An 88,142-nucleotide genomic window follows, 5' to 3' on the forward strand; every position below is an offset into this window, starting at 1 on the left:
CGACAACACCAAGCCCGAATCAGCCACTACAAACGACGCGGTCACACACCACCCGAAGCTGCCCACCCGTCACGACAAAGACCGTTGCAGTACTAGGGTGCACCGCGTGGTCGGTTCGTGGCTGACAGGGCCGGTCGCGGGTGTGCGGCAGGACGCCGACCGCCGGAGCCCGAGGTCAGCGCGGGCGTAGACCCTCGACCAGGGCCCTGACCGCGCCGGCGACCAGGTCGGTGGTGGGTCCTGTTCCTGCCAGACCGTGCCCGGCCACGTATGCGAGCCCGTGCAGCATGGCGAGGACGGCCGTATTGACGGTGTCGGTGTCGGCAGTCGCGATGTCCCCGCTTTCGGCGGCTTGGCGCAGGAGTTCGACCGCCGGAGCGAAGGCCCGTTCGTTCGCGGCAATGAGGCGTCCGGCGTCGGGCCAGGTCTTGGACGAGAGCATCAGGGTCATCAGTTCGTCGTTGCGCCGGGTGAAGTCGACGTAGGCACAGGCGAATGCCGTGAGCCGTTCGGTGAAGTCGCCGCCGGTGCCGGCCAGGGCTGATTCGATCCGGGCCCCGAGTTGTTCGTAACCCTGCTCCACGAGTGCGGACAGCAGTGCCTGCTTGTCCGGGAAGTGCCGGCGCGGGGCGCCATGGCTGACGCCCGTCCGCCGGGCGACCTCGCGCAGCGACAGGGCGTCGGCCCCTGTTTCCGAGAGCATCGTCTGCGCCTCGGTGAGGAGGGCCGCGCGCAGGTTTCCGTGGTGGTACTGGTTCCGGGCGGTCGGCATGGCATCACCGTACCAGCAATGTTGACAGCGGCTACATTGGCAATGTAGTCGTTGACTACTTCATTTTCGCCGACTGCCCGAAGCGGGCGGGCCCCTTCCCTGACCAGGAGCGTGACCCATGACATCGACCATCACTCCGCGCCACCATCACGTCAGCATCTCGGTCGCCGACCTCGACCGTCAGACGATCTGGTACCAGCAGGTACTCGGGTTCGAAACGATCATCGAGCGGTACGAGGTCCCCGAGCCGCCCGTGCGCACCGCTGTCCTGCAGACCCGCACGGGAATCCGTGTCGAGCTCATCGAGCGCGCCGGCTCCACGCGCCCGCGGGTCTTCACCGACCCGCTGGACGCCTGCCGGGAGCAGGGCTACGGCCACTGGGCCCTGGAAGTCGAGGCCCTGGACGCGGTGTTCGCCGCGCTCACTGCCGCCGGCGCGCAACCGGTGTGGCCGCCGGCCGACGCCGTCCAGCCCGGCGCCCGCTTCGCCTACGTGAAGGACCCCGAGGGCAACCTCATCGAGCTCATCCAGCCCCCGGCCGCGGACTGAATCCCGGGAGCCGACGGCGACCGTATCCGGACGCCTTCGCGCCCGCCTCGCAGGGCAGACCAGTTCCCGGTCGCGCACCTGGTCCCAGCGGCATCACGAGTCCCGGTTCTGGCCAACTATGCGTCAGATTTGAGGCAGTTGCGTGCTTCTGATGTGCCAGGGAAGGGCGGGCATGTGACCGTTCTGGTGCACGGCAGCGGATGGAAGGGGGCTCCCGCTGTTGCGTCGGGTCCGGGAAGCGGGCCGGCACACCTCGGGGCCCCGTGGCAGCGATGCGAAGTAGCGCGAAACGCACGGGGTGCCACCAGCAGGATCCACGGACTGGGTCATGCGACGTGGTGGTGCCGGGTCTTTGTCCGCCTTCTAAGGGAGAGACGCATGCGAAGGAACGTTCTGGCAAGGTCGCTGGTCAGTGTCACGGCCGTGGCAGGGATCGCCGCCGGGAGCTTGGCGGGCGCGAGCACGAGCTTTGCGGCATCCGGCTCGGCATCGGCGCAGTCGGCGACGACGGCCGTGGTGACGCCGTTCGCGGTGGTGAACCTCGGCCTGAACGCTACGCAGGCCAAGGGCGTCCAGCGATGGCTCAAGGCGAACTGGGGCTACACCGGCGGCATCGACGGCGAGCTGGGCCCGGAGAGCTGGAAGGCCTTCCAGCGCCACCTCAAGGCCTATCACGGGTATACCGGCGCCATCGACGGAGTCGTCGGCGGTGGCACGGTCTCGGCGCTGCAGCGCTTCTTACGGGACAACGGCTGGGGCTACACCGGCGCCATCGACGGTCAGGCCGGTTCGGGGACGCAGGCCGCGTTCAAGACGTTCGCCAACTGGTGCGTGGCCAACGCCTGACCCACGGGCGAGCTTCACCCGGCAGGGGGCTCCGGGCCACACCGGCCCGGAGTCCCCTGCCGGGGTGTGCGCACAGGTGATCCGCATCGCGTACAGGTCTCCGCCGGTGTTCGCTTCCCGTTCAGCGGCCTCGCAGCGTGCGGCGCAGGCGGTGAGCAGGACGACCGTCGGCGGCTCCATCGGGTTCGGTGGCCATCGTGACCGCGTGCCCGTGCAGACTCCCGTGGGAGTGAGTCCGAGGCCGAGGGCGCAGCCGGGGGTCCCGCGGTGCCTGCACCGGGGACGGGTTCACCGCGTGGGCGGGCGGCCTCGAGCACACGCGTTGGGCCGGTGACGCGCCGGTGTCACGGCGACTCCGACCGATACGCATGATTCGAGTGGCCATCTCAAATAATGGACACCCCTGGATATGGTCGCCCTCCGAGCCGAACGCGAAGGAAGTGTGCATCTTCCCAGCTCGGAAGCTGTTTGTGTCGTCTCCAGCGGGATATCGCGGGTCGATACCGACCGCCCCTTCCCGTGCTCGCCGTCTCGCTATATGGAACATCTTTGACGTGGGATCTCTGCCGGGCGGATAAAGGACATGCCCATAGGCCATTTCTTCGCGCAGCGTCACCTCGCGGCGTGAGTGTCGGCGATCCCTCTACGCGAATGAGTGCAACGTGTCCCACCCCAGCGCCATTGGACCTGCGTCCGTCCCCGTCGGGCTGTGGCACGCATGGCGTGCGGAGCGTCATCGCAGCCTCGCTGCACCGACGGGGAACCTCGCCCTCGTGGAGACCCGTTGGTTTCCGGCGGGTGAGCGCCCTGATGCGGAGAAGGAGGGGGAGGGGCAGCCGGACACGGTGACCGTCACCACGCTCCAGCGCACCGACATCGTCACCGGCGAGCCGGAGTACGGTCTGCGCTTCTGGGACGCCGATTCACCGGCCATCCGGTACTTCGACCGCGTCGATGCCTTCTCCTACGATCCGGCGTGGGTGGTGCATGCCACCTACAACCCCGTGCCCGGCGCGCGCAAGATCGCTTTCGAGCACCTGCGGGACAACGGCGGCACGCGGGATCTCGTCGTCCCCGGCGACATCACCCTCACCCTCGACGGCCACGAGTACACCCTCAGCGCCTTCGACGACGACGGCACACTGCTGCTGGTCTTCGGGGACCCGACCAACGGGGCCACCACCTACGGCGCCGGCCGCTTCCTCTTCGTGCAGCGCACCCAGGACGACGACCGCGTCCTGCTGGACTTCAACCGTGCGTTCGTGCCGCCCTGCGGTTTCTCCGATCAGTACAACTGTCCGATGCCGCCGCGGCAGAACCGTTTCCACCTGCCCGTCGAGGCCGGCGAGAAACTCCCCGTCTTCCGCGACGGCTTCCTCGCGCAGCACTGAATCTCCCGCAGAAGCCACGTCACCGCAGCACGAAAGCGCCTTCACCATGAATCTCAAGAAGACTTCCCTGTACGGCACCGCGACGGCCGCCACGCTGGCTCTGACCCTCACGGCGTGCGGGGGCGGCTCCGGCTCCGGCGGGAGCAGCGCCGGCGGTGCCTACGACAAGGACGCGACGGTCAACATCGGCTCGCTCTACGAGCCGCAGAACCTCGACAACACCGCCGGCGGCGGCCAGGGCGTGACCGAAGCCCTCAACGGCAACGTCTACGAAGGCCTCTTCGGACTCACCGACGACGGCAAGGTCGAGAAGCTCCTCGCCCAGGACTACAAGGTCAGCGGTGACGGGCTCACCTACACCTTCACCCTCCGTGACGGCGTCAAGTTCCACAGCGGCAAGGAACTCACCAGCCAGGACGTCAAGTACAGCCTGGAGAAGGTCATCGCGGACGACTCCCAGTCCGCGCGCAAGAGCAACCTCGAGGTGATCAAGGGCATCACCACCCCCGACGCACGGACGGTCGAGGTCACGCTGTCGCAGAAGTCGATCTCCTTCATCTACAACCTCTCGTACGTCTGGATCATCAACTCCCAGGCCCAGAACCTGAAGACGACGGAAGACGGTACCGGCCCCTACACGCTGGACAAGTGGACTCGCGGCTCCGCCCTGAGCCTGAACCGCTTCCCGGGCTACTGGGGCCAGGCCGCCGCGAACAAGAAGGCGGTCTTCCACTACTACAAGGACGCCACAGCCCTCAACAACGCGCTGCTGACCAACGCTGTCGACGTGGTCACCAGCGAGCAGTCGCCCGACGCCCTGGACCAGTTCAAGAGCAACCAGAACTACAAGGTCAACGACGGCAACTCCACGACCAAGCTGCTGCTCGCCTTCAACGACAAGGCCAAGCCGTTCACCGACGCCAAGGTGCGTCAGGCCGTGTCCGCCGCCATCGACGACAAGAAGCTGCTGGAGTCGGTCTGGGGCGGCTACGGCAAGCTCATCGGCTCCATGGTGCCTCCGACCGACCCCTGGTACGAGGACCTCACCAAGGTCAACGCCTACGATCCGGCACACGCCAAGCAGCTCCTGTCCGAGGCCGGGTACGCCAAGGGCTTCGCCTTCACCCTCGACACCCCGAACTACGACCCGCACCCCACCGCCGCCACGTTCATCAAGTCGGAACTGGCCAAGGTCGGCATCACCGTCACGATCAACACGATCACCCCCGACGAGTGGTACACGAAGGTCTACAAGAACCACGACTTCACGGCGACGCTCCAGGAGCACGTCAACGACCGCGACCTCGTGTGGTACGGAAACCCCGACTTCTACTGGGGTTACGACAACAAGCAGGTCACGCAGTGGGTCCAGCAGGCCGAGGAGGCCGCCACCACCGATGAGCAGACCGCGCTGCTGAAGAAGGTCAACGAGAAGACCGCCGAGGACGCCGCAAGCGACTGGCTGTACCTGTACCCGCAGATCGTCGTCGCGAGCAGCAAGCTGTCGGGCTATCCGCTCAACGGCCTCAACTCGCAGTTCTACGTCCACGACATCAAGAAGAAGGGCTGATGGCGCGCTACCTCCTGCGCCGACTCGTCTTCCTGCTGGTGTCGCTGGCCCTGGCGAGCGTGGTCCTGTTCGTGCTGCTCCGCCTGCTTCCCGGTGACCCGGCCAACGCGCTCACCGCGGTGGGCGCAAGCCCGGAGCAGATCGCCGCGGCACGGCATTCCATCGGGTCCGACAGGCCGCTGCCCGAGCAGTTCGCCCACTGGCTCGGGCAGCTGGCCCGGGGCGACCTCGGCACGTCCTTCGTCAGCTCGCTGCCCGTCGGCCCCGAGGTCGCGTCCCGGCTGAACGTCACGGTCCCCCTGACCTCGGCGGCGTTCGTGCTCGCCGTTCTCGTAGCCGTGCCCGCAGGCTTCGTCGCGGCGTACAAGCGGCACACCTGGTACGGAGCCCTGCTCAGCGGCGTCTCCCAGCTGGGCATCGCGATCCCGGTGTTCTGGCTCGGCATGATCCTGATCGACGTGTTCGCCCTGAACGCGGGCTGGCTTCCGGCGGGCGGCTTTCCACCGGACGGCTGGTCGGAGCCCGCCGAGGCGGTCCGCTCCCTCGTCCTGCCGGTCGTGACCATCGCCCTGGTGATGAGCGCTTCCCTGATCCGCTATGTGCGCTCCGCGACCCTGGACGTCCTGGGCAGCGATCACCTGCGGACCGCCCGCGCCCTCGGGTCCTCCTTCGGCCGGGCGATGTGGCGGCACGGCCTGCGCAACGCCTCGGTCCCGGTGATCTCCGTCCTCGGCATCGAACTCGCCACGACCCTGCTCGGCGCCGTCGTGGTCGAATCGGTGTACGCGCTGCCGGGCCTCGGCTCGATGCTCGCCACCGGCATCGCGCAGCACGACTACCCGGTCATCCAGGGCGTGCTGTTCGTCTCCACGCTTGCCGTACTGGTCATCGGCTTCGTCGCCGACCTGGTCCAGCGGATCATCGACCCGCGACTGCGCGCACGGCTGTCGGGAGGAGCCCGATGACGTCCGACATCCTCGAACCGGCCCGGAGCAGGCGGGCGACACGAGCAGGGCGCCGCTTCCGCGGCTCTGCCACGCTCGTCGTCGGCTGTGTCCTGGCGGGCCTGATCGTGCTGCTCGCACTGGTCTCCCTGTTCTGGTCGCCCTACGCCGCCGACGACACCTCCGGCGGACGGCTGACGGCACCTGGTGGGGGTCATCTTCTGGGCACCGACAAGCTCGGGCGCGACCTGTTCACCCAGGTGATGGCGGGCTCGCGCATCGCCGTCGAGGCCGGGCTGGGGTCCGTGCTCGTCGCCGCCGCTCTCGGCCTCACCCTGGGTATCCTCGCCGCCTTCGCGCAGGGCTGGCTCGATGACACCCTGTCCGCATTCCTCGACATCCTGATCGCGTTCCCGACGCTGCTGCTCGCCATGCTCATCGTCGCGGCGCGCTCGGCGACCCTCGGTTCCGCGGTCCTCGCGATCGGTCTGGCGCAGAGTGCCGTCGTCGCGCGGCTGGTCCGCATCCTGGTCAAACGAGTGCTGGCGCAGGACTACATCACCGCAGCCCGTACGTCCGGCACCTCCTGGCCCCGCACGGTGCTCGGCCACGTGCTGCCGAACATCTGGCCCACCCTCGTGGTGAACCTGGCCCTGCAGTTCGGCCTTGCCGTACTGGCCGAGGCGGGCCTGTCCTACCTCGGCCTGGGCGCCCCGCCGCCCAACGCCTCGTGGGGCCGCATGCTCCAGGAGGCGCAGGCCACCTTCACCACCGCCCCCGCCGGGGCACTCGCCCCTGGCATCCTGCTGGTCCTCCTCGTCATCGGCGTCAATCTGATCGCCGACGGACTGCGGGACTCCCTCGACCCCGCGACCCGCAGGAGGCGGACATGAGCCTCCTCGACGTACGCGGACTGACCGTCAGGACCGCCGACGGCCGCACCCTCATCGACGACCTCTCCTTCGGCGTGGACAGCGGTGAACGACTCGGTCTCATCGGCGAGTCCGGCTCGGGCAAGTCGCTCAGCACGCTTGCCGTTCTCGGTCTCCTGCCCGACGGCATGACCGCCACCGGCAGCATCGAACTGGCCGGAACCCAGATCGTCGGTGCCCCCGAAAGGCGGCTCACCGCGGTACGCGGCCGCGACGCGGCCATCGTCTTCCAGGAACCGCTGACCGCGCTCGACCCGCTGATGCGCGTGGGCCGGCAGATCGCCGAACCCCTCGCGCGGCGCACCGGCCTCAAGGGAGCCACCCTGCGTGACGCCGTGCGTGACGCGCTGACACAGGTGCGGCTGCCCGATCCGGAGCGGGTCTTTCGGGCGTTCCCGCACGAGATCTCCGGCGGACAGCGACAGCGCGTCGCCCTGGCCATGGCACTGGCCTGCGCGCCCGCTCTGCTCATCGCGGACGAGCCGACGACCGCGCTGGACGTGTCGGTGCAGGCGGAGATGCTGGACCTCGTCGACGCCCTCGTGCGGGAACGGAGCATGGCCGTGCTCTTCGTCAGCCACGACCTCGCCGTCGTCGCCCGGGTGACCGACCGCGCCCTGGTGATGAAGGACGGCCGCGCCGTCGAGGAGGGCACGGTCCGCGACCTCGTTCGCGCCCCTCACCATGAGTACACCAGGGCCCTCGTGGCCAGCGCACGGCAACTGGAGTCCGCTTTGGACCTGAGGAGCGCACCGTGACGCCCGTACTGGAACTGAAGGACGTGACCCTGCGCCACCGCGGGAGCGCGGACGACGCGGTGCGGGACGTCACCCTCACCGTGGAGGCCGGAGAGAGCCTCGCTCTCGTCGGTGAGTCGGGCGCCGGGAAGACGACGCTGCTGCGCCTGCTCCTGGGTCTCTCCCGTCCCACGGCCGGAGGTGTCCACTTCGACGGCGCTGCTCTCTCCCTGCGCGACCGTGAGCAGATGCGTCGCTTCCGGCGAAGCGTGCAGTGCGTCTTCCAGGACCCCTACTCCTCGCTCGACCCCCGCCGGCGCGTGGGAGCCATCGTCGCGGAGCCCCTGCGCTCCCTCGGCATCGCCACACGGTCCGTAGCCATGCCGAAAGCGGCCGTCGCACTGGAGCGCGTCGGCCTGCCCGCCGACGCGCTGCACCGCTATCCGCACGAGTTCTCCGGCGGGCAGCGCCAGCGCATCGCGATCGCCCGGGCCGTGGTGTGCCACCCACGGGTACTGCTCGCCGACGAACCCGTCAGCGCGCTCGACGTCACCACCCGCGTCAAGGTCGTGGACCTGCTGGCGGAGCTCAAGCAGGAACAGGGTCTGACGCTGGTCATGGTCTCCCACGACCTGTCGGTCGTGGCGTCCCTGTGCGAGCGCACCGCCGTGCTCGAACGCGGCCGCGTGGTCGAGCAGGGCGACACCGGCCAGGTGCTGGGCCGTCCCGCCCACCCGTACACGCGCAGGCTGATCGACAGCGTGCCGCGCCTGCCCGCCTGAGCTGCTCGATCGGCCGATCGTTCAGGGTGTTGCCTCCTGCACGAGGTTCGGGCTTCGGTCGGTGTCGCCCTGAGGGGTTGGCTGCCAGCCCAGTTCCGGGGCGATCAGGTGTCGTACGTCGTGCAGGATCTGCTGGTACTCCTCGTGATGGAACTCGTAGGGCAGTTCGAGGCGGAGTTCCGACACCGACGCCATCACGGGGTCGGCGGTGAGCTGTTCCAGGATCTGTTCGGCGGTCCCGACGATGTCCGGGGCGAAGAGGATCCGACGTGTGCCGATGGTCTGCGGCGTCAGAGTGCGCTTGTGGCGGCCGGCGGCGTAGTCGGTGTAGCGGGTCCGGGTGGCGGTGTCGGCGCTGTCGAACGGTACGACGACGCGCCCCAGCGCGATCCGGGCCTCCGGCCGCACCGCGTGCACGGTGTGTCGGTACTGGGACAGCAGGCGCAGTTGGGCCGTGGTGAAGTCGTCGGTGTCCTCCCCGCCGCTGACGATGTTCCCGGACAACAGGTGCAGACCGTGTTCGGCGGCCCAGCGGGCGGAGCGGAGGCTGCCCGCGCCGTACCAGATACGGTCGGCCAGATCGGGGTTGTGCGGTTGCAGCCGGGGCCGCTGGGTGTTGCCTGGTGAGTGGATCACCGTGTCCGGGCCGCCCAGCCAGCGGCCGCGCAGGTTGTCGACGAGGCGGGCGATTCTGCCGTACGACAGGTCGAAGCTGCGCCAGTCCCCGTCGTACACCAGGTCCCCCAGCAGTTCGGCGTGCGGCATGCCGGTGCTGAAGCCGGCCTGGAGTCGCCCTTGCGAGAGGACGTCGGCGAGCGACAGGTCCTCCGCGAGGCGGAAGGGGCTCTCGTACCCGATGGGAATGACCGCGGTCCCCAGCTCGACCCGCCGGGTGCGCTGGCCGGCCGCGGCGAGGAACACCGCGGCCGACGCGACGCCGTGTTCGAGGTGGCGCTGCCGGATCCAGGCGCCGTCGAAGCCGAGCCCTTCGCCGTACTCGAACAGTTGCAGCGTCTCCTCCAGCCCGGTGTGCGGGTCGTCGTCGTCGAAATTGCCCGGGGTGAGAAAGGCCAGCGAGGTGATCCGAGGGGTGCTCATGCGGGGTTCGTCCTCACGTGGTGGCGGACTCGGCGGCGGGGCCGACGGGGGAGGGGGTGCTTCGGCCCGGGATCGCCGCGAGCAGTTCGCGGGTGTACGGGTGGGCGGGGTGGGCGAACAGTTGCTCTACGGTCCCGGTCTCCACGATGCGACCGGCCCGCATGACGGCGACCTCGTGCGCGATCTGCCGTACGACGGCGAGGTCGTGCGAGATGAACAGGTATGCCACCTCGCTGCCGGCCTGGAGTTCGGCGAGCAGGTCGAGGACCTGGGCCTGGACGGATACGTCGAGGGCCGACACCGGTTCGTCGCAGACCACCAGGTCCGGCGAGAGGGCGAGGGCGCGTGCGATGGCCACACGCTGGCGCTGCCCGCCGGACAGTTCGGCCGGGCGGCGGCCGAGGACCGAGGCCGGCAGTGCCACGCGGTCCAGCAGTTCGCGGGCCCGGTCGAGCCGGGAGCGCCGGTCGCCGACGCGGAAGGCTCGCAGCGGCTCGGTGATCACCTCTCCGATGGAGAATCGCGGGTCCAGTGAGGCGTACGGGTTCTGGTAGACGAGTTGGGCCCGGCGGCGCAGGTCTCTGGCCCGGGAGCCGCGGGCGTCGGTGACGTCGTGGCCGTCGAACAGGATCTGTCCGGCGGTCGGTTCGGTCAGGCGGAGTACGAGCCGGGCGGTGGTCGACTTCCCCGAGCCGGACTCGCCCACCAGGGCCAGGGTCCGGCCGCGGTGCAGGGTGAGACCGACCTCGTCGACCGCGCGCAGCGTCCGGGTCTCGCCCGCCGCGCGTGGCAGCCTGAACTCCTTGACCGCGTTGCGGACCTCGACCAGAGGCGGTGCCTGGACGGCGCCGGCGGCCGGCGTGCGAAGGGTGGCTGGGCGTCCCGTACCGAGGCTCGGAGCGCTCGCCAACAGCCGGCGCGTGTAGACGTGTTGCGGCGTGTGGAGGACCTCCCGGGTCGGTCCGGCCTCGACGACCTGCCCCTGGGACATGACGACGATGTGCTGTGCGCGGTCGGCGGCAACCCCGAGATCATGGGTCACGAGCAGGAGTGCGGTCCCGTACTCCGTGGTGAGGCGCTGAAGTTGGTCGAGGATGAGGCGCTGCACGGTGACGTCGAGCGCGCTGGTCGGCTCGTCGGCGATGATCAGTCTCGGTTTCGCGGCGATGGCGATCGCGATCAGCGCGCGTTGCCGCATACCGCCGGAGAGTTCGTGCGGGTACTGCCGTGCACGGACGGCGGGATCGGGCATTCCGGCCTGCTCCAGGACGGCGACGGCCTCCGATGCCGCGGCGCGGCGTGCGGCCAGTCCGTGGATGCGCAGCACCTCGGCGACCTGCTCGCCGATGCGCTTGACCGGGTTGAGCGACACCGAAGGGTCCTGCGGGACGAGACCGATCTGCGCGCCGCGCAGGACCCGCAGTTCCGCCTCCGTCAGCGCGGTCAGGTCGTGCCGGCCGAAACGGATGGAGCCGGCGTCGATCCTGCCGTTCGCCGCCAGCAGGCGGGTGACGGCATGTGCGGTGGTGCTCTTGCCGGAGCCGGACTCGCCCACCACGGCGGTCACCTCGCCCCGGCGGACGTCCAGGTCGACGCCGCGTACGGCATGCACAGGGCCGCCGCGCGTGTCGTACGACACCGACAGGCCGCGTATCTCCAGAAGGGCTTCGGTCACGTCCTCGTCCATGTGTGTCGCGGAGTGGTTCGCCGGCCCGGTCATCGCTGCTCCGACCATTCGCCGTCCAGGGCCCGGGCGATGCGATTGGTGGCCAGGACCGTCGCTGCGATCACCAGGCCGGGCAGTGCCGTCAGCCACCAGGCGTTCGCCTGGTAGTTGCGGCCCACGGAGATGAGCGTTCCCCACTCCGGGGCCGGCGGTGGCGTCCCGTAGCCGAGGAAGCTCAATGCCGACACGGACAGGATCGCCGTTCCCAGTTCGAGGGTGGCCAGCACGACGATCGGGCCCGCGGCGTTCGGGAGCACGTGCCGGCCCAGTACCGAGTACCAGCGTGCACCGCAGGACCGCGACGCCTCGACGAAGACGGCCTGCCGCACTCGCAGCACTTCCGACCGGGCCACCCGGGCGAAGCTCGCCACGCCGGCGATCCCGACCGCGAAGGCCACCTTCACCGTCCCGTACCCCAGCGCGGTGACCAGGGCCAGGGACAGGAACAGCGCGGGAATGGAGAGCAGGACGTCCACGAAGCGCATCAGGACGTCGTCGATCCAGCGGCCCACGAACCCGGCCACCAGGCCGAGCAGGCCGCCCAGGACGAACGCCACCGCCACCGCGATCAGCGTCGCCTTGAGGGACAGTTGTGCCCCGTGCACGACACGGGAGAACAGGTCGCGTCCCAGTTCGTCGGTGCCGAACCAGTGCACGCCGCTGGGGCCTCGGAAGTTCTGCGACGGCGTGCCTTCCAGCGGATTGCGTGAGGTGAACAGCTCAGGGCGGAAGGAGGCGATCACCACCAGGACGACGACGACGATCGAGGCCAGCAGGCCCGGGCGGTGCAGCAGGAAGCGCAGCGCCCGCCGTGCGTCGCCGTGCCGCGGTCCCGGCGGCGTGCCGTGCACCGGACGCCCCCGCTGAGGTGCCGTGGACTCGGTGGTGTCGTGGACAAGGCTCTGGCTCATGCGAAACTCGCCCTCCTGCCCGAGGCCACCACGATGCGCGGGTCCAGCAGCGGATAGACGAGGTCGACCACCAGGTTGGCCAGTACGAAGGTCAGCGCGCCGAACACCACCACGCCCTGGACGAGTGGAAGGTCCTGCGCGGTGACCGCGGTGACCGTCACCCGGCCCAGGCCGTCGCGGGCGAAGACGGTCTCCACGACCACGGAACCGGCGACGAGCTGCCCGACCAGCAGCCCCACGATGGTGAGCGCCGGCAGGGACGCGTTGCGCAGCGCGTGCCGCAGGTGGATGCGCCATCGGCCGGCGCCCTTGGCCCGCGCCGTCTCCACGTAGGGCTGGCCCAGTGCCGTGAACAGGCTCTTGGCCAGTACCTGTGCGACCAGCGCGCCGGTCGGGACGGCCAGCGTCACGGCGGGCAGCACCAGGGCGCGCAGTCCGTCGTTGCCGAAGGCGGGGAACCAGCGCAGCCTGAAGGAGAACGCCTCGACGAGGATCAGCCCGACCCAGAACGTGGGAACCGACACTCCCAACGGTGGCAGGGACAGCAGGACCTGCCGCAGCCACCGCCGCGGGGTACGGGTCGCCAGCACCGCCAGTCCGCCGCCGGCGGCGACTGCGAGCAGCAGCGCCGCCCCCGTCAGTTGCAGGGTCTGCGGCAGTGCGTCGGCCAGGGTCGCGGTGACTGACCGGCCCGTGGAGATCGCGTCACCGAAGTCGCCGCGCACGGCCCGGCCGAGGTACTCGATGTACTGCTCCGGAACTGGCTTGTCGAAGCCGTACTGGTGTCGGAGCGCGGCCAGCTGCGCCGGATCGATGGCAGCGGAGTCCGCCCCGGCGCCGGCCATGGCCGACACCGGGTCACCGGGCAGGTAGTCCAGGACCACGAACGACAGCGTGTAGGCGGCCCACAGCACGGCGAGCGCCTGTGCGAACCGCTTGATCACGTATGCGCCCATGCCGTCAGCCGATCCAGGTGTCGTGCAGTTGGATCCGGCTGGAGGCGTCGAAGTCGAGGTGGTGCACCTTGTTCGACACGCCCAGCTGGGTCTGCAGTTCGACCACCGGGACGGTGTAGGCATTTCGTACGATCAACGTCTGTGCCCGCGTGACCAGTTGTGCCCGCTGGTTCGCGTCGGTGGTGGCCGCCTGCTGGTCCAGGACCGCGTCCAGTGGGCTCGACGGCACGCGGTAGGTGTTGGCGAGTTCGGTGGAGTACGAGGTCCGCAGGATGTCCGGGTCGGCGCGGGTCAGGTTTCCCCACAGTGCGTCGAAGTCGCCGGACTGCTGCACCTGGGCGATCTGGGAGATCTGCAACTCCTTGAGCACCAGCTCGATGCCGGTGGCCTTGAGCTGCTGCTGGATCAGTTCCAGTGCCGGCTGGTTCGTGGCCGCGTTTGCGAACCACTTGACGGTCAGGCTCAGCCGTGTGCCGTTCTTCGTGCGGATGCCGTCCTGGCCCGGCTTCCAACCGGCCGCGTCCAGCAGTGCCCCCGCCTTGGCGCCGTCGTGGGCCAGTTCCGCACCCAGGTCGGTGTAGTCCGGCGTGGTGTGCGACAGGACGCTGGTGGCCGGCCGGGTGCCGGTCGGGAACACCGTGGCGGCGACCTGTTGTCGGTCGACGGCGTACCCGACCGCCTGGCGCACCCTGGCGTCCTTCAGGATCGGCCGGGAGTTGTTGAACCCCAGTCCGAACACGACGCCGGGGTTCGCCCGCTGCTGGAGGTTCACCCGGCCTCCCTTGAGCGTCGCCTCGTCGGCCCGGCCGACGCTGCCGATCGCGTCCACCTGGCCGGACCGGAGGCTGCCGGCCCGTACTCCCGCCTCGGGAACCACCTTGAACACCAGCTGGTCCAGGTACGCCTCGCCCTTCTTGGTCCACAGTGAGGAGCCCCACTGGTACCCGGCCCGCTTGGCCAGGGTGATCGACTGGTTCTGCACGTACTGCTTCAGCACGAAGGGTCCGGATCCGACCACCCCCTGGCTGCACCTGTCCTGCGGCGACTTCTTCACGCTCGCCGACGACTCGATCCCCAGCGAGTGCGTTGCCGTCGCCTGGAGGAACTGGGCGTTGGGCGCCTTGAACGTCACTCGCACGGTGGACGGATCGACGGCGGCCGTGCTCTCCACGCCGCTGAGGTACCCCTGGGCGAGGATGGCCAGTGCGCCGAGCTTCGGCACGGCGTCGAAGTTGTCCTTGACCACCTGAGCGGTCAGCGGTGAACCGTCGCTGAAGGTCACGCCTGGTCTCAAGTGGAAGGTGAACGTGGTGGCGTCCGGGCTGACGTCCCAGCTCTTGGCCAGCCACGGCACGATCTTGCCGGACTTCGGGTCCTGGTCGGTCAGGGAGTCGACGACCTGGCGCAGGGAGTAGATGGTGTCGTTGCTGCCGACCTGCTGCGGATCCACGCAGCCGGCGTCGGAACCGACGGCGAAGGTCAGGGTGCCTCCGGAACTGGGCCGCCCGGTACCGGCGCCGGACCCGCCGGTGCCCGAGCCGCAGGCGGTCAGCAGGACGCCGGTGGTCATGAGGACGGCCAGGGCGGCGGCGGCCCGGCCGGTGGATGCATCGTGATGAGCTGTCACCGAGGGTTCTCCTACTCGTGTCACCGCGCACCGGCGCAGGGAGCGAGAGCGCACGGATATGACGCCCCGTCAGGCGTGCTGCCGCGACGGGGTGACGCTGTTCAGAGGATGGGGAGAGGGAGGGAGAGAGCGGGTCCGGCGGTGGGCGCGAACCGGTACACCCCGCAGGGGGCGTGGATGTGCGGGGAGGCGGCCGGCGCGCGTAGTCAGCCGGCGGGGCGGATCCCGGTCAGCTGTGACAGAGACAGCTGGCGGAGCGCTGCAGATCGATATGGCGTCGCCGCGAGAAGCCGGAGAACAGCGTCGCGGCCGCGAGGGAGGCGCTCAGGTAGCCGTGGTGCCGCATGCCTACTCCTCCCCCTCCGGGCTCCGTTCACGGGGCGGCGCGCTTGCGGAAGTCGCCGATGACTCCGCCGGGCTTTCACCTGGAGCACCCCGCCGCGTCGGAGGGTTGCCGGTCAGCCAGCCAGGGCTTGACGCTGACGCTCAATGCCGCTTCGCAGCCTACGGAGCGGTGTCGCCGTCCGTCAATGGCGCGAACTCTTCGGTCCGATCCGCCCGTTGGCGGCTCCCGAAGGCCGCGCGGCGGGTCAGTGGCGGTCGCAGGCCCAGATGGGAGCGGAGTGTCCTACCGGTGTACTCCGTGCGATAGACACCGCGTTCCTGCAGTGCCGGGACAAGCAGGTCGACGATGTCGTCGAGGCCGTCCGGGATCAGGTAAGGCGTGACGTTGAAGCCGTCGACCGCTCCGTGCCGTACGAAGGAGGCGAACCGGTCGGCGAGTCGGGACGGGGTGCCGACATGGCCACGCTGGGGCCCGAGCGCGATGACGGCCTCGCGCAGCGACCACCCGTGCGCCTCCGCCTTGGCACGCCACTCGGCGACCACCACGCGCGGGTCGGCGACGCGCCGGGCGCCGAAGGAGCCGTCGTTCTCGGCCACCACGGGATCCTCCTTGGGAAGAGGCCCGTCGGCGTCCCGGTCCGACAGGTCGATGCCCCACAACAGCCCCGCGATGCCGAGCGCCGTCGCGGGAGTCACCTGCTGCCGGCGGATCCAGCGCTTCTTCTCGTGCGCCTCCTCCTCGGTGGCGCCGATGATGATCTCCGTGCCGGGCAGGATCCGCAGATCGTCCTCGGGTCGTCCGGCCGCCCGCAGCCGGCGCCGGATGTCCTCGGCGAAGGCCAGTGCGTCGTCGAAGTCGCTGCCGTGCGCGGAGAAGATGACGTCGGCGTTGCGGGCGGCGAAGTCGCGGCCCTCGCCGGAGTCCCCGGCCTGGAAGACGACCGGATGCCCCTGGGGACTGCGGGGCAAGGTCGGGACGAGGTCGACATCGAACTGGGCGCCTTTGTGGCGTACGCGGGTGACGGCGCCCGGTACCGACCAGGACGGTGCCTCCGCGGAGGTGGCGACGGCCCCGTCCTCCCAGCCGTCCCACAGGGAGCGGGCGACGGTGAGGAACTCCTCCGCCCGCCGGTAGCGGTCGGCATGGTCGAGGTAGCCGCCGCGGCGGAAGTTCTCGCCGGTCCACGCGTTGTCCGTGGTCACCACGTTCCACCCTGCGCGGCCTTCGGAGAGCAGGTCGAGCCCGGACAGGCGGCGGGCGAGGTCGGCGGGCTCGTTGAAGGTGGAGTTGGAGGTGCTGACCAGGCCGATCCGGCGGGTCACGGCGGCCAGTGCGGCGAGCTGGGTGATCGCGTCCGGCCGCCCGGCCACGTCGAGATCGTGGATGCGGCCGTCGACCTCTCGCAACCGCAGGCCCTCGCCGAGGAAGAACGCGTCGAACAGGCCCCGCTCGGCGGTCTGGGCGACCCGGCGGAACGATGCGGGGTCGATCTGCGAACCGCTCTCCGGCGCGGACCAGACGGTCCAGTGGTTGACGCCCTGGAAGAACACCCCCAAGTGGAGCTGCGCGTCGGGGCGAGGGACGTCGAGGGGATCGGTGCGGGTCATCGGGCCTCCTCCTCGGGGGCGGTGGTGGCGTAACGGTTGGCGGGCCGCTCGAGACCCAGGGCCGAGCGCAGTGACCCGCCCGGAAGCGGACGGGCGGCCAGGCGTCGTTCGCTCAGGGCGGGCACCACGAGCCGGGAGAGGACGGCCAGGTCCTCGTCCAGGACGAGCGGGTGCAGCCGGACGCCGTCCACCAGGCCGCGCAGACCGGCGAGGAGGGTGACGAGGCCGTCGGCCGATCCGATGTGCCGCAGCCGCCCACGATCGGCCCACGGCGCGTGACGCTCCAGGTCGGCGACGCGTTCGGCGGCGCTCGCCCGGGGCGTGTCGAGGGCGACGTCGACCTCCGCGAGGACGCGGGGTGTGCCCGCCGCGGCGGCGGCAGCCGTCACCGCCGCCGGGTCCCGCCCGCTGACGAGCGCCACGTCGAGCAGCCCGGCGGGCACCAGGTCCGGCCGGCCCAGGACGACCGGTTGCCCCTGGGGTGGGCGCGGCACGATCGCCGGGCCCTTCACGGAGTAGGTCTCCCCGGTGAAGTCGATGTAGTGGAGGCGTTCGCGGTCGAGGTAGCGGCTGCTGGCCACCGACCGGATCACGGCGTCGTCCTCCCAGGAGTCCCACAGGGCACGCACCACCCCCACCCCGTCCCGGGTCTCGCGGGCCCGCCCGCCCGCGTCGGCGATCAGAGGGCGCCCCCAGGCGCGCGCCGCCTCGGGCAGGTCCTCCTCGGTCACCACCCATCCCGCGCGTCCGGCGGAAACGTGGTCCAGCGACGCCAACTGACCGGAGACGTGGAACGGTTCCGCGTACGTGACGGGTAGCACCGGCGCGATCCCGATCGTGCTCGTGGACGCGGCGACGAAGGCCGCCCGCTCCACCGCGCCGATCCGGCCCACCGGGTCCGGCGGGGCGCCGGGCGGCAGCACACCGTCGTCCAGGGTGACGAGGCTGAACCCGGCGTTCTCCGCGGCCGCTGCCACGCCGGCCACCCGGCGTGGGGTCAGCAGCCGGCCGGGGGAGTGGGCGGCGCGGCGCCAGGCCGCGGGGTGGGCGCCGTCGCCGTCGATCTCGACGGCGAGGTGCAGAACGGGACCGGACATGGGCGTTCCTTCCGAGAGCACGGCATGCCGGCCGGGAGCGCGACTCGCGTCCCGGCCGGCCCGGGTGGGCCCGTGGGACGGCTACTTCTGCCAGCCCACGGTCTCCGGCAGCGGAGTGCCGAAGATGGTGGCGCCGACGTTGGCGAGGCCCTTCTTCACGGCGTAGATGGACGGCCCGCTGAACAGGGGCAGGAAGGCGTACTGCGCGAGTTCCTTGCGCTCGATGGCGTTGGCCTGGGCGGTCTGCCGGTCCGGGTCGGAGATCGAGGCCGCGGCGTGGATCTCCTTGTCCAGGTCGGGGGTTCCGGCGCCGGTCAGGTTGGAGTCGCTGTCGGTGCCGTAGAACTGGTAGAGGTAGCGGGCGCCGAAGGGGTCCGTGGACCGGTTGCCGGACAGGAAGAGGTCGAAGTCCCGGTCGCCGAGGATCTTCGCGAAGTCCGCTTCGTCGGCCTTCTTGATCTCGAGCTGGATGCCGACCGGCTTGAGCATCGCGGCGAACGCGTTGGCCGTGGCCTTGTCCAGAGGGTCGTCGCCGAGGAGGGTGTAGCCCACGCTGAGCTTGGTGCCGTTCTTCTCGCGTATACCGTCACCACCCGGCTTCCAGCCGGCGGCGTCCAGGGCCTTCTTCGCGTCGTCGGGGGCGTAGTCGATCAGCGGGGAGATGTTGTCGCTGTAGCCCTTCTGGAAACTGAAGAGCAGGGCCGAGCCGGGCAGCGGTTCGGAGTAGTCCAGGCCCTGGAACTGGATCTTGGCGATTTGTGCCCGGTCCACGCTCTTCAGCAGGGCCTCGCGGACGTGGACGTCGCCCAGGACCGTCGACTTGGTGTTGACGTAGAGCGAGTACTCGAAGGGGCTGCCGCCACGGCGGATCTCGGTTCCCTTGACGCCGCTGATCTGCTTCAGGCCCTCGGCACTGCCGGTGGCGGCGTAGTCGACCTGCCCGTTCTTGAAGGCGTTGAGTGCGGCGTCCGAGTCCAGGTTGACGTAGATCCGCTTGTCGAGCTTGCCCTTCTTGCCCCACCACTTGGGGTTGCGGACGAAGGTGAGGTTGCCGCTCTTGGTGTCGAGCGTGCCCACGGTGTAGGGGCCGGCGCCCCATTCGGGGTGGGCCTTCTTGACATAGGCGTCGTTGAAGGCGCCGACCGTGGCGGCCTTGGGGTGCAGGAAGGTCGTGAACAGGCTGGACCACCAGGGGTCGACACCCTTGAACTCGATGATCGCCTGCTTGTCGTCGGTGCCGCGGGTGACCGAGATGATGTTGCGGTAGCCCTCGGTGTTGCTCGCGTTGTAGTCCTTGTTCGTGCCGTTGTTGGCCTGCCAGGTCGCCTTGACGGCGCTCCAGTCGATGGGGGTGCCGTCGTTGTAGGTGGCCTTGGGGTTGATGGTGAGGACGACCCGCTGGTTGCCGCCGGTGGTGGTGACCTTGACGTCGCTGAGGTAGTCCGGGTTGTACTGCACTTCGCCGGTGGGGGAGTACGTGATGACGTCGGGGTTGTACCAGAACCAGATGCGGGAGGCGGTGAGGGTCGCGTTGGCGTTGAAGGGATTTCCCTGGTCGTCGAAAGTACCGGGGGTGGTGTAGGTCCCGCCGTCCTTGATGTTCTCGTACGGCTGCGGGTTGTAGTCGACCTTCGCCGAGGCCACCGCGGGCGTCGCCGCCTTGTCGGTGGGCCTGCCGGCCACAGGGGCACCGGACCCGGAGGAACTGCAGGCGGTGGCGGCCAGCGCGAGGGCCGCCACGAGCGCGGCTGTGGGGGTGATGTGCGATCGCATGGGGGAGTGGTTCCGTTCCTGTGTGGAGGCGTGCGGCACCGCGGGGCGCGATGCCGGCGGGGTGGGGGGGCCTTGATTCAGCGGGCGTGGCAGGCGTGCCGGTGGCCGGAGCCGGCTGCCGCCGCGCCCAGGGCGGGCCGCTCGGCGCGACAGCGTTCCCGCAGCGCCTCGTCGAGCGTCCGGTACAGGGGACAGCGGCCGACGAAGACGCAACCTGGCGGCAGATCCGATGCGTTCGGCTGCTCGCCCTCCAGCACGATGTGCTCCCGTGATCGCTCGACCCGTGGGTCGGGGACCGGGATCGCGGAGAGCAGGGCCTCGGTGTAAGGGTGCCTGGGGTCGGCGAAGAGATCCTCGGTGGCGGCTGTCTCGACGATGTGGCCGAGGTACATGACCGCGATGTGGTCGGCCACGTGCCTCATCACCGCGAGGTCGTGCGCGACGATCAGGTAGGCGAGGCCCAGTTCGCGCTGGAGTTTCGCGAGCAGGTTGACGACGCCGGCCTGCACGGAGACGTCCAGCGCGGACACCGGCTCGTCGAGCACCACGATCTGCGGTTCGGTCGCCAGCGCCCGGGCGATGCCGACCCGCTGGCGCTGCCCACCGGACAGAGCGGCCGGGAAGCGGTCGGACACCGACGCCTCCAGCCCGACCAGGTCGAGGAGCTCGGCCACGCGTGCGCGGATCGCCGCACGGCCGGCGCCCACCGCCTGCAAAGGCTCGGCGAGCAGGTCGAAGACCGGGAGCCGGGGGTCGAGGGAGCCCATGGGGTCCTGCATGACGATCTGCACCGCGCGGCGCAGCTCCCGCGCCCGCTCGGCGGAACCCGGCCCGGCCACGTTCGTGCCCTCGACCTCGATCAGCCCGCGCTCGGGCGCTTTGAGGCGCATGATCTCCAGCAGGGTGGTGGTCTTGCCGCTGCCGGACTCGCCCACCAGGCCCAGGGTCCGGCCCGCCCGCAGCTCGAAGCCGACATCGGCGACGGCGTGCAGCGTGCCGACACGGCGCCTGAGCAACGCGCCTGTGGTGACGGGATACGTCTTGGCCAGGCCGGAGACGCGGAGCACCACCTCACCGGGGGAGCCGGCGGTCCGCTCCCCGGCGTCCGCGGCGGCGGGGAACAGCGACTCCCTCGCCAGGCGGCCGTCGGCCACCTCGTCGGCGCGCAGGCAGGCCACCCGCCCGTGGCCGGCGACGGGGGCCAGCGCGGGCTCCTCCGTGCGGCAACGGTCGACCGCGGCCGGGCAGCGGTCCGCGAACGGGCAACCGGCCGGCATCCGCAGCAGCGAGGGGGGCTCGCCGCCGATCGGCACGAGAGCCCGGTCGGCCCGGACATCGGGCCGGGGCACCGCGCCCAGCAGCCCGATCGTGTAGGGCATGGTGGGGTGGCCGTACAGCTCCTCGGCCGCGGCCTGTTCCACGATCCGGCCGGCGTACATCACCGCGACCTCGTCCGCGTAACCGGCCACCACCCCCAGGTCATGGGTGATGAGTACGACACCCGCACCGGTCTCGGCCTGCGCGGTGCGCAGCACGCCCAGAATCTGCGCCTGCACGGTCACGTCGAGGGCGGTGGTGGGTTCGTCGGCGATGATGACCGACGGTGAGTTCGCCATGGCCAGGGCGATCACGACGCGCTGGCGCATGCCGCCGGAGAACTCGTGCGGGAACGACCGTGCCCTGCGGTGCGGTTCGGGGATGCCGACCAGGTCCAGCAGATCGACCGCGCGCTTCCACGCGGCCTGCCTCGTCAGGTCCTGGTGCACCCGCAGTGCGTCGGACAGCAGCCTGCCCACCGAGAAGATCGGGGTCAGCGCGGACAGCGGGTCCTGGAAGACCATGCCGATGTCCTTGCCGCGCACCGCGGACAGCTGCCGGTCGTTCAGTCCTACCAGGTCGCGGCCGCCGAGCTGTACCTGCCCCGACAGCCGGGCGGTCTCCGGCAGCAGGCCCATGATGCCCATCGCGGTGGCGGACTTGCCCGACCCCGACTCGCCGACGATGCCGAGGGTCCGCCCGGGCAGCACGTCGAAGCTGACTCCCCGCACGGCCGGGACCGGACCGGCCTCGGACGGGAAGGAGATGTGCAGGTCGCGCACCGACAGCACCGGTGCCGTGGTACCGGACGCCGTGGCGGGGTGTGTCCGAGGGGTGGTGAACGTCATCGCCGGCCTCCCGAGGCCCCGGTGGCCGACGTGGGGTCGAGGGCGTCGCGCAGGCCGTCGCCGATGAGGGTCATCGACACCGTCAGCAGCACCACCAGGCCGGCCGGATAGCCGAACAGCCAGGGAGCACTGGTGATGGTCCCCGCGCCGTCGGCGAGCATGGTGCCCAGTGACACGTCCGGCGTCTGCACACCGAAACCGAGGAAGGACAGGGCGGTCTCGCTGAGCACGGTGGCGACGACTCCGAGGGTCAGGTTGACGATGAGCAGGGAACCGAGGTTGGGGATGATGTGCCGCATGACGATCCGCCACGGCCGCACGCCCATGAACTCGGCGGCCAGCACGTAGTCCCGCTCCCGCAGGGATGTGGAGACCGCCCAGATGACCCGTGCCGTGGACATCCAGCCGAACACGGTCAGCACCAGGATGAGCACGCGCCAGTCGCCGGCGAGGTGGTGCGAGACCAGGGCCAGGATGAGGAACGACGGCACGACGAGCAGAAAGTGGATGACCGTCAGGGTCAGCTTCTCGACACGCCCACCGAAGTACGCGGCGCCCGCGCCGATCACGGCGGCGAGCACGATCGTCAGCACCGAGACGCTGACCGCGATCGCCAACGAGCGCTGCAGGCCGTGTACGGCCTCCGCGTAGACATCGTTGCCACCCTGGTTGGTGCCGAAGTAGTGCGTCGCGCCGGGGGGCTGGGTGAGTGCCGTGAAGTCGGTGTCGGTGTACGCGAAGCGCGTGAACAGGCCTCCGAACACCGTGAAGAACAGCAGGAGCACAAAGAGGGTCACCCCGAGCAGGGCCCCGCGGTTGCGGGCGAACCGCCGCAGGTACAGCAGTCCGCTGCCGAGCCGGAGCGCGGCGGCGTCGTCGAGCGGCTCGGGCAGGGGAGTCACCGTGGTCGCCATCTCAGCTCACCCGTACCCGCGGGTCGAGGAGGACGACCGCGACATCGGCCAGGATCGCCCCGACCGCGGTCATCGCGGCGCCGAAGGCCGCCACGGCGACGGCGCCGTGCACGTCGTTCTTGGCGAGTGTCTGGATGAAGTACTGGCCCATGCCGTTCCACCCGAAGACGGTCTCGGTGATCACCGCGCCGGTGAAGATCGCCGGGATGCCGAACGCCACCGACGTGGCCGTCGGGATGAGCGAGGCGCGAAGTGCGTGCCGCCGGATCGCCTGGGCACGCGTCAGGCCGGTGGCGCGCGCGGTGCGTACGAAGTCCGCGTTCACGCTGTCCAGCAGCAGCGAACGCTGGGTCAGGTGGTAGCCGACGTAGCCCAGCAGGGTCAGGCTCGCTGTCGGCAGGATCAGGTGCTGGAACCGGTCCGTGACCGTCGGCCACAACCCTTTGACAGTCGGGGACTTCTCCCCGGCGACGTACAGGAAGCGCCACCCGAGGTGCTGGTTCAGCCAGATCCCGGCCAGGACCACCGCCAGTGCCGCGACCGCCGCCGGGACGTTGAACAGGAACACGGAGGCGAACTGGGTGATCCGGTCCCACCAGCCGTACTGCCGGGACGCGCTGAACACACTGAGCGCCACACCCAGGACCACGGACAGGAGCGTCGCGGCAGTGACCAACTGGCCGCTGACCACGGCCCGGAAACCGATCTCCGAGTTCACCGACACACCGACCGGTGACTTTCCCCAGTCGAAATGCAGAACCACGTCGCTGAACCAGTGCCACCACCGATCCGCCAGCGGGACCCGCGGATCCAGGCCGTACGGCGCCAGAGCGCGGTCGATCTGCTCCTCCGTCCGGACCGGGCGCAGTCCCCGGTAGTTGGACCTCGGGTCGAGGAACCACGCGGCCAGCACATACGTCACGTTCGTGGCGACCACGATCATGGCGAGCCATCCGGCGGCCTTGCTGATCAGGTGACGGAGCACGAGTGTGCCTCCCTCCGGATGTGGGACGTGCCGGCGACGGTGTGGGGGTCCGGCGGGGGTGTGCCGGTTCTGGGCATGCTGGCGCTGCTTTCTGACATGGTGAAGTGCGCGTACTCGGTCCGCTGCGACGGTGCGCTGGTGTCCGGGCCTGTCGTTTCCTGATCGGGGACCGACAACACAAGAGTCTGGAGTCGTGATCGCGTCCGCCACCAGACTTCACAGTCGTCCGCCATACGAATGCAACGCCGACGTCACGAACGGGCCGCCCGCGGCAGTGGCTCTGCACCCGGCCGCGTCCGGATGCCGGACAAGCCGTACTTCAGGCCTTCGACGTCGCCTTCGACGGCCGTCGCACTCCTCAGTGCACGGACTCGTCCCCGACCCGTACCAGACCGCTCTCGTAGGCGAAGATCACCGCGTGGATCCGGTCACGGAGGCCGAGTTTGGTCAGGATGCGGCCGAGGTGGGTCTTGACGGTGGTCTCCCCGATGAAGAGGCTGTCCGCGATCTCGCCGTTGGCGAGTCCCCGGGCGGCCAGGGAGAGGACTTCTCGTTCCCGTTCGGTGAGAGCCGACAGACGGCCGCGCTGGGCGGGCGCGGACGCGGGGGCTTGCAGGACGAAGCGTTCCACCAGGCGCCGGGTCAGCGAGGGCGCCACCATGACCTCTCCGCGCAGCACCGCACGGACGGTCACCAGGATTTCCTCGGCGGGGGCGTCCTTGACGAGGAAGCCGCTCGCGCCGGCACGCAGGGCGGCATAGGCGTACTCGTCCAGGTCGAAGGTGGTGACGACGAGGATCCGGGGGCCTTGGGGCTGGGCGCAGAGATGCTCCGTCGCGGTGAGCCCGTCGAGACCGGGCATGCGGACGTCCATCAGGACGAGGTCCGGCTCCAGGGCGGCCACGCCGGCGATCGCCGCGTCGCCGTCGGCGGCTTCGCCCACGACGGTCAGATCGGGCTGGCTGTCGACGACCATCCGCAGCCCCATCCGGATCAGCTCCTGGTCGTCGCAGATCAGCACACGGGACGGCGGCGGCGGGGGAGCCGGGGTCGGGGTCGGGCCGGTCATGCGGTCTCCGCAGTGAGTTGGGGCTGCGTGGGGCGCAGGGTGGCGGCGACCTTGTAGCCGCCGTCGGGAGTGGGCCCGGCGGTCACACTTCCGCCGTACAGCGCGGTGCGTTCGCGCATGCCGGCCAGCCCGCGACCGGAGGAGAGCAGCGGGGCGGGGCGTTCGGCGGCGGTTGCCCTTCCGGTTCCTGCCGAGTTCTCCACCCGGACCCGGACCAGGCGCCCGGGCCCCTGGGTACCGGTGTCGACCCGTACGTGGATCGAGGCGTCCGGCGGCGCGTGCTTGACGACGTTGGTGAGCGCCTCCTGCACGATGCGGTGCGTCTGCACGGTGAGATCCGCGGGAAGGCCGGATCCGTCCCCGTGGAGTTCCAGGACCGCGTGCCTGCCGCTCGCGCTGAGGCGTCCGACCAGTCGCCGCAGATCCGCCGGGAGGGACGCGGCGGCCCCACCCGGATCGCAGCCGTCGGCCGAGGCGTCGGCGCCGGGCGTGCGCAGCACCTCCAGCAGCCGCCGCAGTTCACCCAGGGCCTCACGGCCGGTCGTGCTGATGACGCCGAGGGTGCGGTCCACGACAGTGGGGTCGACATGGCGCATCAGCCTGCCGCCCTCGGCGTTCAACACCATCACGCTCATACTGTGCGCGAGTACGTCGTGGATCTCGCGGGCGATGCGTGCCCGCTCCTCGGCGACGGCGACCTGGGCCAGGGCGAGGCGCTCCGACTCGGCCAGCGCGGCCCTCCGCTCGAACTCGGCGACGTAGGCCCGCCGGGCACGGACGTATTCGCCGAACACCCATGCACCGCCCAGCAGAAGGCCCACCGTGAGCGGGGTGAGCCAGGCAGCACGAGCGCCCGTGCCCGCCGGCTCCCGCTGCCATGCGGGAATCCACAGCAGTACGAGGACGGTGGCACAGACCACCGTCGCCGCGGACCGGCGCAGGCCACGCACCGTGAGCGTGGCCAGGACCGCGGCCAGGGCGACGGCGCCGCGTCCCGATTCCTGTCCCCACACCTGTCCGAGGTTCTGCGCCCAGAACCCCGCCGTCACCAGGGCCGCGACGAGCACCGGCCGACGTCGGCGCGCCAGCAGGGGCAGCACCAGGGCCATGTAGACGCCCGTCTGCACCCAGACCGGCCGCCAGCCCGGCTGCGCGTGGATCACCGGGGGCATGGCCACCACCACGACCAGCAGCAGGTCCGCCAGCCACGGGTGGCCGCGCCGCAGGCGGGGCAGGGTCTCGATCAGCCAGTGCACCACCTCACGCTACGGTCGGGGCCCGCCGCGCCGCATCGTCCTCCGGGGCGCCTCGGGGTCCTCCCGTGGTCGTACACGCACCGGCCGGGAACACGATGTGCGGCTCCTCGGGACGCTTTCAGCATGTCCGTCATGTCGATCACCACCGAGTTCCTCAGACGGCCCCTCATGACCGGCGCGGTATCCGCCAGTTCCCGGCGGCTGGCGTGCGCGATGACCGAAGGCATCGGTCTGGAGAGGGCCGGCCTCGTTGTGGAGCTCGGCCCGGGAACGGGGGTGTTCACCGATGCGATCCTCGCCCGGCTCGCGCCCGACGCACGACTGGTCGCGGTCGAGCTCAACCCCGTGCTCGCGGCCCGGCTGGCGGCCGGTCGGCGGGACCCGCGGCTGACCGTGGTACGAGGATCGGCGGCCGAGCTGGCCGCCGCGGTGGACGAGCCGGTCGATGCGGTGGTGTCCGGGCTGCCGTGGACGGTCATGCCGCGCGAACGCCGCGCGCACATCCTGGACGCCGTGACCGAAGTCCTCGTACCTGGCGGCCGGTTCACCACCTTCGCGTATCTGCACGCGGCCTGGACCCCGCCGGCCCGTCACTTCGCCGCCGAACTGGCACACCGTTTCGACCGGCTGGAGCGCTCGACGGTGGTCTGGCCGAACCTTCCGCCTGCTTTCGTGCACCGGGCGACCCGGAAGCGGTGATCGTGAGCAGGACCGTGAGCGTGACGGCCGCGACGGGACAGCACCCTGCCCTGGTCCCGTTGCGGTGCCGGCCTCCCTTGCGGAAGGCCGGCTTCGGCTTGGCGCGAGTCGGCCAGCCGGAAACGCTCAGCAGACCGGGCACGACGGTTCGGCCGGCGCGGTACGCGCCGTATGCCCATCGCCCGACGTCGGGCCGCGGGCCTTGGCCGAACAGCACGTCGCGCCTGGTTGGCACCGGCCTGGCCGGAGCGCCGACCATCCCGGCTTCGACGCAGTGACACGCCGGGCGATGAGCCCTGCGTGTCACTGCGACGAGGCTGTGGCTACCTCGCTGCCGTCACCGTCAGGCCTGGGAGCCGGTCGCGACCGTCAGCGGCGCCGACTCCACCGTGCGCGACGTCCCGTCGGTCCACGTGCCGGTCACCTGGACGGTCACCTTGTCGTGCAGGTACTTGCCCAGCAGGTGGAACCGCGCGTCGGTCGCGCCCTTGACCGGCTTGCCGTTCACGAGCCACTGGTACCCGAACGTGGCGGACGGGGTCCACTCGCCGGCGTCGGCCGTCACGAAACCGCCGACCTTCGGCGAGCCGACGATGGTCGGCGTGCCCGGCTCCTTCAGGAGGAAGTGGTAGAAGGTGACGTTGCCGTCGGCGTTCGGGTCGGGCTGCTCGCGGTTGAGGATGTTGAGGGTCGTGCCCTGCGGCGTCTTCAGGAACGACAGGCCCTCGACCTCCTGCGGGTAGGGGGTCTTGAGGGTGAAAAGGTTCTGGACCTCGCCGGTCGTCAGGTTGGCGCGGGAGATGTTCTTGCCCGCGTCGTTCGAGGCGAAGTACATCCAGCCGTCGTGGATCTTGCCGCCCTGGGCCTGGTCGACCGACTGCGACAGCGGGATGTAGCGGTTGAAGCTCCAGTCCTTCAGGTTGTAGACGGCGATCTCCGTCGCCTTGTTGTAGGCCATGCCGTAGGCGAGGCCCTTGCTCGTGTCGACGGCCACCCAGCTGGCGATGTCCTGGACTCCGTGCGGCGGGCTCAGGGGCGCGGCCTCGCCGGTGAAGCTCAGGCCGGCGGCGTTGTAGGTGGCGAAGACGGGTGTGTCGTAACGGCCGCCGGTCACCGCGTCGCGCGTGCTGGTGTCGAGCGAGATGTAGAGCTTGCCGTCGGAGTAGTCGATGTCGCCGATGTGGTTCAGGCCCTTGTAGGCGAACGGCGAGGGATTGAACAGCTCGGGGGCGATAGCCGGCGAGGTCTTGAGGATGGTGTTGTAGCGCAGGTCGGTGATCTCCAGCTCGTTGCTGCTGGAGAAGTACCAGTGAGTGCCGTCGGTGGTGACGCCCTGCATGCGCGAGCTCCCGGCGTTACCGGTGAACACGTCCTTGCCGATGAGCTCCCACGTTTGCGCCGTCTGCGCGGACGCCACCGCGGGTGCGGTGTCCGCGTGCGCGGCCCCCGCAGGAACCACTGCCACGGCCGCGCCCACGAAGGCGAGCCCGGAAACGAAGGTCCTTCTGGTGAAACTTCCCACGACGACTCCATGTCTTGCGCCGGCGGAGCGACTCGCTCCGCCCTGTCCGCCTCAGTCCTACAAGGCCGAGTTGACTCAACCTTGACCGCAGCATGACCGCGCAGCCAATCGCACACACCTGGCATAAGGAGCCCTCTGTGGCGCCGGTCAAAACGGTGACGCGGTGGCCGCCAAACGTATGTCCGGCTGCGCGGGGGCTACGCGGGCAGAGGACGGTCGGCGATGACGTTTTTCATCACGAGGGTGGAGGTCAGCCGCTGAACGCCGGGCAGGCGGACGAGCTGTTCGTCGTAGAGGCGCTGGTATGCGGCGATGTCCGCGGCGGCGACCCGGAGGAGGTAGTCGGGTTCGCCGAACAGGCGCTGGGCCTGCAGGACGTTGGGGATGGCGGTGACCGCCTCTTCGAAGGCGGTGACGGTGTTGGCGTCCTCCCAGCGCAGGGTGGCGAAGACGAGGGTCTCGAAGTTCAGCCCGACGGCGGCCGGGTCCACGGTGGCGCGGTAGCCGCGGATCGCGCCCGCACGTTCGAGGTCGCGCAGCCGGCGGTGGCACGGCGAGACGCTCAGCTGTACGCGGGCGGCGAGTTCGGTGATCGTGAGACGGCCGTCCTGCTGCAGCTCGGCAAGAATCTTCCGGTCCATGGCATCCATGGAGAATATTTTCCCTCAGGATCCGGGATTGCGGGGTAAATAAAGGAACCCTTTCGGGCGAATTCGGCCTAGCCTTCTTCACGTAATGAACTAGGGAAGAGGGCAGATCCCATGGACACGACCACGCTGGTGGCCTTTCTGGCGGTGGATCTACTGCTCGTGCTCACCCCCGGCGCGGACTGGGCCTTCGCGATCTCGGCAGGCCTGCACGAACGCGCGATACTCCCCGCGGTGGGCGGGCTGATCGCCGGATACGCGGGCTACACGCTCCTGGCCGTCGCAGGCCTGGCCGTGATCGTGGCCGATTCGCCGACCGCTCTCACCGCATTGACCGTCGCCGGTGCCGGCTACCTGGTGTGGCTGGGCTGGAATGTACTGCGCCGGCCCACCGTGCCGATGACCACCGAAGAGACGGCCGGCACCTCGCGGATGCGGATGATGCTCAAGGGTGCCGGAATCAGCGGCCTGAACCCGAAGGCACTGCTGCTGTACTTCTCGCTGTTCCCGCAGTTCATCGACACCACCGGCGCCGGCTGGCCGGTGGCCGCGCAGACCGGCCTGTTCGGCACCCTGCACATGACCGCCTGCGCAGCCGTTTACCTCACCGTCGCCGTCCTGGCCCGCACGGTGCTCAAGACCCGACCCTCCGCGGCCCGGGCGGTCACCCGCGCCTCCGGCGCCCTGATGATCCTCATCGGCCTCTTCCTGCTCGCCGAACGCGTGGCCGCTTGACCCGCCCGAAAGAGGACAACCCGAGAACACCCTGATCCAGCCGGAGCAGGCAAGCGACGCGGCCCTGGCCCTGTGCGGAGAGGACGGTGAAGTCCCTTCACCTTCGAACTCAAGACCAATCCGATCGCGTCCGCCGTCGGCGACCGCATCGAGGCCATCGACGGCGTCCTGATGTCCCGGACGGACCTTGACCGTGTGCCGGCCGGAGGCGCGGCGTTCAGGCGGCCGTGAGCGCACGCCCGTCGCCACCGAACATCGGACCCGGATCCGCGTCACCGGTCCCGCCCCCTGACCACCCCGAGGAAAGAACTGCCCCCATGGAACTGTCCGCAGTGATCGCCTGCGCGGCGATCGCCTTCACCCTGATCGCGGTGTCCAGCCCTGGCTGGGCGTGTGTTCCGGCGGCCGGCGCCCACGACCGCGTCGTCCTGCCCGTGGTCGGCGGCATCGCCATCGGCTACGCCCTGATCACCACGCTCGTGGTTCCCGGCCTTGGCCTCCTGGTCACCGCCAACTCCCTGGCGTTCAGCGCACTCACCGTGGGCGGCGCCGCCTACCTGGTATACACCGGCGTCCGCGTCCTCACCGCCCCAGCCGAACCGGGATCCACCCATGCCGGCAGCAGCCCAGCGGCCTCCGCACGACATCTCCCCGGCCCGGCGCATCAGGTTCAGCGCCCTGACCCTCAAAGGCCTGCTGATCTTCCTGCCGCAGTTCACCCAACCCACCACGCGTTGGCCGGCGTCCGCGCCCGACTCCACTTCCCCCTCGGCCGAGCTGCCGGCCGTGTCCTGGGCGCCCGCGACCGCGCCGCCCAGATCGCTGTAAAAGTCGCGGTTGCCACGACCATCCTCGTCGGATCCCCACGACGACAGCCACCCCGTACGGCATGCCGAGCCCGCCTCACAGACAAAGGCCAACGCACGACACCGCCCCCTGCCGCACTACGACCTGCCGACTCACCTGCGGGCATCAGGCCCGTACACCTCCTGGCCGCTCTTGCCGTCGGAATGCTGCTGCCGGCGCAGGGACGCATCACCGGGGCCCTCGGGGTGCGGCTGAAGGACGGGCCACAAGCCGCGCTCCTTGCCTCGATCGCAGGCTTGTTGCTCGTTGCCGTGATCGCCCTGGCCGCCCCCTCGACGCGCCGCTGTGTGGCACGCATCCCGGACGCAGTGCGCCGTCGAGCAGCCTTCCCCAGGTGGGCGCTGCTGGCAGGCGTACCAGCCGCCTACTTCATCTTCACCCAGGGCGTGGTGGCCGGGGTGACCGGAATCGCCTTGTTCACCATTGCGTTCGTGGCCGGGCAGACCCTCGGCGGGATCGGCGTCGACCTGTGGGGCATCGGACCGGCAGGCCGACGGCACATCACCTGGCCACGCGCCACGGGCTCGGTGGTGATCGTCGCCGCCGTTGTCCTCAGCGTTGCCCCCGGCGGTACGGGCACCGGCTCGACTGGCACCATGCTGCTGCTCCTGCTGCCCTTCACCGCGGGGCTGGCCAACGGCGTGCAGACGGTCATGAACGGCCTCCAGACCGCCCACTACGGCAACTTCGTGCCCGCGACCCTCATCAACTTCATCGTCGGCGTTCTCGTCCTGGCCATCCCCGTCACCGTCCGGAGCATTGCGGACGGCGGCTGGTCGACGCCCCCTGCGGACCCGTGGCTGTATCTGGGCGGCCCGCTCGGCGTGCTCATCGTCGGCCAGTCCGCCTACCTCGCCAAACACCTCGGCGTGCTGCTGACTTCCCTCGGGCTGATCGCCGGGCAACTGCTCGGTGCGCTGGCCATCGACCTGATCTGGCCCGCCTCGCTCACCAGCGGATTTCCTTGGCAGGAACTCGTCGGCACGCTTCTGGGCGTCACGGGTGTAGCCCTTGCCTCCCTCGACCGCCACCGCCGACGAGCAGGCTTCAGCGATCACAAGCGACGGCAGGCTGTCCCAGAGGAGGCGGCACCCGATGAGCACCACTCCTCGCACGGCCGTGAGCGGGGAGGCCGGTGACGTCGGGCAGGCTTCGCTCCGGTTCTCCACACGAACCGGGCACAACCTGGTGGCTGAACAGCCGGGCGGCCGCACCGCCCTGACCGACGACGGCGGAACGCGGGCCAAGAGGACAGCACGACTGTCTAGAGACGGCCCCGCATGGCTGTGGCCAGTCGCCGTGCGATCTGCTCGCGGTCGTCCGAGCTCGCGGTGTGGGCCTTGATCCCACAGAAGTCCCCTTCACGGCAGGGGAACCACAGTTCGCCGTGCATCGTGGCGTACGTGGCGCCCTCGCCGAATCCGCTCACCGGATCCCCGATCTCAGCCACGCTCTCATACTGGGCCTTGGGAAGCACCGCCGCGAAAATTGCCTCTCTGAAGCCGTCCTTGGTGCTTGAGGCCGACCAGACGCAACCACCGAACACGTAGTCCTGCTTGCCACCGTCATTCGGGCCGATCGCCGCAGCGACCTCCTCTCGAGTGAGGTACTTGCAGCTCTCGTTGCCACCGGGGTCCTCCCCGCCGGCGTCCATGGTGGGAAGACTCACCGAACTCGGATGATCCGCCGGGCCGGAAACAGCCGAGTTGCCGCTTCCGCACGCTGTGACCACAGCCAGCACGGTGACGAGAATCGCCGTGTGCGCAATCCTTTTGAAGGCCTTCACGGTCCATCCTTTCGTATTCGGGTGCAACGGAATGAAAATTGCGGTGTCGCCAGGCGCGTCACGGCGATCACCGGAGCGGCAGGGTGACTTCGCGTGGCGCCCCCGGTACCCCCCTCGGATTCCTGGGACAAACTCAAGGACGTTCCTTGCGCTCAGCGCAGTTGCGGGTGTGCATGCCAGGTACGTCCAGGAACTGTCACCGCGCTGTCACCGCGGCGGAGCGCGCCGACATTGCCGGACCGCTGGTGCAGGTTCCGGCCCGGCACCGCCTGCGCGCTCACCCCTGCAGGCGCGCGATTTCCGCCCCGCTCGTGAGCGCGTAGCGGATTTTTGGGGGGTGAGTTGAGAGTGGCTGCGGGACAGAAACCGGGTCCTCCACGGCCGTTGTGAGGGCCGTGGAGGACACACAGGTTCACGTCAGGGGGTGCGCCGTTCAGTGGATGACGGGGAAATTGTTGAGCTGATTGAGGCCCCAGCTCTGGTTCGCCGTGTTCCAGTGGTCGTCTCTGGAGATGCAGTCCCACTGCTGCAACAGGGCCTGCTGGCCGGGCGTGCCGGACGGACCCTCCGCGTCCAGGCACCTACCGGTGGCCCGGTTCTTCAGGAGCATGACCGAGGGGAAGCACTGGCCCGTGCAGCTCGGCTTCGCCCAGGCGATGGTCCATTCGCCCGGCGCGTAGCCGGCGTCGCAGTACGGGTACTGGATGACGCGAGTGCCGTTCACGTAGGACCCCGAACGCCAGTCGAGCATGAGGCATTGCCCGGAGTGCCGTGCCTTGATCCGGAAGTACCCGCTTCCACTGTCGAGCAGCTCGTACTCCTGGGAGGCGCTGGCGTTGTCCGGCCACAGGAAGGCGCCGGTGAACGGATCGGCCGAAGCCCCTATGACGTCAGCGCGCAGCCCCGTGCGGGAGTTCACGAGCTCGTAGCGGGTGGGTTCCGCCGCCTGAGCGGGCGTGGGGGCGAGCGCCGCGAAGACGGCGAACACCACGGCCGCTGCCAGGGCCGCCGGAGTGAGTCGGGAACGTCTGCGCCCGGTCGGCATCGATGGTGCGGCCGATGCGGTGGTCTTGCCGGGACTGTCGTCCCGTAAGGCGTGGGGTATCGACATGGTGTTCTCCTCCATGGTTCGAGTACCCGGCGTTCGCCGGAGCGGGACGGAGCGCGAGCGACCTCATTCCCCGGTGTCGCCGCCGCCTCCTCCCGTCGGACGCCGCCCGGATCCGAGCGCAGTGGCCCGGCGGCAAAGGGTCTTCACAGTGGTGCTCCTCCTGCGATCGGTGACTGCGAGGCTCGCACCGCCGTCAAAGCCGCCGGAGGGCGCCCCGCAGGGTGGTATGTCGAAGAGGATTCTTCGGGCCGTCGCGGGGTCCGGGCGTCCGCCGGATGACTTATCGCACTACGTATTGCCGAGGCCGGCGCCGGCGCCGGGACCCGTGTGGCTCAGGTTTGGTGGGAGGACGGTGGACCGGTTCGTTCGGAGATGAACAGGGCGCCGGCGATGCCGCGGTTCGTCACGCCCCTGGCGACCGGTTCGGCGGCCTCGGTCTCTCGGGGTGACACCTCAATCGCGGGCTTCACCTACGTGCCCTGAGTGCGTACACGCTCGACACCCGGACCCCGGCGCCGGCGGACGTCGGTGCCGAGACCGTCCTCGGGCACCCTGCTCGCTCTGACGGGTCTGCTGCCGAGCGGTCACCGTCTCCAGGAAGCGGGCCTCGCGCACAGAATCACAAAATCCTCGGCCTCACGGATCCTGGGTACTGCCACGGCCCGGACATCCAAAATGCCTGCGCCGGTCGCCGCTGAGGCCCGGCGCAGGTGCCTTGGACTGACGAGACCCTGCCGCAAGCAGTGGCTGCGTCGCCAGCCGCCCGAAGAAGGCGGCCGGCCCCGTGAATGCGGGGCTTACGTCAACCTTCAGGCATCAAGAGCGGGCCTCATAGGCCCGGGCTCTTCGGGGCGCGATTCTGACAGCGCCACCTTGGCAGGAGCGAACACGCGGATGAAGTCGTCCAGGAACCTGCGCGGTCCTTCCAACGTGACCAGCCCGCATTTGGCGGCCTGCATGAGCGCCAGATAGGAGGGCAGCCCGTCCAGTTCGAACGTGACAACGAGGTCGGCCTTGTCCGGGGCGGCCCCGATGCCAGCCGTGAGGTGCCCGTCCGTTACGGCGGTGTAGATGACCATGTCGTCGGCATGGAGCTCCCAGGACGCGGTCAGTCCGGCCGCCGCGTCGGGGCGGAAGGCCGCTCGGAGCGCCATGACCACGGATGAGGGAGTGACGATCTCCCCGGGCTTGGGCTCTCCCAGCTGGACGGTTCCCCAGCGGCCGAGAGCACTGACGGCCGGTTCGAGATCATGTCCGGCGGACGTCAGGGCGTAGATGACCCCGCGTTGCGGCGCAGGTGCGATGCGGCGCTCCACGATGCCCGCCTCTTCCATTTCCTTCAGGCGGGTGGAGAGCACGTTGCTGGGGATGCCGGGCAGCCCGTCGACGAGGTCGGTGTAGCGCTGCGGTCGCACTGTGAGATCGCGAATGATCAGCAGCGCCCACCGTTCACCCACGAGCTCCAGGGCGCGGGCGAGGCCGCAGTACTGGCCGAAAGCGCGACGTTTCATGCTCAAATTATAGCAGACTTGCATTGTCACTTCGGATAGCTTTTATCGATCTGAACTTGCAAAAGTAGAGTTTTGATCTGGATGTGTTGTCGGGAAGTCGAAGGTGCCTTGTCGCCAGGTGACCTCCGGCCGAAGGGAGTGGCGGGAGAACAGGAAGACGTCCGAGGTCGACGAAGCCGTCACGACGATGATCGACAGCACCTTCGACGCCCTGCTGGCCTCCGCCGAAGGCGTCACCCCGGGCAGCGGTGGCGCCGAGCGGAACGCCACGACGGCGAGACCGCTGCGGGGGCTCGAGCGCAGGGGGCAAGCAGGGGCGGTGGGTCCTTTGCCCGTGGTCGGCTATGCAAGCGGCGGCGCGGCTCGTTTCCAGACGATGGTGGAGCGGAGCGTCCCGCTGGGGAGGGTGTCCTCCGCGGCCAGGGTCAGCTGATTGCCCTCGAGCGTGGCCTGGCGGATGAGAACGGTGTTCTGCCAGGTCGGCAGGAGCGACACTTCGACCTCGTGGTGCAATGTCCGCGTCGTCTCGTCCACGGAGTACGGGCCGCTGTATGCGAGGTAGCCGGCCGCGGCGGCCGCCTGCTCGCGGTTGCCACCGTCGCGGTCGAGGGGGTCGTAGTCGCTGCGGCCCTGCCGCATGATCTGAGCCGACATGTAGCCGTCAGCGGTGTACATGATGATTCCGGTGGCATCCGGTCCGAACGGGTATGTGATCCCGGGGTGTTCGGTGTTTTCGGCGGTGAACGACACCAGTTGCCATGTGCCGACGACCTGGTCTGTGAGCGTCATGTGGCTCCTTCCGGGATCGTCTTGAGGGGCAGTCCGAACATCAGCCAGGACTGGTGACTGTCCCAGTGCGGATAGAGCGCGTCCATGTGCTCGAACAGTTCCTGTTCCGAGGAGGTGGATTCCTTCAGCCGGCCGAAGTCGCGCAGATAGCGCTTGGAGTCCTCGATGCACTCTGGCGTGTCGGGGGCGCCGGTCTTCTTGTGCCCGGCTACCGCGAACTTCGGGGCGAGCGCGGCCAGCCGGTCCAGCGCGGCGATCCAGTTTTCCCGGCTCGCCGGCGTCGTCTCGCCGACGAACATGTGGCACTGGTTGTACAGCACGTCACCACCGACGACCAGGTCGATGGAGGGCACGTGCAGCGAGGTGGTGTGCAGTCCGTCGGTGCGGCCCTGCTCGATGATGCGAAGCTCCTCGCCCTCAAGCGTGAAGGTGTGCGCGTCGTACAGCTCGGGCAGGGTCAGGGTTGCCGGCAGACCGGGCCAGATGTGGCGGCCGAAGTCGATGAGCTCCGGCGGGGTCTGGGCAATGAGCTCCATCGTGCCGGGGGTGGCGATCGCCTTGGCGTCGGGGAAGCGTTCGAGCAGGACCGAGAGCCCGAAGAAATGATCGGGGTGTCCGTGTGTGATGTAGATCGTGGTGAGATTCTTTTCGTGCAGAGCGATCCAGCTCGCCAGGGACTCGGCTTCGGCCACCGTGGTGAGCGCGTCGACCAGCACGGCGTCGTGCTCACCGTAGATGAGCGTGGCCGTGGTCGGGTCCCAGCCGAACGGCGGGCCGATCTCGAACGGCCGCTCGCCGACGGCAGCTCTGCGGGGCGCATTGAAGACGTTGAAGTCCAGCTTTTTCGAAGAGCGCATCTCGGGCATGGTCCGCACCTTCCTTCCGTTCGCGGTGATCAGCCCCGCAGGCCTGCGGCGGGTGGTGCCGGCCCCGTGCCCGGCGTGGCCTGGGCCCGGCCCAGGCCACGCCGGGTGCGCGAGGCCGATCCGGGCCTTTTGCCCGCTACTTGGCAAGACTCGGGTAGAGGGCGGTGACCGGCGCCGCCAGGGCGCCGTGGACCTTGCCGGCGGTCTCATCGGTGAGCAGCTCGTACTCACCGGCTCCGAGCGCGTCGTAGACGGCGCCGGCGATGTCGGCCGGATCGGTCATGCCGGTGCGGTCCTCGCCGGACTGCATCGGGGTGTCCATCGGGCCGGGGTAGACACCGAGAACGTGCACACCCTGGGGGGCCAGCTCCAGGCGGAAAGCGTTGGTCGCCATCCACAGTCCGGCCTTGGACACACTGTGAGCCTTCCCGACGGCGAACCAGCTCAAAACCGAGTTGATGTTGATCAGGGCACCCTTGGCCGCCACCAGCGACGGGGCGAGCGAGCGGGTGAGGTGAATCGGGCCGAGGAGGTTGGTCTGGACGACCGACTCCAGCTCCGTGAAGGATCCGGTCAGCAGGTCGCTGCGAGGGAAGATCGCGGCATTGTTGACCAGGACGGTGGTGTCGCCGGTCTGCTGGACGGCCTCGTCGATGGAGGCAGCGTCGGCCAGGTCCACCTTCACCGGCACGACTCGCCCGTCACCCCAGGGCTTGGGGCTGCGCGCGCCTGCGTACACGCGCTGTGCCCCGCGCGTCAGCGCCGCCTCGACCAACTGGGTGCCGAGTCCGCCGTTGGCTCCGGTGATGAAGACGGTTGCATCCTTGAGTTCCATCATGATTTCGCCTCTGTGCCTTCTGGTCTCTGTAGACCCGTTTGGCTTTCAGTAATGGTTTCTGGGCCGGAGGGCCCGTGACGTGCGTGATGTGCGTTCATTGGGCGGTTCCACGGCGGTCGAGCATGCCCAGACAGCCGAGGGCGGCCGCGAGTTCGACGGCGGCGATGGTCCACCAGGCGTGCGCGAACACGGTGTGGGCCGCGTGGTAGGACGCCGGGTTGCCCAGGGTGGCGACGATGATCGAGACGCCGAGGACGAATCCGAGCTGGCGTGTCATGTTGATCACTGCGCTTCCGGTGGAGGCGCGCTCGGGCGGCAGGTTGTGCGTCGCGGAAGACAGAATCGTCGGCAACGCCAAGCCGATGCCGACGCCTACCAGCAAATGGCCGGGGAGCACAGCAATGGCGTAATCGGCGCCCCGAGGACCGATTGACGTCAGCAGGAGGATGGTGCCTGCGGCGAACACGGCGCAGCCGATTGCGGACAGCAGCCCGCCGGGAATCCTCTTGGCCAGCCGCTGAGCGAGGATCGTGACGATCGGGACCATGGCCGGCGCCGGGGCGACGGCGAAGCCGGTCGCGATCACCGACCACTGCCAGACGTTCTGCATCCACAGGACGATCACCAGCAGATAGGCGGACATGCCCAGCCCGAAGGCGATCATCGCCAGGTTGGCGGAGGCGAAGCTGCGTACGCGGTACAGGTGCGGGTCGACCACCGGGACCGGGTGGTGTTCGGCTCGCCAGACGAATCCGGCCAGCAGCACGGCGGCCGCGACGAAGCCGGCGATGGTGCTGCCGCTGGCCCAACCCCAGCCGCCGCCTTTGACGATCGCCAGGGCCAACGCCCCCACGCCGAAGGTCAGCAGCCCGGCGCCGATCATGTCCGGCAGCTTGGTGACCTTCGTGTCGCGCGAGTCCGGGACGGCGCGCTGCGCGGCCAAGGCCGCGAAGATGCCGATCGGCACGTTGAGCACGAAGATCCAGCGCCAGTCGGCGGTGACCAGCAGGCCGCCGAGAACCGGGCCCGCCGCAGCGGCGATGGCCGCGACAGCTGACCAGATGCGCACGTAGTGCAGGCGCCTCTCGCCCGGCACCGCCGCGAGCAGCAGCCCCAGCGACGTCGGGGTCAGGGCCGCGGCGCCGGCGGCCTGCACAGCGCGGAAGACCACCAGCCACCACAGGCCCGGGGCGATCGCGCACAGCACGCTGGCAAGAGTGAAAACACCCATGCCGGCCTGGAACATCTTCTTGCGGCCGATCTTGTCGGCCAGCCGGCCCAGGGGGATCAGCAGGGCCGCGAAGATGATCGCGTAGGCGTTCAGCACCCAGCTGACGTCGCTGGTCGACGCGCCGTGGAAGCTCTCGGCGATTTTGTCGAAGGCCACGTTGACGATGAAGACGTCCAGGTTCGCCATGAAACCCGCCAGCGACAACACCCCGAGGATCACCTTCGGGCGCGAGGTCGCGGAGGTGGCCGGCGGGAGCCGGAGTGGTCCAGGGGCTGTGCTTTGTATGTGCGCCATGTCCCACACCCTACGTACGCAACTTCATATTTGCAACGGCACTTCATTTAATGAAGTGAAGTGCGTCCACGGCGAACGTCGGCACCCGAACGGAGCCGCGACCGGCTGAGATCCTCGATTCGGGCGTCGCTCACTCAGCGCGCGTCACGCATGAAGCACCCACTTGACCGGCCAATGCGAGGCCGGCGCACGCGCTCACTTCGCGATGAAAGGGTCCTTGACCTTCATGCGCGCCGTCGTGTGATGACGGTGACCGCTCCGCACGCCAGGCCAGGCACGTCAGAAGGCCGCACATGGGAGAGGGACGGCCGACCGCGAAGACGAGCAGGCCGGCCGGCACGCGCCAGGCCCTGCACGGGACCGGACGTAGTGTCGTCCTGGGAAGACGGGTCTGAACCGGACGCTGGAAGCCAGTCCGTGCGGGTGGAAGCTGGCCGGGCGGCCGCCGAACAGCGGCGACCGCCTGGAGGGAGACACGTATGAGCATCAGGACGCACGCGCTCGGCAGCCAGGGACTGGCGGCGTCGGTCGAAGGCCTGGGCACCATGGGGATGACCGCCATGTACGGCACCCCGGACGACGCCGGGTCGGCGGAGACGATCCACCGGGCGATCGAGCTCGGGGTGACCCTTTTCGACACCGCCGATATCTACGGTCCGTTCACCGGTGAGGAACTGCTCGGGCGCACGGTGGCGCCCCAGCGGGACCGAGTGCTGCTGGCGACGAAGTTCGGCGGGCTGACCCTCGACGATTCCGGGAAGGTCGTCGGCGGCCCGAACGGCCGGCCGGAGTACCTGCGGCGCGCGGTGGAGGGCTCCCTGCGCCGGCTGGGCACGGACCGTATCGACCTGTACTACCAGCACCGCGTGGATCCGGACGTGCCCGTGGCCGAGACGTTCGGGGCACTGGGAGAGCTCGTCGCCCAGGGCAAGGTGCGCTACCTCGGCATCAGCGAGGCGTCCGCCGAGACGATCCGCGCCGCCCACGCCGTGGCGCCACTGTCGGCCGTGCAGACCGAGTACTCACTGTTCACCCGGACGGTGCGGAGCAACGGCGTGCTCGACACCGCACGCGAACTGGGCATCGGCTTCGTGGCCTATGCCCCGCTGGGCCGCGGCTTCCTCACCGGGCGGCTGCGCACGCTGGACGGGCTGCCGCAGAACGACTGGCGGCGCACCGCCCCCCGCTTCAGCAACGAGAACTTCGCCCACAACCTCGCCCTCGCCGACAGGGTGCGCGTCATCGCAGAGAAGCTCGACATCACGCCGGGGCAACTGGCCCTGGCGTGGGTGCTGTCCCAGGGCGTCACCGCCATCCCCGGCACCAAGCGTCGCGCCTACCTGGAGGAGAACGTCGCCGCCGCGGCGCTCACCCTCGACGCCGACACGCTCGGCAATCTCGAGGAGGTGATCGCCGCCGACGAGGTGACCGGTGAGCGGTATGTCGTGGAGGGAATGAAGGCCATCCAGGAATGAGCGATGCCATGCACCACAACGACCTCGGTGGTTTCCTGCGGGCTCGCCGCGAGGCGCTGCGACCGTCCGACGTCGGGTTGATCGCCGGCGGCCGCCGCCGCACCCCCGGGCTGCGGCGGTCCGAGGTGGCCCTGCTGGCGAACATCTCCGTCGACTACTACGAGCGGCTGGAGCAGTCCCGCAACGCCCACCCCTCACAGGAGATGCTGGCGAGCCTGGCGGGGGCGTTGCGTCTGTCCGTGGACGAGCGCGACCACCTCTACCGGCTCGCCGGCTACGCCCCGCCCCTCGCCGGGGGAGCAGGCAGGTATGTCGACCCGGCGATGATGTTCCTCCTCGACGCCTTGACGACGGTGCCCGCGCAGGTCATGGACGACCTGTCCACGCTGATCGCCCAGAACCGGCTCAGCCAGGCCCTGTTCGGCACTTGGGCGCTGGGGGACACGCGGGCCGGCAACGTGACGTGGCGCTGGTTCACCGATCCGGCGTCGCGCGCGCTCAACGTCGCCGAGGAGCACGAGGCCATCGGCCGGGGCTACGCCGCGGATCTGCGGGTTGCCGCCGCACGGCGGGGCAGTGACGCGGTGGCGGACCGACTGATCGATGATCTCCTGGAGGCCAGCGAGGAGTTCACGCGCTACTGGAACGAGATGGCCGTCAAGCCGCTGAGTTCCACGCGGAAGCGGCTGGTGCATCCGCACGCCGGGCCGCTCGACGTGCAGTGCGACGTCGTGGTGAGTGCCGCCACGGGCCACCGCATGGTGATCTTCAGGCCGCAGCCGGGTTCGAGTACCGCCGAGCGGTTTGATTTCCTCGAGGTGATCAGCGCGCAGATCCTCGACATCTGACCTGGCCCCAGCCCCGCTCACCTCGTCGCCGGCCTGCAGGTGACCTTGACCGGCATCGACGGCCTCGATGTCGAGCTGTGGATCCCGTCGGCTCCGACGGCCTCGGCAACCGCTGGCACGACCAGGCCGTTCACCGGCGGGATCCGCATCCCGTCAGCCGTCCGGGCAGTGTGGCCGTGGTGGAACCTTCGGACCGCGAAGTCGCCGAGGTGGGCCGGGGGAGCGGGTCAGTCGCCGGCTTCCGGCGGGGTGTCTTCGAGCAGGGTTCGCAGGAGGGTTTCCAGGCGCCCGGCCAGCTCGTTGGGATCCGCTTCCACCAGTGCCGTGTTCCCGATCAGTTTCCGCATCACCCACACACCGGCGATCACTGACAGCGCGAGCGCGGAACGTTCCGATGTGTTTTCGCCTGTCATCAGACCGATGAGGTGCCGTTCCACATGCCGTTCGATGCCCTGGCGGGCGATTTCGGCGGTTCGGGGATTGGACGCGGACCGCAGCATCAGCAGGAAGGGGCTCAGTTCGTCGGCCTCGGGCGCGGTCCGCTCCACCAGTGACCGGGCGACGTCGTGGACCAGGGCCGCGGGGTCGCTGCCCACCACGGTCCGCGGGGCGAAGGAGGTGTCCACCACCTCGGCGAACAGTTGTTCCTTGGATCCGAAGTAGCGGTTGACCATCATCGCGGTGACGCCGGCGTCCTTCGCGATGTCCCGCACGCCGGCAGCGTCGTAGCCGAGGCGGGTGAAGGCCTCAACGGCGGACGAGAGAATCGCCTCGCGGGTCGCTGCCGCGTTACGAGACCGGCGGGGGGCGGCAGGCGGCGACTCGGGCTGACGCGATTCGTTCTCCACGACACGAGTGTAGTGAGGCCGAAACGGCGGTCTACGGCTGTAGAGCTTCGAGGCGTCCGCGGCCCGTGCCGCCGCTCGGCCCGTAGACCGTAGGCCGACGGCAGGGCGCCGAATCTGCGCCGGGCAACCGTGGGGTCGGTTGCGCGAACCGGCTCAGCCGAATTTCTGACGGTCGCCGTTAGTGGGCTGATGAACCGCACCCCTCCGTCCTCAAGCCGCGCGTGATCATGTGGCCGCCATGGCGGCGGCACGGATTCCGGCCTACCGGGTTGCAGGCCCGTGGCACCGACCGCGAGCGCAGACGTTGACGTCCCTGGCTGGGACTCGCCGGTCCCTCGGAATTTTCGTGCGGGCGCTGTCGCCCAGTCGCCCCGCGCTCCGCAGGACGGACAACGGGCCGCTCACGGCCCTGCCCGAGCGGCCTGTTGGGGCGGCGGCGCCCTCAGATCGGCCCGGCGGGCCACATCCGCCGCGGTGCCGTCGGGCGCGGCCGCCCCGCGCCCGACGGGTACACGGAGCGACCGCGCGGGTCGCGTCCTGCCCGCGTTGCCGTGCGGGCCGCCGCGCGACGCATCCCGCGTCCGGGGGCGATTCGGCGGGCGGCCCGCATGAGTGCTCCGCTCAGAACGCCGAGCGGATCAGTCCGCCATCCACGCGGATCGTGGCTCCGCTGATGTACTCGGCGTAGTCGCTGCACAGGTACGCCACGGCAGCGGCGATTTCGTCCGGCTTGCCGAAACGGCCGTGGTCGTTCGGAATGAGGGCCTCGACCGCGTTCGGCTGGACTTCCTCCCAGGTCTGTCCCCACCCGCGGGCAGGACCGAGCGCTGTGACGAACTCCCTTGTCGCTTCGACGAGGATCGCGCCGGGCGAGACGATGTTCGAGGTGACGCCGGTGCCCTTGAGGTCGCGGGCGAGCGATACCGCGAGGTTGTGCCGAGCGGCTAGCGTGGCGTTGTACTGCGGATGGGTGTTCATCGGCTGGGAGGCGAGACCGCCGCCGATCGTGACCACACGGCCCCAGCCGTGTTCGCGCATCGCCGGAACCAGATGCCGGATCATCCTGACACCGGAGACGACGTTGACGTTGTAGGCGTCGGTCCACTCTGCCGGACTGGCCTCGGCCCATGAAAGATGCCGGTAGAAGCCGGCGTTGTTCACGAGGATGTCGACGGGACCGTCCGCGGTGGCGGCCTGGGCGACTGTGGCGGCCCCGTCGTCTGTGGCCAGGTCGCCCAGCGCCGTGTCGGCGGTGCCTCCGGCCCGGCGGATGGCTTCGGCGACCAGCTCCGTGCGGTCCTTGTCCCGGCCGTGGATCACGACCGCGGCGCCCTCCGCCGCCAGCATTTTCGCGGTGGCCTCGCCCAGGCCGGCACTCGAGCCGGTGACCAGAGCGCGCTTGCCCTCGAGATTGAGGTTCATTCCTTGCTCCCATACGGATTTCTCCCGCGCCGCAACGCGGGAAGGTCGTGCTGCACGACTAAGTATACAGTCGTAGACTTGAGTGTCCGTGTGGGCGCCGACACGGGTGCGTCCGGGTCCGGAAGCGATGCCGCCGGCGATGTGGTGACCCACGGTCCTCCGTCAAGACCGGCGGCCTGGGCAAGGTGTCAGAGGTGAGCGCTATGGTGCGTGACCGTGGACGCCGCTGATCTTGAACACCGGGTCCGGACGGGATCCGGCTGCATCCCGCCCGAACTCGTCTCACGCCTGCTCGAACACGGCCACGTCGACGTGGTGGAGCAGCAGGCCGGGCGCGGGGAGTGGTTCTGCGCCCTGGCATGGGCGCGATTGCTCGGTGAACACGACCGCCAGGCCGAGGCGTTGAAGGTACTCGCCCCCTACTTGGCGACCGGCTGGTGGACGGCCGTCGTGGCCGCGGCCGAGCTGCTGGAGGGCTGGGGCCGGCCAGCGGAGGCGATCGAGATCACGCGGGTCCGTATGGCCGCCGGGCATCCGATGGCGCTGGAGTTCTACGCGCGGCTGCTCGCCCGGCACGCCCGCGCCGAGGAAGCGTTCACCCTGCTGCACCCGCACCTGCGCGAGCTGCCCCTGGTCGAGGCGATGGTCGACGTCGCCGCCGTTGCCGGCCGCGCCGAAGAAGCCGCCATGCTGCTCGCCCCGCTCACCACCGGGCACGAGTGCTCCGACTTCCCATGGTGCTGCCGAGGCCTCGACCGCGACACGGTAATCGGGCTGATCGCCACCATCCGCGAGCGCCAGGGCCGCGTCGACGAGGCGATCGCCCTGCTGGGCACCGGCAGCACCCGGCGCGTCGACATGCGTGAGCAACTGGCCACGCTGCTGGCGCGGCAGGGCCGCCTCGACGAGTTGCGCGCAGCCGCGGCGAACGACGACTTCAGGGCAGTACGACAGCTCGCCGTGCTGCTGGAGGGCCGCGGCGATGTGGAGGGAGCGATCGCGGCATACCGCCAGGCGGGCGGAACCACGGCCCAAGACCCCCACGCGGCTTGCGATCTCGCCCGGCTCCTGGCCCGGCACGGCCGGGGCAACGAAGCGATCGACGTGATGCGCATCCAGGCCGATGCCCACAACGGGGACGACTGGATCCTCCACACCCTGGCCTGCCTCTACCTCGACCAGCGGCGCCCCGGCGACGGCCTGGCACATCTCGACGCCCTTGCCGCAGCCCGTGCAGGCGAAGAGGACTGGGACCTGTACTGGATACGACTCCCGCTGATCGCCGCCCGAGACGGTGTCGACCAGGCGGTCGCGCAGGCGCGTTCCCACCCCGAGGGCGCTACCTGGTACGCGGCGTGGCACATCGCCGAGCTCCTTGCCGGGGCCGGACGCACCGAGGAGGCCGCCGCCGTACTCGAACAGCACGCCTGGGTGAACGGCCACGACCTGGCCGCCTGCCTGATCGACCTCGGACGCATCGAGGACGCCCTGGCCGTCTTCCAACGACGCGACCCCCCGCCGCCGGCGCTGCCGGACGGCCCTTTGCATGACGATCCCCCGTTCTGAGGCACTGTCCGGGCCCTGGACCGGTTCGGACGGCTGTCCGGGCCGCACCCGGCCCGCCGAGCGAGCCAGGCGGTCGGCCGCGCCCCGCCTCTCCACACGCATGTCCGGGTACCGAACCGGAAGCCGGAGGACGACCACCATCAGGACGTCCATCTGGCTTTCCGTCCCCCACTCGCCGGGCGACTCGCGGATCTTGCACCACCAATGCGCGACCAGTACATGGCGGCCACGCCGGGCGCCCTCGAGCTGGAGTTCCACCCGATGGTCGATCCCCTGCTCCAACTGCTCGGTCCACAGGCCCCCACCGCCGACCCGGTATGCCCAACCTTGTGCCGCCGCCCATTCGCTGAGTCGCTTGCGGTAACGGCGATTCGCCACCGTGCTCAGTACAACGGCCGACACCCAGAGTCCGACGACGCCGATCGCCATGAATACGATCAGTTCCGTATCGGAGAAGTCCACGCTGCCCCCAACCCCCGGCCCCACGACCATCGTCGGTGCGGCACTCGGGGGTGTCCAGCCATCCGAGGTAGCCGCTCGGTGTCGCGGTTACCGCGATCAGTGCCCGGGGCTCGTTGCGGGTGGCCGGGTTGGTGCGGGCGCCGGTAGCCGTTGGTGGCGGCGACCGGCGCCCTGGTGCGGTTACGGCTTGGGCGGTGCGGCGTTGCAGTCGGGGACGCCGTCGAGCCAGGCGGGCCCTTGGATGTAGATGTTGGTCATCCAGGCCTTGTAGTCGGGCAGGTAGGCCCAGACGTCGTTGGAGTAGCCCTCGGCCTCGACGAGTTCGGCGTGCTTTTGGCACTGGACGCGGATGGTGGTCGGGCCGGGGAAGGCGTAGACGCGGCCGGCGCCGAGCGAGGGTGCCTGCTTGGTCCACACGCCGGTGCCCCAGGTGCGGTGGATGTGGCCGGTCACCGTACCGGTGTTGACGCGGACGGCGCCGTAGTAGTCGCCGCCCAGGCGGACGTCGCTGACCATGAGGCGGGTGCCGGATTCCTTGGCCTCCACCATCTTGCCCGCGCCGAGGTAGATGGCGATGTGGTGGAGGTCGTCGGAGCGGCCCCAGGCCAGCAGGTCGCCGGGGAGGAGCGGGGCCAGGCCCTGGGCGGCGGTGAACCGGTTCGCCGCGCGGTGGGTGTAGTACTGGGTGCTGGCGGTGCCGTTGAGGATGTCCGAGCCGGTGGCGCGGGCGTAGGCGTGGCGGACGAGGCCGGAGCAGTCGAAGCCGAGCCGTTCGGGGTCGTGTGCGCTGTCGGGGTCGGTCGGGTCGATCTGGCCGTAGGTGGCGCCGGGTTGGGCGCCGTGGCCACCGCCCCAGGTGTACCAGGTGCCGGCCGTGACCTCGGCACAGGCGGCGGCGATGGCGGCTTCGGCGGCCGCGGAGGCGCCTGGGGCGAGGGCGCCGCACGCGGCGGCTTCCCGTTGCGGGGCCGCGGCGGCGGTCGTGGCCGGCGCGGCGAGGAGGAGGGCGAGCAGGGCGATCAGTGTGTGGACGACTCTGGTCCGGCAGGCCATGCCAGGACCCCCGTTTTCTGGTGGTGTGCGGAACTGGTCGGACAGCAGCCTGGTGGCCGCGTCCTGGGCCCGTCGAGGTGCGGGGCGTCGCCCTGCTGCGGTGGGCAACGGGAAACTGCCGGGAAACCTGCGCTTACCTGGGGTGCGGCCGTCACGCCCGGCGGGCGCCTGTCCGGTGTACCGCTGGCATTTCACGTAGTCGCCAGCCCGGCCTCCTTGGCAGTCAAGGTGCCACTACTGCTTCGCCACGGGACAGAAGGGCCATCGCTGGTCAGCACGCACTGGCCAGAGCCCGACACGTTGGCCTCGGGCCGTCGTGGGGCCGTGCGAGGCGAACCGATGACATGCGGCGATGACAACCGTCGACAGTCGCGATCCGGCTCAGAGGGATCGTCGGCAATCGCACCGCAGGTCGCAGGACCAGCGCACTACTTCCAGAAGAACTGACTGCGACCAGCTGCCAGGGGTTAGCGATGCCAGTCGCCACTGCTTGCGAGGGAACGGTGGAGATAGTCCTCCAGGTCGCGGGCGGCCCACAGCCGACTGTCGTTCTCGTGGTCCCAGACGAAGATGTCCGGACGATCCGGCGTCAGCACGAAGGCGAACTGGTCACCCCCGCCGTTGTCTCCGAAGAACAGCAGGGGATCGAAGGGCATGTACAGGCCCGGAAAGGAATTGGGGGACCAGAACAGTAGGTTCTCTTGCACGATCCGATCCAGGGACCGGACGACGTCCTTCCCGTAGGTGCCGACTACCCCGTTGGTCTCCAGCAGCAGGCCTGCCGGCTGTGCCGGCAGGCCTCGGCCGAGCCGCTGCTCCGCCTCAGTGAGAGCGGTCCTGTCCACAGGCGAGCGAAATCCGACATCGGGCAGAGCCCCGGCAGCAGCTTCTTTCCACACAAGCGCAGCCTCATCGGGAGGACTGGCCGTCCCGAGCGCAGGCGCCGTACAGCAACCACTGTGACCAAAGGTGTCCGGCAACAGCCTCAAGCGCCCAGCCGACGTCCCCGGCAGGCTCAGTGACCGTCGCGCGCATAGTTCGCACCAAGGGGGTGGGGCGTGCCACGGCCGTGCAAGGTGAGGCGGTGCCGAACAGGAAGCCAACGGTGACGGGACCACGTTTCCGCAGGTCGGCGTCCGCCCAGCTCAACAGCAATCCGAAGCCTCACTCTTCCGAACTGGTGCCACCAACAGCAGCGGCCTGATTCCTGGCACCCATCACCGGATCACTCGATCCACTGCGCTTCGACATCGTCGGGGATCCAGGGGAACGGTATCCACGGGTGCCTGGCGGCCCGGTGGGCGTCAGGGTCGAATGCGAGAACAGCGTCGACGAAGGCGCGGGGCGGCAGATAGCCGTGGTCTACGACGTAGTGGCCGATGAGTCTCGGGGCCGCAAAGGCCGTTCCGGAAGGGCCGGGGACGCGGATCTCTCCGGTACCCCAACTGGCGTGGTGGTTGTCGGGCCGCGGTACGTACCACGGGTGCAGATCGTCGAACGGGATCGCGCAGAAGTCGCAGGGGTGGATCCCCATCATCAGATTGATCGCTTGCGCCTCGATGATGGACAGCAGATTGTTCGTGAAGCCGACGGGGGCCGGCCCGGATGTCCACGGCTCGTCCCCGCTCAGCCAACCGACGTTGAGGCGCTCGTACGGCGGCTGAAAGCATACGAATCGCAAGCTGTTGGGGTCGGGGTCGGGGAACGTGTCGCCGTCGCTGGTGTACTCGTAGCGGCTGAGATCCTCGTAGAACATCGACGCATCAGACCACCATTGCAGCCGCTGTGGCCGGCGAGTTCCCGCTCGCACCGGCTGAGTGTCCAACTGCGGTACAGCGACCCAGCACGTGCACGTACAACCAGGGACGCCCGCAGACCGTCCACCCAGGTCACAAGCGGTTGGGCCGCAGGCCACAGGGTCGGTCGCATTGCTTCGGGACGAAGATGCGGGTTCGAGTGGTTATGGCTGTCCGCGCCGCCACCAGCGTCTGCGAGAGCGAGCTATGGAAGCTTGCAGTAGCCGGATCGCGACATCGTGCCCATAGTGCTCAGCCAGTGTGAGTGGCGTCGCCCCGCCGGGGTCTTCCAACTCTGGGTCCGCTCCGAAGGCGAGGAGGATGGCCGTCGTGTGCACACTCAGGGGCTTCCCACTCTGCAGCGCAGAATCTCCCTCTACGTCGATTGCATGGGTGAGGAGCGTCGAGTTGCCGACCACCTCGTTGGGATCGGCCCCCGCACCGAGGAGACGGGCCAGTGTCTCCGCGTCCTCCATCTCGACTGCCTGATGAGCCGGCGTGCTGGTGTTCTCCATCTCGATCACGATCAGAGTGAATCGATGCCGGTCCGCCGCCGCAAGCCGGTACACCGGTCGCCGTGCCCGTTCCGTGCCCGAGCGGCCGGTGCTGTAGCGCAGTGGGTTCCGTGGGCCGGGTCGGCGAGGGGGAGGCGGCGTTGACGTCGGAGTCGTCGTGGTTGTGCGGCGCACGTGTGCGTGGTGGGTGCGTGCGGGTTCCGCCTGCGGTGCGGCGTGACGCAGGGACGCACGTCCGAAGCCGGGTCGACGGCCCCGGACGTGCGTTGCTGTGGTGCACGGGTTGAGGGCGGTGGCCCCCCGAATGCCGCTCGCCGGTCGGCGGATCAGGTGAGGGTGGCTCCGCAGCCGCCGTTGACCCACTGGTGGGAGCGGATGTTGTTGTCCACGACGTTGCCGTCGGTGAAGTGGTTGTCGGAGAGGTTGTCGGCGTACAACTCGCCCGGGTAGAGGCAGGTGTGACCGCCCTGGTAGTTGTCCAGGTAGTAGAACTTCACGATGGACAGGCTGCCGGTGTAGCCCCGGTTCATCACCGAGGACGCGCGGTCGTTCGCGGCGCCCCAACTGGGGCTGTCGCCGGCGGCGACGACGAGCGGGCTGCCGTTGCAGTCGTAGCCGTCCCAGGCGTACATGTTGCCGTTGCGTGCTCCCCACTTGCTGTCGCACACGGTGCCGGCGACGCCGCTCTCGGCGGCCTGCGACGTGGCGGCCGGGACGGCCACGCCCAGGGCGGTGAGCCCGATGAGCGCTGCGGAGACGGTGAACTTGCGCATGGTGGTTTCCCTCGTTTCTCGATGGTGCCCGGTGGTGGTGCGCCGGCGGCGCGGGGCGTCGGGTGCCCGTGCCGGCGGGGCGGGGCGCTGTGCGTGTGTGCGAGACGGTCAGTCACGCTCAGGAACGATGCGCACCGCCCGGTCGTAGGCCTGCCGGCCGAGCCGGCGGTAGGTGTCGATGTCGCTGACGTACCGGTCGGGCAGGCGGTCCAGGTAGTACTTCTCTCGGGTTGTGGCCACGGCCCGCAGGTTGGCGCGGCGAGCGCAGCCGGCGTCCGCGACGGCGGTCCGGCGCTCGTCGGCGAAGGACTCCTCGGCGCGGGCCGCGCCCCGTCGTACGGCCGCGGCCCGCACGCCGTCCTGGGCGGCCTGGGGGTCGGGATAGGGTTCGCCCGCCTCGCGCATGCACGCGGACCACGCCTGGACGGCCGTGGTGAGCTGCGGGTCCTTCATCAGCCGCCCGGCGTAGAGGGAGTTGGCGCTCAGCGCTGTCTTGCTGGTGCGGAACCACTCGGCGGGATCGCCGTAGAGCGTGCGCTCGGCCTCCTCGGTGCAGCCGCCGATGCGCTTGCGGATCTCGGCGCCGCCCGGCATCGGGGCGGTGAGCATGCGGGCGTCGTTGCCGCCGTCCAGGGCCTGGTCGAACAGAGCACGGCGGGTGGCGGGCAGGTCCTGGCGGTAGGTCCCGTTGATGTTGCGCTCGCGCAGCCGCGCGCTCTTCGCCTCGATGCGGCTGCCGTAGCCGTAGGTCCGCGCCCATGCCAGGTCGTCCTGGACGAAGCGCACGGGCCGGCTCTCCTGGAGCGTCAACTCGCGCTCCTCCTGGTAGGTGAAGCCCTGGCGTCCCATGCACCGGCTGGTCAGCCGTTGGAGGGCGTCACTGACGCGGACCTCCTGCCGCCAGGTCAGCGCCGGTGTGCGTACGCCGGTGGCCTGGCGGGTTTGTCCGCTGGCGTTGCCGGCGCCGTCACCGCCGTCACCGCAACCGGTCACCACGGCGGTGGCGAGCACGGTCACCGCGCACCACAACATGAGCGCACGTCTCATGGACCCCGATTCCCCCTGCCGCCTCATGGCCCCGGATCTCCGGCACCGCCCGGTTCCCCGTGCGGCGCCGGAGAGGGCGCCCCCGTCGATTGCCGCCGGCCACGGTCGTGCCGTGCGCCGACGGGACACAGACTTGTGGTGCCGCCCGGCGGGGTCGACGGGTTTCCCGTTGCCCACCGGCTGCCGGACCGGGAAACCGAGGGTGATGTGGGGCAGCGGGGTGGGGGAGGCAACGTCGGCCAAGCAGCCCGGCGGGCCGCCGTCCGGCCTGTCCCGTCGGCGCTCTTGGCCAAGTTGATATCGGCCTGCCTGTGGCACGTGGTCTGAGCCGGTGTCGGAGGTCCCTGGGAGGATCACGCGTATGGAGTTCCCCACCGCCCTCGCCGGGATCGACGTCCATCCCTGGTCCAGCATCAACCACGCCTACGGCTCCGCCGACGACCTGCCCGGCTTGTTGCGGACCTTCGCCGAGGGCGGCGAGGACGCCGAGGCGGCACTGGAGGAGTTGTACGGCTCGATCGTGCACCAGGGCACCGTGTACGCGGCCAGCGTCGACGCCGCCCCCTACCTCGCCCGAATCGCCGCCTCCGGCCGGCAGACCCTCGACGCGCTCCGGCTGCTCGGCTACCTCGCCGCGAGCGAGGACGAGTGCGACGTCGAGCCGGGCGCCGTCCGGGCCGCCGTGACCGCCCAACTGCCGCTGCTCATCACGCTGCTGGCCGATGAGGACCCCGCCGTCCGGCAGGCGGCCGGCTGGACGGTCGGCCACACCCGGGACACCCGCACCGCCCTGCCCGCCGTCCGGGCCCGCCTGGGCGCCGAGATCGAGCCCACTGTCCGGGCTGAACTCCTCACCGCGTACGGCCGGTTGGACCGTCCGGCCGCCGTCGCCGAAGCCTGCGCCCTACTCGGCCCCGACACACCCGCGCCGCTGCGCCTGGCCGCGGTGTTCGCCGTGTTGGTCGCCGGGGAGCCGTGGCTCGCCGCCCATCGCGATGCCGTCCTCGGCCTGTTGCCCGCGCGCGAGACGGCCAGGTCCGGCCACGCGGACGAGCACCGCGACCCGCTGCACACCATCGTCGGGACCCTGCTGGAACGAAACACCGATACCGATCGCGAAAGTGCCCTCGACCTGCTCGACACCGCCCTGAGTGACGAGCGCCCCGAGGTACGGGCCGAAGCTTTGTGGGCGGCCGACCGCGCCTGCACTCTGTCCCGCAGCGCCCCGGGGCGGCTGATCCCCGCGATCGCCCCGCTCGCCGCCGAATGGGCGGCCGCCCAGTTGCTGGGCAAGATCGGCCCGGCCGCTGCCGAGGCCGCTCCCCTCCTCACCGAACTCGCCGTGCAGCCCGACGACGAGGCCGCCGACCAAGCCCTCGCCGCGCTCGTCCTGGTGGCGCCGCACGCTGCCGCCCCGCTGCTGGCCCGCTCCCTCGGCCGGCGCCCGCGCGCCATGCAGTGCGCCGCGGGGTCCCACGCTCCGGCGGATGCGCCCTTCCCGTTCGACCCGGAACTGTTCGCCGCGGTCCGTGCTCGCCTGGCCGCCAAGGCGCTGGAGCCTGCCGAGGGGTGCAAGGAGTGCGGTTGCTCGACGACCGAGGACCACAACGACACCGCCGGGCTGGTCCACCTGCTGCGACAGTGGGGCTCGCAGGCCGTGGAGGCGCTGCCCGAACTGTGCGCCGTCCTGCCCCGGTTCCCGTACGCCGCCACCGCGATCACCGCCGTCGCCGTCGGCATCGGGCCGGAGCAGCGCGAGAAGGCAGCCCTTGCCCTGCGGGCCGGCGCTCGGAAGCTGTTCGTGGCGCGTGCGCTGCACGAACTGACGGGCGAGACCGGGCCGCTGTTCGCCGCCGCCGAGGCGGCGCTGGCCACCGGTGCGCGCGACACCGCCGAGAGTGCCCGCGCCTTGGCCTGCCTCGGCCCGGCGGCCGCCCACCTCGCCGGGGCCCTGCGGACGGCGCTCGAGCGGACCATCGATTGCGACACCACACCGGAGGTGGAGACCGACCTTGCCTTGGCGCTCGCCCTGTGGCGGATCACCGGTGAGGCGGACGAGGTCGTTCCGGTGCTGGCCTCGGTGTTCGACAGAAGCGAGGGCCGGCAGTGGTTCCACTGGACGGCCGCCCGGGCCGCCCGTGAGATCGGCGTGCTCGGTCCGGCCGGGCGTCCGTTGACCGCCCGGCTCCAAGCTCTCCTCGACGACCCGGGAAAGGCACCCTCGGCCGTCCTCGGGCTGCTCGCCGTCGCCGACCCGGCCGGCCTCGACCGTGCCCGGCTCGCCGAGGCGGCACTGCACTCGGCCGAGACCTGCGCAGACCTCAAGAACGCCTGCGACGCCCTGCGGGCGCTCGGCGCCGCGGCCCTGACGCCGGAGCAGCAGGACCGGCTGGCCGCGCTCGTCACCACGGACCGCCGGCTGGTCGGCTCCTGGTTCGACCATGCGATGATCCGGGAGGACGAACGACTGCGCGCCGCACTGGCCTCGGTCCTCGACCGGGTCGGCTGAGGCCCAGGTCCCCTCGTCGGGAGCCTGCCGTTGGGACGTTGATCGGTGTCCGTCCGGCGTGTCGGTTTCGGCGTGCTCCGGGCTGGGTTCGCCCCTGCCCGGTGGACAACGCCCTCACAGGCCACCGGGCCAGTCCTCGATCCTGTTGAAGACCCGTCAGGTCAGGACGTCTCGCCGTCGAAGCGGTTCTCGCCGGCGTCCGGCAGCGCGGGCGGGGCTTGGCCGGCCGACACTGTTTCCACCTCGCCGATGTCCAGCGGTGTGAGGTCGCGGTCGGGGATCTCGTGGTCGGCGGGTTCCTCTTCCTCTCGTCGGGCCTTGCGCCGGTCATTGAGAAGCGCAAAGACAACGGCGGCGAAGTAGAGCGCCCAGATCGGCGCGGCGAGCGCCAGCATGGTCAGTGGGTCGGTGCTCGGTGTCGCCACGGCGGAAAAGGCCGTGATTCCCATGATCATGCCGCGCCACCAGCTGATGATCCGCCGGCCGGACAGTACTCCGGTGAGGTTCAGCATCACGAGCAGCAGCGGCATTTCGAAGGAGAGGCCGAAGACGACCGCCATGCGGGTGGCGAGGTCGAGGAGGTCGTCGAGCGGCAGGAGGTTGTCGACGCCGTGGGGGGTGAGGTGGATCAGTACCTTCGCGGTCGTGGGCAGCACTTTGTAGGCGAAGAGGGCGCCGCCGAGGAACAGCGGGGCGCCTGCGGCGACGAAGGCGTAGGCGTATCTGCGTTCGTGTCTGTGGAGGCCGGGGGCGATGAACGCCCACAGCTGGTAGAGCCATACCGGCGAGGCGAGCACGACGCCGGCCATGAGGGACACCTTCAGTGCGAGGGTGAAGGGCGAGAGCAGACCATTGATCGTGATGCGCGCGCAGGTGGTGTGTGCGGTCGGCTTGGCCAGGTCGGCGAAGGACGTCGGGCAGCCGACCGAGTCCAGTACGGGCTTGGTGGTGAAGTTGATGATGCCTTTGTAGTGGAAGGCCGCGGCGATCGTGACGACCAGGATGGCGAGGACGGCTTTGGCGAGCCGGTTGCGGAGTTCGCGAAGGTGCTGCGCGAGCGGCATGCGCCGCTGCGGATCCTTCTTGTTGTTGCGGGGTGGTGGGGGCACGCCACGTCCTTGTCTTGTGCGGCGGACCGGGGATGGCCGGCCGCGTGTGAGTGCGGCTGGCCATGGCGCGGGTTGTGGCCGGTGGCGGGTCGAGGAGGCGGTTGTTCCACCGCTCGCCGTTTTCTGGTCCGCCGTGCCTGGTTCGGGGGTGGGCGGTTTGACGATGGTCTTCGGACTGTCGGGTGTTGCGGGCCGGGCGCCGGCCGGAGCGGTGGACGGCGGTGCGGGCTACGCGAGGGGTGACTGGGCCGGCATGGCTTCGGCCGGGGACGAGTACGACGGGGCCTCAGTCCGGGCGGCTGGTGGTGCTGTCCGTTGGCGCGGTGCGGGGGGTGGTGGTGTCTTCGGGTGCGTCCGGGGTCGTCTGCGGTCCCGGTCCCGGTGGAGGTTCTGGCTCGTGTGAGGCGTCGTCGTGCATGGCCTTGGTCTCGCTCTTGAGGATCCGCATGGATTTCCCCAGTGCCCGGGCGGTGTCGGGTAGTTTTTTCGAGCCGAAGATCAGAACGAGCACTGCGATCAGGATCAGCAGGTGCCAGGGTTCCAGCGCGTTGCGGAACATCGTCACACCTCTCCTTCGGACGGGTCGGTCTTCATGCCTGTGTTGGTGATCTGTGCTGCTTGTTGCCGCGGGGCAGTGGTGGGGACGGGGGCGTCCGCGATGCGTCGTGTCGTGCTGTCCCGCGTGGTCGGGGGTTTCTTGCGGCGTTGTCCGGCCGGGCTCGGCGGGTGAGTTCGTTGCCTGTGGCTTGTGTGGTCACATGTGCCGGGAGCCGGGCTTGTGGAGTGGGCGGGGGCGTTGGGGCCGGGTCGGGGCGGCTGTTTCTGGGGCACCTGTGTTCGGGTGCCTGGAGCAGCTGGTGCGCTTTCGCGTTCGGTATGTCCGGTGGGTTTCCCCGGCGTCTGGCGTGATGTTCGAGTGTGGGGTGTGCTCGCTGCTGCGGGGCCTCGCGGATCATGTGTCGTTCCTTCGGTTCAGGTTCCGGGGCGTCCGGCGGCGGTCCAGGCGGCGTATTCCTGGCGGACGTAGGAGCGGTGGGTGGGGGTGGGTGTGGTGGTGTCGGGGTGGTGGGGGCCGGCTGCCTGGTCGGGGTGGCGGTGGTCGTGGAGGAGGAGTTGTTCTGCGGTTTCTGCGGCTGCTGCGAGGGGGCCGGGGCGGGGGTCGTCCAGGGCGATGCGGTCCATGAGGGCGGCCCGGCGTAGCAGTCTGGCCCGTTCGGCGGCTGCGGTGTCGCCTGTGGCGTCGGTCGGGGGGCGGGTGGCGGGCTGTGGTTGGCGGCCGTCGCGTTCGGCGTCGAGGGCGAGTACTTGGTGTATCTCGCGGTGCAGGTCGGGGGCGTTGGTGTACGCGTCGCGCGAAGGCGGGGTGCCGGTGTTCTGGTGGCTGTTCTCGGCGGCGTCCATGGTCACCACTCGGCCGGTGTGCAGGGGCTGGTGCCGTTGCGTCGGCGCAGCCTCCGGTCGGGGTCGGGGGCCGGCGGGTGTGCCGCGGTCCGCTCGGTGGTCTGGGCGGTGTCCGGGCGGCTGTTGGTGGGGCGGGGCCTCTGGGTCGCCGGGGTCGGCGTCTTGGGGCGTCGGGTGTCCCACCGGTTCGGCTTGCGCGGGGTGTCCGGGCCGGTCATGCCGGACACCTCAGGCAGGCGCGGACCTCGCGGCCGGTGCGTGTGTGGTGGATCTCGGTGGACTGGGCGAGGTCCTGGACGATGCCGGTGCCGCGGCCGTGTTCGTCGGGAGCGATGTCGCGGCGGGGCCGTTCCACGGTCGTGCCGGAGTCGGTGACCACGATGTGAAGGGTGCCGTGGTCGAGGACGAGGACGAGGGTCATGTGCTCGCGGCCGTATTGGGCGGCATTGGTGGCGAGTTCGTCGACGATGAGGACGGCGGAGTCGCGTTCGCCGGCGGGCACGCTCCAGGTCTCGAGCAGATCGGCCGCGAAGTGACGAGCGGCGGAGACGTGCGCTTCCTGCGCGGGCAGGGTGAGCAGCGCCTGGTGGCGGCAGAGCGGGTCGAGCGGCGGGCTCGGGCGGGGCGGATCGGTCACGAACATGGTCTTCCGGCTTTTCTGTGGGGGTGGAGCTCGGGACGGGGGGAGACCGGGGGCAAGGTCGGGCCGGTCGGTGGAGTCGGTCCTGCATGGGCGCGCTCATTCAGTTCCACGGATGGTGCATGCCCAGCGGTTCGAGCTATTCGTACCTTTTGCTGGATTTCTTGTGGGTTGGGCGGTGCGGTGGCCTGGCGGGCCCCCCGCGCCTGGAGCAGGGCTTGATCGGTGCCGTATCCGGCCGGGCGGGGCACCGGTGGGCCGGTCCGCTTGCGTGATCGTTGGCGCACTGAGGGCGTCAAGCCGGTTGTGGAGGGGGCAGGTTGGTGGGGGTCGGCAGTGGGGGGGGGTGGGTGCGCGGCTCCCGGGAGGTCCCGGCCCGGGGTGGCGGGCCCGCCATTGCCGAGGTCGGGTGTCGGGAGCGGGTGGCAGTCGGGTGGCCGGGCCGTTGAACTGCCTTGGTGCCGGCACGGTCTCCCAAGACAGGTGGTACGGGCGCGGTGGCGGGGGTTGTCAGTGCCTCACGACCGGATGGTGAGCAGCCTCTGACCGTCTCCTGTGAGCATCTCGAAGTGCTCGATGGCTCCCGGTGAGATGGCGACCGCTCCTGGGATCGTGGTGCCGGGAGGGTATTGGCCTGCTCGCCAGGTGGCGCTGTCCGTCCTGGTGCCGCCGGGCCCGACCGCCTGCAGGCGGCAGGTGATTCCGGCGGGTGCGCCCTTGGCGGAGACCTGCAGGACGCTGCCCCAGGCGGAGGGGTAGACCTTGACGGTGGCCGAGACGCCGGTGGCGGGATCGGTTCCGGAGAACGTGCGCCAGGCGGCCGGCGCGGTCGGCCCGGGTGGCGTCGCCTGGCTGCTGGGGGGTCCGCCGGCCGCGAGCCAAGTGCCGCCGGCCGCTGCCGCGATGAAGGTCAGGGAGGCGGCGGCGCCGGCCAGTTGCAGACGCCAGGTCCTGCGGCGTCGGGCTGCGGCCTGGCCCAGCAGGCTGTCCAGGGGTGGCGCCGGCACCACAGGCCGTGCGGGCGAAGAGCCCGGTGTGCTCCTCGCTGCCCGTGCCACCAGCCGGTCGGCCTGTTCCCCGTCCGCCGCCGACGCCGTTCGGCCCGCGGCTTCGGCCGCAGCCGCGGTGACCGTCGCGAGCAGTGCGGGCAGTCCCGACAGCCGGATGTGTTCGGCCCGGCACTCGTCGCATCGCGTGAGGTGGGCGCGGACCTGCTCCGCTTCTGCGGGTGGCAGGGTGCCCAGGATGTATCCGCCCAGCGCGAGCCGGAGGGCGTCGTGCTCGGCGCTCATGGTCGCCACCTTCTGCACGCCGCGGTCATGGCTCGGTCTGCTGCTCCTGGAGGGCCTGTCGCACGGCGAAGTGCGTCCGTGGCGTCACGGTGCCAAGACGGGAGCCCGGCACCGGTGCGGCCTCCACCAGCGCCCGGGCCCGGCCGGGCGCCTCGCGGCCTGCGACCGTGGACCTGCTCCCCAGCGGCGTCCTGGCGGGCCGGTCCCAGGGAACTCGGTGCCGGTGCGGTCTCCGTCAGGGTCCGGCCCCGGTGGGAGGTCTCCAGCGGCACCGGGCGGTGGTCCGGGCAGGGTGTCTGTACGGCGTCGGCACTCACCTGGGTGTGCGGTGTCTGCTCGGTCGTGTCCTGGCCCGGTACGGTCCCGGTGGCCGGCTCCGGCGCGTCGCCGTCGGCCTCGGCAGGTGCCGCCCGCCGGGCCGGGCGGGCGTCGACGACCAAAGATGCCGCGCGCGTGTGCACAGCCGTGCCGGGGTCGGGCCGGGTGCGGGATCGCAGGCGGCGCCATGCTGCCGGGCCCGCAGCAGCGTCTCCTGCACCGCGTCGTCCGCCCATTGCCGGTCTCCTGTGGTCATTCGCAGCACGCACTGGAACGGGGGCCCTGCGTACTCCGCGTACACCGTGGACGGCAGTTCCTCGTCTGCGGCCCGGAAGAGTCCCTCTACCTAAGACACGGCTCGCGGAGCGGATCCGGATCGGTCTTCGCATCACGTTTTCAGGAACTCCGGGACATGAGCCGGTCATCGCGCATAGGCACGGCCCCTTTTTCGTGACGCACAGGCAGGCGCGCACAGCGCTCTGTGAGTGCCGCGGGAGGTGCGTCGGCGACTGGTCCCGCGGACCTCATCGGGACCGTGCGTGCGCGGGCGCCCGGGCAGGCCGACCGATCTGCGGCGATGCAAAAAAACTCCATAAAAGTGCGGATATGTCGAACCGTGTGGCTCCCGGCGTCCGTGAAGTGGGGCAGAAGCCGGCTTTCACGCAGTTGCTCATCGATTCCCCGCGAGCCGAAGGACGGATCGGAGGCGACCGGGACACACCGCGCGAAGCATGTGTTCCTGGCGCCGGCCGTGCTCGCCGTGCCGTCGCGCATCGATGCCGGCGCCACCGCGTGGCCTCGGCCCGTGCCTGGCGCTCGCCGCGGCGACGGCTGTGCGCGTGCAGCGGTCCAGGCAGGCCGTGAAGGCGGCATCCACCCCATACCCCTGCGGGTTGCCTGCGCCTCTTGCCGTCGCAAGCTCCCAATTTCGTCCGACCAGTCAGGAACCCACATCATGCATCTGAACTTCCGTACACCGGACCGGCGATCACGCGTTGCGGCCGGGCTGGGTGTCGCCACCCTCGCCACTGTCGGCGCGCTGGGCCTGCTGAGCTCATGCGTTCTGTCGCCGCATCCCTCGTCCTCCGGAGCGGGCGTCAGGCCCGGTCCCGGTCAGCACCAGGCGGCTGGGATGCCCGGTGCCGCAGGGCCGGGGAACACGGCGGGCACCCCTCCCGGCGCCTCGCCGATGCCCAGCATGAACATGCCTACGAGCCACTCGGGCGCGGCCGCGCCGGCCGCGCCGGTGACCGGGAACGCCGTTGCCATCAAGAACTTCGCGTTCTCCCCGGCCACGTTGAATGTGAAGGCGGGCACGACGGTGACCTGGACCAACCAGGACACCGACGCCCACACCGTCACCAGCGCCGCGACGGGCGGCCCGTTGCAGTCCGCTGCCCTGGCCACCCACGCCACCTACCGCTACACGTTCACCAAACCCGGCACCTACGCCTACCTCTGCACCATCCATCCGTTCATGACCGCCACCGTGGAGGTGACCTGATGACCGACTCCTACGACCGTCACGACCGAGCGCCGGACTGCGACCCCGGCCGGCCTGATACGGAACACGGCATGACACGCCGTCAGCTCGTGCGCCACGCAGGGTGGTTCGGCGGCGCGGTGGTACTGACCGTGGCCGGTGGGGAGGTGGTCAGCCACATCGCCGACGCCCAGACCGCCCACGCCCAGGCCCACGCCAACCCCGGTGCCGCAGGAAGCGGCGTGCTGCGGTTCGTGCAGGTCTCCGACAGCCATATCGGGTTCCAGGGTCCGGCGAACACGGACGTGGCCGGCTCGTTCACCGAGGCGGTCAACCAGGTCAACTCGCTCGGGTTCAGGCCCGACTTCGTCATGCACAGCGGCGATCTGACCCACCTGTCCACGCCCGGTCAGTTCGACCAGGTCAAGCAGATGATGGCCGGAATGAGCACGGACCGTGTCTTCACCGTCCCCGGGGAGCACGACTCCATCGGCGATGCGGGCCGCACCTACCGGCGGACCTTCGGTGCGGGCACGCTCGGCGACGGATGGTACAGCTTCGACACCCACGGCGTGCACTTCATCGCCCTGGTCAACACCCTGAGCCTGGAGAAGCTCGGCCATCTGGGCAATGAGCAGGTCGACTTCGTCCGCAAGGACCTCGCCGGACTGTCGTCGGACACCCCCGTCGTGGTCTTCAGCCACATCCCGCTGTTCGCGATGTACCCGCAGTGGGGCTGGAGCACCGACGACGCGCTGAAGGTCATCACTCTCCTGCGCCGCTTTTCCTCCGTCACCTGTCTCAACGGGCACGTCCACCAGCTGTTCACCAAGACGGAGGGCAACATCACCTTCCACTCCGCCACGACCACCGCCTACCCGCTGCCCAAGCCGGGCCGTGCTCCCGCGCCCACCCCGCAGGTCGTCCCGGCCCGGCAGCTCAAGGACGCGCTGGGCATCCGCAGTGTCGGCTACCGCCAGGGCGACCGCGAACTGGCCATCAAGGATCAGAGGCTGGCATGAACATCCGAAGGCTGCCCGTTCCCGTCCTGCGGTGGGCGACTGCCGCGACTCTCGCCGGCGGCGGATACATCCACGCCCAGCTCTACCTCGACGAGTACCGCTTCGTTCACCTCATCGGCCCGATGTTCCTCCTGCAGGCCAGTGCTTCCTTCGCTCTGGCCGCGCTGCTGCTGTGGGGAACCCCACCTGTGCTGCTGAGGGCCGCCGCGGCAGGCGTCGCGCTCGGGGCACTGGGCGGTTTCGCCGCCTCGCGCACCGTGGGCGTGTTCGGATTCACCGAGCGCGGGCTGCAGCCCGCACCGCAGGCCGCCCTCTCTCTCCTCGCCGAAACCGGAACGCTGCTGTTCCTGGCGGTCTGGCAGATGGTGCTGTCCGCACATCACCGCTCCGCCCGCCCTTCCGTCACGCCACCGGTCCGGGACCGGGCCGCCACCGGCACACCACCGGACTGAACCACCGCGGCGAAGCCCGCCGCCCACGCCATCTGCCACTCCTCCCGGAACCCAAAGGGGATGTCTCGCATGCGCCTGGAACCACGCCCTGGAATCGCCTGGCCGAGTCCGCACCTGTGCGAACTGAGGGACACGGTGCGCGTCCTGCTCGGCCTGGACGACGACACCGCCGTCATGATCCGGCAGTTCGGCTGCGGTGAACCCGGCCGTCCGCCGTGGGAAACCGTCGTCGAGGTGCTGCCCATGGACGGCGGGGTCCGCCGCTGGACACTTCGCCGCCCCGCCGACGAGATCACCGGGTACGACTTGGCTATTGCTTTTCGGTCGGCTCCGGCCGAGCCGGGACGACAGCGTCGGTGACGTCCTGTGTCCTGCGGCCGTGTGCGGTCGCGGGACATGCCGAGGGGCCCTTGATACGTGGGTGGGCACAGGCGGTCCCTGATGCCGGCTCGGATGGCGGGCCGGGGCAGGGTCTGCCGCCGGGCGAAGGCGGCGGGCGGAGCCGGGTGGCGGCGAACCGCAGGTACGGGCGGCGGGCGCCGCGGGTGAAACAGGCGGCGGCGTGCAGGAGCCGGCAGGGGGACCCTTGCCGACCGGACACCGGGCCGAGGTGTTGCGCCTGGGGCTCGACGTGTCGCTCACGCCGGTGCCGGGGGCACCTCGACACCGGCCACGAGGTACGAGCCGGGGCGGCGCCTCACGCCGACACGGTGAGGAGCTTCTGGCCGCTGCCGGCGTAGATGTCGAAGTGGCTGATGGCTTCCGGGAACATGGGTACCGTCCCGGAAATCCGGGCGCCGCCAGGGTACTTGCCGGCCTGCCAGGTGGCGGCGGTCGCTGTGGTGCCCGTGACCCCGACCGCTTGCAGCCTGCAGGTGATTCCGGGGGGTGCTCCCTTGGCCGAGACCTGCAGGGCACTGCCCCAGGCGGCGGGGGAGACCTTCACCGAGGCGGACACGCCGGTGGTGGGGTCGGTTCCGGAGAAGGTGCGGACCGGGGCCGGTGACGTCGGTGCGGGCTGCGCCACCTGGGTGCTGGTGGAGGCGATGACAGCCAGCCACGTGCCGCCCGACGCCGCCGCCGCGATGAGCGCCGTGGCCGTGGCGACCCCGACCAGCTGCCTGCGCCAGGTGGTGCGGCGCCGGGACGCGGCCTGCTGGAGCATCCGGTCGAGTCGGCCCGGTTCGGTTCGCCGCACGGTGCCCGGTACGGCAGCGGGCGCGGGCTGCGGCGCTGCGCTTGCCGCGGCCCGCCGTACGAGCCGGTCCGCCAGTTCCCCGCTTGCCGCGGGCGCGGCCGCGGTTTCGGCCTCGGCGGCGCTGACCGTCGCGAGCAGCGCGGGCAGTCCCGCCAGCTCGGCATGCTCGGCGCGGCACTCGTCGCATTCCGCGAGGTGGGCGCGCACCTGCTCCGTCTCCGCCGGGGACAGTGTTCCCAGCACGTATCCGCCCAGGGACAACCGGACGGCGTCATGGCCGCCATTCATGGCCCGCACCTCCTGAATCCCGCTGTCACGGCTCGATACCCCGTTCCTGCAGCGCCAGCCGCAGCGCCTTCAAGGCGTAGTACGTCCGCGACTTCACGGTGCCCACCGGAAGGCCGAGCACCTTTGCCGCCTCGACCATCGTCCGGCCCCTGTAGTACGTCTCCAGCAGGACGGCCCGGTGGTCCGGGGACAGGGTCCGGATGGCGTCGGCGACCGCCCAGCTCTGCAGCGCCTGCTCGATCTCGTCCTCCCCGGCCGTCCGCTCCGCGACCTGTTCCAGCGCCTCGCCTTCGACCTCGGTCGGCCGGGCCCGGCGGGCCCGGCGGGCGTCGACGACCAGATGCCGCGCAACCGTGCACAGCCAGGCCCGGGCCGGACCGCGTTGGGGGTCGAACGCCTCGGGATGCTGCCAGGCCCGAAGCAGTGTCTCCTGCACCACGTCCTCGGCCCATTGCCAGTCTCCTGAGGTCAGTCGCAGCACGAAGTGGAACAGCGGCCCGGCGTGCTCGGCGTACAGCGTGCGGAGCAGTTCCTCGTCCGCGGAGGAAAGGGTCCCCCTGCCGGAGACACGACCCCCGGGGCGATCCGGCCGACTCGTCGGATCGCGCTTCGGAAGACTCCACGGCATAAGGGAATCATCCCATATTGCGTAAATCTCCCAAATTCCACAAAAGACACTTAGGTATCCGAACCATGCGTCCCGCGGTACCCGTGAAGCCCGACAAGCACCGATCCGCGGGATCCCCCTCCCGTCGCACAGGGCGTGAGCCGGGACGACCGAGAGGATCCCGCCGCCCCTCGGGGCCTCCCGCGCCGTGCGACCCCTGCGTATGGGACACGACCTCGTGCTGCGGCCCCACGACGCGCTCGACGAGCACGACGGATCTGCTCCGAGAACGGGAGTCGGTGATGACGATCCGGCATCAGGTGGGTTCGGTGAGTATCCCCCGATCACCGGCGGGGAGCGCGGATCTGCTCATCGCCGCAGGTCACGGACACCCTCAAGACGCCACCGGCCCGCGGTTTCGGCCATGGCCACACAGCGGTGTCCATCGCGCCACCGGTCACAGCGGCTCCGGGAGCGCCCGTCCCAGGCGAGCGAGCGGGGACAGAGCCATCAGCACGGGAGACAGCATCATGCCTGCGGCCGTCACCAGGAGGCTGGTGCGCAGCCCCCACTCCTCCGCGAGAAGACCGCCGAGCAGCGAGCCGAGCGGGGTCAGCCCCATGCCTGTGAACGTGATGGTCGCAGCCGCACGGCCCTGTATCCCGTCCGGGGTGACGGCCTGCCGGACGGCCATGATCGTGACATTCACCAACTGGCCGCCGGTCCCGAACACGAAGCTGACGGCGAGGAGCGCGGGAACCGTCGCGGAGGAGGAGCCGTGCATTGCGGGCACACACAGGAACGCACCGTCGCCGAGTACCGCCGCGGACACGAGCACCGGGCCATGACCGAACCGACTCGGCAGGCGCGCGGCGAGCATCGAGCCCAGGAGCGCGCCCGGCCCCGTCGCCGCGAGCGCCAGGCCGACAGCGGTGCCCGACAGGTGCAGTTCCCGCGGCAGGAAGAGCAGATAGACGGTCATCATGGCCGCGAAGGAGAACTGGAAGGCAGCCGAGGCGAGGCACACGGTCCGCAGCAAGGTCTCGCCGACCACGAAACGGAGGCCCTCATGAATCCGCCGCCACACCCGAGGGGGACGCTTCGAGGGCTCCGGGATCGATTCGGTCCGGCGGATCCTTCGGATCGACAGGAACGACAAGGCAAAGAACAGCGCACTGGAGGCCGCGGCGATCGGCGCCGACAGCAGTGACACCAACGCGCCACCGAGGGCGGGACCGCCGATCTGGGCTGCGGACCGGCTGCCCTCAAGCGCGCTGTTGCCCCGCACCAACTGATCGCGTTCCACCAGCCCTACGAGTGACGCCTGGTATGCCACGTCGAAGAACACGGAAAGGGCCCCGACGGCGAAGGCGACCACGAACAGCGCGGGCAGGCCGAGCCAACCGAGGAAGCCGGCCACGGCGGCGGCGCCCAGCGCCAGGGTCCGGCCGACATCCGTCAGCACCATCACCGTGCGGGTCCGCCACCTGTCCACCCACGCGCCGACGAAGAGCGAGAGCAACAGGATCGGCGCCTGCCCCACCGCGCGCAGGACGCCCAACTGGCCGGCACCGGCGTTGAGTGTCAGGACGGCGAACAGCGGCAGGACCACCAGGCTTGCGTGTTCGCCGAGTTGGGAGGCGGTCTGACCCACCCAGAGCCTACGGAAGTCGCCGTCCCGCCACAGGCTTGACGGAACAGGCCGCCTGGAATCGGATACAGCGGAGGAAGCGGACGGCACAGGGGTCCCTTGGATTGCCGACAACGAGGCCCGACGCCCAGCGCACGACAGATGCACTGAGGGTTCGGGCGGGGGAGGGCTCGCGGTGCCGCAACATCAAGAGCAGCACGCGATGACAGGCCGATCACGGCCTACGACGTCAACGCGCGCTCGGAAGACCGACCACGTTTCAGCTCCTCACGGGTAACTTGCCGCCCCCGAACAGTAGTCCGCGGCCGCTCACGGCGAAAGGCAATTTGGGCCCGTGGCAGACGGCGGGGCTCCAGTCCGGCACCCCGTCCCACCTCCTGCCCGGTGGGGGTCCCAGCCCAGCCCATCCTCGTGCTGTGGTGGTTACGAGCGGATGCCGAGTGTGTCGAGTTCCGCCCGCCGTTCCTCGGCAAGCGTGTCGGCCCGGCGCCGGCGTGCCGCGCTATGCGCCTGAAGGGAGAAGAAGGCCGTGGCGCGGGTGCGCTGGAGTGCGTGCTCCGGCGGACGACGAGTACCGCGGCGACGGCCGCAAACACGCCGACACCGTGCTCGACGACTTCGCCGAACGCGTCTACCGGGTGGGTCCCACGGCGTAATTCTCCACGTCGGTGGAGTCTTCGAGGTAGAAGAACTCGGCTACGAACGTGTACAGCCAGCCGCCCCAGACAGAGCCGATCCACAGCGTCCACCAAATGATCAGAGCAGGCGTGTGGGGCCGGACCGCCTGCTGCCCAGTCGGCCGGCCGGCCGTCCGGCGAGGGCCGGGCGGCTGCCACGATCGACGTGGTTCGCGATCTTGCGGCCCATCCAGAGGGCCAGCTTCTTCCGGGGCATCGTCAAGCGGACCGATTCCCCCATTCGATCAGCCGGACTCCGACCGTGCATCAGGAACGATCGGTGGTGCCGAGCCGAGCAGCTCACTGAACCGTTCACCGGCGTCGGGGGACAGCGGCTCGGTGTGGTCGATTCCGAGGCGCTGCGCGAGTTCGCGGATATTCAGGCGGACGGCTGCTTCCACAAGCTGGGCGTAGCAATCCGTCGTGCTGCGAGTGCGGCGACAGGCGGTCGTTCCCAGCAACAGGCCCACGATGCCTGCGGGCCACCATACGAACGCCAGCAGTGCGTACAGCGCTGCCCAGGCGCCGAGTTCGGTGGCACGGGCGATGGCGGTACGTGCCGCGGTGATCTCGTTGCGCGCTTCCTCACCAAGCATCAGCCACATGTGCGGCCAGAGCTGGGCCAGGTCCAGGCGATGATCACGCCGCAGCCGCACGGCAACAGCGTGCATTCGGTCACCGCTCCAAGTCGGCCGGTCCGGGCGTTCCGCAGAGATCGCCGTCCTGGTGTGGAGCGCGGCTTGCCGTGGCCCCGGGTCGTGGGGACGCTTCAGTGCCTGTGCGCGCGCGGCCTCCTTCCACCGGATGCTGTATTCCCGGTGTGCCTCGTCCCACCGGTTCCGGCGATGACGGGTCCGGCGTCGTGCGAGGGCACGCGCCGAGCGCGGCCACAAGCGCCAGTTTGTTGCCAGTGCCACCCGTTCGATCGCCGCCCCCACGGCGCGGGCCGACAGACCTGTCGCCACGGACGCCGCGAAGACGGCCGCGAGCAGTACAACCTGGCCACCCGCCGTAGTGACCGCCGGATCGTGGGCCCAGGCGGTGATGTGCCGGATCAGGAGCGGGACATCCAGTGCGTGGGAGTGACCGAGGGCCCGTCCGGCCGCGAACACCATGAGATACAGGGCCCCGGGCAGTGCCAGCAGGCTCACCCACTTGTCGGCGAGGTTCTTGCTGAGTTCGGTGCCGAACCCGCCGAGAAGGTCGGTCACGTCGTGAGTGTCGTGCGCCGGAGGGACGAGCCCGTCACGTGGCAGACGGGCCTACTCTCCGGCCCGGGCCAGGCGTAACGGGCGCACGGATGCTCGGCGCGCGGACAGAGCAGGACCGATTCGCCGGGCACTATGGGAATCCCGGCCACGGTCACCATCGACGCGTCACGGACGCGCCCGAAGACGCCCATGGCGTCCTGTGCCCGCCGCAACGCGCGATGAACGGTTTCGAGCAGGTCGGCAGGATCCGTGCCGTCGTGCAGGGCGGTGAGCAGTTCGTCGAGTTGCCGCAGGTCGTCTGCCGGGCCACGTTCCAGCTTGGCGCGGATACCCTCGACGTTCTCGCAGACGAGTGCAATGCCGTCGGCGATCTCTTCCGCCGTCCGCCTACCACCGCGTGCCACTGGCCTTCTCCCGAATTGTCGCCGTCAGTGGACCCGTGCGCTCTGGGTCGCCGTCATCGTACGCTGAGAGGCCGTGCGGCGAGGAGGGCTGATGGGACGCGATGAACTGCTGGGGCTGTTGGAGGAGTTCGTGCTGCGGATCCGAGCGACCGGTGATCCGTCACCGGCATGGTCCCCCGGTGTGATTGCGATGGCCGACAGCCTGGCGGAAAGCCTCGACGAGGAAGAGCGCCTGGACATCCCGGCCAGGCATCTGCTGGGCTGGCTGAAGTGGTATCAGGCCGAAGCCGTGCCGTCCGGACAGCGTCAGGCCCTGGTTGACGAGGCATGGGACCTGCTGTCCGCGGCCTCGATCGCCTTCGGCTTGGTGGACTTCCCCGAACCGCTGCTGCCCGCGTTGGCCGACCAGGCCTCGTTGCGACTTCCCGCGATGCTCAACCACGCGATGCTCGGCCCGGACACCCAGCTCCTCTCGGATCTGGTCGATCAATGGATCCACGTGGTGAACGCCACCCCGCGAGGGCATCCACATCGGGCGCGGCGGCTCGCGATAACCTGCGGGGCGCTGGTTTCCCGCTCCCAGCGCACCGATGCGCCAGCAGATCTGGACCAGGCGCTGGCGGTCGGCGCCGCGGCCGTGCAACTCGGCGCGGACGAGAAGGACCTGAGCATGTACCTCTCGAACCTGGGTGCCGCTCTCAAGCTGAGGTACGAGCGCACTCACGATGCGGCGGATCTGGACGAAGCCATCGCCGTCGCACGCCGGGCCGTCGCTGTTGCGGCAGGTGACAGCAAGGTGGCTGTTGCGGCAACAAACCTGAGCGGAGTGCTGAGTCTGCGCTTCACACGCGAGAGCAGGCCGGAGGACGCGGCCGAGGCGGCACGAGCTGCCCGGCAAGCCGTCGCAGCAGCTGACCCGCGCGACCCGAGCCTGGCCGCGATCCTGCACAACCTGGCCAGGGCGCTGTATGCCAGCTTCGAGCTCACCCGCTCGCCGGCGGATCTCGACGAGGCGCTGGGCGCCGCGCGTCGGGCCGTGCTGGCCGGCGAAGGACACGCCGATGCGGCCATGTACCTGTCGAACCTCGCGGACGTGCTGCGCGGCAGATTCGAGCTGACCGAGTCCGAAGCCGATCTGGACGAGGCCATCATGGTCTCGCGCCGCCTCGTCGACATCAGGCCTGTGGAGCACGACTCCCGCGTCCACGACCACTTACGCCTCGCCGCATTTCTGTCCGCCCGCTTCGCCCGCACCGGCGATCCGGCGGACATCGATGACCTGGTCGCGGTCAACCGGCAGGCCGTCCATGCCGTTCCCGGCAGCGTGCCGCTGCTCACCAGCCTGAGTACCGCGTTGCGGTTCCGCCACGAGGCGTCCGGGAAAGCCGCGGACCTCATCGAGGCCACCGATCTTGCCCGTCGCGCCGTCGCGATCTCCGCGGTGGGAGACCGGGCCCACCTCTCCGCCCTGCTCCAGCTCGATCGCGCGCTGTGGGCGGGTTTTCAGCTCTCCCGTGCGTCCCGGGACCTCGACGAGGTGATCGTCGTTCGGCGGTCGATCACCGAGGCGACTGCGGCCGACAGCGCGGACCTGTCCGAACGCCTCTCCCAGCTGGCTCAGGCGCTGTTCAACCGCTTCCATGACCGCGAGACCCCGGCGGACCTGGACGACGCCATCTCCGTCCTGCGCAGAGCCCTGGCTGCTGCGGCGACCGACGCCGAGCGTATGTCCTGCCAGTCGGACCTCAGTTGCGCTCTGCAGAGCCGCTTCGAGTACGTCGGCGGCGCCCGATCCGACCTGGACGAGGCGGCCGACATCGCCCGACGCTTCACCGTTACGGCGCAGCCAGAACCCGCGCCCGGGCTGCTGATCAGCATGGCGATCGTGCTGGACGCTCGGGCGCGGCGGGTCGGGACTGTGGACGACCTGGACGCAGCGATCACCCTCGTTCAGCGTGCCGCTGCCGCGACAGCCTCGGAACCCCGGCCACGGGCGAACCGGCCTCGTGGACATCTCCAGCTACGCGCCACGGAGATCTGGACGGCCCCGGAGGACGATGACGAGCCGGGGCAGACCGAGGTGCGGCGCCTGCTCGGGGCCTATCTGACCCGACGGTTCGAATGGAACTACGTGCAGGCTGACGTGGACGCCATTGTGGCCTCGCGGCGGGAAACGGCCGCGACGACGTGCGCCGACGGTACGGAGCACGCCAGGAACCTGGCTTCGCTCAGCTACGCGCTCAAGCTCCAGTACCACCGGACGGGCAATCGGGCGGACCTCGACGAAGCCGTGACAACGTGCCGGCAGGCCCTCGCGCTCGATCCGGAGAACGCCGTCTGTCTGACCTCTCTGAGCGACACCTTGAAACACCGGTTCCTGGCGGACCGGAACGACGCGGATCTCGAGGAGGCCATCGAGCTGGGCCGCCGCGCGACACAGATCGCGTCGGGCGGCGACGGACATCGGGCACAAGCGTTCGGCAACCTCTGCCAAGTGTTGGAGACTCGCTTCGAACTGCACCCGTACACGACAGACATCGACGAGGCGGTGGATGCCGCGCGTCAAGCCCTCCAGGCCGCCGCCACCGACTTCTCCCGACCGAACTGGCTCTTGGTTCTCGGGGAGGTACTGCTGACCCGGATCACCCACCGTCGCGGAAGTGACGCCGACGGCGAAGCCAGCCGGGAAGAGGATCGCGCAGAGGCGCTTCGTGTCCTGTCGGAGCTGGTCCGCTCCCCTGCCGCGGCGCCACGGCTACGCGTTCACGGGGCCAAGGTCGGCGCGCATTTGGCCGCCGCGACTCCCGCGACACCGGGCCCCAAGGATCTGGCGCTCGCGTCCGACCTTCTGGAGACCGCGGTCCAGCTGCTGCCCGAGGTGGCGCCGCGTCGGATGCGCCGCGCCGAGCAGCAGGGTGCCATCGAGTCGGCGAGAGGACTCGCCGACGATGCTGCGGCCATGTCCTTGGCCGAGCCGACCAGGCCGCCGGCCGAGCGGGCGCGCCGCGCCCTGTCGCTGCTGGAAGCAGGCCGCGCCGTGCTGCTCGGCCAACTCCTGGACACCCGTGGGGACCTGACCGGGCTCCAGGAGACCCACCCTCGGCTGGCGGCCCGATTCACAGCTCTGCGCGATGTTCTTGACCGGGACGCCGACCCGGCACTGCCCGGCGACGGCGACCGCATCGGGGCAGCCGCGGAGCTGGCGGCGACGCTTCGCGAGATCCGGTGCCTGGACGGCTTTGCCACCTTTGCCCTGCCTCCCACGGCCGCCGAACTTCTTTCCGTCGCCGACCGGGGCCCGGTCGTCAGCTTCAACGTCGCGTACCGCGGCGACGCCCTCCTGCTCACACGGGAGGGCGTCACCTCGCTGCACCTGCCCGCCGTCACCGCGAGCACGGTGATCGACCAGGTCAACGCCTTCCATGTCGCACTACGGGAAGCCCAGGACCCGGCCGCGGACCGCGTCGCGGCGCAGAACACCATCATCACGGTCCTGAAATGGCTCTGGGACAACATCACCGGCCCGGTCCTCGACAAGCTCGGCTACCACGGCCCCCCTGCCGACGGCACGCCATGGCCTCGACTGTGGTGGGCGCCTGGCGGATTCCTCAGCCTGCTGCCGCTGCACGCCGCCGGCCACCACGACGATCCCATGAGCGGCCATACGGTCATGGACCGCGTCGTGTCGTCCTACACGCCCACCATCCGGGCGCTGCGTCACGCGCGACTGCGGCAGACGGCGGTTGGCACCTCCGCGAACACTTCACTGATCGTCGCCATGCCTACCACCCCAGGCCTGCCGGACCTGCGGAACGTCCCGTACGAGACCGAGTTGCTGGCGGACATCCTGCCCGTCCCCCTCGTTCTGACCGAGCCGGACCGTGACCGGGTTCTGACGGACCTCCCCGGCCGCGCCGTCGCGCACTTCGCGTGCCATGGCAGCTACGACATCGACGACCCGACGGCCAGTCGGCTCCTGTTGCACGACCACGAACAGAACCCGCTGACCGTCGCCGATCTCAACGCTGTCAACCTCGACGGCGCACAGCTCGCCTATCTCTCCGCCTGCCACACCGCCCTTAACCCGGCCGAGCGCCTGCTGGGGGAGGGCATGCACCTGGCCGGGGGACTGCAGGCGGCGGGCTTCCCACAGGTTGTCGGGACGTTGTGGGAAGTGGACGACGAAGTTGCCGTCGAGATCACCGACGACTTCTACACGGGGCTTCGCGACACACGCACCGGGAAGCTCGACCTCGGCCGCGCGGCGCGTTCCCTGCACCGGGCCGTCCGCTCGCAGCGGGACAACTACCCTGGCACTCCGTCCTTGTGGGCATCGCACCTGCACTTCGGCGCCTGATCACGCTCAGGCCTCACCCAGGATGATCCGGCGCAGCTCCGGCAGGTACCGGATCACTGGATCACCCTGGAACGACAGTGGGCCGGATCGCAGGACCGACGCCCCGAACCCGGGGCTGTCGGGCCGCGGTCCGTGCACGCCGACGGGGGTTCCGTCGCCGTTGACATCGGGTGATGTGGCGTAGACCGGGCCTTTGTAGCGCAGAGCGCGCACCGTCTCGACACCGACCGCCGCGCAGCCGAGAAACACCAGCGCAGCGGCGTCCAGGTCGTGCTCCCGCGCCGCGAGACCCGCGACGAGCCCGCCGTAGCCGTGGGCAATCACGGTGACCCTCGCGGGAGCACGCCAACGTCCATAGCCCTCCGCCGTCACGGGCAGCCCCGCGAGGAACCTCGCGAGCCGTGGGGCACCGGTGGCGGCGGACGCCGCGTCCCGGGCCTCCTGGGGCGACCGGGGTACCACGTAGTCGGCCCAGGTGATGACGGAAAGTGTGTCGTCGTCCGGTCCCGACGCGAACTTGCGGAACAGCTCCTCCGCTCGCTTCAGCTGTCGGTCCATGGCCTGAGCCCCCATACTGGCGCCGGGAACCATCACGACCACATGGCGCGCGTCGTCCGGGTTGTTCCGTGCGATGACCACCCGCCCCTCTTCGATATCGAAATGCAGGAGCAAAATGCGGTTGCTGTCTGGCATGGACGGCAGTCTGTACGGCCGGGCGTTGCGATGGCAACCGCGCTGGGAAACAGTGCACTTGAGCAATAACCCAGTGACGCCGTAGATCCCACGCACACCTCCGCGTGGGGTGCCCAGGACTGGCAGTACGCTCGCCGCCGACTGCCCGGTGGGTGACCCCAAGATCAGTAAGAAGGCGTTGTCTTTCCGAAGGCGGTAGCTGCGTCTCCGCTGTGCAGGCATGAGATCGGTGCCTCGGCGGGAGGGATGGCGTGTCGTGTCGTCTCTTCGGGTGGAGTGCCGGATGCCGTCGGTGACGGGACTGTTGGAGGAGCGGGAGCGTGCTGCCCGTCAGAGCCCGAACGAAGCCGCCGCGCTGAAATGCGTCTGCACGGCCGTCATGAGCCTGGACCCCACCGGCGCTGGCCGCAAACGCTGGACCATGGCCCGCACCGCTCTCCAGCCCGGTGACATGTTTCCGGTCACGGGCAGTGCTACTGCCAAGCAGACCGATGGTCAGGCCGGGAGCCGACGCGTCCGTCCAGGCCGTCGACCGACCCGGCGCCCATGACGATCACCAGGACCCCCCGTCGGGTCGGCCCGGCCGCGAGTGCCGTCGCGTCCAGGGACTCACCCTGCGTCGGCACTGTCGGATCACGCCCCCTGTGGCACTCCGGCAGCCCGACTGAACAGTCGGGCCGCCGGATCGATCACAGTCGGCTCTGGTAAACGGCTCCGTTGACCCCGCGGTAGGCGATCAGCACGGTGTTGTCGAGTGCCGCGGCCCCGCCGAGCGACCCGTCGAACACCCCGCTCACGAACGGCGGGCGGGAGAACCAGCCACCCCAGGCGCCGTTTCCGCCGGCGGAGTAGTTGCGCTGCCAGAGGGTGTAGTCGGCAGCCCTGGCGAAGAGGTAGACGCTGCTGCCCGCGGCCACCAACGTCGGGCTGCCGCTGACCGTACCGCCGAGCGAGGTCCAGTCCGACCAGGTTCCGGAGGCCGAACGCACGCGCTCCCAGATCGAATCGTCGGCCGTCCGAACGGCGACGTGGGTGCGGCCCGCCGAGTCCGTGACGGCCGAGGGCCGCCCGTATGTCGCGGCGCCACCGGGCGCGCCCACCGAGCTCCACGCCCCGGCCGGACCGGTCTGCCAGATGAGGCCGTCGGCGCCGCGCGCGAAGATCGTCCAGTCGCCCGGGCCCCGGTAGGCGACGCCGGGGGCGTCCGTGATCTGTCCGCCGATGCTCTGCCAGGCCCCCCACGTCCCGCTGGTGCCGCCGCTGAAGCTCCTGAGATACGCGGCGTCGTCCGTGCCTCGTACGAACACGTCGATCCGGCCGCCGGCCGAGCCGTACGCGGCCGGCTGGCCGAGGATCGCACCCGCGACGGGGCCGCCCAGGTTCACCGAGGCGCCCGTCCACGATCCGTCGCTGCCTGTGCGCTGGATCAGAGCGCCGTTCGCGTCACGGGTGAACGCGGTGAGGGTGGTCCCATTGGCCACGATCGCCGGGCTGGCCGAGGAGCTCGCGCCCAGCGGGACACCGGGGGCGGCGTCCGTGCCGGACAGCTTGAAGAAGGCGGTGCCGTGGGCGGGGACCGTGACGGTGTACGACCCGGTGTACGTCCCCCGGTCCTGGCGAGCGCGCAGGTCGCGGACGCTGATGCTCCCGGTCAGCCCGGCGTCGGCGAAGGTGACCGTGCGCTGGGCCGGGGAATTCGAGCGGTTGAGCAGGACGACCGCGCGCTTGCCGGCGCCCTGGAGGACCTTGCTGTAGACGTCGCCAGTGGAGTCGGTGGCCACCCGTACGCCCTGAATGGCCAAGGGGTCCTGGTCGACGGCGAGGATGTCGGGGTTGCGCAGAGTGTCGATCATCGACTGAGGAAGGGTGCGCGGGTCGGAGCCGATCACCAGCGGGGCGCCCATGACCGACCAGAGCACGAGCTGGGAGGTCGACTCCTCCTCGTTCAGCTCGTACGAGCCGTTCGCGAGCTTCCGCATGGGCAGCAGGTAGTCCGGGTCGTTGTAGTGGCCGGGGCCCTGCGCCTCGGGGTGCCAGGCGTTCGCGTCGGCGCTGCGCAGGATGTTGGGCCACACCCCGGTGGAGGGATCACCGAAGGCGAGGTCGGTGCCCGTGCGCCAGGAGTCCGCTGTCGTCGGGCCGTAGGTGTAGGTGTTGTGCGCGTCCTGGGCCGGGGTGTGCGAGAGCCCCCAGTCGTCGGTGAGCGGGTTGCAGATGTTCAGCAGCATGGGCCGCCCCGTCTTGGCCAGGGCGTCGCTGAACTGCTTGAACGCGGGGCCCGGGTCGAGCTTCGCGCCGATCCCGCACAGGAAGTCGGCCTTGACCGCGTCGAACTTCCAGTCCGCGAACTGTTGCGCGTCCTGCTCGTAGTACCCGCGACTGCCGAGCCCGCAGCTCTTGCCGCCGTCGTAGGTGCCCGCGTCGGTGTAGATGCCGGCCTTGAGCCCGTGCTGGTGAAGGTACGTCACGAGCGACGGCAGCCCGGAGGGGAAACGGGTGGCGTTGGGGGTCAGCCGTCCCTGACTGTCCCGGGGGGTGTCGGCCTGCCAACCGCCGTCCAGCCAGACGATGTTGTAGCCGGCGTCCCTGAGGCCGCTGCTGACCAGGTGGTCGGCGACGGACTTCACCTCGCTCTCCGTCGGAGCGCCCAGGCCGTAGTAGGTGTTCCAGCCCATGTACGGCGTCGGGGCAAGGCCGCTGTTGTAGTAGCGCGGCGCGCCTTGGTCGATGGTGCCGGGAGCGGCCGGGTCGGCGGCGTGCGCCCCTGGCACGGCCATCCCTACGAGCGCGGTGGCACCCAGGGCCGCCGCGGCCCGTCGGGCACGCACCATCCCTGCACGATGCGAAGTCACTGTGTCTCCCGAGAGTTGGGGGAATCATCGGCGCCCCGCCCCGTCGGAGAGTCCTCCGGATCGCGGCGGCGGCGCCACGACGACGACTGTGACCTTGTGTTCTTGCCATGTCAAGAAGTATTACTAATTTATGTTCACGGTTCGTGAGGCATGCGAGCGACGTGCCATCTGCCTGGTGCGCTTCTGGGCGCCCCACGGCCTGGCAACGATCGGCAGGAACGACCCCTTCGAGCCGAAGGTCGCGCGTACGCGGCAGAAGTGCGGCGTCGACGAGATGGTGATCTCTTTGTCCGGACCGGGCCCCTGTCAGGCGGTCCGGGCCACCGGGGCGCGGTAGGCGATGAGTGCGGCCGGCAGGTCGCTGCGCCGGGAGACGTTCAACTTCCGGTAGACCCGGGTCAGATGCTGTTCCACGGTGCTGACGGTGATGAACAGGTCTTTCGCTATCTCCCTGTTGGTGTGTCCCATGACCGCGAGTGAGGCCACCCGCCGCTCGGCGTCGCTGAGGACGTCGGGCACCGACGTCACCCCGCCGGAACGTGCGGTGAGCGCCGTGCCGTGGTCGGGGACGAGGTCTGTCAGCGCTCGCGTGATCGGCGTCGCGCCGGACTCCAGGGCCAGGTGCGAGGCTCGGATCATCATCACCCGGGATCGTTTGTGATCGCCCAGCCCGCGGAAGGTCTGGCCGAGATCGAGCAGTGCCTGGGCGAGTTCCACCGGATTGTCCACATGCTGCAGTTCGTCCACGGCCTGCCGCAGTACGCTCGGCCGGTTTCGGAGTTCTGTCGTTCCCGCGCTGACCCGCAGGGCCACGCCGCGTCCCCGGGACGCCGCAGGACCCGACCGGCGAAGTTCCGTGTCGATGAGGACCTTGGCCCGCCGCTGGCGGCCCTCGCGCAGGTGCGCCTTGGCGGCCGATGTCCGCCACGGCACCAGGCTCGACCGGTCCATGTCCCACTCGGCCATCAGGTCACCGCAGATCAGGAAGTCCTCCAGCGCCGCGGACGTGTGCTGGGTCGCCAGCCGGTACTCACCGCGGGCGTACACGTAGTGAAGCCCGTAGCGGGTCTGGTAGACCTCCGGCGGTACCGGTCGGCTCAGGGTGTCCGCGGCCGCGTCGAAGGACCCGAGCGCGGTCTGGGCCATCACGAGCGTGGCCAGGGCCATCGCCGCCGTCACGCCGTGTCCCTGTGTGGGGCAGTGCGCGAGCGATTCCTGGGCGTAGCGTTCCGCGGCTCTCAACCGGCCCGTGCGCAAGGCGACTTCGGCCCGCAGGGCGAGCAGCGGACTCCGCCACCCCTCGGCTCCGACGGTCGCGGCCTGGTCCAGCAGGTGCCGGATGCCGCGTTCGGTCTCCGCCAGCCGCTCGCTGTAGAGCAGGGACAGCAGCGCGAAGTCCGCCTGCTCCCACGTGTCCTGGGTCACCCTGGTGCTGTAGAGGACCTGCTCCGCACCGCGCAGCGTGAAGGCGTCGGCGCGCCCCCGCAGCACCTGGGTGAGCAGTCCCGCGGCCTGCACCGTGGGGTCCGCGCGGACCGACAGCGACAGGCCGCGGCCCCCCTGGTGACCGCCGCCGGCGGCGGCTGACAGCCGGTCCGTACCGGGGATGCCCGGGTAGGACAGCGCCAGTTGGGCCTGCACGGTTCGAAGTTCCGCGGCCGTGTGCAGATCAGGGAATCCCGTTGACGGCAGGGCGGCGAGCCCCTTTCCCGCGGCCTCGGCCAACCCCGTCCGCAGGAGGTACTTCGCGGCTGTGGCCGACGCCTGGCCGTCGAGCCGGTCGGAGGCGAACGCCTCGGCAAGTCGGGTGAAGTGGCCTGCGCCACCGGCTGTCGGGAGCTGCCACGCGATGCCGGCCAGGAGGGTCAACGCCGTTCCCCGCTGGGCACGGTCGGCGGACATGTCGTACGCGTGCTCGGCGCAGATCCGGGCGAAGTCCCCGGCGCCCGTCTGCGCGGCCTTGCGGGCGGCCTCGCAGAGGAACGCCGCTCCCCACCCGTCGTCCGGCGCGTCACCGGCCAGCAGGTGGTCGACGACCTGCCGGTCGCCCGCGCCGTGCCCGTGGAGCAGTTGGGCCGCACGCTGGTGGAGCTGCCCGGAGTCTGTTGCCCGCAGGCTCCGCAGGACGGCGGTCCGCAGCGCGGGGTGGCGGAAGCGGCCCTTGCTCAGCAGGCCCGCGTTCTCGAGGTCGCGGACGGCCCCCCGCACGGTGTCGGCCGGGAGCCGCAGGACTTCCGCGAGCAGGTCGTCGCCGAGGTCCTCACCCAGCACCGCGCGGCCGCGGGCCACGGCCGTCGCGTCACGTCCGGCCTGGTGCAGGCAGCTCATGACCGCCCCGGAGTAGGCGTATCCGCTGCCCGGGCCGTCGGCCTCGCCGTCCGCGGACGGCGAGTCGTCGCCCAACTGGGCGTCGGTGGCCAGGGCGTGGACCAGGAGAGGATTGCCGCCGCTGAGAGCCAGGACCCGCCGGGGGTCCAGCCGGACCGCCCGGGGTCCGCGCGATGCCAGCAGCCGCGCCACTCCCGCTTCGCTCAGTGGAGCGAGCAGAACGCGCTGGTAGTCGGTGGCGCGCAGGACCGTGTTCAGGGGCGAGGTGCTCCTCTGCTGACCGGTCGTCTGTTCGGTGAGGATCAGCGCCACCCCGCTCCCGGACAGCCGCCGGAGCAGGAAGGCGAGCCACCGGACCGACAGCTCGTCGGCGAAGTGGACATCGTCGACGCAGATCAGCAGCGGTTGCGCGGGCGTGCGGTCGAGGAGGTCCTGGGTGATCTGCTGCAGGACGGGCACGGCCGGATGCGAGTCGGAGTCGTGCGCGGTCAGCAGCGCGGTCTGCCGGCGCAGCTCGGCGCCGACGGTGGGGCAGTACCGGAACAACTGGTCGGCGACGCCGAGTGCGTTGCCCTGCTCGGCCTCCGACGCCACCGCCTTCAGCACGGTGAAGCCCGTTGCCGAGGCTTCTTCGCACAGCGCGTGGACGAGAGCCGATTTTCCGCTGCCTGCCGCTCCGAGGACGAGTCCGGCGGCTCCCGAGCCCCTTCTCGCTTCGGCCAGGACGTGCGACAGCGTACGAGTCTCCTCGTCGCGCTCCACCAGTTGCGGCCCAGCAGTCATCGGGTTGCTCCTCGAACGTATCCCCCGGTCGATCCCGCGAAAAAGCTAACAGCCCGATCATGGCGAAAGCGCCGGATCGGCGTATGGGGCGGGTTAAAGCTGGTTTTGAGTGGCGTCGGAGCGGTTTCGGGTGCTGTTCTGGCTGGTGGCAGCCCTGAGACGGCGGTGTGATGTCAGTCGCGTGAGTGCGGAGTTCGGGGACTTCGGACCGCGGCTCCGCCTGGGTGCCGGTGACCCGGGTACGGGGGAGTCCCGTCGGCCCGCAGCGCCGTGGCGCAGACCAGCAAGCCGTCCCGGGCGACCCACCGGCCGTGCAGGACGTCATGCCGGGTGGCGCCGACCAGCGGGCCGGGGGAGAGCAGCCGCGCGGTGAAGCCCCCGCTGCGGGCGGTGTCCGCGAAGGGGAGGATCTCGGCCTCGGAGAAGTCGATCATGCGAAGGGCGAACGGGTACCAGGTCTTGTACACCGCTTCCTTGGCGCTGAACAGCAGCCGGTCCCAGCTGACTTCCGGGAGATCGGCCTGCAGGGCCGTGATCAGCTCCCGCTCGGCCGGTGTGGCGGTGATCGCCTCCAGGACGCCGTCGGGCACCGCCGCGTCGGGCTCCGCGTCGATGCCCAGGGAGGCGATCACCTCGGCACGGGCGACCGCTGCCGCCCGGAAGCCGTCGCAGTGGGTGATGCTGCCGACGACGCCCGCCGGCCAGCCAGGTGCGCCGAACCGGTCACGCAGGATGGGGGCCGGCGGCTCGCCCAGCGCGGCCAGGGCACGGCGGGCGCAGGCGCGTCCGGTGCCGAACTCCGCCTGCCGGCCTGCGACGGAACCGTCCACCAGCTGCCGTTCGGCAGGGAAGAGAGCCGCCACGCCGCCCGGAACGTCGCTGAACGCCTCGGCGGACACCGCGCCGGCCGGCAGCACCGCCGCGATCACCTGGCCGCCCCTTGTCCGGTGCCGGAGAGCACGCGGCGCGGTACGGGCGGCGGACCGCCGTGGCGCTGCCACTCACGGAGATAGCCGACCGAGACCTCGGTGAACCGCACTCCGTCGATCCAGAGTGTCCTGGGGATGTGCAGGTGGCCGTAGACGACCTCGACCGCGCCGAAGCGGACGTGCCAGCGCGCGGTGCGCTCCGTGCCGCACCACAGGGCGAACTCGGGGTAGCGCAGGACCAGGGTGGGATCACGGGTCAGCGGAAAATGGTTGGCGAGAACGGTCCTGGTCCCCGGCGGGAGAGCGGCCAGGCGGGCCTCCGTCGCGGTGACCCGCGCCTGCGACCACGCTTCGCGGCTCGGCAGCGGGTCCGGGTGCAGCAGGAACTCGTCGGAGCAGACGACACCGGCCGCGTACGCCTGTTCCAGGGCCTGCTCCTTGCCGGTCAGACCCGGCGGGGTGAAGGTGTAGTCGTACAGGAGGAACAGTGGTGCGACCGTCACCGGTCCGTCCGGCGCCTGCCAGACCGGGTAGGGGTCCTCGGGGGTGAGGACGCCCAGTCGGCGGCACATGGCCACCAGGTACTCGTAGCGGGCCACGCCGCGCAGTTGCACCGGATCGTCCTTGGGCGTCCACAGCTCGTGGTTGCCCGGCAGCCAGATCACCCGTGAGAAGTTCTCCGCGAGGGTGGACAGCGCCCACTCCACGTCCGCGGCGTACTCGCCGACGTCTCCCGCCACGATGAGCCAGTCGCCGTCCGTCCCGGGCCGGAACCCCTCGACCATCGAGCGGTTCTCCCGGTATCCCACGTGCAGGTCGCTCACCGCGAGCAGCTGCGGCCCGTCAGACATGGGCGGACAGCGTGGCGGTGATCTCCGCCGCGACATCGGCGGCGGCCTCGCCCAGATAGAAGTGGCCACCGGGGAAGATCTTCAGCGAGAAGCCGGCCGAGGTGTGGTCCCTCCAGCCCGAGACCTCCTCGACGGAGACCCTCGGGTCCTGGTCGCCGATCAGGGCCGCGATCGGGACGTCCAGGACGGCCTGCGGGACCGGTGCCCGATAGGTCTCGACGGCGCGGTAGTCGCCCCGGACCGCGGGAAGGATCATTTGCACCAATTCGTCGTCCGCGAGGATGGCGGCGTCCGTTCCCCCGAGTGACCGCAGCTCCGTCACCAGGTCGGCGTCGGACTTCAGGTGCACCCGGTCGTCGCGTACCACCGACGGCGCCCGCCGGCCGGAGACGAACAGGACGGCCGGCTCGCGGCGGCCGCGCAGCGCGAGGCACCGCACCACCTCGAAGGCGACGAGGGCGCCCATACTGTGCCCGAAGAACGCGTACGGCCGGTCCGCCATGGGCGCCAGCGCGTCGCAGATCAGTTCCGCCAGCCGCGGGATGTCGTCCACCACCGGTTCGTTCCGGCGGTCCTGACGTCCCGGATACTGCACGGCCAGCACATCGACACCAGGTCCGAGCAGCGCCGGCAGCGGACGGAAGTAGCCGGCCGAGCCGCCGGCGAAGGGGAAGCACACCAGGGGCACACTGCCGGGCGTGGCGGGTTGGAACCTCCTGATCCACAGGTCGTTGTCCATGACTGGTCCTGACACGTCGGTTCTCCCGCAGCGTTGATGGATTCCGGAACCTGACACCGCCCGGACAGGCCGCTCCGGCCGGGCCGCGCGGCCGGATCGGCCCACGTCGGCCGCTTCGCGTCCCGAATTCCCGAACGTACCCCAAGCCGGTCCGCCGGACGGCAGGAGAGCCAGCGGCCTCAGGGGGCGTTAGGGGCTCTCCTAGGGGTCCGGGTCCGTTTTCACCGTCCTAGGGTCGTCCTGTCCGACCACGCCGGCCTCCGACCGCGCGGCGCACCGTGAGGAATCCGGGCCCCGGCGCCGCGGGCCACCCGGCTCTGATCCGCCGATGGGAAACCCATGTTGTCTGCCGTCCCCCCTGTCCGGGACTGCGTCCGCTCAAAGCGGCGCCCGCGCCGCCACCAGGGCACCGGCGGGACCCGGTGAACCGCCCACAGCCCGCGACGGGGCCCAGCGCCGTGGTCTTCCCGGGCATGGGACCGGTCCGCTACGCCGACGTGGCCCGCTTCATGCTGAGCAACCCGCACGCACGTGAACTCGCCGCGGTCGCGGACGACGTGCTCGGCCACAGTGTGGCCGACCGGTTCAGCGCCTCCGAGGACCCCTACTGCGTCGACGCCCAAGTCGCCTTCATGGTCAACTGCGTCGCCCTGGCCCGCTGGTCGCAGCACGAGCTGGGAACCGACCCCGCGTACTGCGCGGGACCGAGCTTCGGCGGGAAGTCCGCCGCCGCCTGGACGGGCAGCCTGTCCTTCCCGGACGCGGTCCTGATGACCGCGGAACTCGCCCGCATCACCGAGGAGTACTTCCGCACCGACCACCAGGACGTGGTCACCCACTCCTTCATCCGCACTCCCGCCGACCGGCTGGACGAGATCCTCGCGGAGATGGACGCAGCCGGCGAGTGGTACGAGATCTCCTGCTACCTCGACGACGACTTCTTCATGGTGACCCTGCGCGAACGCGCCCTCGACGACCTGCAGCGACGCCTGCGCGCGGTCGGCGGACTGCCCCTGTACACGATGCGGCCGCCCATGCACTCCAGCGTGTTCGGCCCACTGCGGGAGAGGGCGCGGCTGTTCCTGGACTCCCTGCCCTTCACCGATCCGGCCGTGCCGATCGTGGCCGACCACGACGGCCGGCTCGTCGACCGCGCGGACGACGTCCGCACCCTGCTCCTGGACTGCTTCGTCCGTCCGCTCCGCTGGCCCTTGGTCATCGGAACCCTGCGGGAACTCGCAGTGGGCGACGTCGTGGTGGCGGGCCCCGACAACCTCTTCGGCCGGGTCGCCGCGACCCGGCGCGCGTTCGAGGTCACCTCCGTCAGCCCGCAGTTCGCCCTGCTCCCCGCGGCGCGGCGTGCCGCCGCCCGCATGGCCCCGGACGGCGAGAGCCGACCGCAACCGACCCCGGAAGGAACCCGATGACCGTGTGGAACCAGCAGTTCGAGGACATCCTCCGCGGCCACCTGCCGTTCCTCGGCGCGCAGGAGCCGCTCGCCGAGGATCTTCCCCTGCGCGAACTCGGCCTGGACTCGATGGGCACCGTCGAGTTGCTGTCCGACCTGGAGACCGCCTACGGCGTGCATTTCCGGGACGACAACCTCACCCCCGCGACCTTCCACACCCCGGCCGCGCTGTGGGCCGTCATCGACGGCCTCCGACCTCGGTCGGTGTGACATGGCCGCTGATCAGGCCGACTTCAGCGACGCACTGCACGGCCGGTTCCTGCGCGGCCTGGCCCGGAACCCGGAAGGAACGGCGGCCCGGTACGGGGAACAGCGCGTGCGCTATACCGAACTGCACGGACGTGCCCTGGCCTGGGCCGGGGCGCTGCTCGACGCGACGCCGCAGCGGCCGCTGACCCTGGGCATCCTGACCGCCGGAGGAATCACCGGCTGGACCGCGGTCCTCGCCGGACTCTACGCGGGCGCCCCCGTGGTCCCGCTCAACCCCGCCTTCCCGCCCGAGCGACTGCGCCGGATGGTCACCGCCGCGGGGGTCACGGCCCTTGTCACCGACACGCTCGGCGACGCCGTGCTGCCCGCCCTGCTCCAGGCGCTGCCCGACCGGCCGCGCCTGCCGGTGCTCGCCGCCGAGGCTTCCGGCGGCGCCGGACCCGCGGCCGGCCCGGCCGTCCGGCCGAACCCGGGGTCGGCGCTGGACCGGCCGCGCGCCGTGAGCCCGCAGGACCGCGCCTACATCCTGTTCACCTCGGGATCGACCGGTACACCCAAGGCGGTGCCGGTCACCCACGGCAACACCGCGCACTACTTCCGCACCCTGGACGCCCGGTACGACTTCGCACCGGACGACGTCTTCTCCCAGACGTTCGACCTCGGATTCGACTGCGCCATGTTCGACCTGTTCTGCGCCTGGGGGGCGGGCGGCACCCTGCTGGGCGTCCCGGAGCGCGCGTACCACGACCTGCCGGCGTTCGCCGCCCGGAACAGCCTGTCCGTGTGGTTCTCCACCCCGGCCGCCATCGCCGTCGTGCGCCGCGCCGGAGGCCTGACCCCGGACGTACTGCCCGGTCTGCGCTGGAGCCTGTTCATCGGAGAGGCATTCCGCCGGCGCGATGCCGCCGACTGGCAGCGGGCGGCCCCCGCCTCGGCGGTGGAGAACCTGTACGGCCCGACCGAACTGACCATCAGCATCTCGGCGCACCGCTATCAGCAGGACCGGTCGCCCGCACTGTCCGTCAACGGGGTCCTGCCCATCGGCGCCGTCCACGACGGCCACGAGCACCTGCTGCTCGACGCCGACGGCGAGCCCGTGTCCGACGAGGGTGAACTGTGCGTCACCGGTCCCCAGACCGTCACCGGCTACCTCGACCCGGAGCAGGACCGCGGTCGTTTCCTGGTCAGGGACGGACGTACCTGGTACCGCACAGGCGACCGGGTGCGGCGGGTCGAGGGCGGTGAACTCGTCTGCCTCGGCCGCGGGGACGCCCAGGTGCAGGTACGCGGATGGCGGGTCGAACCCGCGGAGATCGACCATGCCCTTGCGGACTGCGACGGCGTCGAGGAAACCCTGACGGTGGGGGTCAGGTCCGCCGGGACGGACGAACTGGTCACCTTCCACACCGGCGCGCCGCTTCCGGTCGCCACCCTCGCCCGCCACCTCCTGCGCACCGTCCCCGTCGAACTGGTGCCCCGGCGTTTCCAGCACCTGGCGGAGATGCCGCTGAACACCAACCGGAAGATCGACCGAGCTGCGCTGATCAGCAGAGCAGAACGCCTGGTCGGCCTCCCGGCGGCGGACCCCGCTCCCAATACCAAGCCCGGCGCGGACCCCGGCGACCGGACCCCAGCGGTGCCGGACGCCGGGTCCTTCCCGGCGAACCACAAGGAACCGTGATGCCGTCCAGTACCCACAACCTCCAGGGCGACGGCGCGCACGGGGCTGCCGCCTCGGGGCCTTCGCTCGTGCACGGGCTGCTCGACGCCGCCGCGCACGAGGCCCCCGAAGCCCCCGCGGTCAGCGACGGCGCGGACCACTGGACCTACCGCCGTCTCGCCCGGCTCAGCCACGCGTTCGCGCAGTGGCTGCTTGCTCAGGGCGTTCGTCCGGGAGACCGTGTCGCGGTACGCCTGCCCACCACGGCCCGGCTCGCCGTGCTGCTCTTCGGAACGTCCCGCGCCGGAGCGGTCTTCGTTCCGCTCAACCCCGAGACCCGGGAGTTCCAGCTGCGGCCGCTGCTGGCGGACGCGGAACCCGCGCTGCTGGTGGCCGAGGCCGCGGCCGCGAGCGGGCTCGGCGGCCTGACCCCGGCCCCGGTGCACAGCATCGAGGACGTCTGGGCCGACGTCGAGCGACGGGCGGACCTGCCCGACGGCGAACGGCTCCCGGGAGCGGCCGTCGCCCCCACCGCACTCGCCGTCCTGCTGTACACCTCCGGCAGCACCTCCACGCCCAAGGCGGTCGCCTGCCCGCACGCCCAGGTCGTCTTCGCGGCCTCGGCGATCCAGCAGGTCCTCGGCTACCGCCCCGACGACGTCGTGCTCAGCCGGTTCCCGATGTCCTGGGACGTCGGGCTGTACAAGGTTCTGCTGAGCACCCTGGGCCGCTCCCACCTGGTGCTGGTCGGTGACGGTACGTCGGACCTGGTCCTGATGCGCAGGATCCGGGAGACCGCGGCCACCGTCGTGCCGGTTGTCCCGTCGCTCGCCGCGATGCTGGTCAAGCTGGCCGCCCGGGAGGCCGAACCCGTACCGGGCGTGCGGATGTTCACCAGCACCGGAGCGGCCCTGCCGCAGGCGACCATCGACGGCCTGCGCCGCGCTTTCCCCGGTGCTCGCGTCGTGCGCCAGTACGGGCAGACCGAATGCAAGCGGCTGACCGTCATGCCCGTCGACCGTGACGACGAACGCCCCGGATCGGTCGGCCTCGCGCTGCCCGGCACCAGCGTCCTGATCGTGGACGGCGAGGGCCGCCCGGTGCCGGCCGGGGAGACCGGCGAGATCGTCGCCGCCGGACCGCACGTCATGCCCGGGTACTGGCGGGACCCCGAGCGCTCCGCCGTGACCTTCCGGCCCGACGGCGCCGGCGGTCTCCGGCTGCACACCGGCGACTTCGGACGGCTCGACGAGGACGGCTTCCTCTACTTCGAGGGCCGCCGCGACGACCTGTTCAAACGGCGCGGGACACGGATGAGCGTCGTCGAGATCGAGGCCGCCGCCGCCGACATACCCGGTGTGCGGGCCTGCGTCGTCCTCGCGCCCACCGACCGCCGCGACCTGGCGATCGTGGTGGCGAGCGAACTCGATCCCCACACGGTCCTTCGGGAACTCGCGCGGCGCCTGGAGCCCGCCAAGGTGCCCGCCCACTGCCGGACCCTGGCAGAACTGCCCCTGACACCCCACGGCAAGAGCGACCGCAAGGCGCTGGCCGCAATGATCGACGGAGAGACCCGGTGAATCGCGAAGAACTGGCGGCGCGCTACGGCACACCCCTGTACGTCTACGACCTCGACCGGGTCGCCGACGCCTGCCACGACCTGACCGCGGCGCTTCCCGAAAGGTTCTCGCTGTTCTACGCGCTCAAGGCCAACCCCCATCCCCGCGTCGCGGAGGCCGTGCACGAGAACGTCCCCGGTACCTGCCGCGCCGAGATCAGCTCCACCGGAGAACTGGCCGCCGCCCTCGCGGCGGGGTTCCCCGCCGCCGACTGCCTCTACACCGGGCCCGGCAAGACCGCCGGCGAACTGGCGCAGGCCATCGCCGACGGCGTACGGCTCTTCTCCGCCGAGTCGCCGGGCGACCTGCGGCGGATCGGCGCGGCCGCGCTCGCCGGCGGATCCGTCGCCGACTGCCTCATCCGCGTCAACAGCGCCAGTGCCACCGCGTCGACCAGCATCCGGATGACCGGCACCCCGTCCCAGTTCGGCTTCGACAGCGAACTCCTCGACGCCCCGGCACCCGGGATCCTGGACGTCCCCGGAACCCGGATCGTCGGTGCGCACTTCTTCCCGCTGAGCAACGCGCGGGAGGAGGACGACCTCATCGCCGAGTTCACCAACAGCATCACCGTGGCCGCCGACGTCGAGCGCCGGCTCGGCATCCGGCTGAGCCTGCTCGACCTGGGCGGCGGCTTCGCCTCTCCGTACGCCGCGCCGGGACAGCGGCCCCGCTACACAAGGCTGCGGGCCGCGCTGGAATCAGCCCTGGACGAGCACTTCCCGCGCTGGCGCACCGGTGGTTTCGAGATCGCCTGTGAGTCCGGCCGCTACCTGGTCGGCGACAGCGGCTCCCTGCTGACCCGGGTCGTCAACACCAAGGTGAGCCGGGGGAAGACCTTCCACGTCCTGGACGCCGGGATCAACACCCTCGGGGGCATGTCCGGCCTCGGCCGGCTCCTGCCGACCTCGGCCCGGCCCGCGGAGGACACCGGCGCCACCGCTGAACCGGAACGGCCGTCCGCCACCGCGAGCCTCGTCGGGCCGCTGTGCACCCCCGGCGACATCCTCGGCCGGGAGCTCGAACTGCCGCAGCTGTGCGCCGACGACCTGGTCACCCTCCCCAACGTGGGTGCGTACGGCCTCACCGCGAGCCTGCTCATGTTCCTCGGGCGGCCCGCGCCGACGGAGGTCACGCTGCGCGGGGGTGCCGTCGCCACGGCGTCCCGGATCGAGCACATCCGCGTCGACGTGCCCCCGAGAAACCTGGACTGAACGGGTTCCGCCCCGGGACCGCTCGCGGTCGTGAACCGGCGGCCGTTGCGGGGCGGATACCACCGGGCACATCGTGCCCCGCACCAACCACCGCTCGCACCATGGAGTTCGTTCGATGAGTAGCACGCAGAGCGTCGCCTCCGCCCACGCCGACGGGGGCGACGAGAGAGCGGCCCGCCGCGAAGCCTGGGAGGCCAGACTGGCCGGCCTGCCGGCCGGGGCGCGGTACGGCCTGCTGCTGGAACTGGTGCGCGCCCAGGCGCTGGCCGTTCTGAACGACGTCGGGCCCACGGCCGCTGAGGCGGTGGACTCCGAACGCGCCTTCCTGGAACTCGGCTTCGACTCGCTGGCCGCGGTCGACCTCCAGTCCCGGCTCAGTGCCGCGGTCGGCATCGAGCTGCCGGTGACGGTCGTCTTCGACCACGCCAGTCCGGCCCAGCTCGCCCGCTACCTGACCGATCAGCTGGCCGGCGCCGACCCCGAGGCCCCCGCCCCGGTCCGGCAGGAGGCGGCGACGGACGGCGACCCCGTGGTGATCGTGGGCATGGGCTGCCGTTACCCCGGTGGAATCGGCTCACCCGACGACCTGTTCCGCCTGGTCGCGGAGGGCGGCGAGGTGCTCTCCGACTTTCCGGCCGACCGCGGGTGGGACCTGTCCTCGCTCTTCGACGAGGACCCCGACAAGCCCGGTACGACCTACACCCGCAAGGGGGGCTTCCTGGCCGACGCGGGCGGCTTCGACGCCGACTTCTTCGGGATCAGCCCGCGCGAGGCCACGGCCATGGACCCCCAGCAGCGCCACATCCTGGAAACGGCCTGGGAGGCGCTGGAGCACGCCGGGATCGACCCGACGGCGCTGCGGTCCAGCAGGACCAGCGTGTTCGTGGGTGCGGAGGTGCACGAGTACGGCACCCGGGTGCACGAGGCGCCGAACGGCCTCGACGCCTATCTGATGACCGGCAACACCCCCAGTGTCATCTCCGGCCGGGTCTCCTACGTCCTGGGTCTTGAGGGTCCGTCCCTCACCGTGGACACCGCCTGCTCGGGTTCGCTGGTGGCGCTGCACCTGGCGGTGCAGTCGCTGCGGCGCGGGGAGTGCTCGCTGGCGCTCGCCGGCGGGGTGACGGTCATGGGCAACCCCGGCATCTTCACGTCGTTCGCGCGGCAGCGTGGTCTGTCGGTGGACGGGCGGTGCCGGTCGTTCGCGGCGGGGGCGGACGGTACGGGGTTCGCGGAGGGGGTGGGGGTTCTGGTGGTGGAGCGGTTGTCGGACGCTCGGCGGCTGGGGCATGAGGTGTGGGCTGTGGTGCGGGGCAGTGCGGTGAATCAGGACGGGGCGAGCAATGGTCTGACGGCGCCGAACGGTCCTTCGCAGCAGCGGTTGATTCTGGACGCGCTGGCGGCGGCGGGTCTGGGTGTGGG

General features: G+C 70.4%; 75 protein-coding genes, 1 pseudogene and 1 riboswitch. Of the genes and pseudogenes, 27 read left to right on the forward strand and 49 right to left on the reverse strand.

Translation table 11 applies throughout. From position 1 onward, the window contains the following. Window positions 1-175: 175 nt before the first annotated feature. Entirely contained in the window at window positions 176-772 is a 597-nt protein-coding gene (locus ACIP9H_RS38205; RefSeq protein WP_401963547.1) for a TetR/AcrR family transcriptional regulator, read from the reverse strand. A gap of 118 nt (window positions 773-890) precedes the next feature. Here ACIP9H_RS38205 and ACIP9H_RS38210 point away from each other — a divergent pair, with 118 nt between their 5' ends. From ACIP9H_RS38210 to ACIP9H_RS38245, 8 genes are all read left to right on the forward strand, one after another. Beyond that, on the forward strand, window positions 891-1,322 hold the full coding sequence (locus ACIP9H_RS38210; protein WP_401592743.1) for a VOC family protein: 432 nt from the start codon (window positions 891-893) through the stop codon (window positions 1,320-1,322). A gap of 378 nt (window positions 1,323-1,700) precedes the next feature. Continuing rightward, entirely contained in the window at window positions 1,701-2,168 is a 468-nt protein-coding gene (locus ACIP9H_RS38215; RefSeq protein WP_401592745.1) for a peptidoglycan-binding protein, read from the forward strand. Window positions 2,169-2,830: 662 nt separating this feature from the next. Continuing rightward, on the forward strand, window positions 2,831-3,559 hold the full coding sequence (locus ACIP9H_RS38220; protein WP_401592747.1) for a DUF1684 domain-containing protein: 729 nt from the start codon (window positions 2,831-2,833) through the stop codon (window positions 3,557-3,559). Window positions 3,560-3,605: 46 nt separating this feature from the next. Beyond that, entirely contained in the window at window positions 3,606-5,129 is a 1,524-nt protein-coding gene (locus ACIP9H_RS38225; protein ID WP_401592749.1) for an ABC transporter substrate-binding protein, read from the forward strand. Next, window positions 5,129-6,094 carry an ABC transporter permease gene (locus tag ACIP9H_RS38230; RefSeq protein WP_401592751.1) on the forward strand — a complete coding sequence of 322 codons (966 nt, stop codon included), beginning with the start codon at window positions 5,129-5,131 and terminating at the stop codon, window positions 6,092-6,094. Before ACIP9H_RS38225 ends, ACIP9H_RS38230 begins: the two co-directional genes overlap by 1 nt. After that, window positions 6,091-6,966: an ABC transporter permease gene (locus ACIP9H_RS38235; protein ID WP_401592753.1), complete on the forward strand. Its 876-nt coding sequence runs from the start codon at window positions 6,091-6,093 to the stop codon at window positions 6,964-6,966. Before ACIP9H_RS38230 ends, ACIP9H_RS38235 begins: the two co-directional genes overlap by 4 nt. After that, window positions 6,963-7,763: an ATP-binding cassette domain-containing protein gene (locus tag ACIP9H_RS38240; RefSeq protein ID WP_401592755.1), complete on the forward strand. Its 801-nt coding sequence runs from the start codon at window positions 6,963-6,965 to the stop codon at window positions 7,761-7,763. Before ACIP9H_RS38235 ends, ACIP9H_RS38240 begins: the two co-directional genes overlap by 4 nt. Then, the gene (locus ACIP9H_RS38245; protein WP_401592757.1) at window positions 7,760-8,524 is read left to right on the forward strand and encodes an ABC transporter ATP-binding protein; all 765 of its coding nucleotides are present in this window, start codon (window positions 7,760-7,762) and stop codon (window positions 8,522-8,524) included. The genes ACIP9H_RS38240 and ACIP9H_RS38245 overlap by 4 nt, the downstream gene beginning before the upstream one ends. A 21-nt stretch (window positions 8,525-8,545) precedes the next feature. On the opposite strand, the gene ACIP9H_RS38250 is transcribed toward ACIP9H_RS38245, so the two are convergent. The 14 genes from ACIP9H_RS38250 to ACIP9H_RS38315 all read right to left on the reverse strand — a co-directional run bounded on the left by ACIP9H_RS38250 (window position 8,546) and on the right by ACIP9H_RS38315 (window position 26,054). Beyond that, window positions 8,546-9,622 carry an LLM class flavin-dependent oxidoreductase gene (locus ACIP9H_RS38250; protein WP_401592759.1) on the reverse strand — a complete coding sequence of 359 codons (1,077 nt, stop codon included), beginning with the start codon at window positions 9,620-9,622 and terminating at the stop codon, window positions 8,546-8,548. A gap of 13 nt (window positions 9,623-9,635) precedes the next feature. Continuing rightward, entirely contained in the window at window positions 9,636-11,309 is a 1,674-nt protein-coding gene (locus ACIP9H_RS38255) for a dipeptide ABC transporter ATP-binding protein (protein ID WP_401963605.1), read from the reverse strand. Window positions 11,310-11,338: 29 nt separating this feature from the next. Beyond that, window positions 11,339-12,259 carry an ABC transporter permease gene (locus tag ACIP9H_RS38260; RefSeq protein WP_401592761.1) on the reverse strand — a complete coding sequence of 307 codons (921 nt, stop codon included), beginning with the start codon at window positions 12,257-12,259 and terminating at the stop codon, window positions 11,339-11,341. Further along, window positions 12,256-13,215, reverse strand: coding sequence for an ABC transporter permease (locus ACIP9H_RS38265; RefSeq protein ID WP_401592763.1), 960 nt, complete (start codon window positions 13,213-13,215; stop codon window positions 12,256-12,258). The genes ACIP9H_RS38260 and ACIP9H_RS38265 overlap by 4 nt, the downstream gene beginning before the upstream one ends. A 4-nt stretch (window positions 13,216-13,219) precedes the next feature. Continuing rightward, on the reverse strand, window positions 13,220-14,785 hold the full coding sequence (locus ACIP9H_RS38270) for an ABC transporter substrate-binding protein (protein ID WP_401592885.1): 1,566 nt from the start codon (window positions 14,783-14,785) through the stop codon (window positions 13,220-13,222). A 286-nt stretch (window positions 14,786-15,071) separates the two neighbouring features. Further along, window positions 15,072-15,188 carry a putative leader peptide gene (locus tag ACIP9H_RS38275; RefSeq protein ID WP_401592765.1) on the reverse strand — a complete coding sequence of 39 codons (117 nt, stop codon included), beginning with the start codon at window positions 15,186-15,188 and terminating at the stop codon, window positions 15,072-15,074. 34 nt (window positions 15,189-15,222) lie between these two features. Further along, window positions 15,223-15,336, reverse strand: a riboswitch (SAM riboswitch). Between the two features lie 10 nt (window positions 15,337-15,346). After that, window positions 15,347-16,795 carry an NtaA/DmoA family FMN-dependent monooxygenase gene (locus ACIP9H_RS38280; protein WP_401592767.1) on the reverse strand — a complete coding sequence of 483 codons (1,449 nt, stop codon included), beginning with the start codon at window positions 16,793-16,795 and terminating at the stop codon, window positions 15,347-15,349. After that, the gene (locus tag ACIP9H_RS38285) at window positions 16,792-17,892 is read right to left on the reverse strand and encodes an LLM class flavin-dependent oxidoreductase (RefSeq protein ID WP_401963551.1); all 1,101 of its coding nucleotides are present in this window, start codon (window positions 17,890-17,892) and stop codon (window positions 16,792-16,794) included. The genes ACIP9H_RS38280 and ACIP9H_RS38285 overlap by 4 nt, the downstream gene beginning before the upstream one ends. A gap of 81 nt (window positions 17,893-17,973) precedes the next feature. Then, complete coding sequence (locus tag ACIP9H_RS38290) at window positions 17,974-19,665, reverse strand: ABC transporter family substrate-binding protein (protein WP_401592771.1); 1,692 nt, start codon at window positions 19,663-19,665, stop codon at window positions 17,974-17,976. A 77-nt stretch (window positions 19,666-19,742) separates the two neighbouring features. Beyond that, complete coding sequence (locus tag ACIP9H_RS38295) at window positions 19,743-21,830, reverse strand: dipeptide ABC transporter ATP-binding protein (protein ID WP_401592773.1); 2,088 nt, start codon at window positions 21,828-21,830, stop codon at window positions 19,743-19,745. Continuing rightward, a complete protein-coding gene (locus tag ACIP9H_RS38300; protein ID WP_401592775.1) occupies window positions 21,827-22,744 on the reverse strand; it encodes an ABC transporter permease in 918 nt (305 codons plus the stop codon). Before ACIP9H_RS38300 ends, ACIP9H_RS38295 begins: the two co-directional genes overlap by 4 nt. 1 nt (window position 22,745) lies before the next feature. Continuing rightward, complete coding sequence (locus tag ACIP9H_RS38305) at window positions 22,746-23,687, reverse strand: ABC transporter permease (RefSeq protein WP_401592887.1); 942 nt, start codon at window positions 23,685-23,687, stop codon at window positions 22,746-22,748. Between the two features lie 400 nt (window positions 23,688-24,087). After that, a complete protein-coding gene (locus ACIP9H_RS38310) occupies window positions 24,088-24,798 on the reverse strand; it encodes a response regulator (protein ID WP_401592777.1) in 711 nt (236 codons plus the stop codon). Next, window positions 24,795-26,054: a sensor histidine kinase gene (locus ACIP9H_RS38315; RefSeq protein WP_401592779.1), complete on the reverse strand. Its 1,260-nt coding sequence runs from the start codon at window positions 26,052-26,054 to the stop codon at window positions 24,795-24,797. The genes ACIP9H_RS38310 and ACIP9H_RS38315 overlap by 4 nt, the downstream gene beginning before the upstream one ends. 132 nt (window positions 26,055-26,186) lie before the next feature. On the opposite strand from ACIP9H_RS38315, the gene ACIP9H_RS38320 reads away from it, so the two are divergent. Next, complete coding sequence (locus ACIP9H_RS38320) at window positions 26,187-26,753, forward strand: class I SAM-dependent methyltransferase (protein WP_401592781.1); 567 nt, start codon at window positions 26,187-26,189, stop codon at window positions 26,751-26,753. Window positions 26,754-27,096: 343 nt separating this feature from the next. Here the strand turns inward: ACIP9H_RS38320 and ACIP9H_RS38325 are convergent, their stop codons facing one another. Then, window positions 27,097-28,275: a hypothetical protein gene (locus tag ACIP9H_RS38325; protein ID WP_401963555.1), complete on the reverse strand. Its 1,179-nt coding sequence runs from the start codon at window positions 28,273-28,275 to the stop codon at window positions 27,097-27,099. 197 nt (window positions 28,276-28,472) lie between these two features. After that, window positions 28,473-28,925: an Lrp/AsnC family transcriptional regulator gene (locus tag ACIP9H_RS38330; protein WP_401592785.1), complete on the reverse strand. Its 453-nt coding sequence runs from the start codon at window positions 28,923-28,925 to the stop codon at window positions 28,473-28,475. Between the two features lie 111 nt (window positions 28,926-29,036). Here ACIP9H_RS38330 and ACIP9H_RS38335 point away from each other — a divergent pair, with 111 nt between their 5' ends. Together ACIP9H_RS38335 and ACIP9H_RS38340 are read left to right on the forward strand one after the other, a co-directional pair. Then, on the forward strand, window positions 29,037-29,657 hold the full coding sequence (locus ACIP9H_RS38335) for a LysE family translocator (RefSeq protein WP_401963558.1): 621 nt from the start codon (window positions 29,037-29,039) through the stop codon (window positions 29,655-29,657). A gap of 317 nt (window positions 29,658-29,974) precedes the next feature. Next, window positions 29,975-31,663 (forward strand): LysE family transporter, encoded by a 1,689-nt coding sequence (locus ACIP9H_RS38340; protein WP_401592789.1) that lies wholly within the window; start codon window positions 29,975-29,977, stop codon window positions 31,661-31,663. 125 nt (window positions 31,664-31,788) lie between these two features. Here ACIP9H_RS38340 and ACIP9H_RS38345 read toward each other — a convergent pair whose 3' ends face one another. The 8 genes from ACIP9H_RS38345 to ACIP9H_RS38380 all read right to left on the reverse strand — a co-directional run bounded on the left by ACIP9H_RS38345 (window position 31,789) and on the right by ACIP9H_RS38380 (window position 38,950). After that, window positions 31,789-32,310: a hypothetical protein gene (locus ACIP9H_RS38345; RefSeq protein ID WP_401592791.1), complete on the reverse strand. Its 522-nt coding sequence runs from the start codon at window positions 32,308-32,310 to the stop codon at window positions 31,789-31,791. 433 nt (window positions 32,311-32,743) lie between these two features. Next, the gene (locus ACIP9H_RS38350; RefSeq protein WP_401592793.1) at window positions 32,744-33,421 is read right to left on the reverse strand and encodes an RICIN domain-containing protein; all 678 of its coding nucleotides are present in this window, start codon (window positions 33,419-33,421) and stop codon (window positions 32,744-32,746) included. Window positions 33,422-33,753: 332 nt separating this feature from the next. Next, window positions 33,754-33,891, reverse strand: a complete 138-nt coding sequence (locus tag ACIP9H_RS38355; protein ID WP_401592795.1) for a LuxR C-terminal-related transcriptional regulator — start codon at window positions 33,889-33,891, stop codon at window positions 33,754-33,756. Between the two features lie 339 nt (window positions 33,892-34,230). Next, entirely contained in the window at window positions 34,231-34,932 is a 702-nt protein-coding gene (locus ACIP9H_RS38360; protein WP_401592797.1) for a winged helix-turn-helix transcriptional regulator, read from the reverse strand. A gap of 342 nt (window positions 34,933-35,274) precedes the next feature. Beyond that, the gene (locus ACIP9H_RS38365) at window positions 35,275-35,721 is read right to left on the reverse strand and encodes a lipocalin-like domain-containing protein (RefSeq protein ID WP_401592799.1); all 447 of its coding nucleotides are present in this window, start codon (window positions 35,719-35,721) and stop codon (window positions 35,275-35,277) included. Then, window positions 35,718-36,587 (reverse strand): MBL fold metallo-hydrolase, encoded by an 870-nt coding sequence (locus ACIP9H_RS38370; RefSeq protein WP_401592801.1) that lies wholly within the window; start codon window positions 36,585-36,587, stop codon window positions 35,718-35,720. Before ACIP9H_RS38370 ends, ACIP9H_RS38365 begins: the two co-directional genes overlap by 4 nt. A gap of 136 nt (window positions 36,588-36,723) precedes the next feature. Next, the gene (locus ACIP9H_RS38375) at window positions 36,724-37,425 is read right to left on the reverse strand and encodes an SDR family oxidoreductase (protein ID WP_401592803.1); all 702 of its coding nucleotides are present in this window, start codon (window positions 37,423-37,425) and stop codon (window positions 36,724-36,726) included. 94 nt (window positions 37,426-37,519) lie between these two features. Beyond that, window positions 37,520-38,950, reverse strand: a complete 1,431-nt coding sequence (locus tag ACIP9H_RS38380; protein ID WP_401963607.1) for an MFS transporter — start codon at window positions 38,948-38,950, stop codon at window positions 37,520-37,522. A gap of 485 nt (window positions 38,951-39,435) precedes the next feature. On the opposite strand from ACIP9H_RS38380, the gene ACIP9H_RS38385 reads away from it, so the two are divergent. Both ACIP9H_RS38385 and ACIP9H_RS38390 read left to right on the forward strand, forming a co-directional pair. Further along, a complete protein-coding gene (locus tag ACIP9H_RS38385) occupies window positions 39,436-40,425 on the forward strand; it encodes an aldo/keto reductase (protein ID WP_401592889.1) in 990 nt (329 codons plus the stop codon). Between the two features lie 8 nt (window positions 40,426-40,433). Continuing rightward, window positions 40,434-41,273 (forward strand): helix-turn-helix transcriptional regulator, encoded by an 840-nt coding sequence (locus ACIP9H_RS38390; RefSeq protein ID WP_401592807.1) that lies wholly within the window; start codon window positions 40,434-40,436, stop codon window positions 41,271-41,273. A 227-nt stretch (window positions 41,274-41,500) separates the two neighbouring features. On the opposite strand, the gene ACIP9H_RS38395 is transcribed toward ACIP9H_RS38390, so the two are convergent. Together ACIP9H_RS38395 and ACIP9H_RS38400 are read right to left on the reverse strand one after the other, a co-directional pair. Continuing rightward, window positions 41,501-42,121 (reverse strand): TetR/AcrR family transcriptional regulator, encoded by a 621-nt coding sequence (locus ACIP9H_RS38395; RefSeq protein ID WP_401592809.1) that lies wholly within the window; start codon window positions 42,119-42,121, stop codon window positions 41,501-41,503. Window positions 42,122-42,742: 621 nt separating this feature from the next. Next, complete coding sequence (locus ACIP9H_RS38400; RefSeq protein WP_401963609.1) at window positions 42,743-43,543, reverse strand: SDR family NAD(P)-dependent oxidoreductase; 801 nt, start codon at window positions 43,541-43,543, stop codon at window positions 42,743-42,745. 216 nt (window positions 43,544-43,759) lie between these two features. On the opposite strand from ACIP9H_RS38400, the gene ACIP9H_RS38405 reads away from it, so the two are divergent. Further along, on the forward strand, window positions 43,760-45,109 hold the full coding sequence (locus ACIP9H_RS38405; protein WP_401592811.1) for a tetratricopeptide repeat protein: 1,350 nt from the start codon (window positions 43,760-43,762) through the stop codon (window positions 45,107-45,109). A 642-nt stretch (window positions 45,110-45,751) separates the two neighbouring features. On the opposite strand, the gene ACIP9H_RS38410 is transcribed toward ACIP9H_RS38405, so the two are convergent. From ACIP9H_RS38410 to ACIP9H_RS38430, 5 genes are all read right to left on the reverse strand, one after another. After that, complete coding sequence (locus ACIP9H_RS38410; RefSeq protein ID WP_401592813.1) at window positions 45,752-46,624, reverse strand: C40 family peptidase; 873 nt, start codon at window positions 46,622-46,624, stop codon at window positions 45,752-45,754. 467 nt (window positions 46,625-47,091) lie between these two features. Then, window positions 47,092-47,523, reverse strand: a complete 432-nt coding sequence (locus ACIP9H_RS38415; protein ID WP_401963565.1) for an SMI1/KNR4 family protein — start codon at window positions 47,521-47,523, stop codon at window positions 47,092-47,094. Between the two features lie 326 nt (window positions 47,524-47,849). Next, the gene (locus tag ACIP9H_RS38420) at window positions 47,850-48,380 is read right to left on the reverse strand and encodes a hypothetical protein (RefSeq protein WP_401963567.1); all 531 of its coding nucleotides are present in this window, start codon (window positions 48,378-48,380) and stop codon (window positions 47,850-47,852) included. Between the two features lie 881 nt (window positions 48,381-49,261). Next, on the reverse strand, window positions 49,262-49,708 hold the full coding sequence (locus ACIP9H_RS38425; RefSeq protein WP_401592819.1) for a peptidase inhibitor family I36 protein: 447 nt from the start codon (window positions 49,706-49,708) through the stop codon (window positions 49,262-49,264). Window positions 49,709-49,816: 108 nt separating this feature from the next. Then, a complete protein-coding gene (locus ACIP9H_RS38430) occupies window positions 49,817-50,755 on the reverse strand; it encodes a hypothetical protein (RefSeq protein WP_401963569.1) in 939 nt (312 codons plus the stop codon). A 361-nt stretch (window positions 50,756-51,116) separates the two neighbouring features. On the opposite strand from ACIP9H_RS38430, the gene ACIP9H_RS38435 reads away from it, so the two are divergent. Next, window positions 51,117-53,264: a HEAT repeat domain-containing protein gene (locus tag ACIP9H_RS38435; RefSeq protein WP_401963571.1), complete on the forward strand. Its 2,148-nt coding sequence runs from the start codon at window positions 51,117-51,119 to the stop codon at window positions 53,262-53,264. A 161-nt stretch (window positions 53,265-53,425) separates the two neighbouring features. Here the strand turns inward: ACIP9H_RS38435 and tatC are convergent, their stop codons facing one another. The 6 genes from tatC to ACIP9H_RS38465 all read right to left on the reverse strand — a co-directional run bounded on the left by tatC (window position 53,426) and on the right by ACIP9H_RS38465 (window position 57,706). Further along, window positions 53,426-54,328 (reverse strand): twin-arginine translocase subunit TatC, encoded by a 903-nt coding sequence (gene tatC / locus ACIP9H_RS38440; RefSeq protein WP_401592893.1) that lies wholly within the window; start codon window positions 54,326-54,328, stop codon window positions 53,426-53,428. Window positions 54,329-54,659: 331 nt separating this feature from the next. Then, window positions 54,660-54,932 (reverse strand): Sec-independent protein translocase subunit TatA, encoded by a 273-nt coding sequence (gene tatA, locus ACIP9H_RS38445; RefSeq protein WP_401963611.1) that lies wholly within the window; start codon window positions 54,930-54,932, stop codon window positions 54,660-54,662. Between the two features lie 413 nt (window positions 54,933-55,345). After that, complete coding sequence (locus ACIP9H_RS38450; RefSeq protein ID WP_401963613.1) at window positions 55,346-55,774, reverse strand: hypothetical protein; 429 nt, start codon at window positions 55,772-55,774, stop codon at window positions 55,346-55,348. A gap of 2 nt (window positions 55,775-55,776) precedes the next feature. Beyond that, entirely contained in the window at window positions 55,777-55,992 is a 216-nt protein-coding gene (locus tag ACIP9H_RS38455) for a hypothetical protein (RefSeq protein WP_401592825.1), read from the reverse strand. After that, window positions 55,989-56,411, reverse strand: a complete 423-nt coding sequence (locus tag ACIP9H_RS38460; protein ID WP_401963573.1) for an ATP-binding protein — start codon at window positions 56,409-56,411, stop codon at window positions 55,989-55,991. The genes ACIP9H_RS38455 and ACIP9H_RS38460 overlap by 4 nt, the downstream gene beginning before the upstream one ends. A 521-nt stretch (window positions 56,412-56,932) precedes the next feature. Further along, a complete protein-coding gene (locus ACIP9H_RS38465; RefSeq protein WP_401592829.1) occupies window positions 56,933-57,706 on the reverse strand; it encodes a zf-HC2 domain-containing protein in 774 nt (257 codons plus the stop codon). A gap of 1,522 nt (window positions 57,707-59,228) precedes the next feature. Between ACIP9H_RS38465 and ACIP9H_RS38470 the strand changes: the two genes are divergently transcribed. The 4 genes from ACIP9H_RS38470 to ACIP9H_RS38485 all read left to right on the forward strand — a co-directional run bounded on the left by ACIP9H_RS38470 (window position 59,229) and on the right by ACIP9H_RS38485 (window position 61,341). Continuing rightward, window positions 59,229-59,528 carry a plastocyanin/azurin family copper-binding protein gene (locus ACIP9H_RS38470; RefSeq protein ID WP_401963575.1) on the forward strand — a complete coding sequence of 100 codons (300 nt, stop codon included), beginning with the start codon at window positions 59,229-59,231 and terminating at the stop codon, window positions 59,526-59,528. A gap of 71 nt (window positions 59,529-59,599) precedes the next feature. Further along, window positions 59,600-60,529, forward strand: a complete 930-nt coding sequence (locus tag ACIP9H_RS38475) for a metallophosphoesterase family protein (protein WP_401592833.1) — start codon at window positions 59,600-59,602, stop codon at window positions 60,527-60,529. After that, window positions 60,526-60,981, forward strand: coding sequence for a hypothetical protein (locus tag ACIP9H_RS38480; protein WP_401963577.1), 456 nt, complete (start codon window positions 60,526-60,528; stop codon window positions 60,979-60,981). Before ACIP9H_RS38475 ends, ACIP9H_RS38480 begins: the two co-directional genes overlap by 4 nt. A gap of 69 nt (window positions 60,982-61,050) precedes the next feature. Then, entirely contained in the window at window positions 61,051-61,341 is a 291-nt protein-coding gene (locus ACIP9H_RS38485; protein WP_401592837.1) for a hypothetical protein, read from the forward strand. 337 nt (window positions 61,342-61,678) lie between these two features. Here the strand turns inward: ACIP9H_RS38485 and ACIP9H_RS38490 are convergent, their stop codons facing one another. From ACIP9H_RS38490 to ACIP9H_RS38510, 5 genes are all read right to left on the reverse strand, one after another. After that, complete coding sequence (locus ACIP9H_RS38490) at window positions 61,679-62,467, reverse strand: zf-HC2 domain-containing protein (protein WP_401963579.1); 789 nt, start codon at window positions 62,465-62,467, stop codon at window positions 61,679-61,681. Between the two features lie 25 nt (window positions 62,468-62,492). Further along, window positions 62,493-63,095, reverse strand: a complete 603-nt coding sequence (locus ACIP9H_RS38495) for a sigma-70 family RNA polymerase sigma factor (RefSeq protein WP_401963581.1) — start codon at window positions 63,093-63,095, stop codon at window positions 62,493-62,495. Window positions 63,096-63,531: 436 nt separating this feature from the next. Beyond that, window positions 63,532-64,815: an MFS transporter gene (locus tag ACIP9H_RS38500; protein WP_401963583.1), complete on the reverse strand. Its 1,284-nt coding sequence runs from the start codon at window positions 64,813-64,815 to the stop codon at window positions 63,532-63,534. An 832-nt stretch (window positions 64,816-65,647) separates the two neighbouring features. After that, complete coding sequence (locus tag ACIP9H_RS38505) at window positions 65,648-66,613, reverse strand: hypothetical protein (protein WP_401592847.1); 966 nt, start codon at window positions 66,611-66,613, stop codon at window positions 65,648-65,650. Beyond that, on the reverse strand, window positions 66,610-67,017 hold the full coding sequence (locus ACIP9H_RS38510; protein ID WP_401592849.1) for a hypothetical protein: 408 nt from the start codon (window positions 67,015-67,017) through the stop codon (window positions 66,610-66,612). The genes ACIP9H_RS38505 and ACIP9H_RS38510 overlap by 4 nt, the downstream gene beginning before the upstream one ends. A 91-nt stretch (window positions 67,018-67,108) precedes the next feature. On the opposite strand from ACIP9H_RS38510, the gene ACIP9H_RS38515 reads away from it, so the two are divergent. Beyond that, window positions 67,109-71,374, forward strand: coding sequence for a CHAT domain-containing protein (locus tag ACIP9H_RS38515; RefSeq protein WP_401963585.1), 4,266 nt, complete (start codon window positions 67,109-67,111; stop codon window positions 71,372-71,374). 6 nt (window positions 71,375-71,380) lie between these two features. Here ACIP9H_RS38515 and ACIP9H_RS38520 read toward each other — a convergent pair whose 3' ends face one another. Continuing rightward, window positions 71,381-72,067, reverse strand: a complete 687-nt coding sequence (locus tag ACIP9H_RS38520) for an alpha/beta hydrolase (protein WP_401963587.1) — start codon at window positions 72,065-72,067, stop codon at window positions 71,381-71,383. Window positions 72,068-72,404: 337 nt separating this feature from the next. On the opposite strand from ACIP9H_RS38520, the pseudogene ACIP9H_RS38525 reads away from it, so the two are divergent. Beyond that, window positions 72,405-72,617 (forward strand): annotated as a pseudogene (locus tag ACIP9H_RS38525) (hypothetical protein); the annotation flags it as partial. Window positions 72,618-72,756: 139 nt separating this feature from the next. Here ACIP9H_RS38525 and ACIP9H_RS38530 read toward each other — a convergent pair. From ACIP9H_RS38530 to ACIP9H_RS38550, 5 genes are all read right to left on the reverse strand, one after another. Beyond that, entirely contained in the window at window positions 72,757-74,898 is a 2,142-nt protein-coding gene (locus ACIP9H_RS38530; RefSeq protein ID WP_401963588.1) for a glycoside hydrolase family 27 protein, read from the reverse strand. Window positions 74,899-75,225: 327 nt separating this feature from the next. Further along, a complete protein-coding gene (locus ACIP9H_RS38535) occupies window positions 75,226-78,030 on the reverse strand; it encodes an AAA family ATPase (RefSeq protein ID WP_401963590.1) in 2,805 nt (934 codons plus the stop codon). 173 nt (window positions 78,031-78,203) lie between these two features. Beyond that, window positions 78,204-78,959 carry a 4'-phosphopantetheinyl transferase gene (locus tag ACIP9H_RS38540; RefSeq protein WP_401963592.1) on the reverse strand — a complete coding sequence of 252 codons (756 nt, stop codon included), beginning with the start codon at window positions 78,957-78,959 and terminating at the stop codon, window positions 78,204-78,206. Beyond that, window positions 78,956-79,810 (reverse strand): metallophosphoesterase family protein, encoded by an 855-nt coding sequence (locus ACIP9H_RS38545; protein ID WP_401963593.1) that lies wholly within the window; start codon window positions 79,808-79,810, stop codon window positions 78,956-78,958. The genes ACIP9H_RS38540 and ACIP9H_RS38545 overlap by 4 nt, the downstream gene beginning before the upstream one ends. Further along, a complete protein-coding gene (locus ACIP9H_RS38550; protein ID WP_401963595.1) occupies window positions 79,803-80,549 on the reverse strand; it encodes a thioesterase II family protein in 747 nt (248 codons plus the stop codon). Before ACIP9H_RS38550 ends, ACIP9H_RS38545 begins: the two co-directional genes overlap by 8 nt. A 509-nt stretch (window positions 80,550-81,058) precedes the next feature. Here ACIP9H_RS38550 and ACIP9H_RS38555 point away from each other — a divergent pair. From ACIP9H_RS38555 to ACIP9H_RS38580, 6 genes are all read left to right on the forward strand, one after another. Beyond that, entirely contained in the window at window positions 81,059-81,976 is a 918-nt protein-coding gene (locus ACIP9H_RS38555) for an ACP S-malonyltransferase (RefSeq protein WP_401592899.1), read from the forward strand. Then, window positions 81,973-82,227, forward strand: a complete 255-nt coding sequence (locus tag ACIP9H_RS38560; protein WP_401963597.1) for a phosphopantetheine-binding protein — start codon at window positions 81,973-81,975, stop codon at window positions 82,225-82,227. The genes ACIP9H_RS38555 and ACIP9H_RS38560 overlap by 4 nt, the downstream gene beginning before the upstream one ends. A gap of 1 nt (window position 82,228) precedes the next feature. Next, window positions 82,229-83,908: an AMP-binding protein gene (locus ACIP9H_RS38565; RefSeq protein ID WP_401963599.1), complete on the forward strand. Its 1,680-nt coding sequence runs from the start codon at window positions 82,229-82,231 to the stop codon at window positions 83,906-83,908. Beyond that, on the forward strand, window positions 83,908-85,467 hold the full coding sequence (locus ACIP9H_RS38570) for an AMP-binding protein (RefSeq protein WP_401963601.1): 1,560 nt from the start codon (window positions 83,908-83,910) through the stop codon (window positions 85,465-85,467). The genes ACIP9H_RS38565 and ACIP9H_RS38570 overlap by 1 nt, the downstream gene beginning before the upstream one ends. Next, window positions 85,464-86,720: a type III PLP-dependent enzyme gene (locus ACIP9H_RS38575; protein WP_401963603.1), complete on the forward strand. Its 1,257-nt coding sequence runs from the start codon at window positions 85,464-85,466 to the stop codon at window positions 86,718-86,720. Before ACIP9H_RS38570 ends, ACIP9H_RS38575 begins: the two co-directional genes overlap by 4 nt. 247 nt (window positions 86,721-86,967) lie before the next feature. Next, a partial coding sequence (locus ACIP9H_RS38580) for a beta-ketoacyl synthase N-terminal-like domain-containing protein (protein ID WP_401963615.1) occupies window positions 86,968-88,142 on the forward strand: 1,175 nt, incomplete at its 3' end.

The sequence above is a fragment of the Streptomyces sp. NPDC088732 genome, assembly GCF_044751205.1.
Taxonomy (GTDB): Bacteria; Actinomycetota; Actinomycetes; order Streptomycetales; family Streptomycetaceae; genus Actinacidiphila.

Excerpts from the sequence above, each read along its gene's own strand:
- ACIP9H_RS38205 (WP_401963547.1), bottom strand. The coding sequence starts at position 772 with ATGCCGACCGCCCGGAACCAGTACCACCACGGAAACCTGCGCGCGGCC.
- ACIP9H_RS38210 (WP_401592743.1), top strand. The coding sequence starts at position 891 with ATGACATCGACCATCACTCCGCGCCACCATCACGTCAGCATCTCGGTC.
- ACIP9H_RS38215 (WP_401592745.1), top strand. The coding sequence starts at position 1,701 with ATGCGAAGGAACGTTCTGGCAAGGTCGCTGGTCAGTGTCACGGCCGTG.
- ACIP9H_RS38225 (WP_401592749.1), top strand. The coding sequence starts at position 3,606 with ATGAATCTCAAGAAGACTTCCCTGTACGGCACCGCGACGGCCGCCACG.
- ACIP9H_RS38230 (WP_401592751.1), top strand. The coding sequence starts at position 5,129 with ATGGCGCGCTACCTCCTGCGCCGACTCGTCTTCCTGCTGGTGTCGCTG.
- ACIP9H_RS38235 (WP_401592753.1), top strand. The coding sequence starts at position 6,091 with ATGACGTCCGACATCCTCGAACCGGCCCGGAGCAGGCGGGCGACACGA.
- ACIP9H_RS38240 (WP_401592755.1), top strand. The coding sequence starts at position 6,963 with ATGAGCCTCCTCGACGTACGCGGACTGACCGTCAGGACCGCCGACGGC.
- ACIP9H_RS38250 (WP_401592759.1), bottom strand. The coding sequence starts at position 9,622 with ATGAGCACCCCTCGGATCACCTCGCTGGCCTTTCTCACCCCGGGCAAT.
- ACIP9H_RS38255 (WP_401963605.1), bottom strand. The coding sequence starts at position 11,309 with ATGGACGAGGACGTGACCGAAGCCCTTCTGGAGATACGCGGCCTGTCG.
- ACIP9H_RS38260 (WP_401592761.1), bottom strand. The coding sequence starts at position 12,259 with ATGAGCCAGAGCCTTGTCCACGACACCACCGAGTCCACGGCACCTCAG.
- ACIP9H_RS38265 (WP_401592763.1), bottom strand. The coding sequence starts at position 13,215 with ATGGGCGCATACGTGATCAAGCGGTTCGCACAGGCGCTCGCCGTGCTG.
- ACIP9H_RS38270 (WP_401592885.1), bottom strand. The coding sequence starts at position 14,785 with ATGACCACCGGCGTCCTGCTGACCGCCTGCGGCTCGGGCACCGGCGGG.
- ACIP9H_RS38275 (WP_401592765.1), bottom strand. The coding sequence starts at position 15,188 with ATGCGGCACCACGGCTACCTGAGCGCCTCCCTCGCGGCCGCGACGCTG.
- ACIP9H_RS38280 (WP_401592767.1), bottom strand. The coding sequence starts at position 16,795 with ATGACCCGCACCGATCCCCTCGACGTCCCTCGCCCCGACGCGCAGCTC.
- ACIP9H_RS38285 (WP_401963551.1), bottom strand. The coding sequence starts at position 17,892 with ATGTCCGGTCCCGTTCTGCACCTCGCCGTCGAGATCGACGGCGACGGC.
- ACIP9H_RS38290 (WP_401592771.1), bottom strand. The coding sequence starts at position 19,665 with ATGCGATCGCACATCACCCCCACAGCCGCGCTCGTGGCGGCCCTCGCG.
- ACIP9H_RS38295 (WP_401592773.1), bottom strand. The coding sequence starts at position 21,830 with ATGACGTTCACCACCCCTCGGACACACCCCGCCACGGCGTCCGGTACC.
- ACIP9H_RS38300 (WP_401592775.1), bottom strand. The coding sequence starts at position 22,744 with ATGGCGACCACGGTGACTCCCCTGCCCGAGCCGCTCGACGACGCCGCC.
- ACIP9H_RS38305 (WP_401592887.1), bottom strand. The coding sequence starts at position 23,687 with ATGATCGTGGTCGCCACGAACGTGACGTATGTGCTGGCCGCGTGGTTC.
- ACIP9H_RS38310 (WP_401592777.1), bottom strand. The coding sequence starts at position 24,798 with ATGACCGGCCCGACCCCGACCCCGGCTCCCCCGCCGCCGCCGTCCCGT.
- ACIP9H_RS38320 (WP_401592781.1), top strand. The coding sequence starts at position 26,187 with ATGTCGATCACCACCGAGTTCCTCAGACGGCCCCTCATGACCGGCGCG.
- ACIP9H_RS38330 (WP_401592785.1), bottom strand. The coding sequence starts at position 28,925 with ATGGATGCCATGGACCGGAAGATTCTTGCCGAGCTGCAGCAGGACGGC.
- ACIP9H_RS38335 (WP_401963558.1), top strand. The coding sequence starts at position 29,037 with ATGGACACGACCACGCTGGTGGCCTTTCTGGCGGTGGATCTACTGCTC.
- ACIP9H_RS38340 (WP_401592789.1), top strand. The coding sequence starts at position 29,975 with ATGGAACTGTCCGCAGTGATCGCCTGCGCGGCGATCGCCTTCACCCTG.
- ACIP9H_RS38350 (WP_401592793.1), bottom strand. The coding sequence starts at position 33,421 with ATGTCGATACCCCACGCCTTACGGGACGACAGTCCCGGCAAGACCACC.
- ACIP9H_RS38360 (WP_401592797.1), bottom strand. The coding sequence starts at position 34,932 with ATGAAACGTCGCGCTTTCGGCCAGTACTGCGGCCTCGCCCGCGCCCTG.
- ACIP9H_RS38365 (WP_401592799.1), bottom strand. The coding sequence starts at position 35,721 with ATGACGCTCACAGACCAGGTCGTCGGCACATGGCAACTGGTGTCGTTC.
- ACIP9H_RS38370 (WP_401592801.1), bottom strand. The coding sequence starts at position 36,587 with ATGCCCGAGATGCGCTCTTCGAAAAAGCTGGACTTCAACGTCTTCAAT.
- ACIP9H_RS38375 (WP_401592803.1), bottom strand. The coding sequence starts at position 37,425 with ATGATGGAACTCAAGGATGCAACCGTCTTCATCACCGGAGCCAACGGC.
- ACIP9H_RS38380 (WP_401963607.1), bottom strand. The coding sequence starts at position 38,950 with ATGGCGCACATACAAAGCACAGCCCCTGGACCACTCCGGCTCCCGCCG.
- ACIP9H_RS38390 (WP_401592807.1), top strand. The coding sequence starts at position 40,434 with ATGCACCACAACGACCTCGGTGGTTTCCTGCGGGCTCGCCGCGAGGCG.
- ACIP9H_RS38400 (WP_401963609.1), bottom strand. The coding sequence starts at position 43,543 with ATGAACCTCAATCTCGAGGGCAAGCGCGCTCTGGTCACCGGCTCGAGT.
- ACIP9H_RS38410 (WP_401592813.1), bottom strand. The coding sequence starts at position 46,624 with ATGGCCTGCCGGACCAGAGTCGTCCACACACTGATCGCCCTGCTCGCC.
- ACIP9H_RS38420 (WP_401963567.1), bottom strand. The coding sequence starts at position 48,380 with ATGTTCTACGAGGATCTCAGCCGCTACGAGTACACCAGCGACGGCGAC.
- ACIP9H_RS38425 (WP_401592819.1), bottom strand. The coding sequence starts at position 49,708 with ATGCGCAAGTTCACCGTCTCCGCAGCGCTCATCGGGCTCACCGCCCTG.
- ACIP9H_RS38430 (WP_401963569.1), bottom strand. The coding sequence starts at position 50,755 with ATGAGACGTGCGCTCATGTTGTGGTGCGCGGTGACCGTGCTCGCCACC.
- ACIP9H_RS38435 (WP_401963571.1), top strand. The coding sequence starts at position 51,117 with ATGGAGTTCCCCACCGCCCTCGCCGGGATCGACGTCCATCCCTGGTCC.
- tatC (WP_401592893.1), bottom strand. The coding sequence starts at position 54,328 with ATGCCGCTCGCGCAGCACCTTCGCGAACTCCGCAACCGGCTCGCCAAA.
- tatA (WP_401963611.1), bottom strand. The coding sequence starts at position 54,932 with ATGTTCCGCAACGCGCTGGAACCCTGGCACCTGCTGATCCTGATCGCA.
- ACIP9H_RS38450 (WP_401963613.1), bottom strand. The coding sequence starts at position 55,774 with ATGGACGCCGCCGAGAACAGCCACCAGAACACCGGCACCCCGCCTTCG.
- ACIP9H_RS38455 (WP_401592825.1), bottom strand. The coding sequence starts at position 55,992 with ATGACCGGCCCGGACACCCCGCGCAAGCCGAACCGGTGGGACACCCGA.
- ACIP9H_RS38465 (WP_401592829.1), bottom strand. The coding sequence starts at position 57,706 with ATGAGCGCCGAGCACGACGCCCTCCGGCTCGCGCTGGGCGGATACATC.
- ACIP9H_RS38470 (WP_401963575.1), top strand. The coding sequence starts at position 59,229 with ATGCCTACGAGCCACTCGGGCGCGGCCGCGCCGGCCGCGCCGGTGACC.
- ACIP9H_RS38475 (WP_401592833.1), top strand. The coding sequence starts at position 59,600 with ATGACACGCCGTCAGCTCGTGCGCCACGCAGGGTGGTTCGGCGGCGCG.
- ACIP9H_RS38480 (WP_401963577.1), top strand. The coding sequence starts at position 60,526 with ATGAACATCCGAAGGCTGCCCGTTCCCGTCCTGCGGTGGGCGACTGCC.
- ACIP9H_RS38485 (WP_401592837.1), top strand. The coding sequence starts at position 61,051 with ATGCGCCTGGAACCACGCCCTGGAATCGCCTGGCCGAGTCCGCACCTG.
- ACIP9H_RS38490 (WP_401963579.1), bottom strand. The coding sequence starts at position 62,467 with ATGAATGGCGGCCATGACGCCGTCCGGTTGTCCCTGGGCGGATACGTG.
- ACIP9H_RS38495 (WP_401963581.1), bottom strand. The coding sequence starts at position 63,095 with ATGCCGTGGAGTCTTCCGAAGCGCGATCCGACGAGTCGGCCGGATCGC.
- ACIP9H_RS38515 (WP_401963585.1), top strand. The coding sequence starts at position 67,109 with ATGGGACGCGATGAACTGCTGGGGCTGTTGGAGGAGTTCGTGCTGCGG.
- ACIP9H_RS38520 (WP_401963587.1), bottom strand. The coding sequence starts at position 72,067 with ATGCCAGACAGCAACCGCATTTTGCTCCTGCATTTCGATATCGAAGAG.
- ACIP9H_RS38530 (WP_401963588.1), bottom strand. The coding sequence starts at position 74,898 with ATGGTGCGTGCCCGACGGGCCGCGGCGGCCCTGGGTGCCACCGCGCTC.
- ACIP9H_RS38535 (WP_401963590.1), bottom strand. The coding sequence starts at position 78,030 with ATGACTGCTGGGCCGCAACTGGTGGAGCGCGACGAGGAGACTCGTACG.
- ACIP9H_RS38545 (WP_401963593.1), bottom strand. The coding sequence starts at position 79,810 with ATGTCTGACGGGCCGCAGCTGCTCGCGGTGAGCGACCTGCACGTGGGA.
- ACIP9H_RS38550 (WP_401963595.1), bottom strand. The coding sequence starts at position 80,549 with ATGGACAACGACCTGTGGATCAGGAGGTTCCAACCCGCCACGCCCGGC.
- ACIP9H_RS38555 (WP_401592899.1), top strand. The coding sequence starts at position 81,059 with ATGCTGAGCAACCCGCACGCACGTGAACTCGCCGCGGTCGCGGACGAC.
- ACIP9H_RS38560 (WP_401963597.1), top strand. The coding sequence starts at position 81,973 with ATGACCGTGTGGAACCAGCAGTTCGAGGACATCCTCCGCGGCCACCTG.
- ACIP9H_RS38565 (WP_401963599.1), top strand. The coding sequence starts at position 82,229 with ATGGCCGCTGATCAGGCCGACTTCAGCGACGCACTGCACGGCCGGTTC.
- ACIP9H_RS38570 (WP_401963601.1), top strand. The coding sequence starts at position 83,908 with ATGCCGTCCAGTACCCACAACCTCCAGGGCGACGGCGCGCACGGGGCT.